The sequence below is a fragment of the Saccharopolyspora terrae genome, from assembly GCF_004348435.1.
Classification (GTDB): Bacteria; Actinomycetota; Actinomycetes; order Mycobacteriales; family Pseudonocardiaceae; genus Saccharopolyspora; species Saccharopolyspora endophytica.
The window spans coordinates 56,717-167,351 of sequence record NZ_SMKS01000001.1 but is presented as its reverse complement, the minus strand read 5'-3'; the positions used below and the strand labels follow the sequence as shown (position 1 = coordinate 167,351).

Below are 110,635 nucleotides of genomic sequence, written 5' to 3'. Positions count from 1 at the left end.
TACAGGCCGATGTGCTTGATCGCCGGGTCATCCCGTCGGTAGGAGACGGCTTGCAAGTGCCATGGGGCAGGCTGAGTTTTAGCCGCGGTTCGGGTGGTCACCAGGACGGCCGGATCGGCGTCGCTTCCCACGGTTCCGAGGTCGATCGCGGGGTCGTAGATCGTCACCCGCGCCACCGTCGTTTCGCTGCTGTCGCCCAGGGCCTTCCGGACGTACGTGCGGACGCGTTCGGTGTCGAGCTCGACGTTGAAGAGGTGCCGGCAGTCGCGGACCAGGCGTTCCATGTGCAGCGAGAGGCCACGGACCCCGCCACGCTCCACCAACATCGACGTGAAGTGGCCGTAGTTGGTCAGTGCCAGTGCCTTGATTTGGTCGATGTTGGCCGGAGCGCCGTTCAGCTGCATACCTCGCAGCGTGCCAGGTCCGAGGCCGACACTGAAGCGAGGCTGCACTGAAGTGCAGTGGAAATGCAGTGCCTTTGATGCAGCAAAAGTGCAGTGCGAGGTGCAGTTACTTCAGTGTTCTTCCGGCCGTACGTCCCGCAGTCTGGAGACATGACGGCAGGAAGCAACGGCGGCGCACTACGAACGTCGCTCAAGCTCTTCGACGCGCTGGGCGAGGCTGGCGACTTGCGACTTCAGGTCGGCAAGTTCGACGGAAACGTCAGCAGCTGCCTCGTCGGTCGGGACTTCGCTGCTGACGAAGACTCCAACGGACGGCGTCGCAGTCAGCCAGCCAGCGTCCTGAAGGGCACGAAGGGCTTTCTGGGCGGTCGCAAGCGCGACGTCGTACTTCTCTGCCAACGCCCGGTTTCCGGGCAGTCGCTCGCCGGACGCCAACTTGCCAGTGCGGATGTCGTGCTTGATCGCTTCAACGACACGCTGGTAGGCGGCCATCCCAGGGTTCGACTGCTCCATGCCGTGAGTCTATCCGTCTGACTCAATCTGACATAGATCGCCCGGCTGGAGTACTTGCGGACCGACCTAGCCTGACATATGCTGGTGTATGTCAGTCACCAAACATGGAGGTAGGACAGTGAAGAACATCCCGGTGAACCTGCAGGGACACAAGCTCATGGTGACCGAAGCTCCGACGCTGAAGATGTGGGAGAACGACAACGGCGTTCAGGAGGTCGTGACCGACCGGCAGGGCGTTCAGCAGTTCGTCGTCTCGCTGTTCGCGAAGCGCAGGGCCCAGCCCGGAGAGTTCGCGGGGAAGGGTGAGGAGATCAAGGTGACCCTGACCGCCGACCCCGGCGAGGGCTTCGAGGAGGGCGCCTACGTCCAGCTGGTCGACGCGACGGTCAGCTACTGGGAGCGCAACGGCCGGTCCGGCCTGTCCTTCCGGGCCCACGGCATGACCCCGGTCGGCGCGCAGGCTCCGGTCGCCGCCTGATCTTGCGCTTATTGCAGACGTTTCTTTCTAATTTTTCTTAAGCCGATTCCGGCTGTTGTTCTTTGAGAATTACATAGTGGGCCGAGCTATGCCCAAAATCGGTGGAAAATTCCACCGGGAGGGCCTTATTGACCCCCGGCCATCTGCGGACGTACCGGGGGTCTTCATGGCCTTCAGTTTCTCATGTAACGCGTAGGGGAGGTCCGGATTGAGGCTGAGCGAACGTGACGCTCAACCAGGGGAATTATGCTCCTGCGGACGAAAGGCCACGGTCGTGAGTTCTGTGGCCTATTTGCTCGGCAAGCGCTTCGACCTGGGGTGGTGCGGGCTTCCGTGCGATACGAACCCCATCGTCCCTTGCCTGTTCTGCGGGGAAGACGAAATCCATCGAAACGAAAACGGCGACCTTGTGGCATGTCCGCTCTACACGCTACGGCCGCCCGACGAAAGGAGCTTCTGACATGTCGCTGAAGTACTGCCCGGCGTGCCACTGCGACAAGTGGCGCTACCACCACACGCACGACCAGTACTGCATTGATCGATCCTGGGCGGTGTGGCTGTGAACAAGGTTCTGCGAGACGCGGCTTTGGAGGATTTGCGGCGGCTGTCCACCGAGCTCACGGAGGCGCTCGCGACAGCTGGTGATGTGGCGTATTCGGTCGATGTTCCTGGCGGACCGAGTTCAAGCGGTGCTGCGCTGCATGAGGTGGCAAAACAGCTGTACGAATCGCTGCACACCGTCACGAAGGTGATCCGCAGGGTTGAGGAACAGGAGGACGAGCCCGATGAGTGAGCTGTTCAGTTCGTCAATCGGTTTTCACGGTTCGGGCTGCGTCGGCGGCCGGTGACAAAGTTTCCCGGGATCGTCCCGGGTGAAAGGGAGAGGGTGATTGCTGGTGGAGATCTCGAAGCAGCTGTTCCGGCGCAATTCGCGCGGGGTCAAGCGGCTGTCGGCAATTGGTGGGCTGATGGATCAGCTGAACCAGGACGTGAACAAGGTCGAGTTCCTCGACGGCGAGTTCGTCGAGGATCGGCATTACGCGGAGGCCCAGGAGCTGGCCGCTGCGGTGGCGAAGGCGGCGGATGCGGTTCGGGAAGGCATCGCTGAACACGGTGGATCGAGTGTTGCGAAGGAGTACAAGTAATGGCCAATGCAGATGGTGTGACCGGCACGGTGCGCGAGATCGACGCGACGATGCTGGAGTTGACCAAGACTGTGGCGAACTTCGGTGTCCCGAAGGGCCTGGGTGGTCCGTTGAACGGGCTCAAGCGGGCGGTGGGCGATCTGGTGGCTCACCTAGAGATGTCGCAGCGCAGAAGCTGACTGAAGAACCCGAAGCACGGCAGGGCGTCGGATTCCCACAGCGGGAGTCCGGCGCCCTTTTTCATGGAAAGGGCAGGCAGTCATGCGAGACACGCGAGTGGGCACGGAACGGACTCCGGCACGGGTGGTCGGCGGCTGGATGCTGCGGCACCCCCGCACGATGGGCAGCACGACGGCGGTGAGCTCGGCGGGCGTGATGGTCGGCTATCAGACGGTGCTGTGGGCCGCAGGGATCGCGGTGTTGGCCGGTGCCTCGTGGAGGTTGCTGGACGCCCCGACCTTCGATCGCTTCGCCGGACGGCTCCTGCGGGCCTGGTGGAGACGGTGGGTCATCTACCAGCGCCAGTGGATGCGCGTGGTCGCCTCCTGCGGTCTGGTCACCTCCGACCACCGGGGTGATTCGCTGGTGCCGAAGCTGGTCGCGGTGCGCTCGAACTGGGTGTGGGACTCGCTGCACATCCGCATGGCCAAGGGCCAGGAGCCCGAGGACTACGGCCAGGCGCTCGATCGGCTGGCGAACTCGTTCAAGGCTCATGCGGCCTCGATGCGCATCCTCAAGCCCGGCAAGATCGCCCTGGACTTCCAGCGGCGCGAGCCCTTCAACGAGATGGTGATCCCGCTCCCGGCCATGCCGGAATCGGTGGACGCGGTGGATCTGCGCAAGCTGGAGATCGGCCGGACTGAATTCGGCCGGCCGTTCCAGCTCGACCTGGTCAAGCGGGACATCCACGTCTTGTTGGCTGGGGAGACCGGCGCGGGTAAGGGCTCGTGGCTGTGGGGCATCCAGCGGGCGCTGGCTCCGCTGATCCGGGCCGGTCACGTCCGGTTGTGGGTGATCGACCCCAAGGGCGGCATGGAACTTGGCGGCGGCCGGGAGATGTTCCACCGCTTCGCCGACTCCGACCGCGCTGGACTGGCGCTGATGCGGGAGTACGTCGAGACCCTGGACGAGCGCAAGTTCGAGCTCGGCCGTCAGGGCATCCGCAACGCGACTCCGTCCCGGGAAACCCCGCTGGACGTGTTGATCTGCGACGAGCTGGCCGCGATGACCGCCTACACCGACCGCGACATCCGGGCGGAGTTCCATCAGCTGCTGTCCAAGGGCCTCACGCAGTTCCGCGCGGTGGGTGGCCGGATCATCGCTGCGACGCAGGAACCCACCAAGGACGTCGTCCCGATGCGCGGGCTGTTCCCGACCAAGATCGCGCTTCGGGTCGATGCGGCCTCGTACGTGGACATGTGTCTTGGTGAAGGGATGCGGGACCTCGGCGCGTTCGCCGACAAGATTCCCGCCTACCTCGCCGGTGTCGCCTATGCCAAGAACGACGGCCGCAAGGAGCCCCAGCGTGTACGGGCGGCCTTCAGCACCGATGACGACATCGCCGAGCTGGTGGCCTTCTGCACCGAGCTCAACAACGTGACTCCGATCCGCAAGGAGATCGAGCTTCCGGACGGCACGGTCACCAACCCCTACGAAGTCGACTTCGAGGACTTCGAAGACGACGAGGTCGAAGAGATCGAGCAGTTCGAAGGCGATGACGAAGAAGACGAAGAAATCGCCTGAATTCCCGATTCCTCAATCACAGTAAGGAGATTCACCCATGCACATCGTGCACGTTGAACTGTCCGGCAAGGGTGTCCTGATGAGCCTCGGCGTCCTGGCGTTCGTGCTGGCCGTGCTGGCGCTGGTCTGGCTGGTGTTCAGTCCGGCGGTGGCGATCGGCATCGGCGTCGGCCTGGTGCTGCTCGTGCGGGGCCTGATCAAGCTGTTCAGCCCGGCCCAGTAGGGAGGCATAACCGATGGCGCAGCCAGAGCAGGACGACGCCGAAGAGGGCAAGACGCGGCGGGTCCGCAAACTCGGCGACCGGATCTCCGAGGCCCGGCACCTGCGGGGTTTGATCCGCGACCCTGACCTTCAGGCCGTGGAGATGGAGCGCAACGGGCGGCGGACCCTCGTCGGGCTGTGGTTCTTCCTGGCGTTGGGGCTGGTGTTCACCACCACGGGTGTGCAGCAGTTCCTCGCCGGGGATTCCACACGGGGTGACCCGCTGTGGTGGGCGGCCTGGACGGTTGAGCCGATGTTCGCGGGGTTGTTGATCGTGCTGCTGAACTTCGAGGCGGTGATCCTTGCCCACGGGGTTGCACCTGATCATCAGTGGTGGTCGCGGCTCAAGCGGGTCTTGCTGACCTCGACGCTGTTGATGAACGTCATCCCGCAACTGATCCCGCTGTTGGCAGGCCGGTGGGCGGAGTTCAACGCCGGTTCGGCGGTCGTGCACGGCATCATCCCGGTGATCGTCTACGGCATCGCCGAAGTCATCCCGGTCATTCAGGCCCGGCAACGGCAGGTCATCTTGGCCGCTTACGCCGCCGCAGACCCACCACCTCCGCCGGAACATCCGGAGGTGCCGGAAAGGGCGGCCACCGAGTCCATCGAACGTCCGCGACAGGCGGAACGACCGGACACCACCTCGGTCATCGGGAAATCCATGAACCTTCCGGCGGGCGTCCTCAAGGGGATTTCCGACGCCTGGGAGCGCGCGAAGACCGAGGGCCGGGAGTTCACTCCGGCTGATGTCCGTCAGGTTGTCCGGCTGCCGGAACCGATGGCCGCGCAGATCGTCGCCGATCTCAACGCCACCGAAAAGCCGGTTACCAACGGCCACGCCGTGGCCTGATGCGACGGCATCGCACAAGTGAATATCGCGAGTTCAACCCCTGCTCGGCGGGCATCCACCGGGCACGGGAACGACCTCCGTGGGTGCTCCGCCGAGCTCTCTTCTGGGAGGTCACATGGCATTGCCCGAACTACCGGCTGTGGACCGCCTCGCCCGGCGGCTCCAATCGCCGGACTACCAGCAGTGGCGCTCGATGGTGGAAGCTACCGGCGGATGCGCTCACCCGGTCCGGCTGTCCGGACACTGGATGCTCACAGACAAGACCACCGGCACGGTGCTGTCCAAGCCCGACGGCACCCCGGCGATGAAATCCGGGCACCTGTTCGCCCCCTGCGGCAACCGACGCGAGTCCGTCTGCCCCGCATGCTCGGACCGCTACGCCGCTGACGCCTTCCACCTCGTACGTGCCGGGATGTCCGGCGGCTCCAAGGGCGTGCCGGTCACCGTGGCCGACAAACCGCGGTTGTTCGTCACCCTGACCGCCCCGAGCTTCGGGCCGGTCCACAACCGCCGGACCTCGGCCAACGGCAAGCACGTTCCGTGCCGCTGCGGGCGTTACCACCACGAACACGACCCGGCGATCGGCCAGCCCGTCGACCCGAGCGGCTATGACTACACCGGCCACGTCCTGTGGCAGGCCCATGCCGGGAAGCTGTGGAACCGCTTCACGATCTACCTCCGGCGGCACATCGCCCGCGCGGCCGGCATCACCGAGAAGCAGCTCAAGGACCACGCCCGGCTGTCCTACGCCAAGGTCGCCGAGTTTCAGAAGCGCGGCATCATCCACTTCCACGCGATGATCCGCATCGACGGCCCCGAAGGAGCCGCTGACGCCGCCCCGCCGTGGGCCACGGCTGATCTGCTCACCGACGCCGTCCATGCCGCACACGCCGCGACCGGCGTCGAAGCTCCCGAGATCGACCACAACACAAGGTGGCTGAGCTGGGGCGATCAGATCGACGTCCGGCCGATCCGCGCAGTGGATGCCCACCAGGTCGAAGACGACCAGGGCACGATCACCGATGACAGGCTGGCCTCCTACGTCGCCAAGTACGCCACCAAGGGCACCGGCAAGTCCGAGGCCGCCGACCGCCCGATCCGCTCCCGCGAGCACATCGACCTCCTGGACGCCAGCGAACACCACCGGCAGATCATGCGCACCGCGTGGGATCTCGGCGACCTGGACGACCTTGACGATCTCAACCTGCGTCGCTGGTGCCACATGCTCGCCTTCCGAGGGCACTTCCTGTCCAAGTCCCAGCGCTACTCCACGACGTTCAAGCAGATCCGGGGCGACCGCCAGACATGGCGGCTGGAACAGAACCTCGACGAGATCGGCGTGACCGCCGACTCCGTGGCCGTGATCAACCACTGGCAAATGACCAGCATCGGCCACCGCGACCCCGAGGAACAAGAACTCGCCCTCGCCATCGCCGACCGCCAACGCGAAGCCCGAAAACACCGCTACGCCAACGAAAGGAAGGACTGACCATGCGCAACCTGTGGGGAATCGACGACGTTGCCAGCTACCTCGGTGTGCCGGTCGGCACCCTCTACCAGTGGCGCAGCCGTGGATATGGCCCGACCGGACGCAAGATCGGAAAGTATGTCCGGTTCAAGCCCGAGGATGTCGAGGACTGGTTCGAGTCCCAGGCTGCGGGGGTGATCTGACATGGCGGGTCGTCTGCCGCTTCCGCTGGGCACGATGGGCGAGATTTCGGTCAAGCAGGTCGGGAAGTCCTGGTCGGCAAGAGCCTGGTACCGGCGTGAAGACGGAACCTATGCCGACGTGCGTCGTCGCGGCCGGACCAAGGAGCTGGCTCGGCAGGCAGTCCGGGATGCGGTCAAGGACTTGGTCCCGGTGTCCGACGGCACCGACCTCACTGCCACATCGCCGTTCGCCGATGCTGCCCAAGCGTGGCTCGACCAGTTCAGGAAGGACGCCGAGAACGGTACATACTCCCTGACCTCACTGGACACCTACGAGAACGTGTACGAGAACCACGTCAAGCCAGCTCTCGGTGAGCTGCGCCTGTACGAGGTGAAGACGCCGGTGGTCAACAAGCTCTGCCAGGCCAAGCTCAAGGACAACAGCTTGACCCTGGCCAAGCTCGTCAAGGCCGTGATCAGCAACGTCATAATCTTTGCGATTCAAGCAGGGGCAGTCGAAACCAACCCAACGAAGGGCATCGCCGCCCTGTCCGAGCGGAGAGCCAAGATCAAGCGGAAGAGGCCGCGGGCCTTGACCAAGGACGAACTGAGCGAGCTGCTCAAGATCCTTGACCAAGATGAAGAGGCGAAGAAGCGGGACCTGCCTGACCTCGTACGATTCTTCATCGCGACAGGCGAACGAGCCGGTGAGGCTCTGGGTGCTCACTGGGAGGACTTCGATCCGGAGTCCAAGAAGCTGCGGATGAGTGGCAACCTGATCCGTGCACGCGGCAAGGGTGCGTTGCGCAACGATGGGAAGACGGACGGATCGGCGCGAGACATCGCGCTCCCTGATTGGGCGGTGAACATGCTCCGGGAACGTGCCGATCAACTGGGTGAGGTTGATCCTGGTAAGCCGATCTTCGTCAACACGAAGGGTGGGTACCTCAACGCGTCGAACGTCTACAACAGGACGTGGGCGCCGTTCCGGGCCCGCGCTGGCTACGAGTGGGTGACCTTCCACACGCTGCGCAAGACGGTCGCGACGCTGCTGGACGAAGCAGGCCTGACCGCTCGCCAGGTGGCCGACCTGCTGGGCCACTCGCGGGTGTCGATGACCCAAGACGTGTACTTCGGTCGGGGCCAGCAGTCCCGCGCCAGCGCCGAAGCCCTGGCCTTCGTGGTGCCCATCGAGGGTCCGGGGAAAGTTGGCAATTAATTGGCAACCGGGCCTCGGCAACAAAGAACCCCAGGCCTGTGACCTGGGGTTTTTGGTGGGCCGCCAGGGGATCGAACCCTGAACCCGCGGAATCTAAGGCGAAGTAGCCGGTTGCTTCCGGACGCCCCTTAAGACTTCTTATACCCAGGCGGTTTCGCTTAAGCAAATGCCCCATGAGGACTGTCGCTGTCGAACACTTCTGGTTGTTTCGGAAGGGAAAAGCATGGGGGCAGGGCTCAACGTGGGGCTGACATCGTTAGATGGAGCGAGCTGGGTCAGGGCCAGCCAACCCGGGTAGCGGACTTGCTGGCGGCGTACCCGTAGAAGACCTAGAGCAATAGACCATCATAAAGTGCCAGGTCAGAGGGCTAGGCAAGGGTTAGTCACAATGCGGTGAAGGGCGGACTGTACACCTTAAGTTCCCGCGCGATAATATCTAGATCATGATTAAGGTTGCAGTGGAGCGGGTGCGCTCGGCGATGCTCGACCTGTGCGAGCCGTTGCACGAGGTTTTCGAACAGGCGGAGGGACTGAGCCGTGAGAGGCTCCCGGAGCTCGCGGGCAAGATCGACTACCGGTGGCTGACCACGCACACCACGCGGGGCTTCGCGCACTACCTGCTCAGCGAGAAGCCGCACGGAGCGCTTGGCGATTGGTCGCTCTCGGGCAACCACTCCCAGAATGGGTCGCTCTGGGTCCACAACGGCACACACGCCGTTCGGCTTCTCCACACCCGTGACGAATCGCATGTCCCTCCTCCCGGGCTCAACCGGGCACGTCGCGCTTTCTATCGGAATCCCCCGCTGGGTAAGGTGGTGACTCTGGACGGCGAGGACGCCAACCACCAGTTGTTGATGTTGTGGAGGATCGACAGCGACGGACTGCCAATCTTTCGGGTCGTTCGAACTAACGGGGAATGGAAGTGGGGTCAAGTCGAGAAAGTTGACATTGATTTCATTCTCCCGGAAACAGCCGAGGACCTGGAGGATCTTGAGTTTATGCCAGCCGAGGAAGAGCTGGAGCTCGAGTTCCCCGCAGAAGAAGACGATGCAAACTGAGCGTAGCGAGAGAAGGACGAGATGCTAGCGGTATCCCCAGGGGAGCGGCTAAGGACCCTAAGGCACCTACTAGGGTTCACTCAGGCTGAGCTTGCCAAAGTAACTGGGGTGCAGCAGTCTTGGATTTCCGAAGTGGAGGGGCTTTCAAGGGAACCAGCTATAGAAAGACTGGAACTCATTGCAGAGGTCACAGCTACGCCAATTGAGTTTTTCTATATTCAGCCAAAAGATGTGCCGCTAGATTCACTACGTTTTCGCAAGAAAGCTTCAGCTAGCAAGGTAGTAACGCAGCGCGTGCATGCCTTGTACGGCGAAAGCTATCGAGTCAGTGACACGCTCATATCAGAAGAAGGATATCCAACCCCTCCTCTTCCGTTCGCCACGGAAGAGGAGGTTACTCAGGATCGAATTCAGGAGCTCGCCTCCCAGGCCCGAGAGGCCCTCCGACTAGCACCTGACAAGCCAATTCCTAACTTGACCCGAGCCATGGAGCGGGCAGGAATTGCGGTCGCTCCTTTTGTCCTTCCTAATGATACAAACGGCTCGTCTTCTACGTGCGGCCATGACGGGTTGTCGTATTGGGGGGGCGTCGGGGAAACGGCACTAGTAGGCTACTTTCCCGGACAACCAGGAGACAGGGAGAGGTTTACCCTAGCCCACGAGCTCGGACATTTGGTGCTGCACACGTTCCGCCCATTTGCGATGGAAGCAGAAATGGAAGCGCACAATTTTGCGAGCGCGCTACTTGTGCCACAAAAGCGTGCCTTGCGGGATATCAATGAAAGGAAAACCCTCACTGACTATGCCCGGATGAAGGCCACGTGGGGCGTTTCAATCCAATCGCTAATCAAACTTGGCCACACGCTGGATTTGGTTAGCGAAAAGCGCTATCGATCCCTTTATGTGCAGCTATCAGCCAAAGGGTGGAGAAAGGAAGAGCCGGTAGCAGTCGGAAATGAGTCTCCAGTACTCCTGCAGAAACTTCTCTATCGCCGCTTCGGCGATCGCCCATACGCACCCGGATCGCATCATCTTGCGTTTCCAGTATCTCTCTTGCGCTCGATCATTCCACCACCAAAGAAGCAGCGTCCGAAATCAGCTGGACCGAAGAATCGATCACTGGCAGTAGTGAAAGATATATCAGCCCGATAGAGATTGCTGTGGTGTAAGGGATGCGGCGGCCGCATTGCTTACTTTGCTGCCTATTGGTCAGCCTTCGTCAGAAGTGGCGATGGCGCTCTGGTCACGCTGAGTTGGCAGACGAGCTGGTTGTGGGCCAGTCCGGCGGGGGGAAGATCCTATCGATCACCACGAGCTGAAATACAATATCGAGCGCAGCTGAGAACGCGATATTGTGGGCGCGTTCCGGGGTGGAAAAGTCCTGGTCATGCGCATAGGCATAGTTGTCCTCCTCGATCTGCACGAGGCTGACGAGCGCCGCGTCTGGGTCCCCGTGGATCAAGCTGTTAGCTCTTGAGACCTCGCGCATGAAACCGTGGAGCAATGAATCCGGAGCGCCGGGAAGCAAGCAATTAAGGCGTGTCCGCAGACTGGGGCGTTGGTGGTGCAGCCAGCCAGCTTCCCAAAGCGCGACAGACTGAGGGTTCTGTTCGAGGTAAGCCAACGTTGCGACTCGCTCCAGCAACGGCCGCAGCAGGACGGCGGACGATAGTAGGTAGCCACCTTTGATCAAGTGTCGAATGCTGCGAGCGATGCTGGCTGAGCCCGGTACTAGCTGGAACGAAGCCACTTGCACACGGTTCAGGTTCGCCTTGTCCGCGCTTAGGACGCCTACGTACTTCAGTCGCCGGTCGAGTTGACGGAGCTTCTCATCGAGGAACTCGACTCCAGATAGCACTGAGTACGGATCGTCTGCGGGGGTGGCGTCCATGACTTGTTAGGTATACCCCCTTGGCTCCCTGCACAAAGGGAGGGCCTCTGTCCTCACCCCGTCGACCTGGCGTAGCCCTCATCAGGCCGTGTCAAGGGGGCAACCGGCGGTGTCAGCGGGAGAGGCCGGCACTCAAGCTTGCCCCCTTGACACGGGCTGATAGCCCTTGTGGAGGTCGATGGGGTGAGGACAGAGCAGCCACGACCGAACCGCAGCCGATGTGCCTGTCCCCCTCACCCTGTTGGCCTGCCCGTCCGGCGAGGACATCTTTTTGTGCCTGAGCGTGGGCCCGTTCTGGCGGTGCGGGGCCGCCTGCCTTCCCGTTTGGCCGGGGCGCGGGCGCCGGGACCGGCCGCCAGGCCGCATGCCCGGGGTCCCGCTGCCCCGGCCAGGGAAACAGCAGGCAGGCGGCCCCGCAGGGGCCGCCCTTGATGAAGAAAAGAAACTCTGAACACACGCGCAGTGCATCAAGATCAAGATCTGGGGTCGGGTCCTCGATCCGGTCGACGACTGCGTCGGGGTTCAGTGCCAGCATGCGGTCGTGGGGCGTCCTGGCCGGGGGCTTACCTGAAGCGGACAGCAGCGATGGCCTTGTCGTCATGCCGCTTAGAGCGTGGAAAGAGCTTCCCGTCCGGATCATCGGTCTCTTCCCATTCGTGCAGGCGATCAAGCAACGCCAGCAGCGCGGACTGACCGGCTGCCGCTAGGTCCGACCAATTGTCGAGGCCAGTATGACGCGCCGTGTTTAGAGCACCGTCGGTCACGAGAATCGCCCAGGGCGTCGACTGGACCGGGTGAGTCGCAGTGAGAGCGTGCGCTGCTGCGGCGGGGTCGGCTTCGGCGATCCAGTATCCCCCGGACTGGTTTCGATGCTTCGCCTGTTGATTCTGGAGTTCACGCAACAACTGCGTGTGATCTTCGTCGTAGCCAGCCCCTTGGGCCAATCGCTCTTGGTACCGGCTCCGCTCCCCCAGGTTCAGGGCGTCGATCCGCCCATCGGTGACAATTCCGCTCGGAAGCACGATCGCGCTGTCACCGAGCACGAGCGTGTCGACCAGATCACCGCGCTGACGAACGATGGCCACCGTGCTTGATGGAGATTCCCCAGCACTCAGGTTCAGTTCCGCTGCCGCCTCTTCGATCGCGACCGCCAGAAGATTGGAGAGGTCTGCCTCGGGGGCTTCCTCCAGGGAACGGCTGAGGCGGCTGCCCAGGGCCGCCGCATACCTGCTCGCCGAGACCGGAACCGGTATGAACGCAGATGCTCCGTCTAGGACGAGGACGGCATTCCTGGTCACGAAGATCTTGTCGTCGCTGTTCTCGGAACCAGGAAGTTGGGCGGTCGCTACAGATGCGACCTCACCAGGCATAAGGGCCTCCTACGAGTTCGCTCTTGGTGATGGTGAGGCCGTCGTAGGTCGCGCGCACAGCTCCGCTGAAGGACACGTCGCCGACCCGGCGGTAGAGGTCGGCGAGGTTGCCCGTGAGGTAGTGAGCGACTCCAAGCGACCCGATAGCGTGGATGCCGGCGATGTGCACGACGACCCGACCGTCATAACGATGACGCGCGAAGTACCCGAGGTCTGCGTGCTGCGGCGTCTCGTCATCTGCAGGCGAGCCGAACCGCTCCCCTGAATCGCGGTGTTCGAACCACCACCGACCGCCGTCCTTGATAAGCGTCGCGACGGGGTCTTCATCAAGCAGTTCGGCACCGATTGGGGCGGACTTCGGGCCGCAGACCACGACACCGTCGCCTTCCGGCGCGGCTTCGGTTTCCGGACCGATCTGGTATCGATCGACCGTGAATGACAGTGCGGCCAGCAGCGATTCCAGCTGCTCCCCCGTCTCCGCGTCCTCGGCGGCAATGAGCGGGCGTTCGCGGTCGGTGACCTGGTACCGGTACGGAATACCGATGCTCACTGGCCCCACGCCGAAGAAGGCGCGCTGAGCAGCCGCAGCCGACTGCTTGATCTGTGTGACACGGCCCTTGGTGATGCCGAGACCCGCTGCAATCTCCGTGTAGCTCATCCCCAGCTCACGGTGGGCCTCTTCGATCGCTGCCTTGCGCAGCCGGGCGAGCTCCGTAGCACGCTGCTGATAGATCGTGATGAGATCTGTGGCGCGCTGACCTCGGCGGATGGGGTCAGTCTCCCTCCGCACGGCTTCGAACTCGTCCTTGGTGGTCACACCCGGAGTTTAGACCCCTTGACAGCCGAGGGCCAACGCCCTACCTTGGTGTTTAGACCCCCTCAACAACAGATTGCGCCGCAGGTGTTTAGGGGGGTAAACACAGCCGAGAAGATCTAGCTGGAGGCAGAGATGCTGAGGAACATCCCGGTCAACATGCAGGGCTACAAGCTGATGATCACCGAGGCTCCGCAGGAGAAGACCCGCGAGAAGGACGGCGTGCAGGAGTTCGTGAAGGACCGCGAGGGCGTGCAGCAGTTCGTGGTGTCGCTGTTCGCGAAGCGCCGGGTGCAGCCGGGCGAGTTTGCGGGCAAGGGTGAGGAGATCAAGGTGACGCTGACCGCCGACCCCGGTGAGGGCTTCGAGGAGGGCGTCTACGTCCAGCTGATCGACGCGACGGTCAGTCACTGGGAGAACGACAACGGCTCGGGCCTGGCGTTCAAGGCCAACGGCCTGACCCCGGCGAACGCGCACATCCCGGCCGCCGCCTGACCAGCCCCGCATTCTGACCATTCCCATCTGCATTTTTCTAAGCCTTATTCAGGCTACTTGTTGTTTGAGATTTCCATAGTGGGCCGAGCTATGCCTTTTTCGGCGCGAAATTGTGCGCCGGAGAGGCCTTATTGGCCCCGGGGGTAGCAGTTTCCCGGGGTCTTTATGGGCTCTCGCAAGGGATAGCGAGAAAGGGGGTGACTTCGATGCCGCCTTACCAGGAGAGCAGCACCGCGTCGTGCGCGAATGGCTGCGGAATGCCCGTGTGGGGCTCGCAAGTGATGTGCACGTCGTGTGCCACGAAGTGATCAATCAACAGAGAAGGAAGTGGTTTCAAGTGTCTTTGTGCTACTGCCCGGCGTGCCACATCGACCCGATGCGGTACCGGCACTCCGACGACCAGTTCTGCCACAACAAGGCGAACGGAGGTGAGCGTCATGGGTGGGTGTGATTTCCACGGCTCCGGCTGCCTGGGCTCCGAGAAGGGGTGAGCGGGCATGGGCGGTGAAACGGATCTGTTCGGCAACCCGGTGGCCCCGCTGCCCAAGCGGGAGGAGTCCCGGCCACTGATCAACGACATGGACCTGATCGAGAAGGTGCTCCGGTCGGCCTCGCGTATCGGGTTCGTGCTGGTCGGCATCCGCGAGGACGTCTACAAGCGCCTTAGCAACGACGAGGTCGAGAAGGTCCCGGACCACATCGATACGGCCGTGCACCAGCTGATCGAGACTCGCTGGTTAGAGATCGGCGGCACCCACCACGTGCGCTACGGCCGCTACCAGGGCTCCGCGCGATCGGTTCTCGTGCCGCGCAGATCGAAGCAGGCCGCCTACCGATGGGAGGCACTGGCCAATCCCTGGAACAAGAACGAAGTCGAAGAAAGGGGGCGGGTGGCGTGAGTTCCTGTCAGCACTGGTTCTACTTCGTCAGCCCGGACGGCACCGCGCAGTGCCAGGACTGCCCGCATTCGTGGAAGGTCAATTGATTTCCGAACGAGCACCACCATTCAACCCCGCAATCAGGGCCGGGTCGAATGCAGTTTCCAACCGACAAAAGGGAGTGTGAGAGATCGTGCAGGTTCAGGCTGCGAATCGTCACGCCATGAACAAGTACCGCGACCTGGCCGCTGTTGCTTTGGTTCGCACGGCGCTGGATGAGGCTAAAAAGCTCCACAAGAAGATCCAAGAGCCCGGCGAGACCGACTGGCGGGTTCCCGGGCGCGATGAGGTCGACGGCGCCCACGCGAAGGCGGCTGTGCAGTTGACGTCGTTTCACGCGGCGACGGTGAAGTGGGAAAAGGAACTCGTCTCGAAGGGATGGAGGGTCTGAGCATGAGCCAGTACCAGGTGACGGCTGTGATCGAGGACATCGACAAGGCCATGAGCAAGCTCCGGGAAGCGATGAAGGGCTTGCAGGTGCGCACGGCGGGGTTCAAGAAGGACCACGACGAGCTGGCGCGGACGGTCGCGAACTACAAGGTCGACCTCGAAGACGCCCAGATCAACAACTCGAAATAACCCGAACACGCAAGTCCCCGAAGGGGCTCGGCTACCGGCTTCGCGCTGGCAGCCGAGCCCCTTTTTCTGAATGGAGTTGATCCGCAATGGCTTTGGTGAACCGACGCAAGGGCATGGAATGGCGCGCAGCCTCGTGGATGGCACGCCACCCCGGCATGACCGGCACACCTGCGGCGCTGGCCGCGAGCGTGGTCGAGCTCGGACCGGTCACCACCGGGACCGTAATGGCCGGACTGGGTGCGGCCGGGGTGTCCTGGTATCGCGGACATCCCGAGACCTTCGACCGCTTCGGCGCCCCCGTGCTGCGCTCGTTTCGCCGCAGATGGCTGCGCTACGTCGGCCGTCGCTGGCGAGGGCTGATGATCGATTGCGAGTTCGGCCGCGAGAACCGCCGCACCGGCCACATCGAAGTCCCCCGCCTGGTCCGCGTCCGCTCCGCCTCGCCCTCGATCGACACCCTCTACGTGAAGGTGCTGCGGGGCCAGTCGCTGAAGAAGTTCCAGGACGCCGCCGACGAGCTCTCCATGGCGCTCCGGGCCGACGCGCTGGGGATCGTGAAGGTCAAGCCCGGCGTGATCGCGCTGACCGTCGTGCGGGGCAACCCGTTCGAGCAGATCATCGACCCCGCTGAGATCCCCGCGGATTCCTCGGACGTGGACCTCTCGGCGCTGTACTTCGGCGAGGACGAGTACGGCAACGACTGGACCGAACCGATCCTCGGCAACCACCTCCTCGGGGTCGGCGCTGCCGGTTCCGGCAAGAGCTCGCTGATGTGGAACCCACTTCGGGCGATGGGATTGGCGATCCGCGACGGCCTGGTGCGGGTCGACATGTGCGACCTCAAGGGCGGCATGGAAGCGGGCAACGCCCGCCCGCTGTTCAACAAGTACGCCGACGACCCGGACAAGGCCTTGCAGGTCATCGAGGCCTTCCGCAACGACATGAAGACCACGCAGCGCCACCTTAAAGACGAGGGGCTCCGCAAGGTCCGCGTCAGTACCGAGACGCCGCTTCGGGTGCTGATGATCGACGAGCTGGCCATGATGACCGCCCTCGGCAGTTCCAGCGTCACTCGCGCCGCTGTGAAGCTGCTGGCCGAGATCATGACCCAAGGACGCGCCTCCGGCTTCGCGGTCTGCGCCTACCTGCAGGAACCGACCAAGGACATCCTGCCGGTGCGCGACCTGTTCACCCGCCGGATCTGCCTGCGCACCACCGCCGAGAACCACGCCGACATGACCCTCGGCGACGGCATGCGCGTCAAGGGCGCTCTCGCGGACGAGATCCCCGCTGATGAAGAGCACGCCGGGATCGGCTTCCGCGTCGACCAGTACACCCGCAAGCCGATCCGGGTGCGGGCCGGGAATGTCGCCGACGAGGACATCGAGGAGCTCGTCCGGACCTGCCCGGCGCCGACTGAGGACACCTCGAACGTGGTCGAGTTTCGCCGCGACGAAGACGAAGACGCGGCCTGATCCAAGGAAGGAAATCGTGGACCGCACACAGCTTTTCGACTCCGAGCCGGGTGATTGCCGCCCGATCGTCATCGCCCGCCCGCATGCGGAGGGCTTCGAGGTGGCGATCACCTGGCCCGGCGGCGCCGCGAGACCCGAGCCGCTTCGCGTGGTCAGTCTCGCCGCGTTCTGGGAGGTCCTCAACGACCTCACCTCACTGCACACCGAAACCCGAACCGACCCGAACCAGTACGCACTGTTCACCGATGAGGAAGGAACGAAGTCATGAAGCCTGTTGTCCACGTGGAACTGACCGGCAAGGCCATCAAGACCGTCCTGGTTTTACTGACCTTCACCTCGGCGATCCTGGCTCTGGTGTGGCTGTTGGTCAGCCCTGCCTATGCGATCGCCGGAGGCATCGGCGTGATCCTGGTCGTGCGGGGCCTGTACGCCCTATTCACCCCCAGCACCGAGTAAGGGGGTAGACGCGATGGACCAGGACACGCCCCAGAGCAAGGCGCACCTGTGGCTCTCGCCGGTCGCGCTGGGGATCGTGGCGCTGGCTGCGGTGATGGGCTGGGCCGCGAGCTTCGTCGGGCTGCACGAATACGGCATGACCTCCATGACCGGGTTCGGCTACTGGACCGCGTGGCTCGTGCCGGCCACCTTCGACGGGGCGGCGTTCGCCTGCACTCTGATGACCTACCGGGCCTCCATCCACGGCCGCTCCGCCCTCCGCGCCCGGCTGCTGATGTGGGGATTTACGGCGGTGAGTTCGTGGATCAACTGGATTCACCAGCCCAGCCTGGAAACCCGGCTGGTCGCTGCTGGGTTGCCGGTTGCGGCGGTCGCGGTCTTCGACATCGTGCTGTTGGAGATGCGGGCGGACTACGAAGCCCGTAGTGGCCGCACCAAGTTCCGGCTCCGGCCGGGCCTGCTGGTCCTGCGCTGGCTGGTCGACCGCACCGGCACCACCACGGCGTTCCGCGCCCAGATCACCGCCATTCCTGTCCACCAGCTCATCGGACAGGCCGCCCCGGCGGAGATCCCCGCACCGGAACCGACCCCGACACCGGCTCCAGCTCCCGACCCGCGTTCGGCCACTCCGGCCGCATCACCGGCACCACCAACGCCGGTGGCCACGCCAATCACTGAGATCACGAAGGCGGTCAGCAAGGGGCCCAAGCTCCCGCCCCCGATGGTCAAGGCCGTGCAGGCGGCCTACACCCGCGCCCGCGACGAGGGCCGGGAGTTCACCGCTGATGACGTTCACGCCGTGATCAAGGTCCCAGCCGACAAGGCGGAACAGATCGCGGCCAGCTACAGCACCACCAACGGACACGCCCTCGCGTAAGCCGTGGTTCCACAACTGAAAAGCACCGATCGCTCGGCGGGACATCACCGGGCAGATCGGTCAGGTGGTGTCCCGCCTCTGACCTTCGTCAGGAGGTGGAGATGTCACCGACTACGTTCATGACCGCCGACGATTACCGTGCGCTGGTCGCTGACGGCTTCCAACGCCGCGCCCGCGCCGCAGGTTTTCAGCAGTGGCGCACCGAGGCCGCTATGACCGGCGGCTGCACTCACCCGATCCGCCTGTCCGGACAGTGGGCCATTCAGGACACCGCCACCGGCACGGCCTTGGCCTCCCGGTCCGGATACGTGACCGTTCCGTGCGGCAACCGCCGCGAATCGGTGTGCGTGGCCTGCTCCGACCGCTACGCCGCCGACGCTTTCCACCTCCTCAAAGCCGGACTCACCGGCGACACCAAGGGCATTCCGGCCTCAATCGCGGACAAGCCCCGCCTGTTTCTGACCTTGACCGCTCCGAGCTTCGGGCCGGTCCACAACCGCCGGGCACCGCACGGCAAGGCCATCCCGTGCCGCTGCGGCGAGTACCACCACCCCGACGACCCCCGCATCGGACAACCGCTCGACCCGGCCAGCTACGACTACACCGGCCACGTCCTGTGGCAGGCCCACGCCGGGACCTGTGGCACCGCTTCGCCACCTACCTCAAGCGCTACCTCGCCCACGCCGCCGGGCTCCCGCAGCGCCTGTTCGCCGAGCACGCGCGGCTGTCGTTCGCCAAGGTCGCCGAGTTCCAGCGACGCGGCGTGATCCACTTCCACGCCGTCATCCGCCTCGACGGGCCGGAGGGTGCGGGCGATGCGACCCCGGGGTGGGCCACCTCCGATGTGCTCACCGACGCCATCCGCCTCGCCCACGCCAACACCGCCATCACCTCCCCCGAGGTTGACGGCCGCACCTGGGAGTTGGCGTTCGGGGAGCAGATCGACATCCGCCCCATCCGGCCTGCTGATGCTGGGCAGGTCGAGGACGACCGGGGCGTGATCACCGATGACCGACTGGCGTCCTATGTGGCCAAGTACGCCACCAAGGGCACCGGCAAGAGCGAAGCCGTCGACCGGCGCATCCGCACCCAAGCCGACATCGACCGTCTCAAGGTCACCGAGCATCACCGGCGGATCATCCAGACCGCCTGGGACCTCGCCGCTCCGGTTCCGTGCCCGGACTGCCACCCCGAGGGCTTCCACACCGCCGAAGGATGCGGCTGCGAGCAGGCCCAGTACTGCGCGACCTGCAACAACGGCGGCGAAGTCACCCGCACCGTCCTGTGGCACCGGCTCCACCCGGAGCAGGTCGACAAGCCCGACCCGCTGGACGCGCTCAAGCTCCGCCACTGGGCTCACATGCTCGCCTTCCGAGGCCACTTCCTCAGCAAATCCCGCTACTACTCGGTGCCGTTCCGGCAGATCCGCGACGACCGCCGCCAGTACCGGCACGAGGAAGTGCTCACCGAGCTCGGGGTCACCGACGACTCGATCACTGTCATCAACGACTGGTCCCTGGTCAGCGTCGGCCACCGCACCCCCGAAGAACGCGAACTCGCCGCAGCCATCGCTGAACGCCAACGCGAGGCACGCAAACACCGCCACAGCATCGAGAGGAAGGACTGACCATGCGCAACCTGTGGGGAACGAAGGACGTGGCTGACTACCTTGGTGTGCCACAGCGAACGCTCTACGAATGGCGACTCAAGGGATACGGGCCCACCGGACGGAGAGTTGGCAAGTACATCCGGTACAAGCCCGACGACGTTGAGTCCTGGTTCGAGTCGCAGAGCGAGGTGTTGATCTGATGCCTCGCAAGCCGTTGCCGATTGGAACCTATGGCGAGATTCGCACACACCAAGACAAGCGCGGGTGGCGGGCGATCGCGAACTTCCGGGACATGGATGGTGTCACGCGCCCGGTTGAACGGCGGGGGCGCTCGAAGTCGGCCGCGATCCGGAACCTCAAGATCGCGTTGATCGAGCGAGGCAAGCGGCGCGTCGGGACGGAGATCAACGCGGATAGCAAGTTCGAGGATGTGGCTCGGAAGTGGCTGGCGATGGTTGAGCGGCTGGTTGATGTCGGGGACCGGTCGCCGACGACGCTTGACCAGTACCGAAGCGTCCTGAACAAGCACGTGATCCCGGCGTTCGCTGAACTGCGGATCGGTCACGAGGTGACGGTGCCGGTGCTGGAGGCATTCCTCCAGGCCACGCGCACAAACAAGGGCGTCGGGGTCGCGAAGACCGCGAGATCCGTACTGTCCGGGGTGATGGGGCATGCTGTTCGGAACCAGGCGCTTGATCAGAACCCGGTCCGGGAAACGTCGCGGCTGGAAGGACGCCGCAAGCGCGGGAAGTCTGGTCGGCGTGCCCTGACTCGCGAGGAACGGGTTCAGTGGCTCGCCCAGCTGGAGGCTGACGAGAAGGCCACCAGGTGGGACCTGCCGGACCTCTCTCGTTTCATGCTCGCGACCGGGGTCCGGATCGGCGAGGCGCAGGCGGTGTACTGGGCCGACGTTGATCTGGATGAGGCCCTGGTCGATGTCGATTTCAACGTGGTCAGGGTGAAGGGCAAGGGCCTGATCAGGAAGTCGACGAAGACCGAGTATGGAGAGCGGACTCTGCCGCTGCCGTCGTGGGCGGTCGAGATGCTGCGGCACCGCTTCACCGAGGCGGGCGAACCGTCCGATGGGCCGGTGTTTCCGGACAGCCTCGGCAGGTTGCGGGACCCGTCCAATACGCGCCGCGTGCTACGGGAGACACGCGGCAGTGAGGGGTTCGCCTGGGTCACGTCGCACGTGTTCCGGAAGACCGCCGCAACGATCCTGGATGAGGCGGGGCTCACTCCGCGGTTGATTGCTGATCAGCTCGGCCACTCGCGCCCGTCGATGACGCAGGATGTGTACATGGGCCGCAAGGCGGTCAGTCGGGAGACTGCCGATGCCATGGAGGGCGTCATCTAGCGCGCGGTATGCCAGCGGCTGGCCTCCTCAGATAATGAGGGGGCCAGCTGTCGTGGTATCGGGGTGCTGCCCCTCCGGCTGGCTTGGCCTGTGCGGCCTGGCTGAGCCGTTTTGCGTGGTAAAAGCATGGCGGCGATCTTGAAAAGAAGAACCCCAGGCCGTGTGACCTGGGGTTTTGGTGGGCCGCCAGGGGATCGAACCCTGAACCCGCGGATTAAAAGTCCGCTGCTCTGCCAGTTGAGCTAACGGCCCGCGTGCCCAAGGTTACAAGGTCCGGATGATCTTCGCGGCTCGTGGTAGCGGCAATTCGGACCGAAGTCACACCAGGGCATCCCAGGGCCGCGCAGCCGGGCGCTCCGGGTGCGTGCGCGTCCGCCGAACTCGAAGGGTGAGCGACGTCTTGACCTACCAGCACCGACTCGCCACGCGCGAGGACCTGCCCGCGATCGTGGACATCTACAACTCGGTGATCCCGGAGCGCTCGGCCACCTGCGATCTGGAGCCGATCACGGTCGCCTCCCGGGAGGCGTGGTTCGCGGAGTCCGATCCGCAGCGCCACCCGATCTGGGTCGGCCACGAGCCCGGGAAGCCTGAGGTCGTAACCGGTTACGTGTCGTTGGAGCCGTTCCTCAACGGGCGCCGGGGGTACGACGTCACCGCCGATCTGGCGCTGTACCTGCATCCCGACCATCGGGGCAGCGGCCAGGGCGCGCAGCTGCTGAGCCACGCCATCGCGCGGGCGGCCGAACTGGGCTTCCGAACCATCGCGACCACGATCTTCGCCTCCAACGAGCGGAGCCTCCGACTCTTCCGGGCCCACGGCTTCCAGGAGTGGGGACGTCTACCGGCCGTGGCCGACCTCGACGGCCGTCCCGAGGACGTCGTCTTCGTGGGACTTCCCCTCGGGACCAGGACGGCTCTGGTCTGAGCTGGCCGCGCAGAACGGAACGTGCCCAACCTGCCCTCGAACGCCAGGGTTTCCGGGGTGTTGACCGGGGGCTGGGGGTGGAGAAGGGTTCGGAGTGCGGTCTTGGGGGCCGTGTTCGTCAGGGTTGTTGGCAGAAGGAGAGCCGTGAGCAGGATCCTCGCGACGCACACCGGAAGTCTGATCCGTCCGACCGAACTCCTGTCGTTCCTGTCCGCGAAGGCCCGAGGTGCGGCCGTGGACGAGGACGCCTACCAGCTCCGCCTGTCGGAGTCCGTCGACGACGTCGTCCGCAAGCAGGTGGAGGCGGGCGTCGACGTCGTCGACGACGGCGAGATGGGCAAGGCCAGCTGGATCACCTACCTCTACGAACGGGTCAGCGGCCTGGAGTCGCGACCGATCGAGCTCGAAGGCCCGAGCATGCTCCCGCCGAGCCGCGACCGGCAGGCGTTCCCGGGCGCTTACGCCGAGCTCGACGCGCTCGACGAGGCGGCCGTCCGCAAGAGCAGCGCGCAGGAGCAGGCGCCGTCGGCCTGGTACTGCACCGGCCCGCTGCGCTACGACCGGACCGCGATCGACCGCGACATCGCGAACGTGAAAGCCGCTGTGGCGCAGCACGAAGGGGTCGAGGCGTTCCTGCCGGTGGTCGCGCCGGCGAGCGCCTACTGGCTGACCAACGAGCACTACGACTCCGAGGAGGAGTTCGTCTTCGCGCTCGCCGACGTGCTCAAGCAGGAGTACCGGGCGATCGTCGACAGCGGCCTGCTGCTGCAGGTCGACGACGCGGTGCTGATGCACGAGTGCGACACGATCCTGGCCGGGGGAGGCTCCTACGACGACTACCGGCGCTGGGCGGAGCTGCGCGTGCGGGCCCTCAACCACGCGCTGGAGGGATTGCCGGAGGAGCGCGTCCGCTACCACGTGTGCTTCGGCAGCTGGCACGGTCCGCACGCGTTCGACCCACCGCTGCGCGACGTCATCGACCTGATCCTCCAGGTCAACGCGGGTGCTTACGCGATGGAGCAGGCAAACCCGCGGCACGAGCACGAGTGGCGGGTGTGGGAGGACGTGAAGCTGCCGGACGGCAAGAAGCTCATCCCGGGCGTGGTCACGCACCACACCAACGTCGTCGAGCACCCGGAGCTGGTGGCGCAGCGGCTGGTTCGTCTCGCGGGTGTCGTCGGGCGGGACAGCGTTCTCGCCGGAACGGACTGCGGTTTCGCGCAGGGCGCCTTCGTGAAGCGGGTCCACGAGGAGATCCAGTGGGCGAAGCTCTCGGCACTGGCGGAGGGCGCGCGACTGGCGTCGCAGCACCTCTGGAGTCGATAGATTACCCTGCACCGCTTGGTTTTTCGGTAGAATGGCCGGATGGGAGACGCTGCTCGTCCGGTGCGCGACGTTGACGGTCTGCTGCGGATGCTCGACGAGATCTTCCCGGCGCCGGAACCGTTCTGGGACCGCTTCTACGAGGACCGCGACCGAGATGTCCCGTTCTTCGCCGCCAAACCGGATGAAAGCCTCGTGTCCTACTTGGACGGAGGTGCGCTGAACCCGGGCCGCGCGTTGGACTTGGGGTGCGGCCCCGGCCGCAACGCCGCGCACCTGGCCGCCTCCGGGTTCGACGTCGACGCGGTGGACCTGTCCGCCACCGCGATCGCGTGGGCCCGGGAGCGGGCCCCGGAGGTCCGCTTCCACCAGGGCGACGCCTTCACCGCGGACCTCACGGGCCCCTACGACCTCATCTACGACTCGGGCTGCTTCCACCACCTGCCGCCGCACCGGCGGATCAGCTACCTCGACCTGCTCGACCGGCTCCTCGCCCCCGGCGGGCACCTGGCGATCAGCTGCTTCGTCGCTGGAGCCGACAACTCCGGGACCGAACTGCCCGACCTGGAGCTCTACCGCCAGGGCGTCCTGGCAGGTGGACTCGCCTACACCCCCGACGAGCTGCGGGACGTCTTCGCCGATCTGACCCCCGTGGAGGTCCGGCCGATGCGCGCCCAGCCGCCGGAGTCGCCGGTCTTCGGCGCGGACTTCCTCCAGGTCGGGCTCTTCCGGCGCCGATGAGTTCTGGGGTGCCGTCGAGTCGACACTCGAAGGATCCGAAGGAGGACGACGGTGGGATTCGATCAGGCCAGGCTGGCGCGGATGCGCGAGGTCATGGACGGCTACGTCGCCGGCGGCACGCTCCCCGGTGCGGTGACCGCGGTCAGCCGCGGCGGGGAAACGCACATCGCGTCGTACGGGAACCTGTCGATCGGCGGTGAGCCCGTGCGGCGCGACACGATCTTCCGCATCGCCTCGATGACCAAGCCCATCACCGCCGCGGCCGTGATGAGCCTGGTGGAGGAGTGCGTGCTGCGGCTCGACGACCCGGTCGACGAACTGCTGCCCGAACTCGCCGACCGGCGCGTGCTGACCAGCCCGGACGCCCCGCTGGCGGACACCGTCCCCGCAGCCCGGTCGATCAGCGCGCGAGACCTGCTGACCTTCACCTTCGGGCTCGGCGCCGTGCCCGGTGACGTGCCGATCGCGAAGGCGATGCACGAAGCGGGCCTGTCACCGTCCCCGGTAGACCCGGGCGTGGCCCCCGACGAGTGGATGCGGCGGCTCGGCGAACTCCCGCTGGCGCACCAGCCCGGTGACCAGTGGCTCTACCACACCGGATCGGACGTGCTCGGCGTGCTGATCGCCCGCGCGACCGGCCGGAAGCTCGCGGACCTGCTGCGCGAGCGGATCTTCGAACCGCTCGGGATGCGCGACACCGGCTTCCACACCTCGGCCGAGTCCCGCGTCCCCACCGTCTACATGCCCGACGACGGCGTGCTCGTCCCGTTCCCCGCACCCGCTTCCGAGGAGCCCGCTTTCGGCTCGGGAGCGGGAGGGCTGCTGTCCACGGCGGACGATTTCCTCGCGTTCTACCGGATGCTGCTCAACGGCGGGAAGCACGGAGGAATCCGCGTGCTGTCCCGCGCGTCGGTCGAGCTGCTCACCACGGACCGGCTCGTCGCGTCGCAGAAACCCGACCCCGCAGCCACTTTGCCCGGCAACGTCGGCTGGGCGTTCGGGCAGAGCGTGGTGACCCGGCGGGTCGGTCTGGCGGGGGTCGGCCAGTTCGGCTGGAGCGGCGGCTTCGGCACCACCGCTTTCGCCGAACCGGCCGAGGACCTGATCGGAATCCTGCTCACGCAGCGCGCGCTGACCGGCGGCGCCCCGCACTTCCAGGACTTCGAGACCACCACCTACCAGGCCCTCGCCTGAGCGGAGGTCAGGAGCAGATCGAGGGGATCGCCCGGCCCAGCCCCGCCTGGTGCAGGACGGTGAGGTCGTGCGCGGTGTGGACGTAGGCGCTGAGCAGCCGGCCGTCGCAGGACGGGCCGTCGCGCAGCTCGTCGGTGTCGCGGAGCTGCAGCAGGATCGCCTCTCCCAGGCGGTCCAGCTCGGGGCGGATCTCGCCGAGATCGGGCCGCTCGGTGGGCTGCTCGTCGGGGTTGGCTCTCCAGTACGCGTGCAGCCCCCGCTGCACGAGCTTGCTGGCCTCGATCTGATCGCGGAACACCCGCTTGGCCTCCTCGGGGTCGAGCCCCAGCTCGGCCGCCCGCACGGCGACACCGTCGAGCACCTGCTGCTCGCGCTCGGGGTCCTCGATCGGCGAATCCGTTCCCCACTTGGCCGCCGCGACCTGGTCGGACAGCGCCACGCGCTCAGCGGCCGAACCCACCAGCGGCTCCAGCGCCCCTTCCGCGCTCGCCGGAGCCCCCAGCCCCAGAACAGCGATGGCAACAGCACTTCCGACGATCAACGAACGCATCGCAGAACCCTCCCCAGAAGATCGGTTTCCCTCCACTCATACACCCGGCTCCCGGTGCGGGGTAACGGATTTCCGCTGAATTCGTGATCAGACCGCCGTGGAAAACTTTCGGGAATTCGCCGCCGCACCGGTGTGCCGGGCGCGGAGCGGGAATCCGGTTAGGGTGGGTGTGGTGGATTTCAGCTCCGAGTTGTTCCGTGTCATCGCGGGGTGGGGTGTGGCTTCTCCGGCCTGGGTGCAGGCCGTCGCGGTGGTGCTGACCGATGCCCTGCTGCTCGCGTTCATCCCCCTCGCCGCGTTCGTGTGGTGGAGAGTCGACCGGCGGGTTCGAGCCATGCTGGCGATCTTGCTCTCCGGCGGGTCCGCGTGGGTGCTCAACGGCCTGGTCAAGGAGATCATCGAGCAGCCGAGGCCGTGCTTCACGATGCCCATCCCCACGGTCGAGCACTGCAGCGAGGTCGGGGTCTTCTCACTGCCCAGCGGGCACTCGGCCACGGCGGCGGCGTTCGCGGTGACCACGGCCGCGCTGTGGCGGCGCGCCGCAGCGGTGGTCGCGGTCGCGGCGCTGCTGGAGGCGTTCCTGCGGGTCTACATCGGTGTGCACTACCCGCACGACGTGGTCCTCGGCCTGCTGTTCGGAACGCTCCTCGGCACGATCGCCGCGGTGGCGGGCAAGCCCGGCGACAGGCGGCCTCCCGCAGCGCCCGCCGACACCGCCGCGGCCACCACGTCGGCGGCGTCCTGATCTACATCTCGGCATGGACGAGCGGGCCCTCGGCGGCCTGGGCGGCTCCACCGGTGCTCTCGGCCAGCCACGCGTGGAACCCGTCGACGTCCTCCACGGGCACGTGGACGTGGAAGCGGACCGCGGTGTCGTAGGAGGTGTCGGCGACCTCGTAGCCGGCCGATCGCAGATCGTTGTCGAGCCTGCCCGCCAGCACGTAGTCGGCCTCCACCAGCAGCACCCGCACCGGTCGCCGCTGGAGGGTTCCGACGTGCTCCAGGGCCGCCGACACCGCGCCCCCGTAGGCGCGGACCAGGCCGCCCGCGCCCAGCAGCACCCCGCCGAAGTAGCGGGTCACCACGGCCACGGCGTTGGTGATCTCGTTGCGGCGCAGCACTTCCAGCATCGGCACCCCGGCCGTGCCCGCGGGTTCGCCGTCATCGCTGGACTTCTGGATCTCGCCGGAGTCGCCGAGCACGAACGCCGAGCAGTGGTGGCGGGCGTCGTGGTGCGTCTTGCGCTGGAGCCCGATGAACTCCCGCGCCTCGGACTCCTCGGTCACCCGCGCCAGCGAGCAGATGAACCGGGACCTGCGCACCTCGATCTCGTGCTCGCCCGACCGCTTGATCGTCCGCATCAACCCTCCCCGGGCCATCCTCCCACCTGGGGGTTCAACGATCGGCGTGTGGGGATTTTCATGGAAGGGACGGGCGATTTCCGCCTTGTCGGTGCCGCCCCGTACCGTCCACCCTCATGGAGCAATCATCGAGCCCGTTTGAACCAGGCGTGCGGGTGCGTGCCACGTTCGGCCGGTTCCGTGATCAGGAGGGCACGGTGGTGGAGACCGCCACGGGTCTCCCGCAGGTTTTCGAAGGTCCGGTCCTCTGGGTCAGATTCGACGGCGCCGAAGAACCGGGCCTCGTGGCAGGCCGCTTCCTCGAAGAAGCGGCCTGAGCCGCGGGCGGCTGCACCGGCAACCGCCCGCGAACGATCAGCCCCAGACCTCCTGGGCCGTTTCCACGACCAGGCGGAGCTTGGCGACCTCTTCCTCGTAGGTCAGGGCGTTGCCGTCCTTGGTCGAGGCGAACCCGCACTGCGGTGACAGGCACAGCTGGTCGAGGTCGACGTACTTGGCGGCCTCGTCGATGCGGCGCTTGAGGTCGTCCTTGGACTCCAGCTCACCGCGCTTGGTCGTCACCAGGCCCAGCACCACGTGCTTGCCCTTGGGGACGTACCGCAGCGGGGCGAAGGTGCCCGAGCGCTCGTCGTCGAACTCCATGAAGAAGCCGTCGACCTCCAGCCGGCCGAACAGCGCCTCGGCGACGAAGTCGTAGCCGCCCTCGGCGACCCACGACGACCGGAAGTTGCCCCGGCACATGTGGGTGGTCACCGTCAGCGTGTCCGGGCGGCCGCGCAGCGACTCGTTGATCAGCTCGATGTCCTTGACGTGCGCGTTCTCGCCGTCCTCGCCCCGGGCGTTGAGCATCTCGCGCTGCTTCGGGTCGTTGAGGTAGGCCAGGCTGGTGTCGTCGAGCTGCAGGTAGTGGCAGCCCAGGTCGGCCAGCGCGCGCACCTCCGCCCGGTAGGCGGCGGCCAGGTCGGCGCGGAACTCGGCCATGTCCGGGTAGACGCTGGAGTCGACGGCCGCGGGGCCGCCCCGGTAGGTGAGCATGCCCGGCGACGGGATGGTCAGCTTCGGCGTGTTCCTGGTGGTCTTCGACGCGAGGAACGTGAAGGCGTCGGCGAAGATCGTGCCCGAGAGCGTGATCTTGTCGGTGACCTTCAGGTCGGGGGTGATGAACTCGATGTCACCCTGGGAGTTGTGGAACTGGACCTTGAGGCTGTTGTCGTCGACGCGCTCGACGCCGTCCAGCTGGTACAGGAAGTCCATGTGCCATGAGCTGCGGCGGAACTCGCCGTCGGTGGCGCTCTGCAGGCCGATGTCCTCCTGCATCTTGACGACCTGGGTGATCGCCTCGTCCTCGATCCCGCGCAGCTCGGCGTCGTCGATTCGGCCGGCCGCGTGCGAGTCTCGGGCTTCCAACAGGCGCTCGGGGCGGAGCAGGCTGCCGACGTGGTCGGCCCGGAACGGTGGTGCAACACGTGGGCTCATGGCAGGCAACATAGTTCTCGGGTACCCCGGTGCCTAGGCGCGTTTTCATTTTCCGAAAATCTGTCCCGATCGGGTGCGGCGCGGTCGTTCACGGCGTGTGACCAAGGACAATTCGGTACATACGGTCGAGTGGATAAAATTGTCGGGGCAGCTACGTCGGGGATGACGGATGGAGACGATGCGAGTTCTCGTGATCGGAGCCGGAGTCGGGGGACTCGCAATCGCCAACGGATTGCTCGGCAAAGGCCATGACGTGCAAGTTTACGAGCACCACGACGCCTTGAGGACGTCCGGCGCGGGCATCACGGTGTGGAGCAACGGCACCGCGGCGCTGCGCGAGCTGGGGGTGGACATCACCGACCGCGGGCATCAGCTCGACAGCCTCCGGTCACTCACCGAATCCGGCCGGTTGCTCTGGGAAGCCGACCTGGACGAGGTCACCGAGCGGCTCGGGTCGCCGACCGTGCAGATCCCGCGCCGCGAGCTGATCGCGGAGATGGCCGCCGCGCTGCCCCCGGGCGCGCTGCAGTTCGGCCGGCGCTGCGTCTCGGTCAGCGAGCACCCCGATCACGTGCGGGTCGAGTTCGCCGACGGCTCCAGCGCGGTCGGCGACGTGCTCATCGGCGCCGACGGGCAGCGCTCGGTGGTGCGCCAGCAGGTCCTCGGCGGTGATCCCGCCAAGCCCACCGGCTGGGCCAGCTGGCAGGGGCTGACCCGCAGCGACCTGCCGGTCGCCACGGGCAGGCAGACGCTCAACATCGCCGGGCGCAACGCGCACTGCGGGCTCATCCCCACCGGCGACGGGCTGTTGCACTGGTGGTTCGACATGCCGTGGAAGGAAGGCGACCGGGTCCACACGGTCGCCGAGCTGCGCGAGATGTTCCGCGGCTGGCCGGGGCCGGTCGTAGCGCTGCTGGCCTCCGTCACCGACGACGACCTGGGCTTCTTCCCGCACATCCGGCACAAGGTCCCGCACATCTGGGGCGGTCCGCGCAGCACCCTGCTCGGCGACGCCGTGCACGCGATGCCGCCCGCGGTCGCCCAGGCGGCCAACCAGACGCTCGAAGACGCCTGGCTGCTCACCCAGTACATGGCCGACGCCGACGGCTCCCCGGCCGAGCGGCTGCGCGCCTACGAGTTCGAACGCCGTCCGCGGGTCCTCAAGGTCTCCCGCACGGCGGCGCTGACCTCGGCGCAGCGGCGGACCCCGATCCAGCGCATCGCCCGCTTCCCGGGCTGGCTGGCCACCCACAGCCAGGTAGTCTCGCTGCGCTCCGGCAGCAACGTCCTGCGCTCCCTGTCCCCGAAGCCCCGCCTCCGCGTCGCCTGACCGCGAAGACGAAAGACCCCCGGCCACCAGTGGCGGTCGGGGGTCTTCTCAGCGAGGGCGAAGGCTCACATCTCGTCCGGGTTCGGGCCGACGCGGACGCCGGTCTCCAGGGCGGTGATGGCCTTGACGTCGTCCTGGGCGAGCTCGAAGTCGAAGACCTCGATGTTCTCCTTGATGCGCGACGGCGTGACCGACTTCGGGATGGTCACGTTGCCCAGCTCGATGTGCCAGCGCAGCACGATCTGAGCCGGGGTCTTGCCGTACTTCTCCGCCAGGTTGGCGACCGTGGCGCTGTCCAGCAGACCGTTGTTGCGGCCCAGCGGGCTCCACGCCTCGGTGGCGATGCCGTGCTCGGCGTGGAAGGCGCGCAGCTCGGCCTGCGGCAGGTTCGGGTGCAGCTCGATCTGGTTGAGCGCGGGCACGATGCTGGTCTCGTCGAAGAGGCGCTGCAGGTGCGGGATCTGGAAGTTCGACACGCCGATGGCCTTGGCGCGGCCGCTGTTGTAGATCTTCTCGAACGCCTTCCAGGTGTCGACGTAGGCGTCCTGGCTCGGAACCGGCCAGTGGATCAGGTAGAGGTCCACGTAGTCGAGGCCCAAGCGGGACAGGCTGTCGTCGAACGCCTTGAGCGTGCTGTCGTAGCCCTGGTCGTCGTTCCACAGCTTGGTCGTGACGAACAGGTCCTCGCGCTTGACGCCCGAGTCGGCGATGGCCTTGCCCACGCCTTCCTCGTTGCCGTACACCTTCGCGGTGTCGATGCTGCGGTACCCGGCGTCGATCGCTGCGCGGACCGGGGCGATGACCTCGTCGGCCGGAACCAGGAAGACGCCGTAACCCAGCTGAGGCATGGAAGCACCGGTGTTCAGCGTGACGTTCGGAACCTGAGTCATGTGCGTGTTTCCTCCACCGAATTCGGGATTGGTCTGGCCAAGGGGCCCCGCTCGTCTGGAACCGATTCAGGGCCCCTTGCATTCCAGAGCACTCTTCTGAGCTGAGCAACCGCAGATCAGGCGGTGAGCTCGGATTCGGTCGCGGGCGATGCCTGGTGCGAGGCCACGACGCCGCCCCGCTTCGGGCGGCTGTCCAGCCGGCCGGACAGGACCGCGAAGCCCAGTCCGACCAGCGCCAGCAGCGCGCCGATCCAGCTCGGCGAGACCAGCCCGAACCCGGCGGCGATCACCACGCCGCCCAGGTAGGCGCCCAGCGAGTTGGCGATGTTGAAGGTGGACTGGATGCTCGCCGAACCCAGCGCCGGGGCTTCCTTGGCCTCGTCGAGGATGCGGGCCTGGATGCTCGGGATCGCGGTGAACCCGGTCGCGCCGATCAGGAAGACCATGATCGGAGCCATGATCGGGTTCTGCGCGGTCAGCGCGAACACCACCAGCGACACCGCCAGCGCCGAGATGCCCGCGCACAGCGTCTTCAGCGGCGAGCGGTCGGCGAGCCGTCCGCCGACCGCGGTGCCGACGGTCATGCCGACGCCGAACACGGCCAGCAGCGGGGTGACGGCGGTGGCGCTGAAGCCGCTGACGTCGGTGAGCACCGGCTTGATGTAGCTGTAGAAGGAGAAGATCGCGGCGAAGCCGAACACGACGACGGCGAAGGCGAGCCACACCTGCGGGCGGCGGAAGGCCCGCAGCTCACCGCGCAGGCTGACCTCGGTGGGCTTGGGCTGCTTGGGCACCAGCACCGCCACGGCTGCCAGCGCGATCACGCCGATCACGGCGACCAGGCCGAACGCCCAGCGCCACCCGAGGGCGTGCCCGAGCAGGGTGCCGATCGGCACGCCGACGATGTTGGCGACGGTGAGACCGATGAACATCATCGAGATCGCCTGCCCGCGCCGGTCGGCGGCGACCAGACCGGCGGCCACGACCGCGCCGACCCCGAAGAACGCGCCGTGCGGCAGGCCGGAGATGAACCGGGCGACCAGCAGCGTCTCGTGGTTCATCGCGAACGCGGAGAACAGGTTTCCGGCCGTGAACAGCACCAGCATGTTCAGCAGCATCGTCTTGCGGCGGGAGCGCAGGCCGATCATGGTGAGCGCGGGCGCGCCGATGACGACGCCGAGTGCGTACAGCGAGATGTAACCGCCGGCGTCGGGGATCGACACCTGCAGGTCGGTGGCCACTTCAGGCAGCAGCCCCATCATCACGAACTCGGTCGTTCCGATCCCGAATGCGGCGATGGCCAGGGCCAACAGGGCAATGGGCAAGGAAGTCCCCCGTGTGGTGAAGAAGGTGGTGGTCTGTTCCGCGCGCGCTGCACTGCACGGCGTTGTCAGGCGGTCATCGCCTTGGTGCGTGCGCGTCGACGGAAACGATTCAGTCCTGCGCCGACGATGGCGTTCCGCACACGTTCAACAGTACGCAGGCCCGCGCTCTTCCTCGTCCGACTATGAACCGCGCCACGGAGGTCATCGCCCGTTCGGGCCAGGATCGCGGCGCAGGGACACGTGCGCCTCGGCCGCCAGGCGATCGGCCATGTGCGGGTAGTGCAGCTCGAAGGCCGGGCGGATCGACCGGATGCGCGGCAGCGCGGTGAAGTTGTGCCGGGGCGGCGGGCACGACGTCGCCCACTCCAGGGAGTTGCCGTGGCCCCACGGGTCGTCCACGTCGACCGGCGTGCCGAAGCGGTAGCTGGTGAGGACGTTGTAGAGGAACGGCAGCATCGAGGCGCCGAGCACGAACGCGCCGATGGTCGAGACGGTGTTCAGAGCCGTGAAGCCGTCGGTGACCAGGTAGTCGGCGTAGCGGCGCGGCATGCCCTCGTCGCCGAGCCAGTGCTGCACCAGGAACGTCAGGTGGAACCCCACGAACGTCAGCCAGAAGTGCAGCTTGCCCAGCCGATCGTCGAGCATCCGGCCGGTCATCTTCGGGAACCAGAAGTAGACCCCGGCGAACACCGCGAACACGATCGTGCCGAACAGCACGTAGTGGAAGTGCGCCACGACGAAGTAGGTGTCGGTGATGTGGAAGTCCAGCGGCGGTGAGGCCAGCAGGACCCCGGTCAGGCCGCCGAGCAGGAACGTCACCAGGAACCCGACCGAGAACAGCATCGGGGACTCGAACGTCACCTGCCCGTGCCACATCGTCCCGATCCAGTTGAAGAACTTGATGCCCGTCGGCACCGCGATCAGGAACGTCGCGAACGAGAAGAACGGCAGCAGCACGGCCCCGGTGGCGAACATGTGGTGCGCCCACACGATCGCGGACAGCCCCATGATCACCATGGTGGCCAGCACCAGCCCGGTGTAGCCGAACAGCGGTTTCCGGCTGAACACCGGCAGGATCTCGGTGACGATCCCGAAGAACGGCAGCGCCACGATGTAGACCTCGGGATGCCCGAAGAACCAGAAGAGGTGCTGGTAGAGGATCGCTCCGCCGTGGGCGGGGTCGAAGACGTGCCCGCCGAGGTGGCGGTCCACCAGCAGCCCGAACAGCGCGGCCGTCAGGATCGGGAACGCCATGAGCACCAGGATGCTGGTGGCCAGGATGTTCCAGGTGAAGATCGGCATCCGCCACATCGTCATCCCCGGGCAGCGCAGGCACACCACGGTCGTGATCATGTTGACCGCGCCCAGGATCGTGCCCAGACCGCTGACGATCAGCCCGGCCGCCCACAGGTCACCGCCGGGGCCGACGGTGAACTCGCTGCGCGACAGCGGCGCGTAGGCGGTCCAGCCGAAGTCGGCCGCACCGCCGGGCATCAGCAGGCCGCTGATCACGATCAGCCCGCCGAACAGGAACAGCCAGTAGGAGAAGGCGTTCAGCCGCGGGAACGCCACGTCCGGCGCGCCGATCTGCAGCGGGAGGATCACGTTGGCGAAGCCGAACACGATCGGTGTGGCGAACAGCAGCAGCATGATCGTGCCGTGCATGGTGAACAGCTGGTTGTACTGCTCCTGGGACAGGAACTGCAGGCCGGGCGCGGCCAGTTCGCCACGGATCAGCAGCGCCATCGCGCCGCCGGTGATGAAGAAGGCGAACGAGGTGATCAGGTACAGGATCCCGATGTCCTTGGGATCGGTGGTCCGCAGCCAGGGCACCAACCGCGCGCCCTTGCGCGGGCGCCTGCCGGCTGCGGTCCGGGTGGGCACCGCCGTCGGTTGGATCTGGGTGGTGGCCATGCCAGCCTCCGGCCTTCGGGGGAGCGACCTCTCACGACTGATGCTCCGCCCTTACCCGCGAATCCGCTCTCGCAACCTTCCTCCCGCGCACGGCACCCGGCGTTGATCTCGGGCCGGTGGAACCGCGGCTCCACGATCCGGAGCTCGCCGGTGGGTCAGATCGCTGCGATGGCCCCGTGCGCCATGTGGCGGAGGAGCCGCGCCATCGCCGAGGTGTCCAGGTGCGCGCTGAACGGAGTCGAGTTGATCAGGCCGAACACCGCGTGCGCCGCCGCGCGGGCGCGGGGCCGGTCCAGCTCCGGACGGGCGTCGCGCAGCACCGAGACCCACACTTCGACGTAGAGCCGCTGGGATTCCCGGACCCGGCGGTGGTCGCGGTCGGAGAGGGAGTCCAGGTCGCGCATGTGCACCGTGATCAGCGCCGGGTTGTGCAGCGCGAACTCCACGTGCCAGCGCACCAGGCGGTCCAGGGCGTCCTGCGAGCCGGAGGCGGCGTCGACCCGTTGCTTGCCGCCGAGCAGCAGCCGGTCGCTGATGCCGGTCAGCAGCTCCGCCAGCATCGCGTCCTTGCTGCGGAAGTGCCGGTACAGCGCGGGTCCGGAGATGCCCACGGCGGCTCCGATGTCGTCGATGCCGACGCCGTGGAAGCCGGCGCGCGCGAACTTCTCCGCCGCCGCGGTCAGGATCTGCTCGCGCCTGGTCGGCTTCGCCGCATCGGTCGACATGCTGCTCAATACTAGACGACTCGGTTAGTCGTCGTTAACATGGAACCGAAGTTAACGATGACTAACCGAGCCAAGCGGAAGGTGTGCCCCATGGATGCGCCCGCTCTGCGCACGTCGGTGGACCCGGACTCGCCGGAGTTCGCGCGCAACGCCGAGCAGCACGCCAAGCTCGTCGACGACCTCAACGCGCAGCTGGACAGAGCCCGTCTGGGTGGGCCGGAGAAGGCGCGCATCAGGCACGTCGAGCGCGGCAAGCTGCTGCCCCGGGACCGGGTGGACGCGCTGCTCGACCGCGGTTCGCCGTTCCTGGAGCTCTCGCCGATGGCCGCCCACGGCCTCTACGAGGACGAGGCTCCGTCGGCGGGGATCATCACCGGGGTCGGCCGGGTGTCCGGTCGCGAGTGCGTGGTGGTGGCCAACGACGCGACGGTCAAGGGCGGCACCTACTACCCGGTGACGGTCAAGAAGCACCTGCGCGCGCAGGAAGTCGCGCTGCACAACAACCTGCCCTGCCTGTACCTGGTCGACTCGGGCGGCGCGTTCCTGCCCAGGCAGGACGACGTGTTCCCCGACCGCGAGCACTTCGGCCGGATCTTCTACAACCAGGCCACGATGTCCGCGCGCGGCATCCCGCAGATCGCCGCCGTCCTCGGCTCCTGCACGGCGGGCGGCGCCTACGTGCCCGCGATGAGCGACGAGGCCGTGATCGTCCGCGAGCAGGGCACGATCTTCCTCGGCGGTCCGCCGCTGGTGAAGGCCGCGACCGGGGCCGAGGTGACCGCGGAGGAGCTGGGCGGCGGGGAGCTGCACTCGCGCACCTCGGGCGTCACCGACCACCTCGCCGCGGACGACGCCGACGCGCTGCGCATCGTCCGCAACATCGTGAGCACGCTCGGTCCGCGCGAACCGCGCCCGTGGGAGGTCGCGCCGAGCGAGGAACCCGCGGTCGATCCCGACGAGCTCTACGGCGCGGTGCCCACCGATTCCCGCACCCCCTACGACGTGCGCGAAGTGATCGCGCGGATCGTCGACGGCAGCCGCTTCGCCGAGTTCAAGCACGACTACGGCCAGACCCTGGTGACCGGGTTCGCCCGCATCCACGGTCAGCCGGTCGGCATCGTCGCCAACAACGGGATCCTGTTCAGCGAGTCCGCCCAGAAGGGCGCGCACTTCATCGAGCTGTGCGACAAGCGCTCGATCCCGCTGGTGTTCCTGCAGAACATCTCCGGGTTCATGGTCGGCAAGGAGTACGAGGCCGGGGGCATCGCCAAGCACGGCGCGAAGATGGTCACCGCCGTCGCCTGCGCGCGGGTCCCGAAGTTCACCGTGGTCATCGGCGGCTCGTTCGGCGCGGGCAACTACTCGATGTGCGGCCGGGCGTACTCGCCGCGCTTCATGTGGATGTGGCCCAACGCCCGGATCTCGGTGATGGGCGGTGAGCAGGCCGCCTCGGTGCTGGCCACCGTCCGGCGCGATCAGCTCGACGCGCGCGGCGAGCAGTGGCCCGCCGAGGACGAGGAAGCGTTCAAGCAGCCGATCCGCGACCAGTACGAGCACCAGGGCCACCCCTACTACGCGACGGCCCGGCTCTGGGACGACGGCGTGATCGACCCGAAGCAGACCCGGGACGTGCTGGGTCTGGCCATCTCCGCGGCGGGCAACGCGCCGTTGGAGCCGATCTCCTACGGCGTTTTCCGGATGTGAGGGATGAGCATGTTCGACACCGTGCTGGTCGCCAACCGCGGGGAGATCGCGGTTCGGGTCGTCCGCACCCTGCGTGAACTGGGCATCCGCTCGGTCGCGGTGTTCAGCGACGCCGACCGCGATGCCCGCCACGTGGCCGAAGCCGACACGTCGGTCCACATCGGACCCGCTCTGGCGACCGAGAGCTACCTCAACGGCAAGCGGATCCTCGACGCGGCGCGGGAAACCGGCGCGCAGGCGATCCACCCCGGCTACGGGTTCCTGGCCGAGAACGCCGACTTCGCGCGCGCCTGCGAGCAGGCGGGCGTGGTGTTCATCGGCCCGCCCGCGAGCGCGATCGAGTCGATGGGCGACAAGATCCGCGCCAAGCAGACCGTCTCGGCAGCGGGTGTTCCGGTGGTGCCGGGTCGCAGCGACGCCGGCATGACCGACGCCGACCTGCACCGGGCCGCGCTGGACGTCGGGTTCCCGGTGCTGCTCAAGCCCTCGGCGGGCGGCGGCGGCAAGGGGATGCGGCTGGTGCACGCCGAAGCCGAGCTGGACGACCAGATCGCCTCCGCGCGCCGCGAGGCGGGTTCGTCCTTCGGCGACGACACCCTGTTCGTCGAGCGGTTCGTCTCGCGACCCCGGCACATCGAGGTCCAGGTCCTCGCCGACTCGCACGGCAACGTCGTGCACCTCGGCGAACGGGAGTGCAGCCTGCAGCGGCGGCACCAGAAGATCATCGAAGAGGCGCCGTCGCCGCTGCTCGACGCCCAGACGCGCGCCCGGATCGGGGCCTCGGCCGCCGACGCCGCGCGCGCGGTCGGCTACACCGGTGCCGGCACGGTGGAGTTCATCGTCTCCGCCGACCGGCCGGACGAGTTCTTCTTCATGGAGATGAACACCCGCCTGCAGGTCGAGCACCCGGTGACCGAGCTGGTCACGGCGGTGCGCGGCGAGCGCGGCGTGGACCTCGTCGAGCAGCAGGTCCGGGTCGCCTCGGGCCAGCCGCTGACCTGGGATCAGCAGGACCTGACGCTCGACGGTCACGCCGTCGAGGCCCGCGTCTATGCCGAGGACCCGGCCCGCGGTTTCCTGCCCACCGGCGGTGAGCTCCTCGCCGTCCACGAACCCACCGGTCCGGGAGTCCGCGTCGACTCCGGCATCCGCCCCGGCGGCAGCGTCGGTTCCGACTACGACCCGATGCTGGCCAAGGTCATCGCCTGGGCACCTGACCGGGCCGACGCCCTGCGCCGGCTGGACAAGGCCCTCGGCGACACCACGATCCTCGGCCTGAACAGCAACATCGCCTTCCTGCGCGCCTTGCTGCAGCACGCCGACGTCCTCGCGGGGAACCTCGACACGGGCCTGGTCGAACGCGACCTGGATTCGTTGACCGAGAGCGAGGTGCCCGAGCACGCCTACGTCGCCGCAGCGCTGGAACGCCTCATCGCCGCCCAACCGAGCCGCGGATCCGACCCCTGGGACGCACCCAACGGTTGGCGCCTCGGCCGCCCGGCGTGGAGCACCTGGCGCTTCACCGGTGACCTCAAGGTCCACCTCCGCGGCGCCCCGGAGCGCGCGGAGGTCGCGGTCGAGAGCGGGGACACGACGGCGTCGACGGAAGCCTCCGGGCACCTCCGGGGCGACATCCTCACCGTCACCTACCAGGGGCGGACCCGCCGGTACCGGTGCGCGCACGTCGACGGGACCACCTGGCTGGCCGCGGACGGCCACACCTGGGCGCTCACCGAGCACCGGCTGCTGGCCGAACGCGGCGACGCCGCCGGCCGTTCCGACGGGGTCGTGACCGCCCCGATGCCGGGAACGGTGCTGGTCACCGACGTCACCCAGGGCCAGCAGGTGCGCAGCGGACAACGGCTGTTCGTCGTCGAGGCGATGAAGATGGAGCACACCGTCATCGCCCCGATCGACGGAACGGTCACCGAAGTTCACGCGAGGAAGGGGCAGTCGGTGGGGCTCGATCAGCCGCTGGCCGTTCTCACCGCCGAAGGGGAGGGAAGACGCGATGGTTGACCACCGGCTCAGCGAGGAGCACGAAGCGCTGCGCGAGAGCGTGCAGGAGTTCTCGCGCAAGGAAGTAGCCCCGGTCATCGCCGACTACTACGAGCGGGAGGAGTTCGCCTACCCGCTGGTGCGCAAGATGGGCGAGATGGGCCTGTTCGGCCTGCCGGTCCCGGAGGAGCACGGCGGCATGGGCGGCGACTACTTCGCGCTCTGCCTGGCGCTGGAGGAGCTCGGGCGCATCGACCAGTCGGTGGCCATCACCCTCGAAGCCGGGGTGTCGCTGGGCATCATGCCGCTCCTGCGCTTCGGCACCGACGAGCAGAAGCGCACCTGGCTGCCCAAGCTGGCCCGGGGTGAGGTGCTGGGGGCGTTCGGCCTCACCGAGCCCGACGGCGGCTCCGACGCGGGCGCAACCCGCACGACCGCGGTGCTCGACGGCGACGAGTGGGTGATCAACGGTTCGAAGGCGTTCATCACCAACTCCGGCACCGACATGACCGGGTTCGTCACGGTCACCGCGGTCACCGGCGAGCGCCCGGACGGCCGCAAGGAGATCTCGGCGATCCTGGTGCCCTCCGGCACGCCGGGTTTCACGGTCGCCAAGAAGTACTCGAAGGTCGGCTGGAACGCCTCCGACACCCACGCCCTCTCCTTCGACGACTGCAGGGTCCCGGCGGCCAACCTCGTCGGCGAGCGCGGCCGGGGCTACGCCCAGTTCCTGGCCACGCTCACCGAGGGCCGGGTGGCGATCGCCGCGCTCGGCGTCGGCACGGCCCAGGGCTGCGTCGACGAGTGCCTGCGCTACCTGGGAGAACGCGAAGCGTTCGGGCACAAGATCGGCGAGTACCAGGCGATGCAGTTCAAGGTCGCCCAGATGGAGCTGCGGGCCCACACGGCCCGGCTGGCCTACTACGACGCGGCCTCGCGGATGCTGCGCGGCGAGCCGTACAAGAAGGAGGCCGCGATCGCCAAGCTGGCCTCGTCGAACGCGGCGATGGACAACGCCCGCGACGCCACGCAGATCTTCGGCGGCTACGGCTTCATGAACGAGACACCAGTGGGTCGCTTCTACCGCGACTCCAAGATCCTGGAGATCGGTGAGGGCACCAGCGAGGTGCAGCTCATGCTCATCGCCAGGGAGCTCGGCCTACCGGCCTGAGCGAAAACGAGAGGTCGTGGTCGCGAGCGGGGGGCTTCGCGGCCACGACCTCTTCTTCGTCCGTCTCACATGGGTCGATAGCGGTCGACCGGGACGGTCATCTCCTCGGTCTGCTCGACGTCGGGGATTCCGCCGGCGAGTCGTGCTTGCATCGGGTCGGGGGTGTTGTCGGGGTGGGGGCCGTCCTGACCGGGCCACGCGGGTGCCTGAGCCGTCGGCTGCTGCTGCGCCTGGGGCTGGGCCGCGTGCTCCGCTTCGGCGATCTCGAGGTGCTGCATCACCCAGTCCCGCGCGAGCGAGGCCGGGGATGTTCCCTGCTTGAAGGCGAGCTCGCGGAGACGCTCGTTGGCCAGCAGCGGCAGCCGCAGCTGGTACACCTGAGCGGCACCGAAGCGACGCCCTGATCCGGTGGTTTCGGGGCTTTCCTCCGGGTCAAGCGCAGCCAGGTACGACTCGAATTCGGGGTCCGGTTCGGCTTCTTCGGCGGGCTTGCGCTGCCGATTCGCCTTCGTTCGTCCTAGAGCCACGCGGACACGATAACGGTTGTATTGCGGCCTGCCTATCGTGGCGACCTTGGAGTTCGGCTCGCGGTCCTGGGCGCGGGGTCGCCACCAGCGAGTGTTCCGATGGGGTGAGATCTGGCGAAAACCCGCTCTGACGTGGAAGGCCCCCGCGCCAGGGGGAGGAGCACGGGGGCCGGAGGGGATCTCCACAGATGCTGACCGGGGGTGTGTCAGCGCCGCCGATTGTGGCACGCGCCTCCCCCTTGCGGGGAGCGTTGCGGCCACGATTCGTGCATCCGGCACCGTCCGCCTGCCCCGGTCGGCGGTCTCGCTCGCCCGCTGCGGACCGTGAGATCGCGATGATCCGGAATGCGAGCGCCGTCCGGTTCGTTGTCCGGGGTGGACGCACGGTGTGACGCAGGCAATATCCGAAGTGGATCGACCCACGCACGCGATTACTCTCAGTTGAGGGCGAATCACTCTCTGGGGGGCTGCGGCTGTTGACAACCTGTGGATAACCTGCGGCCGGAACCCGAGGGCCTGGGAGGCGTCATGTACGGGTCGCTGGACGTACGAAAGTTCTTGTGGCAGCAGGAAGACGGGCAGTCGCGACAGCAGTCCGCGGTGCCCGGGCAGCGCGTCGGCGAGCCCTCGCGCATCTCGGAGGAGCAAGTGCACCGAGCCAGAATCGCGGTCGCTCGCGGCGCCGAGAGCGCGGAGGACTGCCGCCTGCTGCTGGACATGCTGGGCCTCGTCCCGGACGAGGACGGGCAGCCACCCGTGGCGCGCTGACCTGGAGCGCGTCGTGGGCTGGACCGCGTGCCGGTCTGCGCTGAGGCGCGTTGAGCTCGCTGCCGAACTCACCGTCGGCAGGCGTTCTACGAACGTGTGACAACCAGGTGTTCCGCTGGGCGAAAGGTGCGCATCCGGGGTAACTTCCGGTGGCATATTTGATCAACCGTTCGGGCGTGGAGTCGCCCGCATGGGCGGTCAGGCATGGCCACCGGGGGTCGGAGTCGATCAATGGCACAGCAGCACCGGGCGCAGCTCACTCGTCACTCGATCATGGTCGCCACGGCGGAGGAGATCGACGAGGTCGGCTACGAGGCCGCCAAGCTCAGCGCGATCCTGCGCCGCTGCGGCACCACCAAGGGTGCGTTCTACTTCCACTTCAGCGGCAAGCAGGAGGTAGCTCACGCGCTCGTCGAGCGCTACCGCGAGCAGCTCGCCGAGCTGAGCAGCCGCTGGTACGAGCGCGGGCAGGACCCGCTGGCGACGATGGTCGGCCTCACCTGCGACACGGCTCGCCGCCTGGAGGAGGACGTGCTGCTGCGCGCGGGCCTGTCCCTGGCCTGCGGCCACGTCGGCACCGACACGGACGGCTGGGAGTTCCTGTTCGACGACCTGATCCGCCGCGCCGCCGACCTCGGATTGCTGCGCCCGGGCGTGGACCCGGCCGCGACGGCCCGACTCTGCTACGCGGTGGTCGTCGGCACGAACCTGCTCGTGGCGGGCGACCCGAGGCGCCTCGCGGCCCGCTTGGAGGAGTCGTGGCGCGTCCTGCTCCCGGGTCTGGCGGTCGACGGCTCCCGGGTGGCCTCCGCAGTCGGATGATCATGAGTCGTGGATCACAAAACTCCACCACGGCCCGTTTTGACCGTTTCCGGGCCTGGCGAAGCCCCTCGGCCGCCTCAGGGCGACCCGCAGGGGGCTGCTGCCGGTGGTGGCGATTCGGCAGGTCAGGGGGCTAGTATCGGCCTCGGGCGCGGAGCGCTGGGGCGGTCCGCGACGGTGCCGCGCGGCTAAAGGGACCCCCGGTTTGGGTGGCCGGAAGCGTGTGTCGTAAGCTTTCATCACTGCCAACGGGGCGCCCCGAAAGGGAAAGCCGGTTGGAGGCGAAGGCCGGACCGGTTTCGGATCGGTCAAGCCCCCATCGTCTAGCGGCCTAGGACGCCGCCCTTTCAAGGCGGTAGCGCGGGTTCGAATCCCGTTGGGGGTACGAACAACTGAAGATTGAAGCATGGCCCAGTGGCGCAGTTGGTTAGCGCGCCGCCCTGTCACGGCGGAGGTCGCGGGTTCGAGTCCCGTCTGGGTCGCCAAGGCGAACGGCAGCACGCCGGACGCTATCGGCCAGGTAGCTCAGTTGGTACGAGCGTCCGCCTGAAAAGCGGAAGGTCGGCGGTTCGACCCCGCCCCTGGCCACCGCTCATAGCTGCGAGAACAGCCCCCGTCGATCTCGACGGGGGCTTCTTCGTCTCATTTCTCGTCTCAGTTCCTGCCCCAGGGCGTGGGGACTTCAGTTTCGCGAAGTCCCCACCCGGGCAAGGCTCACTTGCTGTCAGTGCGGGTACGTATGAGGTCCACGTGCCTGAGGTCTGTGCCAGCAAGCTTCGCGGCCCTCAAATCGGCGCCGGTGAGGTTGGCACCACTGAGGAATGCGCCGGAGAGGTTCATGCCGGTGAAGCTGATATTGGATAGGTTCGCTGCTTCGAGCACGGCGCCGCCGAGCTTGGCGCTGCCGAAGTTGGCGCTGGCAAGGTCTATACCGACAGCGCTGACTCCAGTGAGGCTGGTCGCGTCGATCTCGGTACGGGTTACTGTCGCCCCCGTCAGACGTGCGGACTGGAGGTCGGCGTTAATCAGGGAAGCGTCCGCCAGGTTCGAGTTGGTCAAGTCTGCTCCAAGGAGCGTAGCTCCGAGCAGGTTCGCGTGACTCAGATTGGCGCCCGTGAGATCCGCGCCGGTGAGGTCAATGCCGCTCAAGTCCGCACCAGCAAGATTGACGCCAGCGAAATCCATCTTCGCCAGCCGCGCACTGGAAAGATTGATGGGCTTGGCGTCGGGGCTGTGGCTCTGGCTTCTGATGATGTCTGCTGCGGTGTAGAGGTCGGCGGCCGCAGTGACGTCCACTGGTGGCCACATCAGCAGGGCGTCCGTTGGCGGAGCAGGCGGATGTGTACGTACGAACGTGGCCAGGACGTCCATCGCAGCCGAGTGGTCCCTCGGCGAGTCCGACGCGATCCTGTTCAGCGCGTAGGCGCCGCCGATACGGACTTCGGGCTTTTCGGCGCCGAGTTGCTCGACGGCTTTAGTGAAACGGTCGGTGATTTGTCCTTGCTCGGCTGTATTCGCCTGATCGCGTGCGATCACGACGTTTACCCGCCGTGAAGATCAAGGCCGCCGCCGTTGCAACGCCGGTTATCAAATCCAGTAGACCTGCGGAGTTTGTGTACCGGGCGGGCGCCGCAATGCAGCTGACGCCCGCCAGGCATCTGACTACATTCCCCGGAAATACGTGTTGAGGTGGTTCGCGACGTCCCGTCTGAGTGCGTCGGTGACGTGCATGTAGCGCTGCTTCATGGAGATCGTCGACCAGCCCATGAGGTCCATGACGGTTCGGTCAGGAACCCCGAGGATGAGGAGCACTGTTGCTGCGGTGTGGCGGGCGTCGTGCAGCCGGGCCTCACGGACGTTGGCCTCAGCAAGCAGTGATTTCCACTCGTCGAGGTCCCGGCGGGGTCCAGCGGCCGGCCGTTCGGTTGAATTTTCGCTGGGGGCACCAGCGGGCGTGATCGGTGCAATCCGCGGAACAGGGTGGTGGGCACGCGCGAGTGTGGCGCTTGCACGTGGGCGGGCACGGCTTCGTCTTGTGGTACTTCTGCCCGCACTGGTGCGGGTCGTCGCACCCGTGCTGCCATGTCTGCCGTTGGAGAGCCCTCTTGATCCGCAGGGTTTTCCGCCGCTCGTCGAGGCAGTCCCACTTCAGAGCAAGTGACTCGCCTTGCCGAGTGCCGAGGGCCAACGCGATGACGAAGCGGACGCCGTGCACCTGGTGCGCCGTCCCAGGCTTCAACCCGGACTCCATCATCTTCAGGTACAGCTTCTCGAACAGCTCCGGGTGGTGCTGGATGCGCCCCCGCCGCGTGAAGACGGCAGCGAAACGAAAGAGGTCCGTTGGGTCGCCCCAACGGACCTCGACCGCCTGAACATTCCCACCTCGATGCGCTTGCGCATCGATCACGCGCTGGATGAGACCCCGCATGCAGCCCTACCTGGGCTGATGGGCCAAGCGCGGTTGGTGCGCTGGACGGCTTCAGCCAGCACCATCGAGGCCCGCTGATTACGGAGCGCTGTGCCGGGCTCTCGTGGATCTTTCGGGGAGGCGCGGCCTTTGTCCTTGCCTCGCCTGGTCAGTGGTGGTGTCGGCGATTTCATGGCGCGCTGAGAACGCCATATGCGGCTTGTTCGGGCACGTCCGGAGGGATGGGAGGGGTGTGGAACGCCGAGGGGCGCGGAGTTCGGGGCCATCCGCGCCCCTCGGCTGCTAGGGGATCTCGGAGGTAAGACGTTGGGTGATGCAGTCGCGGCAGGCACGAGCGGAGATCGGGCGGTTGTTCTCGCCGGCGTTGAGGCCGCAGAGGCTCCGTCCGTTGTCGTCCTGGCGGCGTTCGTGCACGACACCGAGGTGATCGGTCCACACCAGGGCGTAGCCCTGTTCGGACTTCGTCGGGGCGCTCACGACTCACCCCGCTTGCGGTAGACGAGGTTGCAGGCATGGACGCGCGCGTACTCGCGCAGGCTCACCGCGACGCAGTCCTCGCAGGCGTGGGTGGGGTGGGTGCCGTAGTTGCCGACGGGTTGGCCGCAGAAGGTGTTTCCGGTGCCGGCGTTGCGGATGTGGACGCAGCCGTCAGGGCTGGTCCACAGGCCCGCGTCGAGCGGTGGCGTTGGTCGTGCCGCATCCATGCACCCAACGCTGCCGAAACACCACGGCCCGTGATCGGAAATGCGGGGTTATGCGCATCGGCTGAGGGCCGATGCGCATAACCATGTGTGGTTAGCGGCTGATCATGGTCCGGTAGGAGTCCTGGAGCTCGCCTGCGGTTGGGAGCTTTCCTGTGGTGACGTGGTTGACGACTTCGCGGACGCGCCACCAGCTGGACGGGGCGACTTGCCCGGAAGCGATCGCGGTCTGGGCGGCGTCGGCGGCTTCGTCGAGCCGGCCGTTGCGGGCGGTGCACAGGGCCAGGTCGACGTGGGCGGTGGCGTAGCGGCGGGGCCAGGGCTGGAAGTCGTTGGTGGGCCGGAAGCGATCGATGACCGCGCGGGCGTGCTGCTCGCCCTCGGGATCACCGAGCCAGGCCAGCGTGGTCGCGGTGTAGGCCGCCGCTTTACCGGGGTCGTAGCGGTAGTGGTGCTCGGCTGGCACCGGCTTCGGCAGATGCGCCGACAGCGAGTGGACGCGTTCGACCGTGCGGTAGGTGGCGTTGCCTTCACCGAGCCGCGCCCACGCCCGGCCCTCCTGCGCGGTCGCCTGGATCTCCGCAGAGCTCCCGGACGGGGCGATCGACTGGGCGTGTTGGGAGAGCTCGGCGGCGCGTCGGTAGTCGCCGCCGGTGAGGGTGCGCCAGGCTTCGGTTTCGTAGCACCAGGCGCGGATCTCGTCCTGCTCGGCGTGGGTGGCCAGTCCTGCGGCGGTGCGCAGCCGGGCGGTGGCCGGCGCGTGCTGGTTCAAGTCGATGTGCACCGTTGCGGCCAGCAGGGAGAACCAGCCGCCGAGCACCAGCAGGTGGCGGTGGGCGGCGAGGGTCTTGCGGGGTGCGTCGATGAGCTGGGAGATGTAGCCCAGGTGCTCCCGCAGCCGGGGCAGGAGGTTGTGCGGGCTGCTGGCGGGGTAGGCGGTGGCCAGGTCATCGAAGGTCATCTCCAGCTGAGCCAGTGTCTCGGAGCTGATGTCGGAGGCAGCGACCCTGCGGGCCAGCTCCATCGCATCGGTCTCATCGCACGGCTGCACCGCGCCGGCGGTCGGGATGCCCCTGGTCGCGGGCTGCGGGGTGGCGGCGTTGGCCAGGGCGCGGAGCTCCCCGCCGGCGCACAGGAGAGCGTCTAAGGCGTCCACGGTCGCCGGTTCGGGGCGTTGCCGGTCGTTCTCGTACCGGGAGAGATTGCCCTGGTCGAGGTGCAGTTCCTGGGCAAGTTGGGCTTGAGACAGGCCGGCCGCACGACGATGCCGCCGCAAAGCCTGCCCGAAAGACTCCTCGGACATGATGTCCACCTTCCCGCCGGAACCCCCACCGGCGCCCCCAGAGCGTCCCCTGGGGGCTAACACCTCCGGCGGGAGGCAAGATCCAGCATGCCAGCACCAACACGCCCCGATCGAGCACAACCGGGTCAAGAGTGCCCGCTCGGCCGCATCGCAGCGACCTCCCTCGACATGCCCACCTCAGCGAGCCTCGCGCGACAGCGCACACCTAGAGTCGCGCACCTGGACAGGCGCGAGGTCCGAGGTTTGTCCGACTGACGAGTTCGAGACCTCGGAAGCGTCAGTGCAGTTATTGCGATGCCTGCCGTGCTGACAACCACGAATCTTGATCCTCCGGGAACCCGACCTGTATCGCGGGGTTCGGCTCCCGCACAGTTCGTCGGGACGCGCTGCCCGATCTCTCCGCCGGGTAGGCCCAATCAAGTTGCGTCGCCGACGACGGGAGCGTCAGCGCCCATAGGCCGAGGCGCTGACGCCACTTGGCGTGGAGCCTCACGTTTCGTGAAGCGTCCGCACCTGTTCTTTGGCCCCGACACAACAGGTGCGGACGCTCCGCGGCCACCGCGCATCTACTGCTTGCGGTGAAGGTATCGCGCGCCGCCCGGCGGGGGAGTTCAGGGGCGCTGCGACCCGGACCCTGGTGAGCGTCGGCGGGGGAAACCAGCGGTCACCAGTCGCGGGAAGACTAACTTCGCGCGGCCGGGACTCGTTAAAGCCGAGTTCATTCGTTTCTCAACGTATGCGTTATTGAAACATGAACTAACGCGAAAATTGTTCGGGTGCTCCGGGCGAAACCGATTACTTGCGTAAGAGCCGGGTTTATCACCCGTATGGTCTAAGGAACTGTACAGACTGTAGTGAGATAGCGTTGCGCGCGTTCGCAAAGGACGCTCCCGCCCGCATTGGCCGTCGGTGTGCTCGCGCGACATCTCTGCGTCACCACTGGCGCAAACTCAGAGGTCGCGCAATGAGTAACCCGGCACGAAAACTGCTTGTGCAACGCTTCGGCAACGGTTGATCGACATCTGAACCCCTTGTCCTTAAAGTTGTGGCTCTTCCCTTTCCTGGAGGAAGACGAATGTTTGCTAAATCGATGCGTCGCGCTTTGATTGTTGGCGCTGCGCTGATCGGTACGATGCTGGCGCCTGCCGCGGTCGCCGCGGAGACGTCGGCTGCACCGAAAAACAATGTCGCGAGTGCGGTTAAACTCTCTGTTTCCAGCGACGGCTCGGACGTGAACCGCATTGTCGTGTTGCGCTGCCACCCGACGGGCGGCAACCACAAGCACACGGTGAAAGCCTGTGCTCAGCTCGACCAAGTCGGTGGATCTTTCACAGCGTTGCAGGCAGAAGAGCCCCGTGCGTGCACGCTGGAGTACGCCCCCGTCATGGTCAGCGCTACAGGCACCTGGCGAGGATCCGAAGTCCGGTTCGAAGAAACGTATTCCAACATGTGTGCCATGCGCGTGGAAACAGGTGTGGTGTTCGACTTCTGACCGAACTCCACCTGAATTCTGCTGGAACTCTCGCTGACCTTGGGGCCAGGCCCATTCACCACCGCTCTGGCCCCCAAGGCCCAATTCAATTCGACTGTGGAGAAAGCCTGAGATGAGCTACTACGAAATGACGCGCCTTGTTACGCCCTTGGGTCAGATCGTGACGGCGGTCTCTGCCATACCTCAGTGGCCTACCGAGGATCCCGACGCCCCCGCCCGTCGCTTCGCGGATCCAGACACAATCAGGCTGCGCATCCCTCGCCAGCACGTTACGCGATCGCTCCGATTTCAAGGTGCCCTGCCTGCCGCAAAACCCGCCAAGGCACAACGTGGTGAAGAAACCAGGCACCTCCCGCAAGCCGTGGCACGGACCCGCGTTCTGCCTCTCCGAAGAACGTGATTACAGCGCGAAAAGCATCGCTCAAGGAAGGTTGAGGCCGTGATAGCTAACGAGGCTGCTTGCCTGTTTGAGCTGCGCGCTCTTCTGAAGCTCGCCGGACACGAGGACAGCGCCGCGCTCTCCGCATTCCATGCACTTGTGGACAAACGCGGCTGCACCGCTGTCCGCAGGGCGCTCACAAAGCTCGAAAGAGAGCATGCAACGCCAAGTTCCTACGAAGCCTCACGCTCGTAGTCAAAATCGTTAAGGAGCCACGAGAGGGCACCCTGTCAAGGCGACCGCCCTGCTGCGGAGGGTCGACGCGGACGTCCTCGACGCCTTTCGCACGGATCGACCTTCGGCTGTGCTCAACGGGGTCTCGTCGAGAGTCACTCGTGAGGACCGGCGCCGGCTGGGCGAACTCATCCCACAGCGCTTGTGATCTCCAGCGCGCTTGCCCGCCAGCCTCAATGCAGCGCCCGTTTCGGCGGCCTTCTCGATGTCGTGGCCGATGACCTGCACCGCAGGGTGTTCCCCAGGAGGTGTGAGGGGGCCATTTCGCCCTGGGCCGGAGCGCCGTCGATCCGGAGAAGGTCAGCGTGCGTGCAGGGGGCCTCGAGCCGGGGACAGGCCGCTTGCCCTTGAGAAGATCACGTCTTTCCAATGATCCGCCGAGGGCCATCCGGCTAGATGAGTAAACGCTGCGAGGAGGTCTCCCAAGGCGGCTCGGCCTTCCGGTTCGGCAAACCGAGCAGAATTCCGCCATCAACGGCGAAGTAACCGCCCCGTCTCCGATCGGCGAACCGATCGGAGGGGGGCGGTATCTTGGGCTGCGTGAAATGGTTGACGACTGCGGCAGCGGCGGACACTTAACCGCAAATCCTAAGCAGTCATCCAATTATCTTCCAGCACTTGCGCAATTGCAGCTACCCGCCGAATTGCGCGCACTTCCTAGGCTAAGAAGAAATCAGCCTCTGTCGCGGCGCTGCTTTCTGCTGCCGCCTCACCGCTGCCTGCGAACATGGCGTCACCGAACCCGCCATCGAGAGAGCTGGTGTAATCCACGCTGGATGCGGCACTGGTGGCGACATCGCCCTCAACGCTGTCGCCCCAGTACGTGTCGACCATGTCGAAATCCGCGCTACCGTAGCTAGCAGCGGTGGCGTCGAACTCAGCGTCCGCGCCGCCCTCAGCCTCGAAAGTGCTCGCGGCTGCGCCGATCAGCTGAGCCTGCGAGCTCTGGTCAGCTTCGACCTCGGCCGTGGTGTAGGAACGAGCCATGGCTTCGGCATGAAAGTCAGCGTCCCCGCTGAATGCGGCCTGAGCGCTGGCATCGGAATCGAAGCTTAAGGTGTGCATTGTTGAGGTTCTCCCACATGAGAAAACTAGTAGCCATCGGCGTTACCGCCGCTGGATCTCGAATCAGAATGATCGTGACGAAACGGAATCGTACAAGATTCTCAATCCCGGCGAACGTGTTCCTGGTCACTGTAACGCCTGGCTTCTAGTTGCGATGTATATTTTCATGACCTTGGCGAAGTTGGTGCAAGCGAAGCCAAGTCAAACGCCTGGTCGTGGGTGCGCGCAGGCTCACTTCAGAAGTGGAGTGCAGCTCTTCAGTTCACCGCAGTAGCCGGTCAAGAGTTTTACTGAGCAACAAAATTGACGTGTAAAGGTGACTAAGACGCTTCTACGTTGGAATATTGTGTGCGCCTAGCGCGAATCTGTTTCCTGATCCGCACCGGTGCCATTGGCCATGAGCGCCGGGCTGGTTAGATACGCGAGGCTTGCGGATCTGGTGGACTGCCGGGGTGATGGTCTCAGTTTGGGTCTCATTCGTTGTCGTTCAAGGGCGGTCAGCCCTGTTCGCTCTAGCCTCCTGACCAGGCCATACAGCTCACGTGAACGGTGTCGAACAAGCAATCGTCGAACTGAAAAGCGGAAGGTCGGCGGTTCGACCCCGCCCCTGGCCACCGCTCATAGCTGCGAGAAGGCCCCTGCCGACTCGGTGGGGGCTTCTTGGTTCTTGCGTGTGCTCCAGGGGTGCTTGCTTGTCCTTCCGGACGCAGATCGACCCGAGAAGCGTTTTGCGATCTAGCGATCGCGAGGTCTAGGGCGGTCCTTAGTCGTCCAGGCCACTAGGTCGGGCGGCCTTGGTCGTCCAGGCCACTGCGCTCCTCGGGTCGATCCCCGGGCATTACCCCGGCATCCCCCATGATGCCAAAGTGTGGCTTGCACCACAACGGTGGAGTGCGCGGATGTGGGCTGACGGCGGGTGCGTTCCGCCGGCTGGTCATCGGCGTTCTGCGGCGGCGCGGATCCAAGCCAGGTGTTGGTCGAAGGTCTTCCGGCCTCGGGTGTGGTTGCTTCCGGGGAGGAGGCTGCCGCCTGCGAGTTGTTGGCCGACTCGGCCGGGGATGGACAGGGGTAGCACCGGGCGGTGTTGGCCGCGGGCGTTCAGGAGGCGTCGGGCCATGTCGGTCATCTGGAGTTGTTCAGGTTCGGCCAGGTCTGGGGCGCGGCCGGCCGGGGCCTGCGTCGCGTAGCGGGTCAGCGCTTCGGCGACCTCGTCGGCTGCGACGGGTTGCGACAGCATGCGGGGGATCACCGCGATCGGCGACTTCGCCGCCAGCAGGGGTTCCGGGAACTCAAAGAACTGCGTGGCGCGCAGGATCGTCCACGGCACATCCCCCGCCTCGACGAGACGCGCTTGCCGAAGTAGTAGCCGAGGTCGACCGCGTCGCAGCCGACGATCGACAACGTGACCAGGTGATCGACGTCGGCTTGCCGCGCGGCCCGCAGCAGGGTCGCCGTGGCGCGGGAGAAGAACTCGATCGAAACCTTCTTCCTGGTGGTGACCACGTTGCTGACGTCGATCATCGCGCGGCAGTCGCGCAGTGCTTCGAGCAGGCCCTCCCCGGTGATCAGGTTCGTCCCGTGCGAACGCGCGATGACGACAGGCTCGTGCCCGGCGGCGCGCACCTTCGCCACGACCTTGCTCCCCACCAGTCCGGTGCCCCCGGCGATCGCGATCTTCACAGCAGCTCCGCTCGTCCTGGCCGGTCTTCCCCGGCGTCGCGGTGAAGACGAGACAGCCCGTGGGTGGTGTGACGCGAAGTGACTCGCGTCGCGTCGGCGGCGCGCCTTGTCACGGATGCCGGCTCGGTCTCGTCGTCACCGCGACGAGCATTTCGTCCGGCGCCTCGCGACTCGAGGTGGAGGGCGAGAGCTCGAGGACAGGAGGAGCTCGTGATCAGCTCAAGCGAAGCGCGGCAGAGGAGATCTCCGAAGGTCGTGATCGATCGTGCGTGCCTTGGGGTTCTGACCTTCGCATCCGTGCTCCCCGGCGCCTGGGCGTACTTCGCGCCGAGGTTCTTCTACGACGCGTTCCCCGGACTCGGCCTGAGCTGGCTGCCGCAGTTGGGGCCGTACAACGAGCACTTCGTCAAGGACGGCGGAGCGATGTTCCTGGCGTTGGCGGTGCTCAGCGCGGTCGCACTCCGGCGCGCCGATGACGGGCGGTCGTCGCGGATGACCGGTGCGGTGTGGCTCGTGTTCAACGTTCTGCACTTCGGCTACCACGTGACGATGCTGCACATGTACGAACCGCTGGACCAGGTCCTCAACGTGATCGTGCTCGGAGCCCTGATCGTCGTCTCGGTCCCCCTCGTGGTGCAACCGCGGCGCGGCGGCCCGGGAAGCTGACCGAGCCGCCTGCGAGGATACACAGTGGACTTGAGTCGGGGTGGGGCGAGATCCTCTGGCCCGCACCGGTTCTCAGGTCACGCGACGAAGGTGCGGACATCCTGCGAAACGCCGTCGTCGGTGAGGAACCCGAGGTGCGTGATGCACCCGGTCTGGGTGTTGCGCGCACCCGAGACGACCGTGCTGTCATCGGGGTCGATGGTCTCGTCGCAGGTCGACCACCACGTGCCGTAGTTGACCGCGCCCGGTGATTCGTCCCCGTCGTTGAGGGTGGCCAGGAATTCCGACCCGGGCCGCATTTCCACGCAGGACGCGTCGAAGCAGGAGTTCGCCGACGTGGTGCCGTGATTCGGGCCGGCCAGAGAGACCCAGTCGTCGACCTCGTCGGCTCCGCCGACGAACTTGAGGTACCAGCGGCTGTTGAGCCCGCCCATCGAGTGCGTGACGATGTCGGCCTCGGTCGCGCCGGTCCGGGCGAGCACGTCGTCGACGACGGCGGAGAGCTGGTCGGCGGTGGTCTTGTTGGACTGCGAGGTGTTGTAGTTCCAGGCGGTGAGCTCGCCATCGGTGTAGCCGTCGGCCTTGAAGTCGGCCACCAGCTCGTTCCAGTTGGAGGCGCTGCCGTTCCAACCGTGCACGAAGATCACCGGGTTGCGTTCGACTGCTGTTGCGGGGCCTGCGGTGAGGGGCAGAGAGGTTGCTGCCGCTAAGGCGGCGGTCACGAACAGACGGGTTCCACGCATGGGTTCCCTTTCGCTTGGAGGCAACATCGCCGGGCGGATGTACCAACGGGTTGGCCTTCGCAGAGGTGCGCCTGCCCCGTTCTCATCACCCCGATGGCCGCTAACCGCGTTATGGGGCGTTCTCGGAGGTGTGCGCGAAGAGCCTGGTCGCGGATGGTGGGCACCCGAATCGGTGGACATCACTCCGGAAAAGGGACGGGGCGCGCCGCTGCTGCCCCGCGGTGCCCCCGGCCGAGCAAGAGGAATCCCCTCCCGATTTCGGGAAGGGATTCCTCGAAGCCCGCTACTTCAGCGCGCCCTTCTTGCAGCCGGTCTTGGCGTGGGTGTACTTCACGTCGAGGCTCTCGAGTCGCGACAGGCATATCGAGAGGGCGTTCGAGCTGCCGGATTCCGCGATGGTGCAGGCATCCGCGGCCTCGCCGCCGACGGGCACGTTGTAGCCCTTGCCGCGCAGGTACTCCTGGCAGTCCCACGACCACGCCTGGGCCGGCGCCGCCGTGAGCACCGGCACGGCAACGGCCGCGCACAGCGTCGTGAGCACCGCAGCCGACATCCGTTTGATCGACATGCCCGTTCCTCCTGCTGGTTGCGAACAGTTCTCGAACCAGGAGGACGTCTCGAGCTCCGCTCCGGTTGCTTCGCGGAGCAGGACCACCCGATCGCGAACAGGACTCGGCTCCGGACGCGTGGTTCTTCTTGGGACGAAGGATGTTTCGTCCGGACTCAGGCTCGAACGTAGTCGGCGAGGTGTTGAGCGGTCAGGGTCTTGCCGGAAGCGACCAGGTCGGCCGGGGTGCCTTCGAAGATGACCTTCCCGCCGTCGTGACCGGCACCCGGTCCGAGATCGATGATCCAGTCCGCGTGGGCCATGACCGCCTGGTGGTGCTCGATGACGATCACCGACTTGCCGGAGTCCACGAGCCGGTCGAGCAGGCCGAGGAGCTGTTCCACGTCCGCCAGGTGGAGACCGGTGGTGGGCTCGTCGAGGACGTAGACGCCGCCCTTGTCGCCCATGTGCGTGGCCAGCTTGAGGCGTTGCCGCTCGCCGCCGGAGAGCGTGGTCAGCGGCTGGCCGAGGCGCAGGTAGCCCAGGCCCACCTGGTCCATGCGCTCCAGGATCTTGTGCGCGGCGGGCGTGCGGGCGTCCCCTCCGCCGAAGAACTCCTCGGCCTGGGCGACGGACATGTCGAGCACCTCGCTGATGTCGCGCCCGCCGAAGCGGTACTCCAGAACCGAGGCGTTGAACCGCTTGCCCTCGCACTCCTCGCACGTCGTGGCAACGGTTTCCATGATCCCGAGGTCGGTGTAGACGACCCCGGCACCGTTGCAGGTGGGGCACGCGCCTTCGGAATTCGCGCTGAACAGAGCGGGTTTCACGCCGTTGGCCTTGGCGAACGCCTTGCGGATCGGGTCGAGCAGTCCGGTGTAGGTCGCCGGATTGCTGCGCCGCGACCCTCGGATGCCGCTCTGGTCGATCGACACCACGCCTGCCCCTGCCGGGATCGAGCCGTGGATCAGCGAGCTCTTGCCGGAACCCGCGACGCCCGTGACCGCGCACAGCACGCCCAGCGGCACGTCGACGTCCACCTCGCGCAGGTTGTTCGCCGTCGCGCCGCGGATCTCCAGCGCACCGGTGGCCTGGCGGAACTCCGACTTGAGCGAGGCGCGGTCGTCGAAGTGCTTGCCGGTCACGGTGTCGCTGGTGCGCAGACCGGTCACGTCGCCCTCGAAGCAGACCGTGCCGCCGTCGGTTCCGGCGCCCGGACCCAGGTCGACGACGTGATCGGCGATGGCGATCGTCTCCGGCTTGTGCTCGACGACCAGGACCGTGTTGCCCTTGTCGCGCAACCGCAGCAGCAGGTCGTTCATCCGCTGGATGTCGTGCGGGTGCAGCCCGATCGTCGGCTCGTCGAACACGTAGGTCACGTCGGTCAGCGACGATCCGAGGTGCCGGATCATCTTGGTGCGCTGGGCTTCACCGCCCGACAGGGTGCCAGCGGGCCGGTCCAGCGAGAGGTAGCCGAGGCCGATCTCGACGAACGAGTCCAGGGTGTGCCGGAGCTTGCCGAGCAGCGGTTTCACCGACGGTTCGTCGAGCCCGCTGACCCATTCGGCCAGGTCGCTGATCTGTATCCGGCAGGCGTCGGCGATGGTGATGCCCGCGATCTTCGACGACCGGGCTCCTTCGCTGAGCCGCGTGCCGTCGCACTCCGGGCAGGTCGCGAAGGTGATCGCGCGGTCCACGAAAGCGCGGATGTGCGGCTGCATCCCCTCGCGGTCCTTGGACAGCATCGACTTCTGGATCCGCGGGATCAGGCCCTCGTAGGTGACGTTGACGCCCTCGACCTTGATCCGGGTCGCCTCCTTGTGGAGGAGGGCGTGCAGCTCCTTCTTCGTGTAGGAGCGGATCGGCTTGTCCGGGTCGAGGAACCCCGAACCCATGTAGATCCGCCCGTACCAGCCGTCCATGGTGTAGCCGGGGATGGTCAGCGCGCCCTCGCGGAGCGACTTCGAGTCGTCGTAGAGCTGGGTGAGGTCGAAGTCGGAGATGCTGCCGCGTCCCTCGCACCTCGGGCACATGCCGCCGGTGATGCTGAACTCGCGGCGCTCCTTCACCTTCGTCCCGCCGCGTTCCATCGTGACCGCGCCCGCCCCGCTGATCGAGGCGACGTTGAACGAGAACGCCTGCGGTGAGCCGATGTGCGGTTGTCCGAGCTTGCTGAACAGGATCCGCAGCATCGCGTTCGCGTCGGTGGCGGTGCCGACCGTGGAGCGCGGGTCCGCGCCCATCCGCTCCTGGTCGACGATGATCGCCGTGGTCAGCCCGTCGAGCACGTCGACGTCGGGTCGCGCCAGCGTCGGCATGAAGCCCTGCAGGAACGCGCTGTAGGTCTCGTTGATCATCCGCTGCGACTCGGAGGCGATGGTGCCGAAGACCAGCGAGCTCTTGCCCGATCCCGACACGCCGGTGAACACGGTCAACCGGCGCTTGGGGATCTCGACGCTCACGTCCTGCAGGTTGTTCACCCGCGCCCCGTGAACCCGGATCAGGTCGTGGCTGTCGGCGATGTGCATCGCGGCTCCGTTCACTGCGCTTCCTGGATTCGGATCATGTTCCCGGCGGGGTCCCGGACGGCGCAGTCGCGCACGCCGTAGGGCTGGTCGGTGGGTTCCTGGACGATCTCGGCGTCGCCGGCCTGCAGCGCGTCGAACGTGGCGGTGAGATCGGGTGTGGCCAGCAGGATTCCGGCGTAGGTCCCCTTGGCCATCATCTCGCTGATCAGCTGCCGCTCGTCGTCGGTGATGCCCGGGTCGACGCCCGGCGGGTGCAGCACGATCGAGGTGCTGGGCTGCCCGGGCGGGCCGACGGTCAGCCATCGCATCCCGGCGTAGCCGACGTCCTTGCGGACCTCGAAGCCGAGCAGATCGCGGTAGAAGGCCAGGGCCGCCTCCGGGTCGTCCTGCGGGAGGAAGCTGGCGTTGATGCTGATGTCCATGGCAATCACGCTATGAGCTGCTCTGCGACGGCGCTTCTCGATTCCTGACCGGTCTGGTGACCTGCTTGGCCAGGCACGGCACGATCGCCGCCGTCCCGGCCGCCTCGCGCCGGTACGTGCTGGGCGGGACGCCGACGAGCTCGGTGAACCGGGTGCTGAAGGTGCCCAGCGACGAGCAGCCGACCTCGAAGCACACCTCGGTGACGCTCAGGTCGCCTCGCCTCAGCAGCGCCATCGCCCGCTCGATCCGCCTGGTCATCAGGTAGGCGTAGACGGATTCGCCGTAGGCGGCCCGGAACCGCCTGCTGAGGTGCCCGGCGGACATGTTCACCCCGCGCGCCAGCGCCTCGACGTCCAGCGGTTGCGCGTACTCGCGATCGATCCGATCCCGGACCCGTCTCAGCAGCGCGAGGTCCCGCAACCGCGCCGATCTGCCCGAATACCCACCCACCTGCGAAATCCTGCCACGCCGGTCCGACAACCGCGCCCGTTTCATCCCGAAACGGATCGGGGCTCGCGGCCGGTGAAGGCCAGCAGCTCCTCGAACGGGCTCGCGTCCCCGGGCGCTGACGTGGCCGGGGCGAACATCCCTTCGGCGCGCAGCTCGTCCTCGTTGCTCTGGGACTGGAACCGCATGACGGCGTCGACGGCGGCGTCGTCCGGTGAGTACGGCAGCCCGGCCGCGCGGGCCAGGTCCCAGCCGTGGATCACGGTCTCCGACAGGCTGATGTTGGCGACGATCCAGCCCGGCGTCGGGCCGAACGCGAACTCGAGCTGCTGATCGAGAACGCCCGGCTTGCTGAAGGCGTCCACGTTGAGCCGCGCCGCTTCGCCGAACGCCGCCGCGACCTCGTCGGCGGAGAGCTGCGGGTCTTCGGCGGGCAGCTCGGAAGCCTGCCCGGCCGCGACCTGCCCGAAGTACCTCGCACCACCGACGAGATGGTTGCCGACCTGGCCGGCGGTCCACCCCTCGCAGGGGCTCGGATCCCCGAAACGCTGCGGCGGCACCGCCCGCAGCATCGCCGAGGTGGCCTCGAAGCCGCGCTCCAACAACTCGATCAGCTCAGGGCCCGTCACCGGTTCTCGCTTCTGCATGCCCGCTCCTGTTCTCCGGCTGTCGCGGAGGTAGACCGGCGCTCCGGTGGAAAGTCATCGCCGATCTTCCGGATTTGTCGGTGGCCGCCGGTAGCGTCCGGATCACCGAGGGCGGGGAGGGATCGTGATGCCGGCACTGCCGTCCGATGTGTTCGAGTTGCTGTCCACCTTGGCCGTCCTGCGGCAGGGGCGGAACGCGATGCTGCGTGCGCTGAACAGGGAGGCACGCGCGGTCAACGCGATCTAGGAGTAGCGACGCCCCCGCGCTCAACCGGCCTGGGGGTTACCGGGAGTGCGGGGGCGTCAAGGTCCACCCCTGGGGGTCAGGTGGACGGCGTCAATGCTACTGCGTGGTATCCGAGATGTCTCTAGGGGCAGAGATCTTTTTTCACTCTCACGGCGGTGAACCGCAGGCAGGTTTGTGTGAGTGGACCGATCGCCACCGCGTAGAGGACAGTCCCGAGCCCCGCGGTGCCGCCGAGCAGCCAACCCGCTGCGATGACGCAGACCTCGATGGACGTCCGCACCAGACGCACCGACCAGCCCGTTCGCGCGTGCAGCCCGGTCATCAGGCCGTCCCGAGGGCCCGGTCCGAGGCGGGCGCCGACGTAGGTCGCGGTCGCCAGCGCGTTGAGCGAGACCCCGGCGACCAGCAGCGGAACCCGGATCCCCAGAGCCTCCACCGGGGGGAGCAGGCCGAGGGTGGCGTCCACCGCGACCGCGATCACCAGCACGTTGGCGACCGTGCCCACGCCCGGCCGCTGCCGCAGCGGTAGCCAGCAGAGCAGGACCGCGACGCCCACCACCGCGCTCGCCATCCCCATGCTCACGCCCAGCCGCGCCGAGATCCCCTGGTCGAGCACGCTCCACGGCGACAGGCCGAGGTCGCCGCGCACCATCAGCGCCAGGCTCGCCCCGTAGAGCAGGAGGCCGCCGATGAGCTGCGGGAACCGGGCGTGCGGGCGGAAGCGCATCGACAGCGGCGAGAGGTCCACTGGAACGGGGATCGAAGCCATACTCCCTTCCTAATGGTCAATTGGACTTTATATCGATAGCCAATCGAGCTATATTGGACCCATGTTGCCGACACCGGGCGCCCACATCTACGGCCAGAAGCTCGTCGACCTCCTCGGGGCCTGGCACGGCGCGTCACGGCCCTCCTCGCAGCTGCTCGCCGAGGGCGTTCGCCAGCTGGTGCTCGACGGACGGCTCCCGCCGGGAACCCGGCTGCCCGCCGAGCGGGAGCTCGCTGCCGCCCTCGACGTGAGCCGGACCCTGGTCGCCAGGGCTCTCGAGCGGTTGCGCGAGGACGACTTCGTGGCGAGTCGCCGAGGTGCCGGCTCGTGGGTGAAGCTGCCGGATTCGCGGCGGGGCAACGAGATGCACGGCGGCTGGTTCCCGTCCAACGACCCGGGCATGATCAACCTGGCCCAGGCGACCCCGGGAGCCCCGCCCGAGATGCGCGGAGCCGTGGAGCGCGCGCAGGTCCGCCTCGCCGAGCAGCTCGGCGACCACGGCTACCAGCCGCACGGGCTCCCCGCGCTGCGCACCCGCATCGCCGAGCGCTACACCGCGCGCGGTCTGCCGACCAACCCCGAGCAGATCCTGGTCACCAACGGCGCTCAGCACGCGTTCGCGCTGGTCCTGCGCGCAGTGGTCGCCCCGGGCGAGCGGGTCCTCGTCGAGCACCCCACCTACCCCAACGCCGTCGAGGCCCTGCGCGGCCACGGGGTGACCCCGGTGGCCGTGCCGATGACCGACGACGGCTGGGACCTGGAGCTGCTCAACGCCACGCTCCGCCAGACCGCGCCTCGGCTCGCCTACCTGATCCCCGACTTCCACAACCCCACCGGCGTGCGGCTGGACGCCGAAGGCCGGTCGCGGCTGGCGACGACCCTGGCGAGGACCTGCACGAACGCGGTCATCGACGAGACGCTGATCGACATCGATCTCACCGGGGAGGAACCCCCGCCGCCGATGGCGAGCTTCACCGAGCGCGCCATCACCATCGGCTCGGCGGGCAAGTCGTTCTGGGGCGGGCTGAGGCTCGGCTGGATCCGGGCGAGCGAGGAGTTCGTGCAGCGGCTGGTGCTCGGGCGCGCGGCCGTCGATCTGGGCACGCCGGTGCTGGAGCAGCTGGTGCTCGCGGAACTGCTCGACGACGCCGAACCGGTTCTGGCCCGGCGGCGGGAGGAAACCCGGCAGCGGCTCGACGTGTTGGTCGCCGCGCTTCGGGAACACCTGCCGGAGTGGCGTTTTCGCCTGCCCGACGGCGGGCTGTCGCTCTGGTGCGACGTCGGCGAACCCATCTCCAGCAGGCTGGCGGTCGCGGCCGAGGCGCACGCGGTGCGATTGGCGCCGGGCGCTCGCTTCTCGGTCAACGGATCGCTGGAGCGCTGGATCCGCGTGCCCTACACGTTGCCGGGTGAACGGCTGGTCGAAGCCATCCAGCGGCTCGCTGCGGCAGCGGGTTCGGTGCGGCCAGGACCAGCACCGAACCCGCTCACCGTTCCGATCGCCTGAAGCTGACACCCCTCGTGGAAAGCTTCAGGCCCGCGCCGGGTGGAATCCGTGCGAAATCCCGTGCGGATCCCGCACGGATCCCACCCAGGAGTAGTAGTCGGCCGCCCGTCGGCACGGCCCCTCGACGTGCCGACGGGCGGTTCGACCAGAGGGCGCCGCCCCGGCGCCGCAGGGGCAATCGCGGCACCGGGGCCAGGGCCCAGTCCTGTGCTTTCAGCAGGTCAGAGACGCTTAATCAGCGATGTTCTTGATCGACGCTGCCGGACAGGCTGGTGGCGCCCCGGTCCGATCCGGTCGGGCGCAGGCGTCCGGATCGGAGTTCATCGGGTGGTGTTGACACCAGAGTCACCGCAGAAGCGGTGATGCGCAGGCCGGAACGGCCGCGATCAGTCAGGCGACGCCGTGGTTTCGGCCGATCGGGTGCTGACGTTCGGTCCGATGTCGCGCTGAGCCACCAGGATGGCAGCGGTGCCCGAGAGATCGGGTGCGGTGGGCAGGATGGCGTGCGCTTGGCGCAGGCCACCGACACCACCGGCGCTCGCCGCGGTCAGCGAGCTCGCGGGAGGCGAGCAGGGAGAGGGCACGGCAGGGCTCGGACCGCCCGACGGGTCGCCGTCCGGCGCTTCGTCCGCATCAGGTGCCCGGGGCCGTGCGTCATCGCGAGCGGAGCCGGTTCCCGACGCCTCCACCGATTTGCGGACCGTCGGCCCCGTGAAAACGGCGCTGGACGGTGCGTTCGACTGCTCGTCGGCGACGGCGTGGGTGTTCTTGTGACGTGCGCTGTTGCCCTTGCCCAGCGAGTCGTGCTCGTCCGGGGAGGCGGAGTTCGCGTGGGAAGAGGAGGTCGCGTGGGCCGAGCTCCCGTTGGACGAGGAGCTGGCGTTCGCTGAGGCGTTGCCGTTCGACGTCGCGTTCGTGTCGGCGTTCGCCGAGGCGTTGCCGGTGTCGGGGGCCGCTGGAGCGGTGACTGCTGGAGCGGTGACTGCCGGTTCGGCGGGCGCGGCCTTATCCGGTTTCGCCGGTTCGACCTTCTCGGGCCTTTCCGCCTGAACCTTTTTCGGCGGGTCGGGCTTCTCGGTCTCGACCGCCTTCTGAGGCTGGGTGCTCTTCTGCTGGGAGGCCTTCTCGGCGGGCTTCGACGATTTTCCGGAGCCCGAGCCCTTGGCCTTTGATCCGGAAGGGTGATCACCGGAGTCGGGCTTGCTCGATGCCGATGCCGAAGCGGACTGCGATACGCCCGGTTTGTCGGCGTGCGCATTCTCGCCGGCCGAAGCCGCGGTCGCACCGCCGACCATCACTCCCAGGCACAAACCGCTGAAGAGCGAGGCCTTGACCAGGAACGCAGCGGTGCGCGAACGGGGACCGCGCACTGCGCGAATTCCCTTCACGGTCACCACCGCCAATTCCGGTCGAGTCGCGCCGCGTGGCGCGGTGGAGCAACGGTTGCGCCATGATCGGCGCCTCCGGATGACATTCAACCACCCCAGGGGGCGATTTCGGACCACCTTGAGCGACGATCACGACAGTTGGGCCAGCATTCTCCATGCATTTGGAGGACTCCGGAAGGGGCCAAATGTTGTCGGAAGGGGTGATCCCCTTTCCCCGAAGGGGTCTCGTCCGCTGTGGACCTAGCCCGAAAGCGGCACAGTGTCCGCTGTGGATCAGGATCAGAATCAGGAACGGCTGGGTCTAGCCGAACTCCATCGCATCTGGACGTCCTACGGGCACGAGATGCTGCTGCACGATCCCGGCGGCGATGGCGAATGCCTGGTCAGGCGCGGTGAATTGCTGGCCCCGGCGGACTCGCTGGACCCGGTGCTCGACCGGTACCGCAGGTGGATCGATCGGGTGCACCACGACGAAGACCTGCTGCTCGCCCGAATTCGGCTCCGCGATGCCGAACGCGACCACTGCGTCGACCTGGCCGGAGAGTGCGCGGGCGCCTCGGTGAACAACGTCCACGTCGGCAGTCCGGTCATGTTCGGAACGCCGGTGATGTTCGGAACCGGGCAGAAACCGGAGTTCACCCATCCGGTCGCAGAGCCACCTTCGGCCGAATGGGAACCACCGGTGTTCGTCGGCGTGCTCGACACCGGTTGCGACCCGCACCCCTGGTTCAGCGGCCGCCCCGGGTTCGAAGCGGCCCCGGAGGAATTGGACGCCGATGATGATTCCGGTCAGGACCGGCAAGCCGGGCACGGCACGTTCGTCAGCGGAGTCGTCCTGCAGCACGCCCCGGGCGCGGTCATCCGGCCCAAGCGCGTGCTGTCCTCGCTGGGATTCACCGACGACTGCACCGTCGCCTCCGGCCTGCGCGCCCTGCGGCGTTCGGCCCAGCGCCGGGGCGAGCCCGTCGACGTGGTCGTGCTGACCTCCGGCTGCCACACCGCCGACGACCGCTGCCCGGAGGTCCTGGCCTCAGCGCTGCGCGCGATGGACCCGGCCGTCGTGGTGGCCGCGGCCGGCAACCACGGCCGGACCCGGCCCTTCTGGCCCGCCGCGATGCCCGAGGTGCTGGCGGTCGCCGCGACCGGGGCCGACGGCAAGATCGCCTCGTTCTCCAACACCGGCGACTGGGTCGACGCCGCGGCACCGGGCGTGGACGTGCGCAGCTGCTTCGTCCGGATGGCGCCGGGCGGCGCCCGCGACTTCGGCTACGCGCGCTGGAGCGGGACGTCCTTCGCCGCTCCCAGGGTCGCCGCCGTGATCGCCACCGCCCTGCAGGGGGATCGGGACCCCGCGCGGGCCCGCGAACTCGTCGAGCACTGCTACCCGTACGCCACCGCACTGCCCGAGCCCGTCGCGGCCGAGTGATCCGGTACCGCATTTCTTGACCCGATCGTGGGGTATCCAGCGCCAACTGAATCTTTGAGCACCCCTTCGTCCTCTTACTCGGTGGGAAGGAAGAGAGATCACCGAGCTCCGGAGGTGCTGGTCGTGTACGAGGTCGGGGAAGCCGGTCCGGCTGCGGTGCTGCTGAATCGGGTGGCGTCCGGGGACGAACAGGCGTGGCGGGAACTGGTGGACCTGTACACGCCGGTGATCTGGGGTGTCTCGCGGGCGTACGCCGGCAACACCGCGGACGCCGAGGACGTCTGCCAGGCGACCTGGTTGTCGTTGGCGGAGAACCTCGAACGGCTCCGCGAGCCCGACGCCCTGCCCGGCTGGCTGGTCACCACCGCCAGACGGGAGGCCATCCGGTTGCGCCGCGCGCGGTCGCGGGAAGCGCCCGTCGGCCTGGACACCGATCACCTGGGTGCGACCGAGCACTCCGAGGCCGCCGAGAAGCTGGCGCTGCGCGTGGTCTCCGGTACCCGGTTGGCGCAGGCGTTCGGCGCGTTGCCGCAGCGCTGCCAGCAGCTGCTGCGGGTCCTGGCCGTCGCGCCGGAGACGACCTACGCGCAGGTCAGCGAGGCGTTGGGGATACCGAGAGGAACGATCGGACCGAAGAAGAGCCGGTGCCTGGCCGAGCTGCGCAGGCGGCTGGTCAGCGCCGAGCTGCCCGAGGAGGTGGCGGGATGAAGCAGCGGATTCCGGCGGAACTGCGCCGACTGCGCGAACTGTTCCAGACCCAGGACCCGGTCCCGGACCGAGTGCTGGCCGGCTCGTACGCGGCGGTCGCGATGCGCGCGGCCCGCGGCGACCGGGGCGAGCTCAAGCTCGTCGGCGACTCCGCGGACGAACGCGTCGGCGTGCGGGCCGGCGGCTCGCAGTCGCGCGTGCTGACCTTCGCGATGCCCGGCCGGGTGTTGGAGATGGACGTGGTGCCCACGGCGGCCGGACTGGTCCGGGTGTCCGGGATGGTGCTCAACCGGTCCGGCCAGGCACCGCCGACCGGCGAGGTCGTGGTGCGGCACCCGTCCGGCGAGCGCAGCGGGGAGCTGGACCGGGACGGCGCGTTCCAGGTGGCCGACGTGCCGCGCGGCCCGGTGAGCGTGGTGTTCCGCCCAGAGCGGGCCGAGCCCGCCATCGCGGATTGGCTGGTCTGTTGAGCGCGGCGACGGCGGTGGCACCGCCGGATGCGGCGATCGAGGCCGCGCTGCGCTGGCGCGACGAGGCGACCGTGGCACCGCAGGACGCGATGCGGCAGGCCGAGCGGCTGCTGTCGGGTGCGGCTCCCGACGGTGAGCTGCGGGTGCTGGCCCGGCACATCGCCGCGCTGGCGGCGGTCGAGCTCGGCCGGGTCGACGAGGCCCGCAGGCACGTGCGGCTCGGGCTGTCCACCGCGCAACGCGGTGGCTTGTCCAAGCGGGCCGCGCAGCTGCAGCTGACCCTGGCGTGGATCGAGCTGGAACGAGGCGCCACCGGTGCGAGCTGGGCGAACCTGGCCGCCGCCGAACCGCACCTGCCCGCCGAGGACCGGCCCAGGGCGACGTGCCTGCGCGGGTTGCTGCACTGCCAGCGCGGTCACCACCGGGACGCGAGGCTGCGCCTGACCAGCGCGTTGGTACACCTCGACGGCGACAGGCGGTGGAAGGCCAACGCGCTGCTCGGTCGGGGCCTGGCCAACCTCTACACCAACAGGTTGGAGGAGGCCGAGCAGGACCTGGCCGACGCCGAGCGGATCTTCATCGCCGACGGTCGCGGTGCGCGCGCCGCCGGGTGCCGGCACAACCGGGGCTGCGTGGCGTTCCGGGCGGGCGATCTGCCCCGGGCGCTGCGGCTGTTCGAGCAGGCGGTGGCGGCCGGACTCGACGTCACCGCGAACCCGGAAGCGCTGGTGGACCGGGGTGAAGCGCTCGCGGCGGCGGGATTGACCCGGCACGCCCGCGCGGTGATGGAGCAGGCGTCGCAGCGCCTGGCCGCCACCGGACGGCAGGGACGTCTCGCCGAAACCCGGCTCGCGCTGGCCGAATGCGCGCTGCGCGATGGCGACCCGGCCGCGGCAGCGGAGGCGGCGAGCGCGGCGAGGCGGTTGTTCCGCGGCCAGAAGCGGCCCGCGTGGGCGGCGCTGGCCTCGGCGATCGTGTGGCAGGCCAAGCTGCGGTCCGGGCAGAACACGCGGTACGCCCTGTCGGCGGCGCGGCGGGCGGCCAACGCGTGCGAGGACTTCGGGTGGCGCGCGGCCGCCGCCGAGCTCCGGCTCACCGCCGGGCGCACCGCGCAGCTGGCGGGCCTGACCTCGGTGGCGCGCAAGCTGCTCGGGCGCTGCGCTGATCTGCGCGAGCTCGCCGTGCCACCGCAGCTGCGATCCCTGGGCTGGTTGGCCGAGGCGCTGCTCGCCGAGCAGGAGGGCAACACCGCCCGGCTGCTGCGGGCGTGCCGCGCCGGGCTCAAGGCCGTCGACGGGCAGGCCGCCGGCATGGCCGCTTTCGAGATGCGGGTGCACGCACTCGGACTGGGCGACGAGCTCGGCGCTGTCGCGGTGCGCGCCGCGCTGCGCATCGGCGACCCGCAGCTGGTGCTGCGCTGGACCGAACGCTCCCGGGCCAGCGCGTTGCACCGCCGGGCGCTGCGACCGCCGTCGGATCCGCAGCTGAACGCGGCCCTGGTCCGGCTGCGCGGTGCGGTGCTCGACGCGCAGCGCGCGGCGGACCCGAAGCGGGCCATGAACACCGTTGCCGAGCTGGAAGAACAGGTGCGGCACCAGGCGATGCTGGTGGAGGGCCGCACCGATCGGCTGCGGGCGCCGGCCGAGATCGGCGAGATCAGCGCCGAACTCGGCGACGCCGTCCTGCTGAGCCTGTTCTCCGAGAACGGCAGGCTCTTCGCGGTGTCCATCGTGGACGGTGAGGCCGCGCTGCACGTGCTCGGTCCGGAGGCCTCGGCGGAGAGCCAGGCCGTCCGCCTCCGCCACCTGCTCGCACGGCAGGCGTGCGGCGTGGACTCCCGCGCGGCCCCGATGTTCGAGCACGGGGTCGAGCTGGCCGCGGCCGAACTCCAAGCGCAGCTGCTGGCACCCGTCCTCCCAGCCCTGAAGCGGGGACGCGAACTCGTCGTGGTGCCGACCGGTCGGCTGCACCTGCTGCCGTGGGCCGCGCTGCCCGCGTGCCGGGGCAACCCGGTCACGGTCAGCCCGTCGATCCGCTGCTGGCTGGGCGGTGCCGAGCGGGCGCGCGCGGCGAATCCGGCCGGTGGCAAGGCGTGGATCGCCGGGCCGCGCCTGGACCACGCCGAACGCGAGGTCCGCACGCTGCACCACCGCGGCGGCGGGTGGCTGCTCACCGGGTCGGCCGCGAGAACCGACCGGGTCCTGTCCGCATTGGACGGAGCTCGCGTCGCGCACCTGGCGGCGCACGGCCACTTCCGCGACGACCAACCGCTGCTGTCCTGCCTGGACCTGGACGACGGCCCGCTCTACGCGCACGACCTCGACGGGCTCCGCCGCAGCCCCACCACGGTGGTGCTGTCGGCCTGCGACGTCGGGAAGTCCGCGATCAGCAGGGGCGATCAGCTCAGCGGGCTGACCGCGACCCTGCTGGACCGGGGCACGGCGACGGTGATCGCCAGCGTCGTCCCGGTCCCCGACGAGCGGACCGTGGAGGTGATGCTGACGCTCCACGACCGACTCGACGCAGGCCTGCCACCTGCCGCTGCCCTGGCCGAAGCCCAAGCGGGGCACGGCGAATCCGGGTTCATCTGCATCGGGTACGGAGGTGGGTGAGGACCAGGTGTTGTTCAAGAACGCGGCGGAGCCGCTGTCTCAGATGTGGGACTCAGCTCGCACCGCCGCGGGTTCTGACACCCGCACCGCCAAGCAAAGCGGTTCCTCCACGAGCTCTACCGCAGCTTGTGCAGCCGGCGGATGCCTTCGTCGAGGACCTCGTCCTTCTTGCAGAACGCGAAGCGGACCAGGTGCTGGAAGTCGCCCGGGTTGTCGCAGAACACCTGCACCGGGATCGCGGCGACACCGACGCGCTCGGGAAGCGAGCGGCAGAAGTCGGCCCCGTCGGTGAAGCCCAGCGGGCGCACGTCGGCGCAGATGAAGTAGGTGCCCTCGCTGTCGAGCACGTCGAACCCGGCTTCAGCGAGGCCGTCGGACAGCCGGTCCCGCTTGCGCTGCAGGTCGGCGCGCAGCTGGTCCACCCAGGCCAGCTCGTTGCGCAGCGCGTGCGCGACGGCCGGCTGGAACGGCGCGCCGCCGACGAAGGTCATGAACTGCTTGGCGGCGCGCACGGCCGAGACCAGCTCGGACGGGCCGCAGACCCAGCCGATCTTCCAGCCGGTGGCGCTGAAGCTCTTGCCCACGCTGGAGATCGACACGGTCCGCTCGGCCATGCCCGGCAAACCGGCCAGCGGGTGGTGCGCGCGCCCGTCGAACAGCAGGTGCTCGTAGACCTCGTCGGTGACCGCGACGACGTCGTTGTCCCGGCAGACCTCGGCGATCGCGGCCAGCTCGTCATCGGTGAACACGGTGCCGGTCGGGTTGTGCGGCGAGTTGAGGATCAGCGCCCGGGTCTGCGGGCCGACGACTGACCGCAGCTGGTCGAGGTCGAGCTCGAAGCGGTGGTCGGGCCCCTGGCGCAGGCCGACGGTCTTGCGCACGCCGCCAGCCATGGCCACCGCGACCGGGTAGGAGTCGTAGTACGGCTCGACGAGCACGACCTCGTCACCGGGCTCGACCAGCGCCATCATCGTCGCGGTCAGCGCCTCGGTGGCGCCGACGGTGACCAGGACTTGGCCTTCCGGGTCGTACTCGGTGCCGTAGCGGGCGGCGCGGTGCTCGCTGATCGCCGCGCGCAGCTCGGGCTCACCGGCTCCCGGCGGGTACTGGTTCACGCCGCTGGCGATCGCTTCCTGCGCGACCCGCAGCATGCTCTCCGGGCCGTCGGTGTCGGGGAATCCCTGGCCGAGGTTGACCGCGCCGGTGCGGCGGGCCAGCTCGGTGATCTCCGCGAAGATCGTGGACGTGAACGGCCGGAGGCGGGAGGTCAAAGCAGGAGTGCGCACGCCTCCGGATGCTAATGCATCGGACGAAGCCCGTGACCAGCGTTTTAGCGCGGCCGGTGGTCGTCTTGCGCAGTGGAACCCGGGGGCGCGCCGACGCGCCCTCGCCGACGCCCGTCCGCACCGAACAGCCGCTCGCGGCGGCTCCGCCGGGTCGTCGTGGCTGCTGTTAGCAAGGCCACGTGGTCGCGTTCGCCCCGGTTCGCCCGGAAACGCTGCAACAATCGATGCGTGCACCCCTCATCGGTTCCCGACTCGGAAAAGCGCCGGAGTCTTCGGCGGATGAAGACCGTCGCCACCGCATTCCTGCTGGTGGCGGCAGCGGTCTACTTCTTCGCTCGCTGGCAGGAGACCGCCGGAGCCGGGCCGTGGGTGGGCTACGTCCGAGCCGCCGCGGAGGCGGGCATGGTCGGTGCGCTGGCGGACTGGTTCGCGGTGACCGCGCTGTTCCGGCGCCCGCTGGGCCTGCCGATCCCGCACACCGCGATCATCCCGACCCGCAAGGACACCATCGGCCGCAGCCTCGGTGACTTCGTCGGCACCAACTTCCTCGCCGAGAACGTGGTGCGGGACAAGCTGCGCAGCGCGGGCATCAGCCGCCGGGTCGGGCTCTGGCTCGACGACGCCGATCACGCCGAGCGCGTCACCTCCGAGCTGGCCACCGCCGTGCGCGGTGCCGTTCAGGTGCTCCGCGACGACGACGTGCAGGCGATCATCGAGCACGGTGTCGTGCGCAAGTTGGTCGACCAGCAGTGGGGTCCGCCGTTGGGGCGGATCCTGGGCCAGGTCTTCACCGACGGCTCGCACCACAAGCTCGTCGACCTGGTCTGCGACCGCGCCTACGACTGGGTGCGCGACAACCACGAGACCGTGCTGCGGGTGGTCAGCCAGCGTGCGCCGTCGTGGTCGCCGAAGTTCGTCGACGCGATGCTGGCCGACAAGATCTACGCCGAGGTGCTCTCGTTCGCGTGGGCGGTGCGGACCGACCCCGAGCACCCGATGCGCCAGGCCGTGGACCGCTTCCTGGTCGAGTTCGCGCACGACCTGCAGCACGACGAGAAGACGATGGCCAAGGCCGAGCAGATCAAGCACCAGGTGCTGGAGCACCCCGAGGTGCAGAACCTGGTGTCCTCGGCGTGGGGCACGGCCAAGAAGATGCTGCTCGACGCCGCGGAGGACCCCTCCAGCGAGCTGCGCGTGCGGGTCCGGGACGGTCTGCGCTCGCTCGGCGCCCGGCTGCACACCGAGCCCGAGCTGCGGGAGAAGGTCGACGGCTGGCTGGAAGGCGCCGTGACCTACGTGGTGTCGAACTACCGCGACGAGCTGACCACGCTGATCACCGACACGGTGGAGCGCTGGGACGCCCAGGAGACCTCGCGCAAGATCGAGCTGCAGGTCGGTCGCGACCTGCAGTTCATCCGCATCAACGGCACCGTCGTCGGAGCCCTCGCGGGTCTGGCGATCTACGCGATCTCGGACCTGCTGTTCTGACGCACCGCCTGCGAGCGGTGGTCGTGAGGCCGGCGCGGGTTCTCAAGCGGGCGTGTGCCTTTCACGCCAGGAGCGGGCCTTCTCGCGGTTGCCGCAGACGCGCATCGAGCACCAGGTGCGCGATCTGTTGCGCGATCGGTCGTAGAACGCCCACAGGCAGTCCTCGGCCGGGCAGATCTTGATCCGGTCCCAGTGCTCGGTGTGCACCAGCCGCGTGGCGGCGACCAGCACGCTGCCCAGCGCGTCCACCCCGACCAGCGAGGGGATGCCGTTGCGCAGCTGTATCTGCACGGGCCACGTTGTGTTCGCCAGGCCGGAGGGGCGCATCCCGTAGGTCACCGCCGACCGCATCGTGTCTCGGATTTCGCGGGCGGCTTCGACTTCGGAAGCCACGACCAGACCGCGTTCGGTGCACCACCGCTGCCATCGGACGTGATCGTCGAGGACTTCGGTGCCCTTCTCGGCGTCGCACGTGTTGAGGAAGGCCAGGACTAGCTCGATGTCGTGGTCGAAGTCGAGTTCGACCGCCTCCAGCACAGGCGCACGGCCCACTTCCGGAGCGACAGCTCTGCTGTTCACGGACACCATCGTAAGCCAGTAGGGGGTTGCGGCCGACCCCTGTAACCAGCATTCTGCTTCTTGACGGTTAGTAACCACCAACACGATGAGACCGGTTTGAGAGGGAGTTCGATGAGTGCGTTGAAGCTCGCCGCGTACGCGATCGACTGCGCCGACCCGCGTCGGCTCGCCGAGTTCTACGGGCGGCTGCTGGGCTGGCAGATCGACGAGGAGGAGTCCGGGGATCGCTGGGTGGAGCTCGCCGATCCCGCTGGTGGCGCCCCGCTGGCCTTCCAGCTCGACCCCGATCACCGGCCGTCGACCTGGCCCGATCGGGAGGTTCCGCAGATGGCGCACCTCGACGTCCGGGTGGACACGCTCGACGAGGGTCACGAGCGGGCGATCGGCGCCGGTGCGGTGCAGCTGCCGCAGCCGCCCGACCAGCTCGACGCGAGCTTTCGGGTTTACGTCGATCCAGAAGGTCACCCCTTCTGCATGTGCGCAGCTCAGTAGGCTTGTCGACCGAGCGCAGCAGGGTGTTAGCTGGGTGCTTGCAAGAGTTAGCACTCGGCGTTATGGTGGGTCGTGAGCCGGAGAGGTGCCCGATGGAACGCATGGACAAAGCCGTCCCCAAAGCCGTGAACCAGGCGGTCAGCGACCTCGGGAGCTACATCCGGACCCAACGCAACAACGCGCAGATCTCGTTGCGACAGCTGGCGAAGCTGGCCGGCGTGTCCAACCCGTATCTGAGCCAGGTGGAACGCGGACTGCGCAAGCCGAGCGCGGAAATCCTGCAGCAGATCGCCAAGGGGCTGAGGATTTCCGCCGAGGCCCTCTACGTGCAGGCCGGAATCCTGGAAAGCCGCGAGTCCGGGCCCGTGGTCGACGCCGTCCTCGCCGACCCGGAGCTCAACGAGCGGCAGAAACAAGTCCTCCTGGACATCTACTCCTCGTTCCGTCGCGAGCAGGACGCGGCGGAGGACGGGGACGCCAACGGGAACACCCACCAACCCGAGGAGTGAATCGCGAGATGCCGACTTTCCCCAAGACCGACGACGTCAACAAGGCCTTCAAGGACGGCGTCGATCAGGCCCGCACCCCGCTGCTGGCCGCTCTCGGCGCCGGTGACCTCGCCGCGCAGGCCGTGCTGGACGCCGTGAACAAGTTCCGCACCCAGGTCAACGAGCGCACCGAGTCCGCCAAGGCCGAGCTGCCCAAGGACTTCAGCGAGTTCAAGGCCAAGCTGGACCCGTCCGAGGTCCGCAAGCAGCTGGAGACCTACGGCGAGACCGCCAAGAAGATCTACGACCAGCTCAGCGAGCACGGCGAGGAGACCTTCAAGAAGCTGCAGGACTCCTCGCAGGTGAAGAAGGTCCGCGAGCAGGTCGGCACCGCTCAGGGCCGGGTCGAGGACACCGTCGGCGACGTGCGCGGCCTGGCCGACGACGTGCTGGGCAGGGTCACCCGCACCTTCGCCAAGGACGAGGCCGAGGCTCCGAAGACCGAGACCGCCCAGGCCGAGTCCACCAAGGCGGAGACCGCCCAGTCCGAGACGGTCCAGACCGAGACCGCCACCGAGAAGCCCGCCGCTGAGCAGCCCGCGCCCAAGCCGGCTGCGGCGAAGGCCACCCCGGCGGCCAAGGCGACGGCCCCCAAGGCCACCCCCGCCGCCAAGAAGTCGACCACCACCAAGACCAGCGGCAACTGATCACCGCGAACACCGGTCCCGGTACCCGATGCGGGTGCCGGGACCGGTCGCTGTGAAGGTGGGTGCTTTCCGCGTTGACTAGCACGTAAGGTGGGGAACGTGGGTTTTTCGAGCGGAATGCCGCTGTACTGGTGGATCCTGACTGTCATCTGGGTCGTGGGCATCCCGGTCGGTGTGTTCGCGTTCGTGCACGCCGCGCTGCAGCGCGCGGATGCCTTCACGGCCGCGGACAAGCTGAACAAGCTGGCCTGGATGGGGATCACCGGTGCCGCCGCGCTCCTGCTGATCCTCGACATGCGCGGCCCCTACGGGATCATCTGGATCGCCGGTCTGGTGGCCGCCCTCGTCTACATCGTCGACGTCCGTCCCAAGGTGAGGGAAGTCCAGGGGCGGTCCTGGTAGTGCACGCCCGCTGGCGGGTGCTCGGCAACGGCACCCCGGTGACGCTGGTCGTGCACGGACTCGGTGCGACCGAGGGCGAGGCGCGCATTCCCGCTTCCGGGCTGCGCGGCACCCGGGTCGTGGTGACCCTGCCCGGCCACGGCTCCGCGCCGGACGCCCCGGCCGGCTACTGGAACTACGGTTCGGTCGCTTCCGACGTGCTCGCGGTCGCCGACGAGGTCGGCGCGACCCAGGCCGTCGGCGTCTCGCTCGGCGCGGGTGCTCTGACCCGCATCGCCGCCGAACGCCCGGACCGCTTCGAGCGCTTGGCGCTGCTGCTCCCGGCCGCTCTGGACCGTCCCCGCGAACCCGCTGCGGCCTGGGCCTACGAGCGCCTGGCGGCAGCGGTCGCCGCTGACGACGGCGGGGCGAGCCTGCACGAGGTGCTGGCCGCGGAGATCCCGCCGGGCGTCGAGGTCGGCGACCACCTCGACCAGCGGGCCCGGGCGCTGTCCCGGCTCCCCGAGGCGCTGCGCGACCTGCCCGAGCAGGTCCCGGTCCCCGACGCGGGCGCGCTGTCGGACGCGGTCGCGGAGGTCCTGGTCATCGGCGCCACCGACGACCCGATGCATCCCGCCTCGGCGGCGAAGGCGACCGCTGCGGCGTTCCGCTCCGCGCGGCTGGAGCTGCTGGAATCGCGGGCTCCGATGCTCACCCACCGCAGGCAGCTGCGGGACCTGCTGACGAACTTCCTGCGCTGAGCGCTCTATCGTGGGCGACCATGGGTTTCGATTGGTCCGCTGCCGCGGGAAAGCTGGAAGTCACGACGGCGCTGGAACGGCTCGACCTGCTGGCCGACCCGGTCGCCGAGGTCGTGCGCTCGCTCGGTGACGACCGGGTCGGTGCCACCGAGATCGACCCGGAGCTCGCCGACACCGCCGCGTTCTGCGAGGAGTACGGGTCGCCGCTGGAGCGGTCGGCCAACTGCGTGGTGGTCGCGGGCAAGCGCTCCGGCGAGGTCCGCTACGCGGCCTGCGTCGTGCTGGCCACCACCCGCGCCGACGTCAACGGCGTGGTCAAGCGCCGCCTCGACGTGCGCAAGGCGTCCTTCGCGCCGATGGACGAGGCGGTGTCGCTCACCGGCATGGAGTACGGCGGGATCACCCCGTTCGGGCTCCCGGACTCGTGGCCGATCTTGATCGACCCGAGGGTGGTCGAGGCGGGCGCGGTCGTCGTCGGGAGCGGCCTGCGCCGGAGCAAGATCGTCACCCCGGCGGACGCCCTCACCGCGCTGCCCGGAGCGGAGCTCGTCGAAGACCTCGCCCGCTGATGCCCCTCGGCCGCTGCTGAACTGCGGTTCGCCCCTGGGCGGTTCTGGTCCGAACCACTCGGACCAGAACGACCCGCTGGCTACGTTCCGCGAGACGCGAAGGCGTGGCTCAGAAGACGACGGTGCGCTTGCCGTGGACCAGGACCCGGTCCTCCACGTGCGCGCGCAGACCGCGGGCCAGGACCATCTTCTCGATGTCGCGGCCCTTGCGGACCATGTCGGTGACGTCGTCGGTGTGGTCGATGCGGATCACGCCCTGCTCGATGATCGGGCCCGCGTCGAGCTCCGCCGTCACGTAGTGGCAGGTCGCGCCGATCAGCTTCACGCCGCGCTCGTACGCCTGGTGGTACGGCCGGGCGCCCGCGAACGAGGGCAGGAAGCTGTGGTGGATGTTGATGGCCTTGCCCGCCCACCGGTCGCACAGCTCCGGCGGCAGCACCTGCATGAACCGCGCCAGCACGATCGCGTGCGGGTCGTGCTCCTCCGCCAGTGCCCTGACCTGATCGAACGCGGCGGCCTTGGATTCGGGGTCCTTGCTGAAGGGCACGTGGTGGAACGGGATGCCGTGCGCCTCGGTGATCGGCCCGAGCTCCGGGTGGTTGCCGATCACCGCGCACAGCTCGACGTCCAGCTCCCCGGACCCGACGCGGCCCAGCAGGTCGTGCAGGCAGTGCGCCTCCTTCGACACCAGCACGACGACCCGCCGCCGCTCACCGGTGTCCCAGACCCGCCACTCCGCGCGGTCGCTGAGCTCCTCCGCGACGGCCGCGAAGCGTTCGCGCAGCTCGTCGATGCCGAAGGGCAGCGAGTCCGCGCGCACCTCCTGCCGGGTGAAGAACCAGCCGGTCGCGGTGTCGGTGTGGTGACCGGCCTCGACGATCCAGCCGCCGAACTCGGCCAGGAATCCGGAGACCCGGGCGACGATCCCGGTGCGGTCGGGGCAGCCGAGGCTGATGACGAAGCGGCGTTCGGAAGAGCTCACGACCATGATTGTCGCAGGTGGGGTGGGTTACATCAGCGTCCGGCCGCCACTCCGGCGAGTGCCGCGTCCCCGGTGACCAGCGCCGAACTAGGACGTCCCCACACCCGGCGGTAGAGGGCGTCGGCGGTGCCCGCCGCGGTCGCGTCGGTTTCCAGCCCGGCGTCCGACGGAGCGCCCGTCGTGGGCGGTTCGCCCGGCCGGTAGGTCACCAGCCAGGCCCGACCGGCGTCGGCCGCGTGGTACAGCACTGTGCCGCGGTGCTCGCGAGTCGTCCAGTCGCCCAGCGGCAGCAGCTTCGTCAGCATCTCGTCGATGCCGTCGGCCGCCAGCTCGGGGTCGAAGACCAGGTCGCCGCCCTGGCCGAGGACGAGTTCGACGTCGAGCCGGTGGATCGCGGTCTCGTGCGCGACCCGGCGCGCCCACCCGGCCGGGGTCCCGCCGGCGAAGATCGCGTACACCGGGAGGTCGGGGTCCACCGTGGACAGCTGGGTGCGCAGGTCGGTGCGGAGTTCGTCCCACCAGGACAGCGCGGCGTCGAAATCCGCCGGCGCTTCGGGTGCTCGCGGTCTGCTGCCGCCGCGTTCGAGCTTCAGCGACTCCCGCGCCCGCCAGTAGGCCTGCGCGACGTGCCCGGTCAGCCGCCGGACGTCCCAGCCCGGGCAGGTGGGCACGGCGACGTCCGGGCCGGCCTTGAGCACCGCGCGGCGGAACGCCTCCGCCTGCTCGTGGAACGCGTCGAGGTGGAAGTCGAGATCCATGCCCCCATTAAAGGTGCTGAGCCCGTGGTGCGAAACGGAAATCTCACACCTGCGGGGCGACCGCCGTCCAGGGGACGGTGAGCTCGCCGAGGCGCCAGCGGGGGTGCCGGTCGAGGACCGGCCACCGCTCGGCGAACAGGCGCGCCGCGTGCGCCCAGCGGGCTCGGGGACCGAAGGTGGCGTGCGGCGCGGCCTTCGCCCAGCAGACGTCGAGGTCGCTGAGCAGATCGTGGATCCGTTCACCGGGGACGTTGCGGTGGATCAGCGTCTTGGGCAGGCGTTCGGCCAGGTCGGAGGGCTTGTCGATGTCGGAGGGCAGGCAGGCCAGGGTGAGCGTGCGGGGCCCTTCCCGGGTGAGCGTCACCCAGCAGCAGCGGCGGCCGATCTCGTCGCAGGTGCCTTCGACGAGCAGTCCGCCCGGTGCCAGCCGGGAGCACACCTCGTCCCAGGCCTTCCACGCCTCGGGTTCGGTGTACTGGCGCAGCACGTTGAGCGCGCGGATCAGCGCGGGGCCCGGGAAGTCGCGGATGCCCGCCGCGAGCCCGGCGAGTTCGAAGCCGCCGCGCCGGAATTCCAGTCGGGGCGGATCGGCCACGGCCTTGCCCGCCGCCACCCGATCGGGGTCGATCTCCAGGCCGACGACCCGCAACCGCGGGTGCAGTCCGGACAGCCGCTGCGCGAGCTCGACGGTGGTCGTCGGGGTGGCGCCGTAGCCGAGGTCGATGACGACCGGCTCGACGGCGTGGCGCACCGCGCGCGCCACCCACGGGGTGCCTGCGATCCAGCGGTCGATGCGGCGCAGCCGGTTCGGGTTGGTCGTGCCGCGCGTCGGCACGCCCATCGCGCGGGCGCGACCTGCGGCGAGCCGGGGATTGCGCTTCTTCGGGACGTTCATCGCGGGAGCGGCGGGGCTTCGAGGTGAGCGCCCGAGCGGGTTTCCCCCACCGCCGCGCGGCGGGACGTCGCAGCGCTCATCAGCCGTGCTGGACCAGCCAGGCGGCGGTGAAGTTGTCCTCGTCGACCAGCATCTTCTGCACCTGGTCGACGACGAGGTCTTCGAGCTTGCCGGAGACGAACGGGACGGTGACCTTGACCGAGCCCTCCACGACGAGTTCGCTGACCGCGGTGCCGGTCGGCGCCACGATGTCGCGCAGCCACATCGAGCCGGTGATCGAGCACGGCGCTCCGGCGACCTCCGCGGCGATCTCGCCCGTGTAGTGGCCGTCCTCCTCGCGCCGCCAGGACTCGCTGCGGTCGATGAGCAGGTCACCGCCGACGACCGTGCGGGCCAGCGACGGCAGCTTGTCGACGGGGACGCCCTGGCGGGTCTGGAAGCGCGCGCCGTCCTCGGTGCCCACGTGCTGCACGAGGGTCGCGGTGGAGCCGCCGAGCTCCTCCAACCGGGCTGCGAGGTAATCGGAATCGATCAGCGCCCGGTACACCTCGACGGCGGACCGTTCGGAGGTGCTGCGGTGCTCGATGCGGCGTGCCATGCAGCGGAGGTTACCTTTGGCAATCGTGAGTGCCTCTATGTCCGGTGCCGAAGAAGTGCGCGAGAACACTGCCCTGCCTGGTGAGCGGCCGGGCGGTGGGTCGCCGCTGGCCGAGTTCACCACCCTGCGACTCGGTGGCCCGGCGACCGGTCTGGTGGTCGCCACCAGCGACGACGCGCTGATCGACGCGGTCCGCGCGGCCGACGGGAACGGCCACCGGCTGCTGGTGCTCGGCGGCGGGTCCAACCTGGTCGTCGCCGATGAGGGCTTCGACGGACACGCCGTGCGCATCGCCACCAAGGGCCGCGAGTACGACAACGTCGGCGACGGGATCGTCCAGCTCACCGCGGAGGCGGGCGAGGACTGGGACGACGTGGTCGCCGACTCGGTCGAGCAGGGCTTGGGCGGGCTGGAATGCCTCTCCGGCATCCCGGGCCTGGCCGGCGCGACCCCGGTGCAGAACGTCGGCGCTTACGGCGTGGAGGTCTCCGAGCTGCTGGTCTCGGTGGACCTGCTGGACCGGGCGACCGGGCGGGTGCGCACCGTGCGGGCCGCCGACCTGGGGCTGACCTACCGCAACAGCGTGCTCAAGCACAGCGACGCCGCAGTGGTGCTGCGCGCCCGCTTCCAGCTGCACGACAGCGGGCTGTCGGCGCCGATCCGCTACGCCGAGCTCGCCCGCGCCCTGGGCGTCGAGCCCGGTGAGCGGGTCGACGCGGCGAAGGCGCGGCACGCGGTGCTGGAACTGCGGCGCGGCAAGGGGATGGTGCTCGACCCCGCCGATCACGACACCTGGAGCGCGGGTTCGTTCTTCACCAACCCGATCATCGCCGAGGCCGAACTGCCGGACGTGATCGCGCGCATCGCCGCGCAGGTCGGCGCGGACCAGCGGATCCCGCAGTACCCGGCGGCGGGCGGCGGGAAGCTGTCGGCGGCCTGGCTGATCGAGCGCGCGGGCTTCGCCAAGGGCCACAGCGGTCCGGGCGGGCGCGTCGGGCTGTCCTCCAAGCACACGCTGGCGCTGACCAACCGGGGCGGCGCCACCACCGCTGATCTGCTGGAACTCGCCCGCGAGGTCCGCGACGGCGTGCGCTCGGCGTTCGGCGTCACCCTCGTTCCCGAGCCGGTCATGGTCGACTGCGAGATCTGACTAGCGGCCGTAAGGGTGACGCTTAGTGACCGATCGATAACCCTGAGTGTTAAATGGTGTGGGTGGAGGGGGCCACCATGTTGAGCATCAGGGAACTCCGGGATCGGGCGGTGATCCGCCCGATCAAGCGCGCGGTCGAAGATCAGCTGCTCGATCTGCCCGGCGTGACGGGCGTGGACATCGGCAGCAGGACGCGCGCGGGCGCCCGCCTCCGGGAGCAGGTCATCGTCGTGTCGGTCGCGGGCAAGCGGCCGCGGGACGCCCTCGGCCGCGACGACTGCGTGCCCGAGGAGGTCTTCGGCATCCCCACCGACGTCGTCGAGGAGCAGCCGGTCCTGCAGCACATCCACCGCGCGTGCGGCGAACCGCTGCGGTGGCCCACCCGGACCATCGGCTCCGACGGCGGCAGCGCGGGATGCCCGACTCGGGCGGTGCGCGGAGGCAGCGGTCTGGCGCCCTGCCGAGCGGTCCGGCTGGAGTCCGGCGAGTACCGCCGCGTCGGCACCCTCGGAGTGCTCGTGACCAGCGATTCCGCCGAGCCGATGGGGTTGACTACCTTCGACGTCGGCTGTCTGGACGACGCCTGGTCGGTGGGTGACCGGATGGCCGACGCCGACAGCGGGAGGGTGCACGCCGAGCTCGCGCGGGCGGCGCTGTCCGGCCGGGTCGATGCCGCCGCGGTCAGCCTCGTCCCGGGCCTGGCGGCGTCCCCCGAGGTCGGCGGGCTGGGGCCGGTGACCGGCCGCGCTCGCGCGTACCCGGGTGAGCTGGTCCGCAAGCACGGTTTCGGCACCGGTCTCACCGACGGCTTCGTGACCTCGGTCGACGCCACCATCCGCGTGGACCACGGCGAGGCGCTGGGAGTGCGGGTGCTGCGCGAGCAGATCCGCATCGCCACCGACCGGCCGCGCTTCTGCGGTCCCGGTGACGCGGGCGCGGCGGTCCTCGACCCGGGCGGCCGGCTTGTGGGCCTGCACGTCGCGGGTGCTTCCGGCGGCGCGATCGGTTACGCGACGCCCATCGGCGACGTTCTCGCCGAACTCGACGTCCGGCTCAATCCGCAATCGCAGCCGCTCGGCGTGTGAGCAGTATTTCGCGCGAATTGTCTTCGCTTTTCCGGCCGAACGGCATTCGCGCGGAATGCGCGCATTTCGGGCCGGTTGACGTGCGGTTCAGCGTTTGTGATGCGATGCACAGCGAGGTTCGGACATCTTTTCGGTCCCTCGCACGTCTCTCTTGGTGGGGGCGAGGGAAAACCGTCGGCTGAAGGAGAAGTGGGCCGGTTCCCGCTTTTTCGGCGATGTCCCTTTCGTCATGGTTTGACTCAATTTCAGAGAGGATTCTTCAAAGTGAGTGGTGTGATGCGGCTGCCGTGGCGCGTGTTGTTGGGGGCGCTGGCGGCCGTCCTGCTGATCTCGGGCTGTTCCGCGCAACCGCCGGGCCGGTCCGAACCCGCTCCGCCGGTCGCCGCGGTCCACTTCGAACCGGGTGCCGGTGCGGGCGAGGTCAGTCCGACCGCTCCGATCAAGGCCGCGGTCGAGCAGGGCCGCTTCGAATCCGTCCAGCTGACCAACGCCGACGGCAAGGCCGTCGCAGGGCAGCTGTCCGCGGACGGCAAGACGTGGCAGGCCTCCGAGGCGCTCGGTTACGGCAAGGACTACACCTGGTCGGGCCAGGCCGTCGGCACCGACGGGAAGAAGGCGCCGGTGCAGGGCTCCTTCCGGACCGTGCAGCCGAAGAAGACGGTCCGGGCGACCGTGAACCCGACCGATGACGCCCAGGTCGGCGTCGCGATGCCGATCAGCGTCAAGTTCGACGAGCCGGTCAAGGACAAGGCGGCGGCCGAGCGCGCGCTGAGCGTGCAGACCTCCAGGCCGGTCGAGGGCTCGTGGGCGTGGCTGTCGGACAAGCAGGTCGACTACCGGCCCAAGGAGTACTGGCCGGCCAACACCCACGTGACCGTCAAGGCCGATCTCTACGGCGTGCCCTACGGCAACGGCGTCTACGGCCTGGCCGACCTGACCAGCGAGTTCGACATCGGCCGCGCGCAGATCGTCAAGGCCGCGGTGGGCACCCACCAGATGGTCGTGATGCGGGACGGGCAGCAGGTCGCCAGCTACCCGGCCAGCTTCGGCGAGGAGTACGACCCGGGGCGCAACACCCCGAACGGCACCTACATCGTGATGCAGAAGAACCCGGTCGAGATCATGGACAACCCGCGCTACGGCTACCACGACGTGCGCAAGACCTGGGCCGCTCGGTTCTCCAACCACGGCGAGTTCATCCACGAGAACCAGGAGAACGCCGCCGCTCTGGGCAAGGTGAACAACTCGCACGGCTGCATCAACCTCAGCGCCGCCGACGCCAAGACCTACTACGACAGCGCCCTGCTGGGCGACCCGGTCGAGGTCACGGGCTCGGCCAGTGCGATGGAGCCCCGCTACGACGTCTACGACTGGATCCTCACCTGGGACCAGTGGAAGGCGAAGTCCGCTCTGTAGTCGGTGCGTTCGTTCTGCGTCGCGGTTGACCGGAGAACCGCTGTGATGGAAGCCACCGAGGGGCGGCGGAGTGGAGGGCTTCGCCGCCCCTTGGCGGTAGCGTCGAGCGTTGGCTCCGAGGTTTCGCCGGCTCGACGGGAATGTTTCCGCGGCGCGCGATGTCGGAGTTGATCAGCGTCCGAACGACTCGGGCGGACCGGCTTGCGAGGGCAGCAGATGACTTCCAGGACATTACGCATGCGGCCTCGCCGCGCCGCCGTCTTCTCGTTGCACACCTCCCCGCTGGAGCAGCCCGGTACCGGTGACGCCGGCGGGATGAACGTCTACATCGCCCAGACCTCCCGCCGGTTGGCCGAGCTCGGCACCGAGGTGGAGATCTTCACCCGCGCGACCTCCTCCGACATCCCGCCGATCGCGGAACTGGCCCCCGGGGTGCTGGTCCGCAACGTGGTGGCGGGGCCGTTCGAGGGCCTGGACAAGAACGACCTCCCCTCGCAGCTGTGCGCGTTCGCCGCCGGCGCGCTGCGGGTGGAAGCCCGGCACGAACCCGGCTACTACGACCTCGTGCACTCGCACTACTGGCTGTCCGGGCAGGTCGGCTGGCTGGCGCGGGAGCGCTGGGGCGTGCCGCTGGTGCACACCGCGCACACCCTGGCGAAGGTCAAGAACGCCAACCTCGCCGAAGGGGATTCGCCGGAGCCGCGGGTCCGCGTGCTGGGCGAGGAGCAGATCGTCGATCAGGCCGACATGCTGGTCGCCAACACCGAGTTCGAGGCCACCGATCTCGTCGACCGCTACGACGCCGATCCCGATGCGGTCGCGACCATCCCGCCGGGTGTGGACCTGGAGGTCTTCGCGCCCGGCGACGGTGCCGCCGCCCGCGAGCGGCTGGGTGTTCCGGCGGACGCGCTGGTGCTGGCGTTCATCGGCCGGATCCAGCCGCTGAAGGCCCCGGACGTGCTGCTGCGCGCGGCCGCCGAGCTGCTGGGCCGTCGTCCGGAGCTGCGCGAACGGCTGGTCGTGCTGGTCGTCGGCGGACCGTCCGGCAGCGGTTTGGAGCGGCCCCGGGCGCTGCAGCAGCTGGCGGTGGACCTGGGCATCGACGACGTGGTGCGCTTCCTCCCGCCGCGCGGCGGCGCGGAGCTCGCGCAGGTCTACCGGGCCGCCGACGTGGTGGCGGTGCCCAGCCACAACGAGTCGTTCGGCCTGGTCGCGCTGGAGGCGCAGGCCTGCGGCACCCCGGTCGTGGCGGCGGCGGTCGGCGGTCTGCCGGTCGCGGTCCGCGACGGTGTTTCGGGACTGCTGGTCGACGGGCACCGCACCGGGCGGTGGGCCGACGCGCTCGGTTCGGTCGTGCTGGACCGCGGCTTGCGGGAGCGGTTGGCGAGCAACGCGCGCGAGCACGCGACCACGTTCTCCTGGACGCGCACGACCGAGTCGCTGCTCGACGCCTACGCGCAGGCCAAACTGGCCTTCCACCGGAGTCTGCGGATCGAGGAGGTGACGGCGTGAGCCCCGAGCAGGTCATCACGTCCACGCTGGAGGCCAACGAGCTCGGCTACCAGGACAAGGGCGGCGGCCGGTTCTTCGTGACGCTGCCCGGCACCAAGAAGCTGCAGACCAACTGCTGGCTCATCGTCGCCGAGCACGCCCTGCTGATCGAGGCGTTCGTCTGCAGGCAGCCGGACGAGGCGCACGAGGACGTCTACCGCTACCTGCTGCGCCGCAACGCCAAGCTCTACGGCGTCCACTACACGATCGACTCCTCCGGCGACATCTACCTGGTCGGTCGGATCGGTCTCCACGCGGTCACCGAGGAAGAGCTGGACAGGATCCTCGGCCAGGTCCTGGAAGCGGCCGACGGCGACTTCAACACCCTCCTCGAACTCGGCTTCGCCACGGCCATCCGCAGGGAATGGGCCTGGCGCGAGTCCCGAGGGGAATCCCTGGCCAACCTCCAACCCTTCAAACAACTGGTGCAAGAAGACTGAGAAGCAAGCACCCCAACCCCCGTCAGGCAAGCACCGAAGGTGCTTTCTCGTTGCCCCACCTGAGCAACCCGCACCGCCGGGGGTTCTGAGCGGCTCCGTGGCGAGCACGCCGCGACGCCGCGTATTGGCATACATAAGGAGTGGCGCGCGGAGTCCACGGAGTCGCTCAGGTTCCCCTACTCGCGCCGCTGAGCAAAACGACCACGGTCAGAGAAAGAAAACCCCCACGAGGGGGGCGGCTCGGGAGAGAGGGGGAGTCACGAGCTCGAGCCGCCCCACCACGTTGGTCCCGCCTGACGGGTCGTGAGGGCGGGGGGCACCCTGGACCCGGCGGGGTGCGGTTCGTTGGGGGAGCTGAACCGCGTTCCTCGCTCTCGCTGGATCGGGGAGTGCGTGGGAGCCGATCAAGGAGAGCATTGCCAACTTCGCAGAGTTATGTAGCCGCCACAAGGCTGCCGCATTACTCCATTCGTGTGATGTTCGGGAAGAAAAGTAGGACAGGAGCCCTGGAGAAGGCCATATCTTCCACGGAAAGTGACTAACGCCACGGTCGTGTCACAGTCGTACGGTGATCGAGTAACTCTCGGGTGAAGCTCACAACCTCGCTGCGCTGCTCAGGGGTGCGGATAGCCTGGGGTCATGACTTCGACTTTGGTGCTGCTGCGGCACGGTGAGAGCACGTGGAACGCCGAGAACCTGTTCACGGGCTGGGTGGACGTCCCGCTGTCGGACAAGGGCCAGGCCGAGGCCAAGCGCGGCGGTGAGCTGCTGCGCGAGGCGGGCGTGCTGCCGGACGTGCTGCACACCTCGCTGCTGCGGCGCGCGATCTCCACCGCGAACATCGCCCTCGACGGCGCTGACCGCCACTGGATCCCGGTCAAGCGCGACTGGCGGCTCAACGAGCGCCACTACGGCGCTCTGCAGGGCAAGAACAAGAAGCAGACGCTGGAGACCTACGGCGAGGAGCAGTTCATGCTCTGGCGGCGCTCCTACGACACCCCGCCGCCGGAGATCGAGCTCGGCGACGAGTTCAGCCAGGACTCCGACCCGCGCTACGCCGACCTCGGCGCCGACATGCCGCGCACGGAGTGCCTCAAGGACGTCGTGGCCCGGCTGCTGCCGTACTGGGAGTCGGCGATCGTCCCGGACCTCCAGGCCGGCAAGACCGTGCTGGTCGCCGCGCACGGCAACTCCCTGCGCGCGCTGGTCAAGCACCTGGACGGGATCTCCGACGAGAGCATCGCGGGGCTGAACATCCCCACCGGAATCCCGCTGCGCTACGACCTGGACGAGAACTTCAAGCCCACCAACCCGGGCGGCACCTACCTGGACCCGGAGGCCGCTGCGAAGGCCGCCGCCGCCGTGGCGAACCAGGGCCGCTGAACCGCGGACCGCTTCGGAGGGCACCCCGGCACGAATCCGAGGTGCCCTCCACGCGTCACTCACGTGGGTGATGAGTGGCGAGAAATCGCCCACTCGGGGAACGGAGCGCTACCGAGGCTCGGTCGGTAGCTGAACCCGCTCCGAGCAGGGGATGAACCAGAGGTGAAGAACGGCCCGATTCGTGTCACGGGCGTCACTGAACGCCCTTGTGGACTGGCCTTTCCCCACCCGCGCTTGCTTACGATGCAGATGTGACCGCTTTGGGCTACACCGCCCTGATCATCGCCGCGCTCCTGCTGGGCGCGGTCGGCGGATTCTTGGCAGCCGGAGGACCCCGGCCCTACCGCAAGTCCCAGCCGCAAGGCCCCACCGTCGCAGAGCTCCTCCAGCGCCAGGTGCACACCAGCACCAGCGGCGTCGTGCTGCTCAACCGCTTCGGCGACGTGGTGCTGCACAACCCGCGCGCCGCCGAGCTGGGCGTGATCCACGACTACCGAGCCGACCCCCGGGCGCAGAAGGCCGCCGAGCAGGCGCGCAGGACCGGGGAGACGGTGACCGTCGACCTCTGCCCGCTGGACGGGCGCGCCTCGCTGGCCGGACGCGGTCCGGCCGCCGTGATCGGCGACGTCCGCCCGCTCGGTGACGGCTTCACCGTCGTCGACGCAGCGGACCAGTCCGACTCGGTGCGCCTGGAGGCGACCCGGCGGGACTTCGTGGCCAACGTCAGCCACGAGCTCAAGACCCCGGTGGGCGCGCTGGCGCTGCTGGCCGAGGCGCTGCTGGACACCGCCGAGGACCCGGAGGAGGTCCGGCGCTTCTCCACCAAGATCCTGCACGAGTCGACCCGCCTCGGGACGCTCGTCTCCGAGCTGATCGCGCTGTCCCGCCTGCAGGGCGCGGAGCGCCTGCCGGAGCTCGGCTCGGTCGAGGTGGACGAGGTCGTCGAGGAGGCGCTGAGCCGGTCCCGGCTGGCCGCCGAGTCCGCGGGCATCGAGATCGCGGTGGACGGGCCGTCCGGGTACCTGCTGGAAGGCGACCGGGCGCTGCTGGTCACCGCGCTGACGAACCTGATCACCAACGCGGTCCACTACTCGCCCCACGGGAGCCCGGTGTCGATCTCGCGCCGGCTGTCCGAGGACTTCGTCGAGATCGCGGTCACCGACCGCGGTATCGGGATCGAACCCGAACACCACGAAAGGGTGTTCGAGCGGTTCTTCCGGGTGGATCCCGCTCGCTCGCGGGCCACCGGCGGTACAGGTTTGGGGCTGGCCATCGTCAAGCACGTCGCCGCGAACCACGGAGGCGAGGTGAAGCTGTGGAGCAGGCCGGGGACGGGCTCCACCTTCACCGTCCGGGTGCCCAGGCACGGCACCGGCGAGGTCGATGGCGACGAGGCGACCACCGAACCGGATCGGGCGGCACCAGCCGCGCGGTCGATCACCGAAAGTGCGGACGGCGTGACAACCGTCGAAACGGGAGGAGTCCGGTGACCAGAGTGTTGATCGTGGAGGACGAGGAGTCCTTCGCCGACCCACTTGCCTTCCTGCTCCGCAAGGAGGGCTTCACGGCCGCCGTCGCGACCAACGGCACCGATGCCCTGGACGAGTTCGACCGCAACGGCGCGGACATAGTGCTTCTCGACCTGATGCTGCCCGGGATGAGCGGCACCGACGTGTGCAAGCAGCTGCGGCAGCGCTCCGCGGTCCCGGTGATCATGGTGACCGCGCGCGACAGCGAGATCGACAAGGTCGTGGGTCTGGAGCTGGGAGCCGACGACTACGTCACCAAGCCCTACTCGGCGCGCGAGCTGATCGCCCGCGTGCGCGCCGTGCTGCGCCGCCGCGGTGAGGCCGAGGAGCTGCAGCCGCAGGTGCTGGCCGCGGGACCGGTTCGGCTGGACGTCGAGCGGCACGTGGTGACCGTCGAGGGCGAGGACGTGAGCCTTCCGCTCAAGGAGTTCGACCTCCTGGAGTACCTGCTGCGCAACGTCGGCCGGGTGCTCACCCGCGGTCAGCTCATCGATCGGGTGTGGGGCGCGGACTACGTCGGCGACACCAAGACCCTCGATGTGCACGTCAAGCGGCTTCGCTCGAAGGTCGAACCGGACCCCGCGGATCCGCGCTACCTGATCACAGTGCGTGGTCTTGGCTACAAGTTCGAGGCCTGAGCCGACCGGGTGTGACCGGTCGCATTCCCGAGGGGCTGCTGACCTGGTGGCGGGCGTGGCGGGAGTGTTCCGGAACGCAGTTTCCCGCCCACCTGCCGCCCCGGGGCATGCGCAGCCGGTAATTTGTCGGTCATGCGCCTAGGGGTCCTCGACGTCGGATCCAACACCGTCCACCTGCTCGTGGTGGACGCGCACCGCGGTGCGCATCCGACCCCGATGACATCGGAGAAGACCGTGCTGCGGCTCGCCGAGCGGATCGGTGCGCACCACGGGCGGCTCTCCGACGACGACGCCGACGAACTGATCCGGACGATCTCCGAAGCCCGGGATTCGGCCGTGGTGGCCGGTTGCGACGAGCTGATGGCCTTCGCGACCTCGGCGATCCGCGACGCGGACAACGCGGTGGAGGTCCTGGACCGGTTGCGCGCCGAGACCGGGGTCGAACTGGAGGTGCTGCCGGGCGAGGACGAGGCCCGCTACACCTTCCTCGCGGCCCGCCGCTGGTACGGCTGGTCGGCGGGCAACCTGCTGCTGCTCGACATCGGTGGCGGTTCGCTGGAGATGGCGCTGGGCATCGACGAGCAGCCGGACCTGGCGGTCTCGCTGCCGCTGGGCGCGGGCCGGATGAGCCGCACGATGCTCAAGGACCCGCCGAAGCAGGACGAGATCAAGAAGGCGCGGGACTGGCTGGAAGGCCAGCTGGCGCCCACCGCCAAGAAGTTCCGCAAGCTGGCCAGGCCGGACCGGGTGGTGGCGTCGTCGAAGACGTTCCGCTCGCTGGCCCGGTTGACCGGTGCTGCGCCGTCCTCGGCGGGGCAGCGCGTGTCGCGCACGCTGACCGACACGGGGCTGCGGCAGCTCTTGGCGTTCATCACACGCATGTCCGCCAGCGACCTGGCCGCGCTCGACGGTGTGAGCGCCGCGCGGTCGCACCAGCTCGTCGGAGGTGCGCTGGTCGCGGAGGCCGCGATGAAGGCCCTGGGAGTCACCGAGCTCGAGATCTGCCCGTGGGCGCTGCGGGAGGGAGTCATCCTTCGGCGGCTGGACCACACCAACGGAGATAGTCACACTGCGTTCAAGAGCGGCGTTCCGGTGCGTGCGGGGGGCACGGACGGGCTCGTGCCGGCGCAGGAGAATGCGTCCGGCCCGACACGGGATGAAACCGAGGCACCGGTGGACGGAACTGGACTGCGAACGCGGCACGGGGCACGGTGGGAACGATGAGTCGGGACAGCGGGGCGGACCAGCCCACCCAGCGCACCGTTGCAGAGCTGCTCGCCGAGTACGGCGGCAGCTCGGAGAAGGGCTCCCGGCGCCGGCGCAGGAAGGCCGAGGACCCGACCGAGACGGCGCCTCAGGAGATCATCAACCGGGTGCTGTCCGACAGCGGCAAGATGCGCCCGGTCAAGCCGGACGAGGAGCCGCCGCCCAGCCGCAGGCAGGGCGGACCGGCCGCCACCCCGCCCCAGGCGGCTCCGGCCAGCCCACCGCCCGCTCAGCCGCCGGCGGCCCAGCCCCCGGCGGCACCACCGGCGGCCCAGGCCCCCGCCGCTCAGCCGCCGGCTCCCCAACCTCCGGCCGCGCAGCCCCCGGCGAACCCGCCGCAGGCCGCCGGACCGGTGTCACCGCCCAGCGCGCCGCCCGCGCGCCCTGCGGCCGAACCACCGGCGGAGGCCGGTCCCAAGCCCGGCAGCGCCGGGTACTGGGCACAGCGCTTCGGCAGCACGGGCAGCGCCGCCTCGAACCCGCCGGCGCCCTCCGCGCCGAGCGGTGACGCCGAGGCGACCATCCGGCAGCCGGCGCTGCCGACACCGCCCGCCCGGTCGGGGCCGCCGATGGCGCCCGCTGGTCCGCCGCAGCTGCCGGAGAACTTCACCGAGCAGCTCCCGCGCATAGACGGCGGTGCTGATCAGGCGTACCCGGCGCAGGCCGAGCCCAACGCCGACCCGTACGACTACGAGTCCTTCGACGACTCCGAGCAGAGCTACTCCGGCGCCTACGAGCAGCCCTACGACGAGCCGTACGACCAGGCCTACGACGAGGATTACGACAGCTCCGCCCCCGCCGGGCTCAACGACGACTACGACCCGGACGAGGCCGACCGCCCGCCGTCGGCGGGCAAGGAGTGGGGCACGCTCGCGCTGCAGGGCGTCCTCGGCCTGGTCGGCGGCGGTGCCGTGTGGGTGGGCTTCCGCTGGCTGTGGATCAACGCGACCATCGCCGCGTTCGGCGCGGCACTGGTGTTCACCGGCCTTTTGGTGCTCGTTGCGTGGAAGTTCTTCCGCACCAACGATCTGCAGACCATCCTGCTCTCGGTGCTGGTCGGCCTGTTCTGCACGGTGTCACCGGCCGCGTTGCTGTTGATCAATCAGTGAGAGGTTGTCGGTGTTGGCTCGGACAGGTGAACGCCGGGCGGTGCGAGGCCGGACGGCCCACCGCCGCGCAACCTCACCGGGGCCGTGGGTCATGCTTGGTTCGAGATGACGGGACAACCATCGCGGCCTGAGCGCCAGGACACCCCCGGGCGGATTCCGGTGGGGCTGTCCAGCGCCTCGGTGTGGCCGCAACCTGCTCGCGCGGCCTTCGAGATGTCCGCCGACCTCGGTTTCGACGGGGTCGAGGTGATGGTCTGGGCCGATGCGGTCAGCCAGGACGTCGACGCGCTGAGCCGGTTGTCGCAGCAGCACGGCGTGCCGGTGCTCGCGGTGCACGCGCCCTGCCTGCTGATCACCCAGCGCGTGTGGTCGCCGGAACCCGAGGAGCGCCTGCGCAAGGCCGTGGTGGTGGCCGGCGAGCTGGGCGCTTCGACGGTCGTGGTGCACCCGCCGTTCCGCTGGCAGCGCCGCTACGCCGACGCGTTCCCGGAGCTGGTCGAGGAGCTGGAGGAGACCAGCGGCCTCAAGATCGCGGTGGAGAACATGTTCCCGCTGCGCCCGCCGAACACGCTCAACCGGCTCCGCAGCGGCCGGACCAACAGCGGCCTCTCGGCGTTCAAGCCCTCGCCGGACCCCACGGACGTGGGCTTCCGCAACTACACGCTGGACCTCTCGCACGCCGCCGCGGCGCACGTGGACGCCATCGAACTGCTCAAGCGGATGCGCGACGGCCTCGCCCACGTCCACCTCGCCGACGGCACCGGCGCTTCCCGCGACGAGCACCTGCTCCCCGGTCAGGGGAGCCAGCCGTGCGCGGAGGTCTGCGAGGCGCTGGCGGCCGACGGCTACGACGGTTCGGTGGTGCTGGAGGTCAACACCCGCAAGGCGCGGAATCCCCAGCAACGAGCGGAAATCCTCGCCGAAGCGCTGCTGTTCGCCCGTCTGCACCTGGAGCCGCTGGGAGCTTAGGGCCGCTAACCGATACCTGATGATCAACTTCGGCGAAGGTCATTAGAATCTTCGACCATGAACTCGTTGCGCGTAGTGGGCGTTCGACCGGTGGATCCCACGTGACCGAGGTCCAGGATCCGTTCTCCGCGGCCACTTCGGTGCGTTCGCTCGGCGACGGCAGTTACGTCGCGAACCTCCACCCGGACTGGGCTGTCGGTGACAACCCGCACGGCGGGTACTTGCTGGCACTGCTCACCAGAGCCGTCAGCGACGGCAGCGGGCTCGAACCGCTGTCGATCAGCGCGCAGTACCTGCGTCCGCCGCGCGTCGGGCCGGTGATGATCCGGTTGCAGGCGCTCAAGACCGGCAAGACCGTCACGGTGGTGCGCGCGGCGCTGGAGCAGCGCGGCCAGGTGTGCGTCGACGCGACGGTCACCGCGGGGCGGATGCCCGCGGCCGAGCCGGAGTGGTCGGATCTGCCGTCCATGCCGGTCAACCCGCCGCCGGACGCCATCGACCTCAGCCAGTCCACGAGGTTCTTCCACCTCGCGGAGGTCTGCGACATGCGGCTGGACCCGAACACGGCCGAGTTCCTTAACGGCGGCACCGGCGAGCCCCGCTACCGGATGTGGGTCAAGCCGCGCGAAGGCCAGCCCGACCTGCTGTTCGGCCTGGTCGCGGGGGACCTCACGGTTCCGGTCACGCTGAACATGGGCCGCTTCGGCTGGGCGCCGACGGTGCAGCTGACCGCCTACCTGCGCGCTCACCCCGCCAACGGGTGGCTGCGCATGCTGGTCGACTGCCGGGCCGTGCACGGCCAGTGGTTCGACGAGGACGTCCAGGTCGTCGACTCGGTCGGCCGCCTCATCTGCCAGGCCCGCCAGCTCGCCCTGTCCCCCTCCTGACGCGGCAGCGAGGGCCGGGGCTCGGAAAACCCCGGCCCCGCCGAGATCGAATCCCCGATCTCAGTGGAGATCGGGGATCTGATTTCCGCAGGAATCGCGTCCCCGGCCCTCGCCGCGGTGGTCAGGAGAGGTGGATGACCTCGAGATCGCCTTCGGAGTGCTGCTTGCGGAGGCGCTTCTTGTCGAACTTGCCGACGCTGGTCTTCGGCGCCTCGGTGATGAACGTCCAGTACTCCGGCAGCTGCCAGCGCGCGACCGAACCGGACAGGAACTCGCGGAGCTCTGCCGGGTCGGCGGTCTCGCCCTCGCGCAGCACGACCGCCACCAGCGGGCGCTCCGACCACTTCTCGTCCGGGACGCCGATGACCATCGCCTCGGCCACCGCCGGATGAGCCATGACCTGGTTCTCCAGCTCCACCGAGGAGATCCACTCGCCACCGGACTTGATGACGTCCTTGGCCCGGTCGGTCAGGTGGAGGAAGCCCTCCGGCGTCAGGTAGCCGACGTCGCCGGTGCGCAGCCAGCCGTCGTGGAACTTCTCCGGATCGTCGTCGCCGTAGTACGCCTGGGCGACCCACGGGCCGCGAACCTCCAGCTCACCGACGCTCTGGCCGTCCCACTGCAGGATCCGGCCGTCGTCGTCGACCAGCCGCGCCTCCACCGAGGCGGGCAGCCGTCCCTGGCTGACGCGGTAGGCCCACTCGTCCTCACCGGTGACTCCGGCGGGCGGCCGGGCGAGGCTGCCCAGCGGGGAGGTCTCGGTCATGCCCCAGGCGTGCACGACCGTGATGCCGTAGTCCTCCTGGAAGGTCCGCATCATCGCCGGCGGGCACGCCGAACCGCCGATCACGACCTCGTGCAGCGAGGAGATGTCGCGGGGCTCCTTCTCCAGCTCCGCGAGCACGCCCTGCCAGATGGTCGGCACCGCCGCGGCCATCGTCGGGCGTTCGGCGGCCATCATCGCCACCAGCGGTTCGGGCTGCAGGAACCGGTCCGGCATGATCATCGAGGCGCCCACCATGAACGCCGCGTAGGGCAGGCCCCACGACATCGCGTGGAACATCGGCACCACCGCGAGACCCCGGTCGCCCTGCTTGAGACCCATCCCGTCGGTCATGCACACCTGCATCGAGTGCAGGTAGATCGAGCGGTGCGAGTAGACGACGCCCTTGGGGTTGGCGGTGGTCCCGGACGTGTAGCACATCGCCGCGGCGGAGCGCTCGTCCAGCTCCGGCCAGTCGAACTCCTCCGGCTGCCCGGCCAGCAGGTCCGCGTAGCCGTGCACCTCGACGCCCGCAGGCGCCTCCAGGGCGCTCGCGTCGCCGCCGACCACGACCGCGTGCCGAACGGTCTTCATCTCGGGCAGCAGCTTGGCGAACAGCGGCAGCAGGGTGTGGTCGACCAGCACCACGTGGTCCTCGGCGTGGTTGGTGACGTAGACCAGCTGCTCGGGGAACAGCCGGATGTTGAGGGTGTGCAGCACCGCGCCCATGGACGGCACCGCGAGGTAGGCGGTCAGGTGCTCGGCGTTGTTCCACATGAACGTGCCGACGCGCTGGTCACCGGTGACGCCGAGCCCGCGCAGCGCGTGCGCCAGCCGCGCGGCTTCCCGGCCGATCTCGGCGTACCCGCTGCGCCGGGGCTCGGCCCCGGTCCAGGTCACGACCTCGGCGGTGGCACCGTGCGGACCGGTGCCCTGCCGCATGATCCGGGCGATCGAGAGGGGGCCGTCGTTCATCGTGCTCAACATGGTCGAAGCTCCTTCGCTGTGGGGATCGCGTGGTGGCGGCGGGGTGAAAGACCTTCGATGTGTGGTGCGAAACACAGTAGCCGCCGGTGCGGGTCAACGGGAGGGGCCGACACGCAGCGTGGTCTGGCACCCTGAGCCTCATGACGACCATCGCCGTGCTCGGAGCCGGAAAGATCGGAGAAGCCCTGCTCTCGGGCCTGATCAAAGCCGGACGAGCCCCGTCCGATCTGCTGTTCACCGAGCGCTTCCCGACCCGTGCCGAGGAGCTCACGAAGACCTACGGCATCTCGCACGTGGACGTGCCCGCGGCGGTGGAGCGCGCGGACGTGATCGTGGTGGCGGTCAAGCCGCAGGACATCGAGCCGCTGCTGGACGAGATGGCGCCGAAGATCCCGGCCGGCAAGCTGGTCGTGTCGCTGTGCGCCGGCCTGCCGACGAAGCTGTTCGAGCGCCGGCTGCCCGAGGGCACGGCGGTCGTCCGGGTCATGCCGAACACCCCGATGCTGGTCGGCGAGGCCATGGCCGCCATCTCCGGTGGCGCGCACGCCGCGGACCGGGACCTGGACCTGGTCGAGGAGCTGCTGGGCAGCGTCGGCAAGGTCGCGAGGGTTCCGGAGAGCCAGCAGGACGCGGTCACCGCGCTGTCCGGTTCGGGTCCCGCGTACTTCTTCTACCTGGTCGAGGCCATGATCGACGCCGGGATCCTGCTGGGCATCCCGCGCGCCACGGCCGCCGACCTCATCGTCCAGTCCGCGGTCGGCGCTGCGGCCATGCTCCGCGAGGGCGGCGGGCACCCGGTCATGCTCCGCGAGGCGGTCACCTCCCCGGCGGGCACCACCATCGCCGGCATCCGCGAGCTGGAGAAGCACGGAGTCCGAGCAGCCCTCATCGACGCCATCGAAGCAGCCCGAGACCGCTCCATCGAACTCGGCAAAGCCCACGAAGAAGACGACTGACGACCGGAAGCCGGTTCCTCAACACCTCACCTGAGCAACGCCGACGGACGTCAGGCAAGCACCGAAGGTGCTTTCGCAGTGCCCACCTGAGCAGCTCGCACCGCTCAGGTTCCCCCACCCGCACCGCCAAGCAGCGCAACCACGGACGCCCCCAGGGAAAAAAGTCAACTCAACAATTGCTGTGTGTCCCGTTAGTCTCGATGGAGCACGTGCGTGAGGTTTCCGGCGGACGGGGAAGCCGCCGGGGGCGACACGTGTGGAGGGCACGGTGAAGCATGTCTGCGAACTCCGAACCCGGTCGCCAGGCACCGCCGAGCATGGGCCAGGTGCGGTTCCTCACCGTCGCCGAGGTGGCCAAGCTGATGCGGGTGTCGAAGATGACGGTCTACCGGCTCGTGCACGCCGGCGAGCTGCCCGCCGCCAGGGTGGGCCGCTCGTTCCGCGTGGCCGAGAAGGACGTCCACGCCTACCTCGAACACGCCTACTACGACGCGGGTTGAGCCGCTCGTGAAGATCACCCCCAGGCGCGCCTGGGGGTGATCGAACCGCGCTTGCCGGACCACGGCGGCAGGCCCGAGACCAGGGCAGGTAAAGTTTTGGGTTGGTCGTGCCTGATGCGCTCCTGGCAGCTGCTCCGGCACGGAAGACGTTCGAACCGCCGTCAAGAGTGAAGGAGTCCGCATGGGCTCGGTCATCAAGAAGCGCCGCAAGCGTATGTCCAAGAAGAAGCACCGCAAGCTGCTTCGCAAGACGCGCGTCCAGCGTCGCAAGTTGGGCAAGTGATCTGACCAAATCCGCCGTCGACCCTCGGAGTCGACGGCGGTTTTGCTTTTTCGACCCCGCCCGGTAACTCCGGGCTGGCTGGTGGGAGGCGGGTCCGCCTGTAGCATCGATCTCGGGCGGCACTCCTTCGACTGCGCGGGGTGAACATGGGGCCGAACGTCGTGCTGGTGACGGGTGTGAGCCGCTTCCTGGGCGGTCACCTGGCGGCGCGGCTGGCGGCTGACCCGGCGATCGATCGGGTGCTCGGCGTGGACACGGTCCAGCCCGGCCGCGACCTGATGCGGCGGATGGGGCGCACCGAGTTCGTGCGCGCGGACATCCGCAACCCGCTGATCAGCAAGGTGATCAACAACGCCGGGGTCGACACCGTGGTGCACGCGGCGATCAACACGCACACGGGTCCCGGCGGCCGGGCGACGCTCAAGGACATGAACGTCATCGGCTCCATGCAGCTGCTGGCGGCCTGCCAGCAGTCGCCGCGGGTCCGCAAGGTCGTGGTGCGCTCCACCTGTGCCGTCTACGGGTCCAGCTCCCGCGATCCCGCGGTGTTCACCGAGGACATCGAGCCGAAGGACCTGCCGTCGTCCGGCTACGCCAAGGACGCCGTGGAGATCGAAGGCTACGTGCGCGGCTTCGGCCGCCGCCGGCCCGACGTGGACATCACGACGCTGCGGTTCTCGAACCTGATCGGCCCGCGCATCGACGCGATGCTGGCCCGCTACTTCATGCTGCCGGTGGTGCCCACCGTCCTCGGTTTCGACGCGCGCTTCCAGCTGCTGCACTCCGAGGACGCGCTGGCCGTGCTGGAGCGCGCGACGCTGGGCGACAAGACCGGCGTCTACAACGTGGCCGGTGACGGGGTGCTGATGCTGTCGCAGGCGATCCGCCGCGCGGGCCGGGTGGCGCTGCCGTTGCCGAGCCCGTCGGTGCCCGCCGTGACGCAGCTGTTCCGCAGCGCCCGGCTGGTGGACTTCTCGCCGGAGCAGCTGCGCTTCCTCAACTTCGGCCGGGTGCTGGACACCACGCGGCTCCGTGAGACCTTCGGGTTCACCCCGCGCTGGACCACCCAGCAGGCGTTCGACGACTTCGTGCGCGGCCGCGGCCTGCGCCCGGTCGTGGAACCGGAGAGCATCATGGCGCTGGAGCGGCGCGCCGGAGAACTGCTGTCGAGACTGCGGTGAGCGGAAGGCGAGACGGAGGCGCGATGGCCGATGCGCAGGTGATCCCGTTGCGACCGGAGAACGGCGACCGGATCCCCCCTTCCCCGGGCGAACCGGGCTGGGAGGAGGCCGTCATCGACGTGCTCGCCTTCGCCCGGCGCAGGCTGCTCGGCGACTACCGGGTCGATGAGTTCGGCTTCGACGAGGAGCTTACCGACGAGGTCTTCCTGCGGCTGATCCGCCCGTTCTACGAGAAGTGGTTCCGGGTGGAGACCATCGGCGCGCACAACGTGCCCGATGACGGCGCGCTGGTCGTCGCCAACCACTCGGGCACCTTGCCGTGGGACGCGCTGATGACCACGGTCGCGCTGCACGACCACCACCCCGCCGAGCGGCACCTGCGGATGCTGGGCGCGGACCTGGTGTTCCGGATGCCGATGCTGGGCGCGGTGGCCCGCAAGGCCGGGCACACGCTGGCCTGCAACCCCGACGCCGAGCGGCTGCTGACCGGTGGCGAGATCGTCGGGGTGTGGCCGGAGGGCTTCAAGGGCATCGGCAAACCGTTCAAGGACCGCTACAAGCTGCAGCGCTTCGGCCGCGGCGGGTTCGTCTCGGCCGCGCTGCGCACCGGCGCTCCGATCATCCCCTGCGCGATCGTGGGCGCCGAGGAGATCTACCCGAAGCTGGCGGACCTGAAGCCGATCGCCCGGCTGCTCGGCCTGCCCTACTTCCCGGTGACGCCGCTGTTCCCGCACTTCGGTCCGCTGGGCGCGGTGCCGCTCCCCTCGAAGTGGTACATCGAGTTCGGTGAGCCGATCGAGACCTCCGGGTACCCGGAGGGCGCGGCGGACGACCCGATGCTGGTGTTCAGCCTGTCCGACCAGGTCAGGGAGATCATCCAGCAGACGCTCTACCGGCTGCTGTCGCAGCGCACCAACGTCTTCCTCGGCTGAGGTCCACCCGGACTGATGATCCGGGGCCGTCGGGCGTGCGTGGGGCGCCGCCGCGTGACGAGGATGTAGCGGGCCGGCGCGGCGGGCGGGGATGCCGCCGCGCCGGCCCCATCCGCACCCCTAGTGCTGGAGGCGATTCACGGTGGCGGCGAAGCTCAACCCGTACCTGCAGTTCAACGGTGACGCCAGGCAGGCGTTGGAGTTCTACCAGTCGGTCCTCGGCGGGGAACTGACGCTGAACACCTACGGCCAGTTCGGCCAGGCCGACGGACCGTCCGCGGACAAGATCATGCACGGCAACCTGATCACGCAGCTCGGGTTCACGCTGATGGCGGCCGACGCCCCGCCGGACATGCCCGCCCCGTCCGGCGGCAACTTCTCGATCAGCATCAGCGGAGAGGCGGCCGACGCCGACGCGCTCCGCGGCTACTTCGTCAAGCTGGCCGAAGGCGGCCAGGTCCACGTCCCGCTGGAGAAGCAGATGTGGGGCGATGAGTTCGGGATGTGCACCGATCGACACAACGTCAACTGGATGGTCGACATTTCGGGATAGGAGCTGTTCAAGAGTTGCTCTGCTTGGCGGTGCGGGTAGCAGAACCTGAGCGGTTCCGTGGACTCCGTGCGCCGCTCCTGATGTATGCCAATACACGGCGTCCCGGCGTACTCGCCACGAAACCGCTCAGAACCTGCGGCGGTGCGGGCTGAGTCCCACACCTGGAACAGCGGCCTCCGCCGCATTCTTCAACAGCTCTCAGTTCTGCGGAGTTGCGTTGCCTTCGGCGCTGGTCAGGAGCGGTCTCGGCGGCGGTAGGCGAGGCCTGCTGCGACCGCGCCGGCTGCGGCGCCTGCGCCGAGCATGGAGTTGAGGCCGATGCGGACGGCCTTGCGGCCGGTGCGGAAGTCGCGGACCTCCCAGTCCCGGGCACGGGCGATCTCGCGCAGCCGCTGGTCCGGGTTGACCGCCACGGCGGTGCCCACCACCGACAGCATCGGGATGTCGTTGGCCGAGTCGGAGTAGGCGGTGCAGCGGCGGAGGTCCAGGCCCTCGCTGGCGGCGATCGCGCGCACGGCGTGGGCCTTGGCGCGGCCGTGCAGCATCTCGCCGACGAGGCGACCGGTGTAGATGCCGTTCTCGCTCTCGGAGACCGTGCCCAGCGCGCCGGTCAGGCCGAGCCGCCGGGCGATGATCGAGGCCAGCTCGACGGGCGTGGCGGTGACCAGCCACACCCGCTGCCCGGCGTCGAGGTGCATCTGCGCGAGCGCGCGGGTGCCCGCCCAGATCCGGTCGGCCATCAGCTCGTCGTAGATCTCCTCGCTGAGGTTGACCAGCTCCTCGACGCTGCGCCCGGCGACGAAGGACAGCGCCTGCTCGCGGCTGGCCTGGATGTCCTGCGGGTTCTCCCGGCCGCCGATCCGGAACTTCAGCTGCTGCCAGGCGAACCCGGCCAGGTCACCCGGGTTGAAGAACTTCCGGGCGGCCAGGCCTCGCGCGAAGTGGAACAGCGAGGCGCCCATCATCATCGTGTTGTCGACGTCGAAGAACGCCGCCGCGGTCAGGTCCGGTGGTGTCGTGAGCGTGCCGTCCTGAACCGGGGCGGATGCAACCGCCGCCTCGGCTGAGGCGCGACCCGCTACTTTCGCGCTGTCGATCTGCTCTGTGCTGGACGTGCGCATGCCGTTGTGGTCCGCGTCATCGGCCGAGCCCTGCCGTGTCGGCACCGCCGCGCCTCCCAGGGTCCTCCGGAGTGGTGGTGTGCGAAGTCCGTGATCGCCAACCGGCCCCGGTCCGGGGCGGCTGCCTCATAGCTTAAGACCTCGTCCGCGCCACGATTGCGCACCTCCGCCGGGATCGGCAAGCACCATGTGGTTCGAAGTGGCGGAGCCACTTTCTCCTTTTCCTTCCCCACCTGAGCCACCGGCACCGCCGGGGGTGCTCAGGTTCCCCCGCCCGCACCGCTACGCAGAACGACCACGGACATCGTGGTCAGCGGAGATCGTCGGGCAGGAGTTGCGCCAGTCTGCGGACCGCGCGGTGCTGCAGGGCCTTGACCGCGCCCTCGTTGCGTTGCATGGCGATGGCCGTCTCGGTCACCGACATGTCCTTGAGGAACCGCAGCCGGATGCATTCCCGCTGGTCGGGGTTGAGCTGCCGGATGCACTGCAGCAGCTCGTCGTTGGTGGCGTCGAGCAGCACCTGGTGCTCGGGTCCGAGGTGCGAGCCCTTGGCGGGCACGTGGTCGGTGACCTCGGAGGTCGGGATCTCCAGGCGGTTCCGGCTCGACTTGATGTGGTCGAGTATGAGGTTCTTCGCGATGGTGATGAACCAGGCGGCCACATCGCGGCCCTGGTAGCTGATCGAGGCGATGCGCCGCAGCGCCCGCAGGAAGGTCTCGCTGGTGATGTCCTCGGCCAGGCAGTGGTCGCTGACCCTGAACAGCACGTACCGGTAGACGGTCTGGGAGTACTCGTCGTAGAGCCTGCCGAAGGCGTCGTTGTCGCCTTGCTGCGCCGCGCTGACGTAGGCCCAGGTGTCCGGGGTGAACTTCTCGGTCGGCCAGCTGTCCGGCACGGAGACGTTCGTGCGCGTTGAACTCAACGGCCGCGGCGAGACGTGTTGAGTGAGGTCTGCGGTGTCGGGGGCGGGGGGTGTGAGCGTCTTGGGGCTGCTCATCTCCGGCGACCTCCTGCCTTCGTTGGCTTCACCGGCGCTGGTGGGTCTGGGACGCATCGGGCCGGCAACCATGTCGTCGTACCCGTGACGGGCACCTGATCCGGGGGCCGATCAGCTACGACGGGTCGCGCCGGTACCGCTCGATCGGGCCTTCACTCGACTGGCTAACACCCACCGGGATGGGCGTTGGAGCAGCAGCATACGTGTTGTTACTCAGAAGTAGGTAGATCTTTGCGGTGACGGTCTGGTCGCGTTCCGTGATGTTCGGGCGGAATGACCATGATCACGCCGAGTGATTTTGCGCACGTGAGCTGCTCGGTCGTGCCGGTGAGCCCGGTCTCCGCGGCGCCGCGGGCTGAGTACGTTGGAAGTGCCGAAATTCTTCGAACGACTCGCCGAGGAGGCGACGTGCACGAGGTGACCGTGATGTCCCGCGAGGGCTGCCACTCCTGCGTCGACGCGATCGCCGACGTGCGCCGGATCTGCGATGAGCTGGGCATCGCGTGGTCGGTCAGCGATGTCGACGCCGACTCGGAACTGCGCGCCGAGTACGGCGACCGCGTCCCGGTGATCTTGATCGATGGAGTCGAGCACGGCTTCTGGAAGGTCGAGGAAGAGCGCTTCCGCCGCGCGCTGCGGAACTGACCGGTCTCGGAGCCCGGCGACGTCGGTCACGTGCCCTGTACCACCCGTTTTGGCACTTCAGGGGGGCATCCGCAATGATGGCGGGGAAGGTTTGCGCCTCCGGTGCGCTCGCCCCCGCCGACTTTGTGCATGCATTCACAAATGGCTACGGTGTAAGGGTCGTGCCGCCGGAACTCCCCGTCGGATTTTCCGGCGCGGAACAGCGAATCGGGTGGTTGGCGTCGCACCGTTTCCCGGTGTCCGCACCACTTCGGTGCCGCCCGAGGCGCAGACCACCAGCAGGCGAGGGAGATCCAGCGTGACGGCCCAAGGAGCGGACGTGCCAGAAGGAGACGGGCAGACCACTGCCCGGACCGCTGCGTCCCCGGGGGCGTCGAACGGGGCCGACGCCAACGGCACCTCCATCGCCGTCCCAGCCGCCCGCGAGCGCGCCCGCTCCATCCCGGAAGCGGCCGTCGCCCGGCTCGCGGTCTACCTGCGCGCCCTGTCCGCGCTCGCCGAGCAGGACATCACCACGGTCTCCAGCGAGGAGCTCGCCACCGCGGCCGGCGTCAACTCCGCCAAGCTGCGCAAGGACCTCTCCTACATCGGCTCCTACGGCACCCGCGGCGTCGGCTACGAGGTCGAGGTGCTGATCGGTCAGATCGAGCGGACGCTCGGCCTGACCCGCAAGCACAGCGTCGCCGTGGTCGGCATCGGCAACCTCGGGCACGCGCTCGCCAACTACGGCGGGTTCCCGGGCCGCGGATTCCCGGTCTCGGCGCTGTTCGACCTCGACGACGACCTGGTCGGCGTGCCGGTCGGCGGCATCCCGGTCAGCCACATCGACGACATCGTCGAGGTGTGCTCCGAGCGCGAGGTCACCATCGGCGTCATCGCCACCCCCACCCAGGGCGCGCAGGAGGTCTGCGACCGCTTGGTGGCCGGCGGCGTCATGTGCATCCTGAACTTCGCCCCGATCGTGCTGCAGGTCCCCGAGCACGTCGAGGTGCGCAAGGTCGACCTGGCGGTGGAGATGCAGATCCTTTCCTTCCACGTGGCCCGACGGCAGCAGGAAGCCGCGAACGCGGTCGACGGCGCGGCGTCCGACGGCGGACCGCCGGGCGGCGGCGCGGGACTTCCGGGTGAGATCGATTCGGCGAACAGGATGGTGGAACGGCTGTGAACCTGCTCACCGTCGGGATTTCCCACCACAGCGCACCGGTCCGTGTCCTGGAGCGGGTCGCCATCAGTGGCGGGGACATCAACAAGATCCTCGACGAGCTCGTGCTGCGCGAGCACATCGCCGAGGCGTTCGTGATCTCCACCTGCAACCGGGTCGAGATCTACGCGCTGGCCGAGACCTTCCACGGCGGCCTGGACGACGTGACGGCCGTGCTGTCGCGCCACTCCGGCACCGAGGTCGGTGAACTCGCCGACCACCTCTATGTCTACTACGCCGGCGCCGCCGTCGAGCACCTCTTCTCGGTGTCGTCCGGGCTGGACTCGATGGTCGTCGGCGAGGCCCAGATCCTCGGCCAGCTGCGCCAGGCGTACGGAACCGCCGACGAGCGCGGCACCGTCGGCAAGACGCTGCACGAGCTGGCGCAGCAGGCGCTGCGCGTCGGCAAGCGCGTGCACAGCGAGACCGGCATCGACAACGAGGGCGCTTCGGTGGTCTCGGAGGCCCTGGCCGACGCTGAGGCCGCGCTCGACGGTCTCGAAGGCAAGAGCGCGCTGCTGGTGGGTGCCGGTTCGATGGGCGGCCTGACCGCCGCGCAGCTCAAGCGCGCGGGCATCGGCCGCATCGTCATCGCCAACCGCACCGCCGCCAACGGCGAGCGGCTGGCCGAGTCGCTGCGCGCCGACGGCGTGGACGCCGGCACCGCGGACCTCTCGGGTCTGGCCGACGCGATCGCCGCCGCAGACCTGCTGGTCGCGTGCACCGGCGCGGTCGGTGCCGTGGTGACCGAAGACGTCGTCTCCGCAGCGCTGGTGGTCCGTGACGAACGGCCGCTGCTGTGCTGCGACCTGGGGCTGCCGCGCGACATCGCCGCCGAGGTCGGCGACCTGCCCGGCGTCACCGTCGTCGACCTGGCCAGCCTGCAGGACCGGCTGTCGGCCAAGCAGGGCGGCAACGAGTCCGACCGGGCCGCCGAGATCGTCGCCGAGGAGGTGCGCGGCTACCTGGCCGCGCAGCGCTCGGCCGAGGTGACCCCCACGGTCACCGCGCTGCGCAAGCGCGCCGCCGAGGTCGTCGACAGCGAACTGCTGCGACTGGACTCGCGGCTGCCCGACATCGACGCGCCGACGCGCGAGGAGCTCAGCCGCACGGTGCGCCGCGTGGTGGACAAGCTCCTGCACGCGCCGACCGTCCGCGTCAAGCAACTCGCGTCGCAGCCGGGTGGTTCCGGCTACGCCGACGCACTCCGTGAGCTCTTCGAGCTCGACCCGCAGACCGCTGCGGTGATCGGCACCCCGCAGGCCGAGGAGAACCTCCCAGGCGGGGTCACGGTCGCCCAGGCGCTGTTGCGCGGCCGGGCGGAACAGGACGGTGAGGACCGTTGAACAAGACCCTCCGGATCGGCACCCGCGGAAGCGCGCTCGCGATGGCGCAGAGCACGTGGGTGGCCGAGCAGTTGGAGGCGGCCGGCTACCCGACCCAGCTGGTGGCCGTCGAGACCCCCGGTGACCAGTCGACCGCCCCGATCGCCGAGATCGGCGTCGGCGTGTTCACCTCCGCGGTGCGCGAAGCGCTCGTCAACGACGAGGTCGACGTCGCCATCCACTCCTGCAAAGACCTGCCGACCGAACCGGACCCCCGGTTGTCGCTGGCCGCCGTCCCGGTCCGGGAGGACCCGAGGGACGCGCTGGTGGCACGGGACGGTCTGACGCTCGGCGAACTGCCCCCGGGGTCCGTTGTGGGCACCGGTTCGCCGCGCCGCGCCAGTCAGCTCCGGGCCGCAGGCCTGGGGCTGGAGGTGCGCGGCATCCGCGGCAATGTGGACACCCGAATGCGCAAGGTGACAGACGGCGAGCTGGACGCCGTCGTCCTCGCCCGCGCCGGGCTGGCCCGGGTGGGCCGGCTTTCGGTGATCACGGAAACGCTCGATCCACTGCAGATGCTGCCCGCGCCCGCTCAGGGCGCGCTCGCAGTGGAATGCCGCGTCGACGACGTGGACACAGAGCACTTGCTGCAGTCCGTTTTGGACGATCAGGCCAGCCGCGCCGCGGTTGCCGCCGAACGCGCAGTGCTGGCCCGGCTTGAAGCCGGCTGCCACGCGCCGGTCGGCGCGCTGGCCGAAGTGGTGGAGGACCTCGACGATGACGGGCGCGTGGCGCTGCGCCTGTCCCTTCGTGGAGTGGTAGCGACCGACGACGATGTTCTGGTCCGCGCTTCCGCCACTGGTGAGACGACCGCCGCAGAGCAGCTCGGCCTGGAACTGGCCGATGAGCTGCTCGAAGCCAGGGCCGCTTTGCTCAGCGGTCCCGGCAGTAGTTGATGGGGAGTGCCCTGATGACCCGAGCACGTAAGACCCCCGGACGGATTGCTTTCGTGGGTTCCGGTCCCGGTGACGCGGGACTTCTCACCGTTCGGGGCCGGGATGTGATCGCCCGCGCTTCGCTGCTGGTGACCGACCCGGACGTACCCGCCGACATCGTCGCGATGGCCGCCGAGGGGGCGGAAGTCCGCCCCGCCGTCGGCGACCCTTCCGACGTGGCCAAGGACCTGGTGAACGAGGCCGACACCGGGCGCAACGTGGTGCGCCTGGTCGCCGGTGACCCGCTCACCGCCGACGCGGTGGTCCGCGAGACGCAGGAGGTCTCCAAGACCGAGGCCCCGTTCGACGTCATCCCCGGTGTTTCCGGCGGCAGCGCGGTTCCGGCCTACGCCGGCATCGCGCTGGGCGCGGTGCACACCGAGGTCGACGTCCGCGGTGACGCCGACTGGCCGGCGCTGGCCGGTGTGCCCGGCGCGCTGGTGCTGCACACCACCGGCAGCCACCTCGCCGAAGCCGCCTCGCGGCTGGTCGAGCACGGCCGTCCGGCGACCACCCCGGTCGCGGTGACCGCGTCCGGAACCACGGTGCAGCAGCGCACCATCGACACCACGCTGGCCTCGCTGGCCGCCGACGCCGGCGAGCTGCAGGGCCACCTGGTGGTGACGATCGGCGACATCGTCTCCGAGCGCAGCAAGCTGTCCTGGTGGGAGTCCCGAGCCCTGTACGGCTGGAAGATCCTGGTGCCGCGCACCAAGGAGCAGGCCGGCGTGATGAGCGAGCGGTTGTGGTCGCACGGTGCGGTGTCGCACGAGGTGCCGACCATTTCCGTGGAGCCGCCGCGCAGCCCCGCTCAGATGGAGCGCGCGGTCAAGGGCCTGGTCGACGGCCGCTACCAGTGGGTCGTGTTCACCTCGGCGAACGCGGTCCGCGCGGTGTGGGAGAAGTTCGCGGAGTTCGGCCTGGACGCCCGCGCGTTCTCCGGTGTGAAGATCGCCTGCGTCGGCGAGGCCACCGCGGAGAAGGTGCGCGCCTTCGGCATCATCCCGGAGCTGCTGCCCTCGGGCGACCAGTCGAGCGAGGGCTTGCTGCAGGAGTTCCCGCCGCACGACGACATACTGGACCCGGTTGACCGGGTGCTGCTGCCGCGCGCCGACATCGCCACCGAGACGCTGTCGGCCGGGCTGCAGGAGCGCGGCTGGGAGGTCGACGACGTGACGGCCTACCGCACCGTCCGCGCCGCTCCGCCGCCCGCGGAGACCCGCGAGATGATCAAGACCGGTGGTTTCGACGCCGTCTGCTTCACCTCGTCCTCCACGGTCCGCAACCTCGTCGGCATCGCGGGCAAGCCGCACGCCCGCACGCTCGTCGCCTGCATCGGCCCGAACACGGCCGAGACGGCGAAGGAGTTCGGCCTGCGGGTCGACGTCCAGCCCGAGGCCCCCAGGGTCGAGGAGCTGGTCGACGCCCTCGCGGCGCACGCGGCCCGCCTCCGCGCTGAAGGCGCGCTGCCGCCCCCGCGCAAGGCCAAGCGAGCCCGCCGGAGCTGATCCGGCGCGGCGACGAGAGCCGATCGAGACCCCGAAGGGCGCCCAGGACACCACGTCCGGGCGCCCTTCGGCGTCTCACCGGGACCAACACCGCTGCTCCGATGACGGCCTCGGGTTGAGGGGACGATCACGGTCGGGGTGAGGTCTCCGGAGTCCGAATTTCCGGAGTGGTTACGCTCGGGGTGTCACCCCGCCTAGTCAGCTTGGGGAGCCGCTGTTATGTATCCGACGAGCCGTCCCCGTCGACTCCGCCGCAACCCGGCGGTGCGTCGGCTGGTTTCCGAGACCTCCGTGGAGCCGCGGCACCTGGTGCTGCCGATGTTCGTCCGCGAAGGCGCCTCCGAGCCGGTGCCGATCACGTCGATGCCCGGGGTCGTGCAGCACACCCGGGACTCGCTGAAGAAGGCCGCTGCCGAGGCGGTCAGCGCGGGGGTCGGTGGGCTGATGCTCTTCGGCGTGCCGGAGGAGCACGACGCGGACGGGTCCGGCGCGGTCGATCCCGACGGAATCCTCAACGTCGCGCTGCGCGACCTGCGCTCCGAGGTCGGCGACAGCACGGTGCTGATGGCCGACCTGTGCCTGGACGAGTTCACCGATCACGGCCACTGCGGCGTGCTGGACGAGGACGGCAACGTCGACAACGACCGCACGCTGCAGATCTACGGCGAGATGGCCGTGGTGCAGGCGCAGTCCGGCGCCCACGTGGTCGGGCCCAGCGGCATGATGGACGGTCAGGTCGGCGTGATCCGGGATTCGCTGGACGCCACCGGCTTCGACGACGTGTCGATCATGGCCTACTCCGCGAAGTACGCCTCGGCGTTCTTCGGCCCGTTCCGCGAGGCCGTCGACTCCCAGCTCAAGGGCGACCGCAAGACCTACCAGCAGGACCCGGCCAACGGCCGCGAAGCCCTGCGCGAAGCGGACCTGGACCTGGCCGAGGGCGCGGACATGGTGATGGTCAAGCCGGCCATGTCCTACCTGGACGTGCTGCGCGACATCGCCGGTGTCGCCGACGTCCCGGTCGCCGCCTACCAGGTGTCCGGCGAGTACGCGATGGTCGAGGCGGCGGTGGCCAACGGCTGGCTCGAACGCCAGCGCACCGTTCTCGAGACGCTGACCTCGATCCGACGCGCGGGAGCGGACGTCGTGCTCACCTACTGGGCCACCGAAGCCGCGCAGTGGTTGCAGGACGCGCGCGCATGACCGACTTGGAGCAGCGGGTGGACGCCTTCGGCCGACCGGTGGTCCCGCCGCCGGAACCCCCGCAGCCGCCGCAGGCGCTGCAGACCGCGCGGTGGCTGTGGGTCGGTGCCGTGCTGGTCGGCGTGGTGCAGGCGTTCGTCCAGCTCCTCGACCGGCAACGCCTGATCGGCGAGCTGCGCCAGCTGCAGCCCGAGATGACCCAGACCGACCTGGACGCCGCCGCGAACAGCGGCATCATGTTCACCTTCATGTTCAAGGCGTTGACGCTGATGGTGTACCTGCTGCTGTGCAAGCGGATGCTGGAGGGGCGCAACTGGGGCCGCATCACGCTCACGGTGTTCGGCGGTTTCGGCGTGTTCAACGCCGTGATCACCGTGCTGACGGTGTCGCTGGTCGGCCCGGCGCTGATCAAGCAGCTGACCGGGATGACCGTGAGCGGCGTCGACGTGGTGTTCGCGGTGCTGGTGGCGGCGGTCGAGGTCGCGGCGATCGTGTTCATGTACCGGCCCGAGGCCAACCGGTTCTTCCGCGAGTCCCGGGGTTTCCGTCCGCAACCACCTCGTCACGTGTGGTGACGATCCGGTGGACACGGCTTCGGCCCGTTCCTAGGCTGGTCTGGTGACGCCCCCAGACGCAGTCAACCCGTACGGCGCCGCCCCGCCGCCTCCGCCTGAGCGGTCGCCGGGGTCGCAGCGCCCGCGCACGATCGACAACGCGTTCTGGGCGGGGATCGCCAGCCCGGTCGTCGGATTCGTGATGTTCGCGCTGGCGTTCGCCACGATCAGCGACGCCGAGCTGCAGATGGTCCTCGGCGAGGCGGGAGCGGCCGGTCAGCCTGCGCTCAGCCTCGACCAGGCCCGCGCGCTGTTCCAGGTCACGATCGCGATCGCCGTGGTGTTCTGCCTGGTCCTGGCCGGGTTGTGGATCATGTTCCTGATCTTCATGCGCAACGGCCGCAACTGGGCGCGCATCGTGATCACCGTGGTCGGCGCGCTGTGGTTCCTGCTGACGATCCCCACGGTCATCGGAGGCGCCGCAGGCGGGATCGGCACGGCCCTCGTCGCCGTCCTCCAGCTCGCGACGATCGCCGCCACCATCGTCTACGCCTACCTGGCGCCCTCGAACCAGTACCTCCAGCCCCGCTGACCCCACCCCGTTGCTCCGCTCGCCGAAGCAGGGTGGTGATGTGAACGTCCTCTTCGCGGTACTTGACCTGAACCGGTGGACAGGGGTATCGGCTGGTTTCTAGGGTTCGTGCGTGAACTTCCCGCAGAATCCTTGGCAGCAGGGTGGATACCCGCAGTCGGGGACTCCTTCCGGCGGTTTTCCGCAGCAGCCCGGCGGATACCAGCCCTACTCGCAGAACCCCTTCAGCGCGCCGCCGGTGCCCGTCCACGAGATGGCCGTGCCGCAACGGCCCGCGACGGTCGAGACCGCGTTCTGGATCGCCGTGGTGCTCCCGCTGCTGGTGACCGTGCTCAACGTGGTCAGCTACCTGGTGCTGCAGGGCTGGGTGCAGGACTCGATCGGCGGGAGCGCGGACGACGTCACCGCGGAGATGACCTCCGCGGTCAACGGCGTGATGATGGTCTTCTTCGTCTTCCTGACGATCTTCTACCTGATCCTGACCGGCCTGTGGATCACCTTCGGCTTCAAGCTGCGGGCGGGCCGCAACTGGGCGCGGGTCACCCTGACGATCTTCGCCGCGTTCTGGGCGATGTCGAGCATCGGCACCCTGGCCTCCGGCGGCATGGCGACCGGTCTGAGCGAGACCGAGGCGCTGCCCGGCGGCTACTACGCGCTGAGCTACGTGCAGGGCGGGCTGGGCGTCGTCGGCACGGTCGCCTTCGTGGTGCTGGTCTTCACGGCGAAGTCCAACGCCTACTTCGACGCGTCGAACCGCCGGTACTGATGGCGCCGCCGAAACCGCTGCGCATCGCGGTCGTCCTGTGGTGGGTCGTGGCCCTGCTGCTCCTGCTGGAGACCGGGCTGGCCTGGTCCGATCCCGCCGTCCAAGGCCGGTTGTTGCTGGTCAACACCGTCGTCGGGGTCGTCATGGCGGCGATCTACCTGGCGCTGGGCGCGCTGGTGTTCCGCCGCCGGGGGTGGGCGCGGTTCGTGCTCACCGCGTTCGCCGCCGTGCACGCAGTGCTGATGGTCGTTTCGGGTGCAGGTTTCGGAATCCCCGTCCTGCTCCTTGTGCTCGGCCTCGCCGGAACCGTATTGATGTGGGCGCAGCAGAGCTCCGACTTCCTGACGGGTGAGCGATGAGCGATCCGGTGTTGTACTCCGAACGCGGCAGCAGCTGGTGGCCTGTGCTGTGGGGCCCGGCCTTCGCGCTGCTGGGGCTTCTCGCCGAGCAGCTGACGCTCGGCCCGCAGCACGTCGCGATGTGGATCCTGGTCGGCCTCGTGCTGGCCGTTTGCGCCACCATCTGGGTCTACGGCAGGCGGCGGCTGCTCGCGGTGCGCCTGACCACGTCCGAACTGGTGCTCGGCAGGGAGACCCTCGCCGTCGAGACGATCGCCGAGGTCAGCGACGTGGGAGCGCCCGTCGGGGCGCGCGTGCTGGGCGGCAGCTGGACCGTCCCGAAGGGCACCGGCGAGATCCCGCTGCGGCTGACCGACGACACCGTGGTGCTGGCCTGGGCCAAGGGCCACGAGGAGCTGTCGGCCGAACTCGCGAAGCTCGTCGAGAAGCGCTCGTCGGAGCTCTAGGCAGCAAAGTGCCCCGGGCGGCATGCGCGAAGCAGAGGCGGACCCGGGGCCTACGCGGTCCAATCTAGCACGAGATCCACAGCAGCCGAAAGGAAAACCCCATGACCAGGGACGACGTCGAGCTCCCCGGTTGGGTGCGGGAGCTGCTGTCGGAATCGCGCTTCGACCGCTACCTCAAGAAGGCCGGTGGCGACGTCGACGTCGCGGTCCGGCTCTACGACTGGAACGTGCAGGTCTCGGCGGCCTTCTACGGCCCGCTGCACTGGCTGGAGGTGTCGCTGCGCAACGCCCTGCACCACCGCCTGCGGGAGCGCTTCGGCCGGGACGACTGGTGGAAGACCGCGCAGCTGGCCGACAACGCCAAGTTCAAGATCGGCCGCGCTCGCCGCAAGATCGAACGCCGGGCGGAGCACACCTCCGATGACGTGGTCGCCGAGCTGACCTTCGGGTTCTGGGTCTCGCTGCTCAGCCGCACCCACGACCGGCAGATCTGGGTTCCCGCGGCGCACCGCGCGTTCCCCCACTACACGGGCCCGCGCAACGCGCTGCACCACGACTTCATGGGCATGCTCGACTTCCGCAACCGGGTCATGCACCACGAGCCGATCTTCTACCTCGACCTGCCCGAGTACCACGAGCGCATCTACCGGCTGCTCGGTCACCTCTCGCACGACGCGGCCCGGCACGCCGAGCGCACCGATCGGATCAGCGCGGTCCTCGACGCCCGCGACGTGTGAGACGCTGTCCGCCGTGACGACTGCCGAACCGTGGCCCGCGAGCGGGCCGAAGCTCGACGGCGACGCCGAACCGGTGCGCTCGGGTGGCCGGCTGAACCAGCCGTGGCGCGCGGCCGTGGCCGGCCTCGAACTGGTCGCCGCGGTAGCGCTGGTGCTGCTCGCGTGGTGGGCGTGGCACCGCGGCGTGGTGACCATCTACCTGCCCGGACCGCGCGGTGCCGTGGACGTGGTGACCCGCTCCATCGGCAGCTGGCTGTCCGGTGCGGTCATCGCCGCCACCTTCGCCGGGCTGCTGCTCATCGACGCCCTCCGCCAGATCGGCCTCGCCATCCGAGCGGGTGACTAGTCCTCCGGTTCCGCGGAGCCGCTGCTTCAGGTGCGGGTGCTGAGCCCGCACCGCCACGCGCGGTGACCGCTGGACGTTCCTCGAAACGGTGTGCGCCCGGCCACAGCGCGGGGAGTGTCAAACTGGGGGCGTGACAGCTTCTGCGAACTCCGCTTCGACCCGGCACGACGATCCGGCTCCGCAGTCGCGGCAGCTGTTCGAGCGTGCGCAGGCGGTGACGCCCGGCGGCGTCAACTCCCCGGTCCGCGCCTTCCAGTCCGTCGGCGGCACGCCGCGGTTCATGGTGCGCGGCGAGGGCGCCTACCTCTGGGACGCCGACGACAACCGCTACGTCGACCTGGTGTCGTCCTGGGGCCCGATGATCAACGGGCACGCCCACCCCGACGTCGTCGCCGCGGTGCGGGACACGGCCGTGCACGGCACGTCCTTCGGCACCCCCGGCACCGGTGAGATCGACCTGGCGCAGGAGATCATCGACCGCGTCGAGCCCGTCGAGCAGGTCCGCCTGGTCAACTCCGGGACCGAGGCGACGATGAGCGCCGTGCGGCTCGCCCGCGCCTTCACCGGCAAGCAGAAGATCGTCAAGTTCGCCGGTTGCTACCACGGCCACGTGGACGCGCTGCTGGCCAGCGCCGGTTCGGGCGTCGCCACGCTCGGCCTGCCGACCTCGCCGGGCGTCACCGGCGCGCAGGCCGCCGACACCCTCGTGCTGCCCTACAACGACCTCGAAGCCGTGCGGCAGGTCTTCGCCGAGCAGGGCGACGAGATCGCCTGCGTGATCACCGAGGCCGCCGCCGGCAACATGGGCACGGTCGCGCCGCTGCCCGGCTTCAACGCCGGACTCAAGGAGCTGACCAGCGCGAACGGCGCACTGCTCATCATGGACGAGGTGATGACCGGCTTCCGCGTCTCCGCCGCCGGCTGGTTCGGCATCGACGGCGTCGCCGGCGACCTCTACACCTTCGGCAAGGTCATGTCCGGTGGACTTCCCGCCGCCGCCTTCGGCGGTCGCGCCGACGTTATGTCGCGCCTCGCGCCGACCGGCCCCGTCTACCAGGCGGGCACGCTCGCCGGGAACCCGATCGCCGTCGCCTCCGGCCTGGCGAACCTCCGCGCCGCCGACGCCTCGGTCTACGCCGCCCTGGACCGCAACGCCGACCGGCTCCGCGAGCTCATCGGGTCCGCGCTGAGCGCCGAGGGCGTGGTCCACCAGATCGCCTCGGCGGGCAACATGCTCAGCATCTTCTTCAGCGAGACGCCGGTGCACGACTACGAGCAGGCCCAGGCCCAGCAGACCTGGCGTTTCCCCGCCTTCTTCCACGAGCTGCTCGCGCGCGGCATCTACCCGCCGCCGAGCGCCTTCGAGACCTGGTTCGTCAACGCCGCCATGGACGACGCCGCGTTCGAGCAGATCGCCGACGCCCTGCCGCACGCCGCGCGCGCGGCCGCCGCCGCGACCGCCCCGGAGGCGTCGAAATGACCGAACCCCAGGCTGAGAAGACCCTCGTGCACTTCCTCCGCCACGGCGAGGTGCACAACCCGGAGGGCATCCTCTACGGCCGGCTCCCCGGCTACCGGCTGTCCGACAAGGGCGAGCAGCAGGCCAAGCTCGTCGCGGAGTTCCTCTCCGGCCACGACATCGCCCGCGTGATCTCCTCGCCGCTGCAGCGCGCCCAGGAGACCGCCCGCCCGCTGGGCGCGATGTTCCAGGTCGACGTGGCCACCGACGACCGGCTCATCGAAGCGGACAACCGCTTCGAAGGCCTCAAGGTCTCGGTCGGCGACGGAGCGCTGCGCTCACCCCGGCACTGGCCGAAGCTGTGGAACCCGTTCGCGCCCTCCTGGGGCGAGCCCTACCTGGAGATCGCCCACCGG

The 110,635-nt window shown here is 68.5% G+C and carries 119 protein-coding genes, 4 tRNA genes and 2 pseudogenes (2 of these 125 cut by a window edge); 86 read left to right on the top strand and 39 right to left on the bottom strand.

Annotation, left to right across the window (positions count from 1 at the left end; all coding sequences use genetic code 11):
• Both E1181_RS00900 and E1181_RS00895 read right to left on the bottom strand, forming a co-directional pair.
• Window positions 1–404 carry the 5' portion of an aminotransferase class IV family protein gene (locus tag E1181_RS00900; protein ID WP_132671914.1) on the bottom strand. 376 nt of this gene lie to the left of the window's left edge, so the window shows 404 of its 780 coding nt (coding positions 1–404); the start codon lies at window positions 402–404; the stop codon falls past the left edge of the window.
• A gap of 177 nt (window positions 405–581) precedes the next feature.
• A complete protein-coding gene (locus E1181_RS00895) occupies window positions 582–917 on the bottom strand; it encodes a GntR family transcriptional regulator (protein ID WP_132671913.1) in 336 nt (111 codons plus the stop codon).
• A 118-nt stretch (window positions 918–1,035) separates the two neighbouring features.
• Here E1181_RS00895 and E1181_RS00890 point away from each other — a divergent pair, with 118 nt between their 5' ends.
• The 12 genes from E1181_RS00890 (at window position 1,036) to E1181_RS00835 (ending at window position 10,477) form a co-directional block, all read left to right on the top strand.
• Window positions 1,036–1,395 carry a hypothetical protein gene (locus E1181_RS00890; protein WP_165944477.1) on the top strand — a complete coding sequence of 120 codons (360 nt, stop codon included), beginning with the start codon at window positions 1,036–1,038 and terminating at the stop codon, window positions 1,393–1,395.
• Window positions 1,396–1,954: 559 nt separating this feature from the next.
• Window positions 1,955–2,188 (top strand): hypothetical protein, encoded by a 234-nt coding sequence (locus E1181_RS00885; protein ID WP_132671911.1) that lies wholly within the window; start codon window positions 1,955–1,957, stop codon window positions 2,186–2,188.
• A gap of 97 nt (window positions 2,189–2,285) precedes the next feature.
• Window positions 2,286–2,540 (top strand): hypothetical protein, encoded by a 255-nt coding sequence (locus E1181_RS00880; protein ID WP_132671910.1) that lies wholly within the window; start codon window positions 2,286–2,288, stop codon window positions 2,538–2,540.
• Window positions 2,540–2,719: a hypothetical protein gene (locus tag E1181_RS00875; protein ID WP_132671909.1), complete on the top strand. Its 180-nt coding sequence runs from the start codon at window positions 2,540–2,542 to the stop codon at window positions 2,717–2,719. Before E1181_RS00880 ends, E1181_RS00875 begins: the two co-directional genes overlap by 1 nt.
• 82 nt (window positions 2,720–2,801) lie before the next feature.
• Complete coding sequence (locus tag E1181_RS00870) at window positions 2,802–4,283, top strand: FtsK/SpoIIIE domain-containing protein (RefSeq protein WP_132671908.1); 1,482 nt, start codon at window positions 2,802–2,804, stop codon at window positions 4,281–4,283.
• Between the two features lie 37 nt (window positions 4,284–4,320).
• Window positions 4,321–4,506, top strand: coding sequence for a hypothetical protein (locus E1181_RS00865; RefSeq protein ID WP_132671907.1), 186 nt, complete (start codon window positions 4,321–4,323; stop codon window positions 4,504–4,506).
• Between the two features lie 13 nt (window positions 4,507–4,519).
• Window positions 4,520–5,398, top strand: a complete 879-nt coding sequence (locus E1181_RS00860) for a hypothetical protein (protein ID WP_132671906.1) — start codon at window positions 4,520–4,522, stop codon at window positions 5,396–5,398.
• 115 nt (window positions 5,399–5,513) lie between these two features.
• The gene (locus E1181_RS00855) at window positions 5,514–6,887 is read left to right on the top strand and encodes a replication initiator (protein ID WP_132671905.1); all 1,374 of its coding nucleotides are present in this window, start codon (window positions 5,514–5,516) and stop codon (window positions 6,885–6,887) included.
• 2 nt (window positions 6,888–6,889) lie between these two features.
• On the top strand, window positions 6,890–7,069 hold the full coding sequence (locus E1181_RS00850; protein WP_132621655.1) for a helix-turn-helix transcriptional regulator: 180 nt from the start codon (window positions 6,890–6,892) through the stop codon (window positions 7,067–7,069).
• A 1-nt stretch (window position 7,070) separates the two neighbouring features.
• Window positions 7,071–8,267 carry a tyrosine-type recombinase/integrase gene (locus tag E1181_RS00845; protein ID WP_132671904.1) on the top strand — a complete coding sequence of 399 codons (1,197 nt, stop codon included), beginning with the start codon at window positions 7,071–7,073 and terminating at the stop codon, window positions 8,265–8,267.
• A 443-nt stretch (window positions 8,268–8,710) separates the two neighbouring features.
• Window positions 8,711–9,325, top strand: coding sequence for a hypothetical protein (locus E1181_RS00840; RefSeq protein ID WP_132671903.1), 615 nt, complete (start codon window positions 8,711–8,713; stop codon window positions 9,323–9,325).
• 21 nt (window positions 9,326–9,346) lie between these two features.
• Window positions 9,347–10,477, top strand: coding sequence for a helix-turn-helix domain-containing protein (locus tag E1181_RS00835; protein WP_132671902.1), 1,131 nt, complete (start codon window positions 9,347–9,349; stop codon window positions 10,475–10,477).
• Window positions 10,478–10,568: 91 nt separating this feature from the next.
• On the opposite strand, the gene E1181_RS00830 is transcribed toward E1181_RS00835, so the two are convergent.
• The 3 genes from E1181_RS00830 to E1181_RS00820 all read right to left on the bottom strand — a co-directional run bounded on the left by E1181_RS00830 (window position 10,569) and on the right by E1181_RS00820 (window position 13,403).
• Window positions 10,569–11,216, bottom strand: a complete 648-nt coding sequence (locus tag E1181_RS00830) for a DUF5677 domain-containing protein (RefSeq protein ID WP_132671901.1) — start codon at window positions 11,214–11,216, stop codon at window positions 10,569–10,571.
• A gap of 563 nt (window positions 11,217–11,779) precedes the next feature.
• Window positions 11,780–12,586 (bottom strand): protein phosphatase 2C domain-containing protein, encoded by an 807-nt coding sequence (locus E1181_RS00825; RefSeq protein WP_132671900.1) that lies wholly within the window; start codon window positions 12,584–12,586, stop codon window positions 11,780–11,782.
• Window positions 12,576–13,403 (bottom strand): sigma-70 family RNA polymerase sigma factor, encoded by an 828-nt coding sequence (locus E1181_RS00820; RefSeq protein ID WP_132671899.1) that lies wholly within the window; start codon window positions 13,401–13,403, stop codon window positions 12,576–12,578. The genes E1181_RS00825 and E1181_RS00820 overlap by 11 nt, the downstream gene beginning before the upstream one ends.
• A 132-nt stretch (window positions 13,404–13,535) precedes the next feature.
• Between E1181_RS00820 and E1181_RS00815 the strand changes: the two genes are divergently transcribed.
• The 11 genes and pseudogenes from E1181_RS00815 (at window position 13,536) to E1181_RS00765 (ending at window position 21,186) form a co-directional block, all read left to right on the top strand.
• On the top strand, window positions 13,536–13,895 hold the full coding sequence (locus E1181_RS00815) for a hypothetical protein (protein ID WP_132671898.1): 360 nt from the start codon (window positions 13,536–13,538) through the stop codon (window positions 13,893–13,895).
• Between the two features lie 497 nt (window positions 13,896–14,392).
• On the top strand, window positions 14,393–14,794 hold the full coding sequence (locus E1181_RS00810; protein WP_132671897.1) for a hypothetical protein: 402 nt from the start codon (window positions 14,393–14,395) through the stop codon (window positions 14,792–14,794).
• A gap of 172 nt (window positions 14,795–14,966) precedes the next feature.
• Complete coding sequence (locus tag E1181_RS00805; RefSeq protein WP_132671896.1) at window positions 14,967–15,224, top strand: hypothetical protein; 258 nt, start codon at window positions 14,967–14,969, stop codon at window positions 15,222–15,224.
• Between the two features lie 2 nt (window positions 15,225–15,226).
• A complete protein-coding gene (locus tag E1181_RS00800) occupies window positions 15,227–15,412 on the top strand; it encodes a hypothetical protein (RefSeq protein WP_132671895.1) in 186 nt (61 codons plus the stop codon).
• An 86-nt stretch (window positions 15,413–15,498) separates the two neighbouring features.
• Complete coding sequence (locus E1181_RS00795; protein ID WP_132671894.1) at window positions 15,499–16,887, top strand: FtsK/SpoIIIE domain-containing protein; 1,389 nt, start codon at window positions 15,499–15,501, stop codon at window positions 16,885–16,887.
• 16 nt (window positions 16,888–16,903) lie between these two features.
• Window positions 16,904–17,155, top strand: a complete 252-nt coding sequence (locus E1181_RS00790) for a hypothetical protein (protein WP_132671893.1) — start codon at window positions 16,904–16,906, stop codon at window positions 17,153–17,155.
• Entirely contained in the window at window positions 17,152–17,343 is a 192-nt protein-coding gene (locus E1181_RS00785; RefSeq protein WP_132671892.1) for a hypothetical protein, read from the top strand. The genes E1181_RS00790 and E1181_RS00785 overlap by 4 nt, the downstream gene beginning before the upstream one ends.
• 13 nt (window positions 17,344–17,356) lie before the next feature.
• Window positions 17,357–18,220, top strand: coding sequence for a DUF2637 domain-containing protein (locus E1181_RS32475; protein ID WP_132671891.1), 864 nt, complete (start codon window positions 17,357–17,359; stop codon window positions 18,218–18,220).
• Window positions 18,221–18,321: 101 nt separating this feature from the next.
• Window positions 18,322–19,847: pseudogene (locus tag E1181_RS00775) on the top strand (replication initiator).
• A 2-nt stretch (window positions 19,848–19,849) separates the two neighbouring features.
• Window positions 19,850–20,029: a helix-turn-helix domain-containing protein gene (locus E1181_RS00770; RefSeq protein ID WP_132671889.1), complete on the top strand. Its 180-nt coding sequence runs from the start codon at window positions 19,850–19,852 to the stop codon at window positions 20,027–20,029.
• Window positions 20,029–21,186, top strand: a complete 1,158-nt coding sequence (locus E1181_RS00765) for a tyrosine-type recombinase/integrase (RefSeq protein ID WP_132671888.1) — start codon at window positions 20,029–20,031, stop codon at window positions 21,184–21,186. Before E1181_RS00770 ends, E1181_RS00765 begins: the two co-directional genes overlap by 1 nt.
• A gap of 176 nt (window positions 21,187–21,362) precedes the next feature.
• Here the strand turns inward: E1181_RS00765 and E1181_RS00760 are convergent.
• Window positions 21,363–21,438, bottom strand: a tRNA-Lys gene (locus tag E1181_RS00760).
• A gap of 136 nt (window positions 21,439–21,574) precedes the next feature.
• On the opposite strand from E1181_RS00760, the gene E1181_RS00755 reads away from it, so the two are divergent.
• The 4 genes from E1181_RS00755 to E1181_RS00740 all read left to right on the top strand — a co-directional run bounded on the left by E1181_RS00755 (window position 21,575) and on the right by E1181_RS00740 (window position 25,372).
• On the top strand, window positions 21,575–22,114 hold the full coding sequence (locus E1181_RS00755) for a GNAT family N-acetyltransferase (protein WP_207921950.1): 540 nt from the start codon (window positions 21,575–21,577) through the stop codon (window positions 22,112–22,114).
• Between the two features lie 144 nt (window positions 22,115–22,258).
• Window positions 22,259–23,440 (top strand): cobalamin-independent methionine synthase II family protein, encoded by a 1,182-nt coding sequence (locus E1181_RS00750; RefSeq protein ID WP_132671887.1) that lies wholly within the window; start codon window positions 22,259–22,261, stop codon window positions 23,438–23,440.
• Between the two features lie 39 nt (window positions 23,441–23,479).
• Window positions 23,480–24,178, top strand: coding sequence for a class I SAM-dependent methyltransferase (locus E1181_RS00745; RefSeq protein WP_132671886.1), 699 nt, complete (start codon window positions 23,480–23,482; stop codon window positions 24,176–24,178).
• Window positions 24,179–24,229: 51 nt separating this feature from the next.
• Complete coding sequence (locus E1181_RS00740; RefSeq protein ID WP_235875581.1) at window positions 24,230–25,372, top strand: serine hydrolase domain-containing protein; 1,143 nt, start codon at window positions 24,230–24,232, stop codon at window positions 25,370–25,372.
• 7 nt (window positions 25,373–25,379) lie between these two features.
• On the opposite strand, the gene E1181_RS00735 is transcribed toward E1181_RS00740, so the two are convergent.
• Entirely contained in the window at window positions 25,380–25,922 is a 543-nt protein-coding gene (locus tag E1181_RS00735; protein ID WP_132671885.1) for a chorismate mutase, read from the bottom strand.
• Window positions 25,923–26,139: 217 nt separating this feature from the next.
• Between E1181_RS00735 and E1181_RS00730 the strand changes: the two genes are divergently transcribed.
• Entirely contained in the window at window positions 26,140–26,667 is a 528-nt protein-coding gene (locus tag E1181_RS00730) for a phosphatase PAP2 family protein (protein ID WP_132671884.1), read from the top strand.
• 1 nt (window position 26,668) lies between these two features.
• Here the strand turns inward: E1181_RS00730 and E1181_RS00725 are convergent, their stop codons facing one another.
• Window positions 26,669–27,283: a YigZ family protein gene (locus tag E1181_RS00725; RefSeq protein WP_132671883.1), complete on the bottom strand. Its 615-nt coding sequence runs from the start codon at window positions 27,281–27,283 to the stop codon at window positions 26,669–26,671.
• 116 nt (window positions 27,284–27,399) lie between these two features.
• Between E1181_RS00725 and E1181_RS00720 the strand changes: the two genes are divergently transcribed.
• Complete coding sequence (locus E1181_RS00720; RefSeq protein ID WP_093414443.1) at window positions 27,400–27,600, top strand: hypothetical protein; 201 nt, start codon at window positions 27,400–27,402, stop codon at window positions 27,598–27,600.
• Between the two features lie 37 nt (window positions 27,601–27,637).
• Here the strand turns inward: E1181_RS00720 and E1181_RS00715 are convergent, their stop codons facing one another.
• The gene (locus E1181_RS00715; RefSeq protein ID WP_132671882.1) at window positions 27,638–28,759 is read right to left on the bottom strand and encodes a 5-methyltetrahydropteroyltriglutamate--homocysteine S-methyltransferase; all 1,122 of its coding nucleotides are present in this window, start codon (window positions 28,757–28,759) and stop codon (window positions 27,638–27,640) included.
• Window positions 28,760–28,928: 169 nt separating this feature from the next.
• Here E1181_RS00715 and E1181_RS00710 point away from each other — a divergent pair, with 169 nt between their 5' ends.
• Window positions 28,929–30,089 (top strand): FAD-dependent monooxygenase, encoded by a 1,161-nt coding sequence (locus tag E1181_RS00710; RefSeq protein WP_132671881.1) that lies wholly within the window; start codon window positions 28,929–28,931, stop codon window positions 30,087–30,089.
• Between the two features lie 65 nt (window positions 30,090–30,154).
• Here E1181_RS00710 and E1181_RS00705 read toward each other — a convergent pair whose 3' ends face one another.
• The 4 genes from E1181_RS00705 to E1181_RS00690 form a co-directional block, all read right to left on the bottom strand.
• On the bottom strand, window positions 30,155–30,979 hold the full coding sequence (locus E1181_RS00705) for an aldo/keto reductase (RefSeq protein WP_132671880.1): 825 nt from the start codon (window positions 30,977–30,979) through the stop codon (window positions 30,155–30,157).
• Between the two features lie 116 nt (window positions 30,980–31,095).
• On the bottom strand, window positions 31,096–32,304 hold the full coding sequence (locus tag E1181_RS00700; RefSeq protein ID WP_132671879.1) for an MFS transporter: 1,209 nt from the start codon (window positions 32,302–32,304) through the stop codon (window positions 31,096–31,098).
• Between the two features lie 201 nt (window positions 32,305–32,505).
• Window positions 32,506–34,218, bottom strand: coding sequence for an aa3-type cytochrome oxidase subunit I (gene ctaD / locus E1181_RS00695; RefSeq protein ID WP_132671878.1), 1,713 nt, complete (start codon window positions 34,216–34,218; stop codon window positions 32,506–32,508).
• A 155-nt stretch (window positions 34,219–34,373) separates the two neighbouring features.
• A complete protein-coding gene (locus E1181_RS00690) occupies window positions 34,374–34,943 on the bottom strand; it encodes an SACE_7040 family transcriptional regulator (protein WP_132671877.1) in 570 nt (189 codons plus the stop codon).
• A gap of 90 nt (window positions 34,944–35,033) precedes the next feature.
• Between E1181_RS00690 and E1181_RS00685 the strand changes: the two genes are divergently transcribed.
• From E1181_RS00685 to E1181_RS00675, 3 genes are read left to right on the top strand one after another with little or no spacing between them, the layout of a single operon-like run.
• Window positions 35,034–36,647: a carboxyl transferase domain-containing protein gene (locus E1181_RS00685; protein ID WP_132671876.1), complete on the top strand. Its 1,614-nt coding sequence runs from the start codon at window positions 35,034–35,036 to the stop codon at window positions 36,645–36,647.
• A 9-nt stretch (window positions 36,648–36,656) separates the two neighbouring features.
• Complete coding sequence (locus E1181_RS00680) at window positions 36,657–38,666, top strand: acetyl/propionyl/methylcrotonyl-CoA carboxylase subunit alpha (RefSeq protein ID WP_165944486.1); 2,010 nt, start codon at window positions 36,657–36,659, stop codon at window positions 38,664–38,666.
• Complete coding sequence (locus E1181_RS00675) at window positions 38,659–39,816, top strand: acyl-CoA dehydrogenase family protein (RefSeq protein ID WP_132671874.1); 1,158 nt, start codon at window positions 38,659–38,661, stop codon at window positions 39,814–39,816. Before E1181_RS00680 ends, E1181_RS00675 begins: the two co-directional genes overlap by 8 nt.
• A 65-nt stretch (window positions 39,817–39,881) precedes the next feature.
• Here the strand turns inward: E1181_RS00675 and E1181_RS00670 are convergent, their stop codons facing one another.
• Entirely contained in the window at window positions 39,882–40,343 is a 462-nt protein-coding gene (locus tag E1181_RS00670; RefSeq protein WP_132671873.1) for a hypothetical protein, read from the bottom strand.
• Window positions 40,344–40,871: 528 nt separating this feature from the next.
• Between E1181_RS00670 and E1181_RS00660 the strand changes: the two genes are divergently transcribed.
• From E1181_RS00660 to E1181_RS00640, 5 genes are all read left to right on the top strand, one after another.
• Complete coding sequence (locus E1181_RS00660; protein ID WP_132671871.1) at window positions 40,872–41,111, top strand: hypothetical protein; 240 nt, start codon at window positions 40,872–40,874, stop codon at window positions 41,109–41,111.
• Window positions 41,112–41,342: 231 nt separating this feature from the next.
• On the top strand, window positions 41,343–41,933 hold the full coding sequence (locus E1181_RS00655; RefSeq protein WP_132671870.1) for a TetR/AcrR family transcriptional regulator: 591 nt from the start codon (window positions 41,343–41,345) through the stop codon (window positions 41,931–41,933).
• Between the two features lie 312 nt (window positions 41,934–42,245).
• A tRNA-Glu gene (locus E1181_RS00650) sits at window positions 42,246–42,318 on the top strand.
• Between the two features lie 23 nt (window positions 42,319–42,341).
• Window positions 42,342–42,418 (top strand) — tRNA-Asp (locus E1181_RS00645).
• Window positions 42,419–42,447: 29 nt separating this feature from the next.
• Window positions 42,448–42,521: transfer RNA gene (locus E1181_RS00640), tRNA-Phe, on the top strand.
• Window positions 42,522–42,647: 126 nt separating this feature from the next.
• On the opposite strand, the gene E1181_RS00635 is transcribed toward E1181_RS00640, so the two are convergent.
• The 5 genes and pseudogenes from E1181_RS00635 to E1181_RS00610 form a co-directional block, all read right to left on the bottom strand.
• Window positions 42,648–43,469, bottom strand: a complete 822-nt coding sequence (locus tag E1181_RS00635; RefSeq protein ID WP_132671869.1) for a pentapeptide repeat-containing protein — start codon at window positions 43,467–43,469, stop codon at window positions 42,648–42,650.
• A gap of 126 nt (window positions 43,470–43,595) precedes the next feature.
• Window positions 43,596–44,241: pseudogene (locus E1181_RS32685) on the bottom strand (tyrosine-type recombinase/integrase); the annotation flags it as partial.
• A 402-nt stretch (window positions 44,242–44,643) separates the two neighbouring features.
• Window positions 44,644–44,838, bottom strand: a complete 195-nt coding sequence (locus E1181_RS00620) for a hypothetical protein (RefSeq protein WP_132671868.1) — start codon at window positions 44,836–44,838, stop codon at window positions 44,644–44,646.
• Window positions 44,835–45,065: a hypothetical protein gene (locus E1181_RS00615; RefSeq protein WP_132671867.1), complete on the bottom strand. Its 231-nt coding sequence runs from the start codon at window positions 45,063–45,065 to the stop codon at window positions 44,835–44,837. The genes E1181_RS00620 and E1181_RS00615 overlap by 4 nt, the downstream gene beginning before the upstream one ends.
• A gap of 91 nt (window positions 45,066–45,156) precedes the next feature.
• Complete coding sequence (locus E1181_RS00610; RefSeq protein WP_132671866.1) at window positions 45,157–46,365, bottom strand: helix-turn-helix domain-containing protein; 1,209 nt, start codon at window positions 46,363–46,365, stop codon at window positions 45,157–45,159.
• A 1,075-nt stretch (window positions 46,366–47,440) separates the two neighbouring features.
• On the opposite strand from E1181_RS00610, the gene E1181_RS00605 reads away from it, so the two are divergent.
• Window positions 47,441–47,857 (top strand): SSI family serine proteinase inhibitor, encoded by a 417-nt coding sequence (locus tag E1181_RS00605; RefSeq protein ID WP_207921949.1) that lies wholly within the window; start codon window positions 47,441–47,443, stop codon window positions 47,855–47,857.
• 1,330 nt (window positions 47,858–49,187) lie between these two features.
• Here the strand turns inward: E1181_RS00605 and E1181_RS00600 are convergent.
• The 3 genes from E1181_RS00600 to E1181_RS31675 form a co-directional block, all read right to left on the bottom strand.
• Complete coding sequence (locus E1181_RS00600) at window positions 49,188–49,595, bottom strand: hypothetical protein (protein WP_132671865.1); 408 nt, start codon at window positions 49,593–49,595, stop codon at window positions 49,188–49,190.
• Window positions 49,596–50,529: 934 nt separating this feature from the next.
• Window positions 50,530–50,832 carry a Rossmann-fold NAD(P)-binding domain-containing protein gene (locus E1181_RS31680; RefSeq protein ID WP_207921948.1) on the bottom strand — a complete coding sequence of 101 codons (303 nt, stop codon included), beginning with the start codon at window positions 50,830–50,832 and terminating at the stop codon, window positions 50,530–50,532.
• Window positions 50,833–50,840: 8 nt separating this feature from the next.
• On the bottom strand, window positions 50,841–51,275 hold the full coding sequence (locus tag E1181_RS31675) for an SDR family oxidoreductase (RefSeq protein WP_207921947.1): 435 nt from the start codon (window positions 51,273–51,275) through the stop codon (window positions 50,841–50,843).
• A gap of 255 nt (window positions 51,276–51,530) precedes the next feature.
• On the opposite strand from E1181_RS31675, the gene E1181_RS00590 reads away from it, so the two are divergent.
• Window positions 51,531–51,941, top strand: a complete 411-nt coding sequence (locus tag E1181_RS00590; RefSeq protein WP_132671864.1) for a hypothetical protein — start codon at window positions 51,531–51,533, stop codon at window positions 51,939–51,941.
• A gap of 77 nt (window positions 51,942–52,018) precedes the next feature.
• On the opposite strand, the gene E1181_RS00585 is transcribed toward E1181_RS00590, so the two are convergent.
• The 6 genes from E1181_RS00585 to E1181_RS00560 all read right to left on the bottom strand — a co-directional run bounded on the left by E1181_RS00585 (window position 52,019) and on the right by E1181_RS00560 (window position 57,276).
• The gene (locus E1181_RS00585; protein WP_132671863.1) at window positions 52,019–52,684 is read right to left on the bottom strand and encodes an esterase/lipase family protein; all 666 of its coding nucleotides are present in this window, start codon (window positions 52,682–52,684) and stop codon (window positions 52,019–52,021) included.
• A 283-nt stretch (window positions 52,685–52,967) separates the two neighbouring features.
• A complete protein-coding gene (locus E1181_RS00580) occupies window positions 52,968–53,252 on the bottom strand; it encodes a hypothetical protein (protein WP_132671862.1) in 285 nt (94 codons plus the stop codon).
• 155 nt (window positions 53,253–53,407) lie between these two features.
• Entirely contained in the window at window positions 53,408–55,759 is a 2,352-nt protein-coding gene (locus E1181_RS00575) for an ATP-binding cassette domain-containing protein (RefSeq protein ID WP_132672087.1), read from the bottom strand.
• Between the two features lie 11 nt (window positions 55,760–55,770).
• A complete protein-coding gene (locus E1181_RS00570) occupies window positions 55,771–56,181 on the bottom strand; it encodes a VOC family protein (RefSeq protein ID WP_132671861.1) in 411 nt (136 codons plus the stop codon).
• Window positions 56,182–56,191: 10 nt separating this feature from the next.
• On the bottom strand, window positions 56,192–56,632 hold the full coding sequence (locus tag E1181_RS00565; protein ID WP_235875566.1) for a helix-turn-helix transcriptional regulator: 441 nt from the start codon (window positions 56,630–56,632) through the stop codon (window positions 56,192–56,194).
• A 41-nt stretch (window positions 56,633–56,673) separates the two neighbouring features.
• On the bottom strand, window positions 56,674–57,276 hold the full coding sequence (locus E1181_RS00560; protein ID WP_132671859.1) for a TIGR03086 family metal-binding protein: 603 nt from the start codon (window positions 57,274–57,276) through the stop codon (window positions 56,674–56,676).
• 124 nt (window positions 57,277–57,400) lie between these two features.
• On the opposite strand from E1181_RS00560, the gene E1181_RS32470 reads away from it, so the two are divergent.
• On the top strand, window positions 57,401–57,523 hold the full coding sequence (locus E1181_RS32470; protein ID WP_268952417.1) for a hypothetical protein: 123 nt from the start codon (window positions 57,401–57,403) through the stop codon (window positions 57,521–57,523).
• 121 nt (window positions 57,524–57,644) lie between these two features.
• Here the strand turns inward: E1181_RS32470 and yczE are convergent, their stop codons facing one another.
• Window positions 57,645–58,292, bottom strand: coding sequence for a membrane protein YczE (gene yczE, locus E1181_RS31215; protein WP_235875564.1), 648 nt, complete (start codon window positions 58,290–58,292; stop codon window positions 57,645–57,647).
• Between the two features lie 61 nt (window positions 58,293–58,353).
• On the opposite strand from yczE, the gene yczR reads away from it, so the two are divergent.
• Window positions 58,354–59,799, top strand: coding sequence for a MocR-like transcription factor YczR (yczR, locus tag E1181_RS00550; protein WP_132671858.1), 1,446 nt, complete (start codon window positions 58,354–58,356; stop codon window positions 59,797–59,799).
• A gap of 386 nt (window positions 59,800–60,185) precedes the next feature.
• Here yczR and E1181_RS00545 read toward each other — a convergent pair whose 3' ends face one another.
• Window positions 60,186–61,169, bottom strand: a complete 984-nt coding sequence (locus tag E1181_RS00545; protein WP_132671857.1) for a hypothetical protein — start codon at window positions 61,167–61,169, stop codon at window positions 60,186–60,188.
• A 286-nt stretch (window positions 61,170–61,455) separates the two neighbouring features.
• Here E1181_RS00545 and E1181_RS00540 point away from each other — a divergent pair, with 286 nt between their 5' ends.
• The 4 genes from E1181_RS00540 (at window position 61,456) to E1181_RS00525 (ending at window position 66,403) form a co-directional block, all read left to right on the top strand.
• Window positions 61,456–62,613: a S8 family peptidase gene (locus E1181_RS00540; RefSeq protein ID WP_235875562.1), complete on the top strand. Its 1,158-nt coding sequence runs from the start codon at window positions 61,456–61,458 to the stop codon at window positions 62,611–62,613.
• 123 nt (window positions 62,614–62,736) lie between these two features.
• Window positions 62,737–63,321 carry an RNA polymerase sigma factor gene (locus E1181_RS00535; RefSeq protein WP_132671856.1) on the top strand — a complete coding sequence of 195 codons (585 nt, stop codon included), beginning with the start codon at window positions 62,737–62,739 and terminating at the stop codon, window positions 63,319–63,321.
• Complete coding sequence (locus E1181_RS00530) at window positions 63,318–63,791, top strand: hypothetical protein (RefSeq protein ID WP_132671855.1); 474 nt, start codon at window positions 63,318–63,320, stop codon at window positions 63,789–63,791. The genes E1181_RS00535 and E1181_RS00530 overlap by 4 nt, the downstream gene beginning before the upstream one ends.
• Complete coding sequence (locus tag E1181_RS00525) at window positions 63,788–66,403, top strand: CHAT domain-containing protein (protein WP_132671854.1); 2,616 nt, start codon at window positions 63,788–63,790, stop codon at window positions 66,401–66,403. The genes E1181_RS00530 and E1181_RS00525 overlap by 4 nt, the downstream gene beginning before the upstream one ends.
• A 116-nt stretch (window positions 66,404–66,519) precedes the next feature.
• Here the strand turns inward: E1181_RS00525 and E1181_RS00520 are convergent, their stop codons facing one another.
• A complete protein-coding gene (locus tag E1181_RS00520) occupies window positions 66,520–67,689 on the bottom strand; it encodes a pyridoxal phosphate-dependent aminotransferase (RefSeq protein ID WP_132671853.1) in 1,170 nt (389 codons plus the stop codon).
• Window positions 67,690–67,968: 279 nt separating this feature from the next.
• On the opposite strand from E1181_RS00520, the gene E1181_RS00515 reads away from it, so the two are divergent.
• Window positions 67,969–69,177 carry a DUF445 domain-containing protein gene (locus E1181_RS00515; protein ID WP_132671852.1) on the top strand — a complete coding sequence of 403 codons (1,209 nt, stop codon included), beginning with the start codon at window positions 67,969–67,971 and terminating at the stop codon, window positions 69,175–69,177.
• Window positions 69,178–69,219: 42 nt separating this feature from the next.
• On the opposite strand, the gene E1181_RS00510 is transcribed toward E1181_RS00515, so the two are convergent.
• Window positions 69,220–69,765 carry a CGNR zinc finger domain-containing protein gene (locus tag E1181_RS00510; protein ID WP_132671851.1) on the bottom strand — a complete coding sequence of 182 codons (546 nt, stop codon included), beginning with the start codon at window positions 69,763–69,765 and terminating at the stop codon, window positions 69,220–69,222.
• Window positions 69,766–69,867: 102 nt separating this feature from the next.
• Between E1181_RS00510 and E1181_RS00505 the strand changes: the two genes are divergently transcribed.
• From E1181_RS00505 to E1181_RS00480, 6 genes are all read left to right on the top strand, one after another.
• On the top strand, window positions 69,868–70,248 hold the full coding sequence (locus E1181_RS00505; protein ID WP_207921946.1) for a VOC family protein: 381 nt from the start codon (window positions 69,868–69,870) through the stop codon (window positions 70,246–70,248).
• Between the two features lie 92 nt (window positions 70,249–70,340).
• Complete coding sequence (locus E1181_RS00500; RefSeq protein WP_132671849.1) at window positions 70,341–70,757, top strand: helix-turn-helix domain-containing protein; 417 nt, start codon at window positions 70,341–70,343, stop codon at window positions 70,755–70,757.
• An 8-nt stretch (window positions 70,758–70,765) separates the two neighbouring features.
• Entirely contained in the window at window positions 70,766–71,443 is a 678-nt protein-coding gene (locus E1181_RS00495) for a hypothetical protein (protein ID WP_132671848.1), read from the top strand.
• Window positions 71,444–71,560: 117 nt separating this feature from the next.
• Window positions 71,561–71,845, top strand: a complete 285-nt coding sequence (locus tag E1181_RS00490; RefSeq protein WP_132621619.1) for a DUF2516 family protein — start codon at window positions 71,561–71,563, stop codon at window positions 71,843–71,845.
• Complete coding sequence (locus tag E1181_RS00485) at window positions 71,845–72,585, top strand: alpha/beta fold hydrolase (RefSeq protein ID WP_132671847.1); 741 nt, start codon at window positions 71,845–71,847, stop codon at window positions 72,583–72,585. The genes E1181_RS00490 and E1181_RS00485 overlap by 1 nt, the downstream gene beginning before the upstream one ends.
• A gap of 20 nt (window positions 72,586–72,605) precedes the next feature.
• Window positions 72,606–73,154, top strand: a complete 549-nt coding sequence (locus E1181_RS00480) for a YbaK/EbsC family protein (protein ID WP_132671846.1) — start codon at window positions 72,606–72,608, stop codon at window positions 73,152–73,154.
• A gap of 109 nt (window positions 73,155–73,263) precedes the next feature.
• On the opposite strand, the gene purU is transcribed toward E1181_RS00480, so the two are convergent.
• From purU to E1181_RS00460, 4 genes are all read right to left on the bottom strand, one after another.
• Window positions 73,264–74,142: a formyltetrahydrofolate deformylase gene (gene purU, locus E1181_RS00475; RefSeq protein ID WP_408008901.1), complete on the bottom strand. Its 879-nt coding sequence runs from the start codon at window positions 74,140–74,142 to the stop codon at window positions 73,264–73,266.
• 26 nt (window positions 74,143–74,168) lie between these two features.
• Window positions 74,169–74,894 (bottom strand): maleylpyruvate isomerase family mycothiol-dependent enzyme, encoded by a 726-nt coding sequence (locus E1181_RS00470; RefSeq protein WP_132671844.1) that lies wholly within the window; start codon window positions 74,892–74,894, stop codon window positions 74,169–74,171.
• 43 nt (window positions 74,895–74,937) lie between these two features.
• Window positions 74,938–75,789, bottom strand: a complete 852-nt coding sequence (locus E1181_RS00465; protein WP_132671843.1) for a methyltransferase domain-containing protein — start codon at window positions 75,787–75,789, stop codon at window positions 74,938–74,940.
• A 79-nt stretch (window positions 75,790–75,868) separates the two neighbouring features.
• On the bottom strand, window positions 75,869–76,387 hold the full coding sequence (locus tag E1181_RS00460) for a DUF2505 domain-containing protein (protein ID WP_132671842.1): 519 nt from the start codon (window positions 76,385–76,387) through the stop codon (window positions 75,869–75,871).
• Window positions 76,388–76,424: 37 nt separating this feature from the next.
• On the opposite strand from E1181_RS00460, the gene E1181_RS00455 reads away from it, so the two are divergent.
• The 12 genes from E1181_RS00455 to E1181_RS00400 all read left to right on the top strand — a co-directional run bounded on the left by E1181_RS00455 (window position 76,425) and on the right by E1181_RS00400 (window position 89,810).
• Window positions 76,425–77,537, top strand: a complete 1,113-nt coding sequence (locus E1181_RS00455; protein ID WP_132672085.1) for a UDP-N-acetylmuramate dehydrogenase — start codon at window positions 76,425–76,427, stop codon at window positions 77,535–77,537.
• Window positions 77,538–77,614: 77 nt separating this feature from the next.
• Window positions 77,615–78,622, top strand: coding sequence for a chymotrypsin family serine protease (locus tag E1181_RS00450; RefSeq protein ID WP_132671841.1), 1,008 nt, complete (start codon window positions 77,615–77,617; stop codon window positions 78,620–78,622).
• Window positions 78,623–78,898: 276 nt separating this feature from the next.
• A complete protein-coding gene (locus E1181_RS00445; RefSeq protein WP_132672084.1) occupies window positions 78,899–80,038 on the top strand; it encodes a L,D-transpeptidase in 1,140 nt (379 codons plus the stop codon).
• 216 nt (window positions 80,039–80,254) lie between these two features.
• Window positions 80,255–81,550: a D-inositol-3-phosphate glycosyltransferase gene (mshA, locus tag E1181_RS00440; RefSeq protein WP_132671840.1), complete on the top strand. Its 1,296-nt coding sequence runs from the start codon at window positions 80,255–80,257 to the stop codon at window positions 81,548–81,550.
• Window positions 81,547–82,029 carry a type III secretion system chaperone family protein gene (locus E1181_RS00435; protein WP_132671839.1) on the top strand — a complete coding sequence of 161 codons (483 nt, stop codon included), beginning with the start codon at window positions 81,547–81,549 and terminating at the stop codon, window positions 82,027–82,029. The genes mshA and E1181_RS00435 overlap by 4 nt, the downstream gene beginning before the upstream one ends.
• 639 nt (window positions 82,030–82,668) lie before the next feature.
• Window positions 82,669–83,412, top strand: coding sequence for a phosphoglyceromutase (locus E1181_RS00430; RefSeq protein ID WP_132671838.1), 744 nt, complete (start codon window positions 82,669–82,671; stop codon window positions 83,410–83,412).
• Window positions 83,413–83,663: 251 nt separating this feature from the next.
• Window positions 83,664–84,902 (top strand): sensor histidine kinase, encoded by a 1,239-nt coding sequence (locus tag E1181_RS00425; protein WP_207921944.1) that lies wholly within the window; start codon window positions 83,664–83,666, stop codon window positions 84,900–84,902.
• A complete protein-coding gene (locus tag E1181_RS00420; RefSeq protein ID WP_132621411.1) occupies window positions 84,899–85,579 on the top strand; it encodes a response regulator transcription factor in 681 nt (226 codons plus the stop codon). Before E1181_RS00425 ends, E1181_RS00420 begins: the two co-directional genes overlap by 4 nt.
• Before the next feature lie 132 nt (window positions 85,580–85,711).
• Entirely contained in the window at window positions 85,712–86,803 is a 1,092-nt protein-coding gene (locus E1181_RS00415; RefSeq protein ID WP_132671837.1) for a Ppx/GppA phosphatase family protein, read from the top strand.
• Window positions 86,800–87,954, top strand: a complete 1,155-nt coding sequence (locus E1181_RS00410; protein ID WP_132671836.1) for a hypothetical protein — start codon at window positions 86,800–86,802, stop codon at window positions 87,952–87,954. Before E1181_RS00415 ends, E1181_RS00410 begins: the two co-directional genes overlap by 4 nt.
• A gap of 105 nt (window positions 87,955–88,059) precedes the next feature.
• On the top strand, window positions 88,060–88,923 hold the full coding sequence (locus tag E1181_RS00405; RefSeq protein WP_132671835.1) for a sugar phosphate isomerase/epimerase family protein: 864 nt from the start codon (window positions 88,060–88,062) through the stop codon (window positions 88,921–88,923).
• A gap of 101 nt (window positions 88,924–89,024) precedes the next feature.
• Window positions 89,025–89,810 (top strand): thioesterase family protein, encoded by a 786-nt coding sequence (locus tag E1181_RS00400; protein ID WP_132671834.1) that lies wholly within the window; start codon window positions 89,025–89,027, stop codon window positions 89,808–89,810.
• 121 nt (window positions 89,811–89,931) lie between these two features.
• Here the strand turns inward: E1181_RS00400 and E1181_RS00395 are convergent, their stop codons facing one another.
• Window positions 89,932–91,560, bottom strand: a complete 1,629-nt coding sequence (locus E1181_RS00395; protein WP_132671833.1) for a long-chain fatty acid--CoA ligase — start codon at window positions 91,558–91,560, stop codon at window positions 89,932–89,934.
• Window positions 91,561–91,700: 140 nt separating this feature from the next.
• On the opposite strand from E1181_RS00395, the gene proC reads away from it, so the two are divergent.
• From proC to E1181_RS00365, 6 genes are all read left to right on the top strand, one after another.
• Entirely contained in the window at window positions 91,701–92,516 is an 816-nt protein-coding gene (gene proC / locus E1181_RS00390; RefSeq protein ID WP_132671832.1) for a pyrroline-5-carboxylate reductase, read from the top strand.
• A gap of 275 nt (window positions 92,517–92,791) precedes the next feature.
• Window positions 92,792–93,016: a helix-turn-helix domain-containing protein gene (locus tag E1181_RS00385; protein WP_132621425.1), complete on the top strand. Its 225-nt coding sequence runs from the start codon at window positions 92,792–92,794 to the stop codon at window positions 93,014–93,016.
• 181 nt (window positions 93,017–93,197) lie between these two features.
• Complete coding sequence (locus E1181_RS00380; protein ID WP_010241351.1) at window positions 93,198–93,299, top strand: 30S ribosomal protein bS22; 102 nt, start codon at window positions 93,198–93,200, stop codon at window positions 93,297–93,299.
• A gap of 146 nt (window positions 93,300–93,445) precedes the next feature.
• Window positions 93,446–94,480 (top strand): NAD-dependent epimerase/dehydratase family protein, encoded by a 1,035-nt coding sequence (locus E1181_RS00375; RefSeq protein ID WP_132671831.1) that lies wholly within the window; start codon window positions 93,446–93,448, stop codon window positions 94,478–94,480.
• Window positions 94,481–94,503: 23 nt separating this feature from the next.
• The gene (locus tag E1181_RS00370) at window positions 94,504–95,412 is read left to right on the top strand and encodes a lysophospholipid acyltransferase family protein (RefSeq protein ID WP_132671830.1); all 909 of its coding nucleotides are present in this window, start codon (window positions 94,504–94,506) and stop codon (window positions 95,410–95,412) included.
• Window positions 95,413–95,554: 142 nt separating this feature from the next.
• The gene (locus E1181_RS00365) at window positions 95,555–95,965 is read left to right on the top strand and encodes a VOC family protein (protein WP_132671829.1); all 411 of its coding nucleotides are present in this window, start codon (window positions 95,555–95,557) and stop codon (window positions 95,963–95,965) included.
• A 233-nt stretch (window positions 95,966–96,198) separates the two neighbouring features.
• Here the strand turns inward: E1181_RS00365 and E1181_RS00360 are convergent, their stop codons facing one another.
• Window positions 96,199–97,086, bottom strand: coding sequence for an HAD family hydrolase (locus E1181_RS00360; protein ID WP_132672082.1), 888 nt, complete (start codon window positions 97,084–97,086; stop codon window positions 96,199–96,201).
• 310 nt (window positions 97,087–97,396) lie between these two features.
• Complete coding sequence (locus E1181_RS00355) at window positions 97,397–98,083, bottom strand: sigma-70 family RNA polymerase sigma factor (RefSeq protein WP_132671828.1); 687 nt, start codon at window positions 98,081–98,083, stop codon at window positions 97,397–97,399.
• Between the two features lie 426 nt (window positions 98,084–98,509).
• On the opposite strand from E1181_RS00355, the gene E1181_RS00350 reads away from it, so the two are divergent.
• The 15 genes from E1181_RS00350 to E1181_RS00280 all read left to right on the top strand — a co-directional run.
• Window positions 98,510–98,728 (top strand): glutaredoxin family protein, encoded by a 219-nt coding sequence (locus E1181_RS00350; RefSeq protein WP_132672081.1) that lies wholly within the window; start codon window positions 98,510–98,512, stop codon window positions 98,726–98,728.
• 298 nt (window positions 98,729–99,026) lie between these two features.
• Window positions 99,027–99,893: a redox-sensing transcriptional repressor Rex gene (locus E1181_RS00345; RefSeq protein WP_132671827.1), complete on the top strand. Its 867-nt coding sequence runs from the start codon at window positions 99,027–99,029 to the stop codon at window positions 99,891–99,893.
• On the top strand, window positions 99,890–101,275 hold the full coding sequence (locus E1181_RS00340; protein ID WP_132671826.1) for a glutamyl-tRNA reductase: 1,386 nt from the start codon (window positions 99,890–99,892) through the stop codon (window positions 101,273–101,275). Before E1181_RS00345 ends, E1181_RS00340 begins: the two co-directional genes overlap by 4 nt.
• On the top strand, window positions 101,272–102,210 hold the full coding sequence (gene hemC, locus E1181_RS00335) for a hydroxymethylbilane synthase (RefSeq protein ID WP_132671825.1): 939 nt from the start codon (window positions 101,272–101,274) through the stop codon (window positions 102,208–102,210). The genes E1181_RS00340 and hemC overlap by 4 nt, the downstream gene beginning before the upstream one ends.
• Before the next feature lie 14 nt (window positions 102,211–102,224).
• Entirely contained in the window at window positions 102,225–103,757 is a 1,533-nt protein-coding gene (locus E1181_RS00330) for a bifunctional uroporphyrinogen-III C-methyltransferase/uroporphyrinogen-III synthase (protein ID WP_132671824.1), read from the top strand.
• Between the two features lie 219 nt (window positions 103,758–103,976).
• The gene (hemB, locus tag E1181_RS00325; protein ID WP_132671823.1) at window positions 103,977–104,960 is read left to right on the top strand and encodes a porphobilinogen synthase; all 984 of its coding nucleotides are present in this window, start codon (window positions 103,977–103,979) and stop codon (window positions 104,958–104,960) included.
• A complete protein-coding gene (locus tag E1181_RS00320; protein ID WP_132671822.1) occupies window positions 104,957–105,535 on the top strand; it encodes a hypothetical protein in 579 nt (192 codons plus the stop codon). Before hemB ends, E1181_RS00320 begins: the two co-directional genes overlap by 4 nt.
• Window positions 105,536–105,578: 43 nt before the next feature.
• Window positions 105,579–106,106, top strand: coding sequence for a hypothetical protein (locus tag E1181_RS00315; RefSeq protein WP_235875552.1), 528 nt, complete (start codon window positions 105,579–105,581; stop codon window positions 106,104–106,106).
• Between the two features lie 112 nt (window positions 106,107–106,218).
• Window positions 106,219–106,872 carry a hypothetical protein gene (locus tag E1181_RS00310; RefSeq protein ID WP_132671820.1) on the top strand — a complete coding sequence of 218 codons (654 nt, stop codon included), beginning with the start codon at window positions 106,219–106,221 and terminating at the stop codon, window positions 106,870–106,872.
• Complete coding sequence (locus E1181_RS00305; protein ID WP_132671819.1) at window positions 106,872–107,231, top strand: hypothetical protein; 360 nt, start codon at window positions 106,872–106,874, stop codon at window positions 107,229–107,231. Before E1181_RS00310 ends, E1181_RS00305 begins: the two co-directional genes overlap by 1 nt.
• Entirely contained in the window at window positions 107,228–107,677 is a 450-nt protein-coding gene (locus tag E1181_RS00300) for a DUF3093 family protein (protein ID WP_132671818.1), read from the top strand. Before E1181_RS00305 ends, E1181_RS00300 begins: the two co-directional genes overlap by 4 nt.
• 101 nt (window positions 107,678–107,778) lie before the next feature.
• On the top strand, window positions 107,779–108,414 hold the full coding sequence (locus E1181_RS00295) for a hypothetical protein (protein WP_132671817.1): 636 nt from the start codon (window positions 107,779–107,781) through the stop codon (window positions 108,412–108,414).
• 13 nt (window positions 108,415–108,427) lie between these two features.
• Window positions 108,428–108,760, top strand: coding sequence for a hypothetical protein (locus E1181_RS00290; RefSeq protein ID WP_132671816.1), 333 nt, complete (start codon window positions 108,428–108,430; stop codon window positions 108,758–108,760).
• 130 nt (window positions 108,761–108,890) lie between these two features.
• Entirely contained in the window at window positions 108,891–110,240 is a 1,350-nt protein-coding gene (hemL, locus tag E1181_RS00285) for a glutamate-1-semialdehyde 2,1-aminomutase (protein WP_132671815.1), read from the top strand.
• Window positions 110,237–110,635 carry the 5' portion of a histidine phosphatase family protein gene (locus E1181_RS00280; RefSeq protein WP_132671814.1) on the top strand. It continues 246 nt past the right edge of the window, so only the first 399 of its 645 coding nucleotides appear in the window; the start codon lies at window positions 110,237–110,239; the stop codon falls past the right edge of the window. Before hemL ends, E1181_RS00280 begins: the two co-directional genes overlap by 4 nt.

What these genes read in the sequence shown, in the direction of transcription:
- E1181_RS00895 (WP_132671913.1), bottom strand. Translation starts at nt 917, where the DNA reads ATGGAGCAGTCGAACCCTGGGATGGCCGCCTACCAGCGTGTCGTTGAA.
- E1181_RS00875 (WP_132671909.1), top strand. Translation starts at nt 2,540, where the DNA reads ATGGCCAATGCAGATGGTGTGACCGGCACGGTGCGCGAGATCGACGCG.
- E1181_RS00870 (WP_132671908.1), top strand. Translation starts at nt 2,802, where the DNA reads ATGCGAGACACGCGAGTGGGCACGGAACGGACTCCGGCACGGGTGGTC.
- E1181_RS00865 (WP_132671907.1), top strand. Translation starts at nt 4,321, where the DNA reads ATGCACATCGTGCACGTTGAACTGTCCGGCAAGGGTGTCCTGATGAGC.
- E1181_RS00860 (WP_132671906.1), top strand. Translation starts at nt 4,520, where the DNA reads ATGGCGCAGCCAGAGCAGGACGACGCCGAAGAGGGCAAGACGCGGCGG.
- E1181_RS00855 (WP_132671905.1), top strand. Translation starts at nt 5,514, where the DNA reads ATGGCATTGCCCGAACTACCGGCTGTGGACCGCCTCGCCCGGCGGCTC.
- E1181_RS00850 (WP_132621655.1), top strand. Translation starts at nt 6,890, where the DNA reads ATGCGCAACCTGTGGGGAATCGACGACGTTGCCAGCTACCTCGGTGTG.
- E1181_RS00845 (WP_132671904.1), top strand. Translation starts at nt 7,071, where the DNA reads ATGGCGGGTCGTCTGCCGCTTCCGCTGGGCACGATGGGCGAGATTTCG.
- E1181_RS00840 (WP_132671903.1), top strand. Translation starts at nt 8,711, where the DNA reads ATGATTAAGGTTGCAGTGGAGCGGGTGCGCTCGGCGATGCTCGACCTG.
- E1181_RS00835 (WP_132671902.1), top strand. Translation starts at nt 9,347, where the DNA reads ATGCTAGCGGTATCCCCAGGGGAGCGGCTAAGGACCCTAAGGCACCTA.
- E1181_RS00830 (WP_132671901.1), bottom strand. Translation starts at nt 11,216, where the DNA reads ATGGACGCCACCCCCGCAGACGATCCGTACTCAGTGCTATCTGGAGTC.
- E1181_RS00825 (WP_132671900.1), bottom strand. Translation starts at nt 12,586, where the DNA reads ATGCCTGGTGAGGTCGCATCTGTAGCGACCGCCCAACTTCCTGGTTCC.
- E1181_RS00815 (WP_132671898.1), top strand. Translation starts at nt 13,536, where the DNA reads ATGCTGAGGAACATCCCGGTCAACATGCAGGGCTACAAGCTGATGATC.
- E1181_RS00810 (WP_132671897.1), top strand. Translation starts at nt 14,393, where the DNA reads ATGGGCGGTGAAACGGATCTGTTCGGCAACCCGGTGGCCCCGCTGCCC.
- E1181_RS00800 (WP_132671895.1), top strand. Translation starts at nt 15,227, where the DNA reads ATGAGCCAGTACCAGGTGACGGCTGTGATCGAGGACATCGACAAGGCC.
- E1181_RS00795 (WP_132671894.1), top strand. Translation starts at nt 15,499, where the DNA reads ATGGCTTTGGTGAACCGACGCAAGGGCATGGAATGGCGCGCAGCCTCG.
- E1181_RS00785 (WP_132671892.1), top strand. Translation starts at nt 17,152, where the DNA reads ATGAAGCCTGTTGTCCACGTGGAACTGACCGGCAAGGCCATCAAGACC.
- E1181_RS32475 (WP_132671891.1), top strand. Translation starts at nt 17,357, where the DNA reads ATGGACCAGGACACGCCCCAGAGCAAGGCGCACCTGTGGCTCTCGCCG.
- E1181_RS00770 (WP_132671889.1), top strand. Translation starts at nt 19,850, where the DNA reads ATGCGCAACCTGTGGGGAACGAAGGACGTGGCTGACTACCTTGGTGTG.
- E1181_RS00765 (WP_132671888.1), top strand. Translation starts at nt 20,029, where the DNA reads ATGCCTCGCAAGCCGTTGCCGATTGGAACCTATGGCGAGATTCGCACA.
- E1181_RS00745 (WP_132671886.1), top strand. Translation starts at nt 23,480, where the DNA reads ATGGGAGACGCTGCTCGTCCGGTGCGCGACGTTGACGGTCTGCTGCGG.
- E1181_RS00735 (WP_132671885.1), bottom strand. Translation starts at nt 25,922, where the DNA reads ATGCGTTCGTTGATCGTCGGAAGTGCTGTTGCCATCGCTGTTCTGGGG.
- E1181_RS00725 (WP_132671883.1), bottom strand. Translation starts at nt 27,283, where the DNA reads ATGCGGACGATCAAGCGGTCGGGCGAGCACGAGATCGAGGTGCGCAGG.
- E1181_RS00720 (WP_093414443.1), top strand. Translation starts at nt 27,400, where the DNA reads ATGGAGCAATCATCGAGCCCGTTTGAACCAGGCGTGCGGGTGCGTGCC.
- E1181_RS00715 (WP_132671882.1), bottom strand. Translation starts at nt 28,759, where the DNA reads ATGAGCCCACGTGTTGCACCACCGTTCCGGGCCGACCACGTCGGCAGC.
- E1181_RS00710 (WP_132671881.1), top strand. Translation starts at nt 28,929, where the DNA reads ATGGAGACGATGCGAGTTCTCGTGATCGGAGCCGGAGTCGGGGGACTC.
- E1181_RS00705 (WP_132671880.1), bottom strand. Translation starts at nt 30,979, where the DNA reads ATGACTCAGGTTCCGAACGTCACGCTGAACACCGGTGCTTCCATGCCT.
- ctaD (WP_132671878.1), bottom strand. Translation starts at nt 34,218, where the DNA reads ATGGCCACCACCCAGATCCAACCGACGGCGGTGCCCACCCGGACCGCA.
- E1181_RS00690 (WP_132671877.1), bottom strand. Translation starts at nt 34,943, where the DNA reads ATGTCGACCGATGCGGCGAAGCCGACCAGGCGCGAGCAGATCCTGACC.
- E1181_RS00685 (WP_132671876.1), top strand. Translation starts at nt 35,034, where the DNA reads ATGGATGCGCCCGCTCTGCGCACGTCGGTGGACCCGGACTCGCCGGAG.
- E1181_RS00680 (WP_165944486.1), top strand. Translation starts at nt 36,657, where the DNA reads ATGTTCGACACCGTGCTGGTCGCCAACCGCGGGGAGATCGCGGTTCGG.
- E1181_RS00675 (WP_132671874.1), top strand. Translation starts at nt 38,659, where the DNA reads ATGGTTGACCACCGGCTCAGCGAGGAGCACGAAGCGCTGCGCGAGAGC.
- E1181_RS00660 (WP_132671871.1), top strand. Translation starts at nt 40,872, where the DNA reads ATGTACGGGTCGCTGGACGTACGAAAGTTCTTGTGGCAGCAGGAAGAC.
- E1181_RS00655 (WP_132671870.1), top strand. Translation starts at nt 41,343, where the DNA reads ATGGCACAGCAGCACCGGGCGCAGCTCACTCGTCACTCGATCATGGTC.
- E1181_RS00615 (WP_132671867.1), bottom strand. Translation starts at nt 45,065, where the DNA reads ATGGATGCGGCACGACCAACGCCACCGCTCGACGCGGGCCTGTGGACC.
- E1181_RS00610 (WP_132671866.1), bottom strand. Translation starts at nt 46,365, where the DNA reads ATGTCCGAGGAGTCTTTCGGGCAGGCTTTGCGGCGGCATCGTCGTGCG.
- E1181_RS00605 (WP_207921949.1), top strand. Translation starts at nt 47,441, where the DNA reads ATGTTTGCTAAATCGATGCGTCGCGCTTTGATTGTTGGCGCTGCGCTG.
- E1181_RS00600 (WP_132671865.1), bottom strand. Translation starts at nt 49,595, where the DNA reads ATGCACACCTTAAGCTTCGATTCCGATGCCAGCGCTCAGGCCGCATTC.
- E1181_RS31680 (WP_207921948.1), bottom strand. Translation starts at nt 50,832, where the DNA reads ATGCTGTCGCAACCCGTCGCAGCCGACGAGGTCGCCGAAGCGCTGACC.
- E1181_RS00585 (WP_132671863.1), bottom strand. Translation starts at nt 52,684, where the DNA reads ATGCGTGGAACCCGTCTGTTCGTGACCGCCGCCTTAGCGGCAGCAACC.
- E1181_RS00580 (WP_132671862.1), bottom strand. Translation starts at nt 53,252, where the DNA reads ATGTCGATCAAACGGATGTCGGCTGCGGTGCTCACGACGCTGTGCGCG.
- E1181_RS00575 (WP_132672087.1), bottom strand. Translation starts at nt 55,759, where the DNA reads ATGCACATCGCCGACAGCCACGACCTGATCCGGGTTCACGGGGCGCGG.
- E1181_RS00570 (WP_132671861.1), bottom strand. Translation starts at nt 56,181, where the DNA reads ATGGACATCAGCATCAACGCCAGCTTCCTCCCGCAGGACGACCCGGAG.
- E1181_RS00560 (WP_132671859.1), bottom strand. Translation starts at nt 57,276, where the DNA reads ATGCAGAAGCGAGAACCGGTGACGGGCCCTGAGCTGATCGAGTTGTTG.
- yczE (WP_235875564.1), bottom strand. Translation starts at nt 58,292, where the DNA reads ATGGCTTCGATCCCCGTTCCAGTGGACCTCTCGCCGCTGTCGATGCGC.
- yczR (WP_132671858.1), top strand. Translation starts at nt 58,354, where the DNA reads ATGTTGCCGACACCGGGCGCCCACATCTACGGCCAGAAGCTCGTCGAC.
- E1181_RS00530 (WP_132671855.1), top strand. Translation starts at nt 63,318, where the DNA reads ATGAAGCAGCGGATTCCGGCGGAACTGCGCCGACTGCGCGAACTGTTC.
- E1181_RS00515 (WP_132671852.1), top strand. Translation starts at nt 67,969, where the DNA reads ATGAAGACCGTCGCCACCGCATTCCTGCTGGTGGCGGCAGCGGTCTAC.
- E1181_RS00510 (WP_132671851.1), bottom strand. Translation starts at nt 69,765, where the DNA reads ATGGTGTCCGTGAACAGCAGAGCTGTCGCTCCGGAAGTGGGCCGTGCG.
- E1181_RS00505 (WP_207921946.1), top strand. Translation starts at nt 69,868, where the DNA reads ATGAGTGCGTTGAAGCTCGCCGCGTACGCGATCGACTGCGCCGACCCG.
- E1181_RS00500 (WP_132671849.1), top strand. Translation starts at nt 70,341, where the DNA reads ATGGAACGCATGGACAAAGCCGTCCCCAAAGCCGTGAACCAGGCGGTC.
- E1181_RS00495 (WP_132671848.1), top strand. Translation starts at nt 70,766, where the DNA reads ATGCCGACTTTCCCCAAGACCGACGACGTCAACAAGGCCTTCAAGGAC.
- E1181_RS00490 (WP_132621619.1), top strand. Translation starts at nt 71,561, where the DNA reads ATGCCGCTGTACTGGTGGATCCTGACTGTCATCTGGGTCGTGGGCATC.
- E1181_RS00480 (WP_132671846.1), top strand. Translation starts at nt 72,606, where the DNA reads ATGGGTTTCGATTGGTCCGCTGCCGCGGGAAAGCTGGAAGTCACGACG.
- purU (WP_408008901.1), bottom strand. Translation starts at nt 74,142, where the DNA reads ATGGTCGTGAGCTCTTCCGAACGCCGCTTCGTCATCAGCCTCGGCTGC.
- E1181_RS00470 (WP_132671844.1), bottom strand. Translation starts at nt 74,894, where the DNA reads ATGGATCTCGACTTCCACCTCGACGCGTTCCACGAGCAGGCGGAGGCG.
- E1181_RS00465 (WP_132671843.1), bottom strand. Translation starts at nt 75,789, where the DNA reads ATGAACGTCCCGAAGAAGCGCAATCCCCGGCTCGCCGCAGGTCGCGCC.
- E1181_RS00460 (WP_132671842.1), bottom strand. Translation starts at nt 76,387, where the DNA reads ATGGCACGCCGCATCGAGCACCGCAGCACCTCCGAACGGTCCGCCGTC.
- E1181_RS00455 (WP_132672085.1), top strand. Translation starts at nt 76,425, where the DNA reads ATGTCCGGTGCCGAAGAAGTGCGCGAGAACACTGCCCTGCCTGGTGAG.
- E1181_RS00450 (WP_132671841.1), top strand. Translation starts at nt 77,615, where the DNA reads ATGTTGAGCATCAGGGAACTCCGGGATCGGGCGGTGATCCGCCCGATC.
- E1181_RS00445 (WP_132672084.1), top strand. Translation starts at nt 78,899, where the DNA reads ATGCGGCTGCCGTGGCGCGTGTTGTTGGGGGCGCTGGCGGCCGTCCTG.
- mshA (WP_132671840.1), top strand. Translation starts at nt 80,255, where the DNA reads ATGACTTCCAGGACATTACGCATGCGGCCTCGCCGCGCCGCCGTCTTC.
- E1181_RS00430 (WP_132671838.1), top strand. Translation starts at nt 82,669, where the DNA reads ATGACTTCGACTTTGGTGCTGCTGCGGCACGGTGAGAGCACGTGGAAC.
- E1181_RS00415 (WP_132671837.1), top strand. Translation starts at nt 85,712, where the DNA reads ATGCGCCTAGGGGTCCTCGACGTCGGATCCAACACCGTCCACCTGCTC.
- E1181_RS00410 (WP_132671836.1), top strand. Translation starts at nt 86,800, where the DNA reads ATGAGTCGGGACAGCGGGGCGGACCAGCCCACCCAGCGCACCGTTGCA.
- E1181_RS00405 (WP_132671835.1), top strand. Translation starts at nt 88,060, where the DNA reads ATGACGGGACAACCATCGCGGCCTGAGCGCCAGGACACCCCCGGGCGG.
- E1181_RS00395 (WP_132671833.1), bottom strand. Translation starts at nt 91,560, where the DNA reads ATGTTGAGCACGATGAACGACGGCCCCCTCTCGATCGCCCGGATCATG.
- proC (WP_132671832.1), top strand. Translation starts at nt 91,701, where the DNA reads ATGACGACCATCGCCGTGCTCGGAGCCGGAAAGATCGGAGAAGCCCTG.
- E1181_RS00385 (WP_132621425.1), top strand. Translation starts at nt 92,792, where the DNA reads ATGTCTGCGAACTCCGAACCCGGTCGCCAGGCACCGCCGAGCATGGGC.
- E1181_RS00380 (WP_010241351.1), top strand. Translation starts at nt 93,198, where the DNA reads ATGGGCTCGGTCATCAAGAAGCGCCGCAAGCGTATGTCCAAGAAGAAG.
- E1181_RS00375 (WP_132671831.1), top strand. Translation starts at nt 93,446, where the DNA reads ATGGGGCCGAACGTCGTGCTGGTGACGGGTGTGAGCCGCTTCCTGGGC.
- E1181_RS00370 (WP_132671830.1), top strand. Translation starts at nt 94,504, where the DNA reads ATGGCCGATGCGCAGGTGATCCCGTTGCGACCGGAGAACGGCGACCGG.
- E1181_RS00360 (WP_132672082.1), bottom strand. Translation starts at nt 97,086, where the DNA reads ATGCGCACGTCCAGCACAGAGCAGATCGACAGCGCGAAAGTAGCGGGT.
- E1181_RS00355 (WP_132671828.1), bottom strand. Translation starts at nt 98,083, where the DNA reads ATGAGCAGCCCCAAGACGCTCACACCCCCCGCCCCCGACACCGCAGAC.
- E1181_RS00350 (WP_132672081.1), top strand. Translation starts at nt 98,510, where the DNA reads ATGTCCCGCGAGGGCTGCCACTCCTGCGTCGACGCGATCGCCGACGTG.
- E1181_RS00330 (WP_132671824.1), top strand. Translation starts at nt 102,225, where the DNA reads ATGACCCGAGCACGTAAGACCCCCGGACGGATTGCTTTCGTGGGTTCC.
- hemB (WP_132671823.1), top strand. Translation starts at nt 103,977, where the DNA reads ATGTATCCGACGAGCCGTCCCCGTCGACTCCGCCGCAACCCGGCGGTG.
- E1181_RS00320 (WP_132671822.1), top strand. Translation starts at nt 104,957, where the DNA reads ATGACCGACTTGGAGCAGCGGGTGGACGCCTTCGGCCGACCGGTGGTC.
- E1181_RS00305 (WP_132671819.1), top strand. Translation starts at nt 106,872, where the DNA reads ATGGCGCCGCCGAAACCGCTGCGCATCGCGGTCGTCCTGTGGTGGGTC.
- E1181_RS00300 (WP_132671818.1), top strand. Translation starts at nt 107,228, where the DNA reads ATGAGCGATCCGGTGTTGTACTCCGAACGCGGCAGCAGCTGGTGGCCT.
- E1181_RS00295 (WP_132671817.1), top strand. Translation starts at nt 107,779, where the DNA reads ATGACCAGGGACGACGTCGAGCTCCCCGGTTGGGTGCGGGAGCTGCTG.